The 115,343-nt window shown below is 39.2% G+C and carries 99 protein-coding genes and 2 tRNA genes (2 of these 101 cut by a window edge); 60 read left to right on the top strand and 41 right to left on the bottom strand.

Annotated elements, in window-relative coordinates:
* The 19 genes from AC0N32_RS15890 to AC0N32_RS15800 form a co-directional block, all read left to right on the top strand.
* Positions 1–771: the 3' portion of an efflux RND transporter permease subunit gene (locus tag AC0N32_RS15890; RefSeq protein WP_476394830.1), read on the top strand. Its footprint begins 2,328 nt before the window's first position; the window shows 771 of its 3,099 coding nt (coding positions 2,329–3,099); the start codon falls outside the window, past its left edge; its stop codon occupies positions 769–771.
* A gap of 365 nt (positions 772–1,136) precedes the next feature.
* Positions 1,137–2,342, top strand: coding sequence for an elongation factor Tu (gene tuf / locus AC0N32_RS15885; RefSeq protein WP_476394829.1), 1,206 nt, complete (start codon positions 1,137–1,139; stop codon positions 2,340–2,342).
* Positions 2,343–2,402: 60 nt separating this feature from the next.
* Positions 2,403–2,473: transfer RNA gene (locus AC0N32_RS15880), tRNA-Trp, on the top strand.
* 12 nt (positions 2,474–2,485) lie between these two features.
* A complete protein-coding gene (secE, locus tag AC0N32_RS15875) occupies positions 2,486–2,692 on the top strand; it encodes a preprotein translocase subunit SecE (protein ID WP_476394828.1) in 207 nt (68 codons plus the stop codon).
* A 21-nt stretch (positions 2,693–2,713) separates the two neighbouring features.
* Entirely contained in the window at positions 2,714–3,256 is a 543-nt protein-coding gene (nusG, locus tag AC0N32_RS15870) for a transcription termination/antitermination protein NusG (RefSeq protein ID WP_002976412.1), read from the top strand.
* 217 nt (positions 3,257–3,473) lie between these two features.
* Positions 3,474–3,920 (top strand): 50S ribosomal protein L11, encoded by a 447-nt coding sequence (gene rplK, locus AC0N32_RS15865; RefSeq protein WP_034702033.1) that lies wholly within the window; start codon positions 3,474–3,476, stop codon positions 3,918–3,920.
* 11 nt (positions 3,921–3,931) lie between these two features.
* Entirely contained in the window at positions 3,932–4,624 is a 693-nt protein-coding gene (rplA, locus tag AC0N32_RS15860) for a 50S ribosomal protein L1 (protein WP_476394827.1), read from the top strand.
* Positions 4,625–4,641: 17 nt separating this feature from the next.
* Entirely contained in the window at positions 4,642–5,232 is a 591-nt protein-coding gene (gene rplJ / locus AC0N32_RS15855; protein WP_476394826.1) for a 50S ribosomal protein L10, read from the top strand.
* A gap of 45 nt (positions 5,233–5,277) precedes the next feature.
* The gene (gene rplL / locus AC0N32_RS15850; RefSeq protein WP_248388426.1) at positions 5,278–5,646 is read left to right on the top strand and encodes a 50S ribosomal protein L7/L12; all 369 of its coding nucleotides are present in this window, start codon (positions 5,278–5,280) and stop codon (positions 5,644–5,646) included.
* Between the two features lie 404 nt (positions 5,647–6,050).
* Positions 6,051–9,872, top strand: coding sequence for a DNA-directed RNA polymerase subunit beta (rpoB, locus tag AC0N32_RS15845; protein WP_476394825.1), 3,822 nt, complete (start codon positions 6,051–6,053; stop codon positions 9,870–9,872).
* Between the two features lie 110 nt (positions 9,873–9,982).
* Positions 9,983–14,248: a DNA-directed RNA polymerase subunit beta' gene (rpoC, locus tag AC0N32_RS15840; RefSeq protein ID WP_476394824.1), complete on the top strand. Its 4,266-nt coding sequence runs from the start codon at positions 9,983–9,985 to the stop codon at positions 14,246–14,248.
* Positions 14,249–14,347: 99 nt separating this feature from the next.
* Entirely contained in the window at positions 14,348–14,653 is a 306-nt protein-coding gene (locus AC0N32_RS15835) for a DUF3467 domain-containing protein (protein WP_029295596.1), read from the top strand.
* Positions 14,654–14,863: 210 nt separating this feature from the next.
* Positions 14,864–15,514, top strand: coding sequence for a Crp/Fnr family transcriptional regulator (locus AC0N32_RS15830; RefSeq protein ID WP_476394823.1), 651 nt, complete (start codon positions 14,864–14,866; stop codon positions 15,512–15,514).
* A 124-nt stretch (positions 15,515–15,638) separates the two neighbouring features.
* Positions 15,639–16,484: a DUF5777 family beta-barrel protein gene (locus AC0N32_RS15825; protein ID WP_476394822.1), complete on the top strand. Its 846-nt coding sequence runs from the start codon at positions 15,639–15,641 to the stop codon at positions 16,482–16,484.
* A gap of 1 nt (position 16,485) precedes the next feature.
* Entirely contained in the window at positions 16,486–16,824 is a 339-nt protein-coding gene (locus tag AC0N32_RS15820; protein WP_476394821.1) for a c-type cytochrome, read from the top strand.
* 11 nt (positions 16,825–16,835) lie between these two features.
* Positions 16,836–17,381: a YceI family protein gene (locus AC0N32_RS15815; RefSeq protein WP_476394820.1), complete on the top strand. Its 546-nt coding sequence runs from the start codon at positions 16,836–16,838 to the stop codon at positions 17,379–17,381.
* Complete coding sequence (locus AC0N32_RS15810) at positions 17,378–17,905, top strand: ankyrin repeat domain-containing protein (protein WP_476394819.1); 528 nt, start codon at positions 17,378–17,380, stop codon at positions 17,903–17,905. Before AC0N32_RS15815 ends, AC0N32_RS15810 begins: the two co-directional genes overlap by 4 nt.
* Positions 17,906–17,908: 3 nt before the next feature.
* A complete protein-coding gene (locus tag AC0N32_RS15805; RefSeq protein ID WP_476394818.1) occupies positions 17,909–18,658 on the top strand; it encodes a T9SS type A sorting domain-containing protein in 750 nt (249 codons plus the stop codon).
* A 122-nt stretch (positions 18,659–18,780) separates the two neighbouring features.
* On the top strand, positions 18,781–20,055 hold the full coding sequence (locus AC0N32_RS15800) for an alkaline phosphatase family protein (RefSeq protein ID WP_476394817.1): 1,275 nt from the start codon (positions 18,781–18,783) through the stop codon (positions 20,053–20,055).
* A 1,079-nt stretch (positions 20,056–21,134) separates the two neighbouring features.
* Here the strand turns inward: AC0N32_RS15800 and AC0N32_RS15795 are convergent.
* The 3 genes from AC0N32_RS15795 to AC0N32_RS15785 form a co-directional block, all read right to left on the bottom strand.
* Positions 21,135–21,872 carry a DNA-binding domain-containing protein gene (locus AC0N32_RS15795; protein ID WP_476394816.1) on the bottom strand — a complete coding sequence of 246 codons (738 nt, stop codon included), beginning with the start codon at positions 21,870–21,872 and terminating at the stop codon, positions 21,135–21,137.
* Positions 21,873–21,973: 101 nt separating this feature from the next.
* Positions 21,974–23,377 (bottom strand): hypothetical protein, encoded by a 1,404-nt coding sequence (locus AC0N32_RS15790; protein ID WP_476394815.1) that lies wholly within the window; start codon positions 23,375–23,377, stop codon positions 21,974–21,976.
* A 637-nt stretch (positions 23,378–24,014) separates the two neighbouring features.
* Entirely contained in the window at positions 24,015–25,070 is a 1,056-nt protein-coding gene (locus AC0N32_RS15785) for an NAD(P)-dependent alcohol dehydrogenase (protein ID WP_476394814.1), read from the bottom strand.
* Between the two features lie 165 nt (positions 25,071–25,235).
* Between AC0N32_RS15785 and AC0N32_RS15780 the strand changes: the two genes are divergently transcribed.
* On the top strand, positions 25,236–26,135 hold the full coding sequence (locus AC0N32_RS15780; RefSeq protein ID WP_476394813.1) for a helix-turn-helix domain-containing protein: 900 nt from the start codon (positions 25,236–25,238) through the stop codon (positions 26,133–26,135).
* A 62-nt stretch (positions 26,136–26,197) separates the two neighbouring features.
* Positions 26,198–27,526: a carboxylesterase family protein gene (locus AC0N32_RS15775; RefSeq protein ID WP_476394812.1), complete on the top strand. Its 1,329-nt coding sequence runs from the start codon at positions 26,198–26,200 to the stop codon at positions 27,524–27,526.
* Positions 27,527–27,585: 59 nt separating this feature from the next.
* Here the strand turns inward: AC0N32_RS15775 and AC0N32_RS15770 are convergent, their stop codons facing one another.
* From AC0N32_RS15770 to lpxK, 5 genes are all read right to left on the bottom strand, one after another.
* Positions 27,586–29,058 (bottom strand): alpha-amylase, encoded by a 1,473-nt coding sequence (locus AC0N32_RS15770; RefSeq protein ID WP_476394811.1) that lies wholly within the window; start codon positions 29,056–29,058, stop codon positions 27,586–27,588.
* 46 nt (positions 29,059–29,104) lie between these two features.
* Positions 29,105–30,202 (bottom strand): DNA polymerase IV, encoded by a 1,098-nt coding sequence (gene dinB, locus AC0N32_RS15765; RefSeq protein ID WP_476394867.1) that lies wholly within the window; start codon positions 30,200–30,202, stop codon positions 29,105–29,107.
* 80 nt (positions 30,203–30,282) lie between these two features.
* On the bottom strand, positions 30,283–30,798 hold the full coding sequence (locus AC0N32_RS15760; RefSeq protein WP_476394810.1) for a TlpA family protein disulfide reductase: 516 nt from the start codon (positions 30,796–30,798) through the stop codon (positions 30,283–30,285).
* A gap of 80 nt (positions 30,799–30,878) precedes the next feature.
* Positions 30,879–31,703 (bottom strand): purine-nucleoside phosphorylase, encoded by an 825-nt coding sequence (locus tag AC0N32_RS15755; RefSeq protein ID WP_476394809.1) that lies wholly within the window; start codon positions 31,701–31,703, stop codon positions 30,879–30,881.
* Complete coding sequence (gene lpxK / locus AC0N32_RS15750; protein ID WP_476394808.1) at positions 31,687–32,712, bottom strand: tetraacyldisaccharide 4'-kinase; 1,026 nt, start codon at positions 32,710–32,712, stop codon at positions 31,687–31,689. Before lpxK ends, AC0N32_RS15755 begins: the two co-directional genes overlap by 17 nt.
* 129 nt (positions 32,713–32,841) lie before the next feature.
* Between lpxK and truA the strand changes: the two genes are divergently transcribed.
* The 3 genes from truA to AC0N32_RS15735 all read left to right on the top strand — a co-directional run bounded on the left by truA (position 32,842) and on the right by AC0N32_RS15735 (position 36,834).
* The gene (gene truA / locus AC0N32_RS15745) at positions 32,842–33,585 is read left to right on the top strand and encodes a tRNA pseudouridine(38-40) synthase TruA (protein ID WP_476394866.1); all 744 of its coding nucleotides are present in this window, start codon (positions 32,842–32,844) and stop codon (positions 33,583–33,585) included.
* A gap of 805 nt (positions 33,586–34,390) precedes the next feature.
* Positions 34,391–36,151 carry an ABC transporter ATP-binding protein gene (locus tag AC0N32_RS15740; protein ID WP_476394807.1) on the top strand — a complete coding sequence of 587 codons (1,761 nt, stop codon included), beginning with the start codon at positions 34,391–34,393 and terminating at the stop codon, positions 36,149–36,151.
* A 470-nt stretch (positions 36,152–36,621) separates the two neighbouring features.
* A complete protein-coding gene (locus tag AC0N32_RS15735) occupies positions 36,622–36,834 on the top strand; it encodes a hypothetical protein (RefSeq protein WP_072883545.1) in 213 nt (70 codons plus the stop codon).
* Between the two features lie 51 nt (positions 36,835–36,885).
* Here the strand turns inward: AC0N32_RS15735 and AC0N32_RS15730 are convergent, their stop codons facing one another.
* From AC0N32_RS15730 to AC0N32_RS15720, 3 genes are all read right to left on the bottom strand, one after another.
* Complete coding sequence (locus AC0N32_RS15730) at positions 36,886–38,178, bottom strand: MFS transporter (RefSeq protein ID WP_476394806.1); 1,293 nt, start codon at positions 38,176–38,178, stop codon at positions 36,886–36,888.
* Between the two features lie 169 nt (positions 38,179–38,347).
* Entirely contained in the window at positions 38,348–39,097 is a 750-nt protein-coding gene (locus AC0N32_RS15725) for a DUF3575 domain-containing protein (protein WP_476394805.1), read from the bottom strand.
* Between the two features lie 211 nt (positions 39,098–39,308).
* A complete protein-coding gene (locus AC0N32_RS15720; protein WP_476394804.1) occupies positions 39,309–39,761 on the bottom strand; it encodes a carboxymuconolactone decarboxylase family protein in 453 nt (150 codons plus the stop codon).
* Positions 39,762–39,883: 122 nt separating this feature from the next.
* Here AC0N32_RS15720 and AC0N32_RS15715 point away from each other — a divergent pair, with 122 nt between their 5' ends.
* Positions 39,884–40,315 (top strand): Lrp/AsnC family transcriptional regulator, encoded by a 432-nt coding sequence (locus AC0N32_RS15715; RefSeq protein WP_476394865.1) that lies wholly within the window; start codon positions 39,884–39,886, stop codon positions 40,313–40,315.
* A gap of 58 nt (positions 40,316–40,373) precedes the next feature.
* On the opposite strand, the gene AC0N32_RS15710 is transcribed toward AC0N32_RS15715, so the two are convergent.
* The 9 genes from AC0N32_RS15710 to AC0N32_RS15670 all read right to left on the bottom strand — a co-directional run bounded on the left by AC0N32_RS15710 (position 40,374) and on the right by AC0N32_RS15670 (position 49,991).
* Positions 40,374–40,973: a DUF6624 domain-containing protein gene (locus AC0N32_RS15710; protein ID WP_476394803.1), complete on the bottom strand. Its 600-nt coding sequence runs from the start codon at positions 40,971–40,973 to the stop codon at positions 40,374–40,376.
* A gap of 41 nt (positions 40,974–41,014) precedes the next feature.
* Positions 41,015–41,371, bottom strand: coding sequence for a hypothetical protein (locus AC0N32_RS15705; protein ID WP_476394802.1), 357 nt, complete (start codon positions 41,369–41,371; stop codon positions 41,015–41,017).
* Between the two features lie 159 nt (positions 41,372–41,530).
* On the bottom strand, positions 41,531–43,318 hold the full coding sequence (locus AC0N32_RS15700; RefSeq protein WP_476394801.1) for a UvrD-helicase domain-containing protein: 1,788 nt from the start codon (positions 43,316–43,318) through the stop codon (positions 41,531–41,533).
* 836 nt (positions 43,319–44,154) lie between these two features.
* A complete protein-coding gene (locus AC0N32_RS15695) occupies positions 44,155–44,745 on the bottom strand; it encodes a hypothetical protein (protein WP_476394800.1) in 591 nt (196 codons plus the stop codon).
* A gap of 143 nt (positions 44,746–44,888) precedes the next feature.
* Positions 44,889–45,740 (bottom strand): M23 family metallopeptidase, encoded by an 852-nt coding sequence (locus AC0N32_RS15690; RefSeq protein ID WP_476394799.1) that lies wholly within the window; start codon positions 45,738–45,740, stop codon positions 44,889–44,891.
* Positions 45,741–45,872: 132 nt separating this feature from the next.
* Positions 45,873–46,520, bottom strand: coding sequence for a suppressor of fused domain protein (locus tag AC0N32_RS15685; RefSeq protein WP_476394798.1), 648 nt, complete (start codon positions 46,518–46,520; stop codon positions 45,873–45,875).
* A gap of 602 nt (positions 46,521–47,122) precedes the next feature.
* Positions 47,123–48,292, bottom strand: coding sequence for a Kelch repeat-containing protein (locus AC0N32_RS15680; protein ID WP_476394797.1), 1,170 nt, complete (start codon positions 48,290–48,292; stop codon positions 47,123–47,125).
* A 284-nt stretch (positions 48,293–48,576) separates the two neighbouring features.
* Positions 48,577–49,236 carry a DUF2461 domain-containing protein gene (locus AC0N32_RS15675; protein WP_476394796.1) on the bottom strand — a complete coding sequence of 220 codons (660 nt, stop codon included), beginning with the start codon at positions 49,234–49,236 and terminating at the stop codon, positions 48,577–48,579.
* 533 nt (positions 49,237–49,769) lie between these two features.
* On the bottom strand, positions 49,770–49,991 hold the full coding sequence (locus tag AC0N32_RS15670; protein ID WP_476394795.1) for a SymE family type I addiction module toxin: 222 nt from the start codon (positions 49,989–49,991) through the stop codon (positions 49,770–49,772).
* 148 nt (positions 49,992–50,139) lie between these two features.
* On the opposite strand from AC0N32_RS15670, the gene AC0N32_RS15665 reads away from it, so the two are divergent.
* Positions 50,140–50,349 carry a helix-turn-helix transcriptional regulator gene (locus AC0N32_RS15665; protein ID WP_294197665.1) on the top strand — a complete coding sequence of 70 codons (210 nt, stop codon included), beginning with the start codon at positions 50,140–50,142 and terminating at the stop codon, positions 50,347–50,349.
* Entirely contained in the window at positions 50,346–50,501 is a 156-nt protein-coding gene (locus AC0N32_RS15660) for a helix-turn-helix domain-containing protein (RefSeq protein WP_476394794.1), read from the top strand. The genes AC0N32_RS15665 and AC0N32_RS15660 overlap by 4 nt, the downstream gene beginning before the upstream one ends.
* Positions 50,502–50,636: 135 nt before the next feature.
* Here AC0N32_RS15660 and AC0N32_RS15655 read toward each other — a convergent pair whose 3' ends face one another.
* The 8 genes from AC0N32_RS15655 to AC0N32_RS15620 form a co-directional block, all read right to left on the bottom strand.
* Positions 50,637–52,334 (bottom strand): AIPR family protein, encoded by a 1,698-nt coding sequence (locus AC0N32_RS15655; RefSeq protein WP_476394793.1) that lies wholly within the window; start codon positions 52,332–52,334, stop codon positions 50,637–50,639.
* 220 nt (positions 52,335–52,554) lie between these two features.
* Positions 52,555–52,863 carry a hypothetical protein gene (locus AC0N32_RS15650; RefSeq protein ID WP_476394792.1) on the bottom strand — a complete coding sequence of 103 codons (309 nt, stop codon included), beginning with the start codon at positions 52,861–52,863 and terminating at the stop codon, positions 52,555–52,557.
* Positions 52,864–53,400: 537 nt separating this feature from the next.
* A complete protein-coding gene (groL, locus tag AC0N32_RS15645) occupies positions 53,401–55,026 on the bottom strand; it encodes a chaperonin GroEL (RefSeq protein WP_476394791.1) in 1,626 nt (541 codons plus the stop codon).
* A gap of 55 nt (positions 55,027–55,081) precedes the next feature.
* Positions 55,082–55,441, bottom strand: coding sequence for a four helix bundle protein (locus AC0N32_RS15640; RefSeq protein ID WP_476394790.1), 360 nt, complete (start codon positions 55,439–55,441; stop codon positions 55,082–55,084).
* A gap of 33 nt (positions 55,442–55,474) precedes the next feature.
* A complete protein-coding gene (locus AC0N32_RS15635) occupies positions 55,475–55,753 on the bottom strand; it encodes a co-chaperone GroES (RefSeq protein ID WP_080776869.1) in 279 nt (92 codons plus the stop codon).
* Positions 55,754–55,888: 135 nt separating this feature from the next.
* Positions 55,889–56,611 (bottom strand): DUF3108 domain-containing protein, encoded by a 723-nt coding sequence (locus AC0N32_RS15630; protein ID WP_476394789.1) that lies wholly within the window; start codon positions 56,609–56,611, stop codon positions 55,889–55,891.
* Positions 56,612–56,662: 51 nt separating this feature from the next.
* Positions 56,663–59,047 (bottom strand): M1 family metallopeptidase, encoded by a 2,385-nt coding sequence (locus tag AC0N32_RS15625; RefSeq protein ID WP_476394788.1) that lies wholly within the window; start codon positions 59,045–59,047, stop codon positions 56,663–56,665.
* A gap of 68 nt (positions 59,048–59,115) precedes the next feature.
* The gene (locus AC0N32_RS15620) at positions 59,116–59,694 is read right to left on the bottom strand and encodes a HupE/UreJ family protein (protein WP_476394787.1); all 579 of its coding nucleotides are present in this window, start codon (positions 59,692–59,694) and stop codon (positions 59,116–59,118) included.
* A gap of 67 nt (positions 59,695–59,761) precedes the next feature.
* On the opposite strand from AC0N32_RS15620, the gene AC0N32_RS15615 reads away from it, so the two are divergent.
* The 3 genes from AC0N32_RS15615 to AC0N32_RS15605 are packed head-to-tail and all read left to right on the top strand — an operon-like array spanning position 59,762 to position 60,788.
* Positions 59,762–60,013, top strand: coding sequence for a hypothetical protein (locus AC0N32_RS15615; RefSeq protein ID WP_476394786.1), 252 nt, complete (start codon positions 59,762–59,764; stop codon positions 60,011–60,013).
* A complete protein-coding gene (locus AC0N32_RS15610; RefSeq protein ID WP_476394785.1) occupies positions 59,989–60,291 on the top strand; it encodes a hypothetical protein in 303 nt (100 codons plus the stop codon). Before AC0N32_RS15615 ends, AC0N32_RS15610 begins: the two co-directional genes overlap by 25 nt.
* Complete coding sequence (locus AC0N32_RS15605) at positions 60,288–60,788, top strand: DUF6702 family protein (protein WP_476394784.1); 501 nt, start codon at positions 60,288–60,290, stop codon at positions 60,786–60,788. The genes AC0N32_RS15610 and AC0N32_RS15605 overlap by 4 nt, the downstream gene beginning before the upstream one ends.
* Here AC0N32_RS15605 and AC0N32_RS15600 read toward each other — a convergent pair whose 3' ends face one another.
* From AC0N32_RS15600 to radA, 3 genes are read right to left on the bottom strand one after another with little or no spacing between them, the layout of a single operon-like run.
* Positions 60,789–61,382 carry an acyl carrier protein phosphodiesterase gene (locus AC0N32_RS15600; protein ID WP_476394783.1) on the bottom strand — a complete coding sequence of 198 codons (594 nt, stop codon included), beginning with the start codon at positions 61,380–61,382 and terminating at the stop codon, positions 60,789–60,791.
* Positions 61,383–61,425: 43 nt separating this feature from the next.
* The gene (locus AC0N32_RS15595; RefSeq protein ID WP_476394782.1) at positions 61,426–61,968 is read right to left on the bottom strand and encodes a transposase; all 543 of its coding nucleotides are present in this window, start codon (positions 61,966–61,968) and stop codon (positions 61,426–61,428) included.
* Positions 61,969–62,024: 56 nt separating this feature from the next.
* On the bottom strand, positions 62,025–63,377 hold the full coding sequence (gene radA, locus AC0N32_RS15590; protein ID WP_476394781.1) for a DNA repair protein RadA: 1,353 nt from the start codon (positions 63,375–63,377) through the stop codon (positions 62,025–62,027).
* A gap of 186 nt (positions 63,378–63,563) precedes the next feature.
* Here radA and AC0N32_RS15585 point away from each other — a divergent pair, with 186 nt between their 5' ends.
* Positions 63,564–64,133 carry a YceI family protein gene (locus AC0N32_RS15585; protein ID WP_476394780.1) on the top strand — a complete coding sequence of 190 codons (570 nt, stop codon included), beginning with the start codon at positions 63,564–63,566 and terminating at the stop codon, positions 64,131–64,133.
* Between the two features lie 130 nt (positions 64,134–64,263).
* Here the strand turns inward: AC0N32_RS15585 and AC0N32_RS15580 are convergent, their stop codons facing one another.
* Entirely contained in the window at positions 64,264–64,500 is a 237-nt protein-coding gene (locus tag AC0N32_RS15580; RefSeq protein WP_476394779.1) for a hypothetical protein, read from the bottom strand.
* Positions 64,501–64,694: 194 nt separating this feature from the next.
* Here AC0N32_RS15580 and AC0N32_RS15575 point away from each other — a divergent pair, with 194 nt between their 5' ends.
* Complete coding sequence (locus tag AC0N32_RS15575; RefSeq protein WP_476394778.1) at positions 64,695–66,308, top strand: CTP synthase; 1,614 nt, start codon at positions 64,695–64,697, stop codon at positions 66,306–66,308.
* A gap of 175 nt (positions 66,309–66,483) precedes the next feature.
* On the top strand, positions 66,484–68,283 hold the full coding sequence (gene yidC / locus AC0N32_RS15570; protein WP_476394777.1) for a membrane protein insertase YidC: 1,800 nt from the start codon (positions 66,484–66,486) through the stop codon (positions 68,281–68,283).
* Positions 68,284–68,343: 60 nt separating this feature from the next.
* Here the strand turns inward: yidC and AC0N32_RS15565 are convergent, their stop codons facing one another.
* Positions 68,344–68,943 carry a ribonuclease HII gene (locus AC0N32_RS15565; RefSeq protein WP_476394776.1) on the bottom strand — a complete coding sequence of 200 codons (600 nt, stop codon included), beginning with the start codon at positions 68,941–68,943 and terminating at the stop codon, positions 68,344–68,346.
* A 517-nt stretch (positions 68,944–69,460) separates the two neighbouring features.
* Between AC0N32_RS15565 and AC0N32_RS15560 the strand changes: the two genes are divergently transcribed.
* From AC0N32_RS15560 to argS, 5 genes are all read left to right on the top strand, one after another.
* Complete coding sequence (locus AC0N32_RS15560; protein ID WP_476394775.1) at positions 69,461–72,505, top strand: SusC/RagA family TonB-linked outer membrane protein; 3,045 nt, start codon at positions 69,461–69,463, stop codon at positions 72,503–72,505.
* A 16-nt stretch (positions 72,506–72,521) separates the two neighbouring features.
* The gene (locus tag AC0N32_RS15555) at positions 72,522–73,952 is read left to right on the top strand and encodes a SusD/RagB family nutrient-binding outer membrane lipoprotein (protein ID WP_476394774.1); all 1,431 of its coding nucleotides are present in this window, start codon (positions 72,522–72,524) and stop codon (positions 73,950–73,952) included.
* Positions 73,953–74,364: 412 nt separating this feature from the next.
* Positions 74,365–77,280: a SusC/RagA family TonB-linked outer membrane protein gene (locus tag AC0N32_RS15550; protein WP_476394773.1), complete on the top strand. Its 2,916-nt coding sequence runs from the start codon at positions 74,365–74,367 to the stop codon at positions 77,278–77,280.
* A 2-nt stretch (positions 77,281–77,282) separates the two neighbouring features.
* On the top strand, positions 77,283–78,653 hold the full coding sequence (locus tag AC0N32_RS15545; protein ID WP_476394772.1) for a SusD/RagB family nutrient-binding outer membrane lipoprotein: 1,371 nt from the start codon (positions 77,283–77,285) through the stop codon (positions 78,651–78,653).
* A gap of 120 nt (positions 78,654–78,773) precedes the next feature.
* Positions 78,774–80,534, top strand: coding sequence for an arginine--tRNA ligase (gene argS / locus AC0N32_RS15540; protein ID WP_476394771.1), 1,761 nt, complete (start codon positions 78,774–78,776; stop codon positions 80,532–80,534).
* A 245-nt stretch (positions 80,535–80,779) separates the two neighbouring features.
* Here argS and AC0N32_RS15535 read toward each other — a convergent pair whose 3' ends face one another.
* The 5 genes from AC0N32_RS15535 to ccoN all read right to left on the bottom strand — a co-directional run bounded on the left by AC0N32_RS15535 (position 80,780) and on the right by ccoN (position 92,565).
* Positions 80,780–81,712 carry a YihY/virulence factor BrkB family protein gene (locus AC0N32_RS15535; RefSeq protein WP_476394770.1) on the bottom strand — a complete coding sequence of 311 codons (933 nt, stop codon included), beginning with the start codon at positions 81,710–81,712 and terminating at the stop codon, positions 80,780–80,782.
* A gap of 10 nt (positions 81,713–81,722) precedes the next feature.
* Positions 81,723–84,047 carry a translocation and assembly module lipoprotein TamL gene (gene tamL, locus AC0N32_RS15530; RefSeq protein WP_476394769.1) on the bottom strand — a complete coding sequence of 775 codons (2,325 nt, stop codon included), beginning with the start codon at positions 84,045–84,047 and terminating at the stop codon, positions 81,723–81,725.
* Positions 84,048–89,081 (bottom strand): translocation/assembly module TamB domain-containing protein, encoded by a 5,034-nt coding sequence (locus AC0N32_RS15525; RefSeq protein WP_476394768.1) that lies wholly within the window; start codon positions 89,079–89,081, stop codon positions 84,048–84,050.
* Positions 89,082–89,381: 300 nt separating this feature from the next.
* Positions 89,382–90,269, bottom strand: a complete 888-nt coding sequence (locus AC0N32_RS15520) for a c-type cytochrome (RefSeq protein ID WP_476394767.1) — start codon at positions 90,267–90,269, stop codon at positions 89,382–89,384.
* A gap of 16 nt (positions 90,270–90,285) precedes the next feature.
* Positions 90,286–92,565: a cytochrome-c oxidase, cbb3-type subunit I gene (gene ccoN, locus AC0N32_RS15515; RefSeq protein WP_476394766.1), complete on the bottom strand. Its 2,280-nt coding sequence runs from the start codon at positions 92,563–92,565 to the stop codon at positions 90,286–90,288.
* A 196-nt stretch (positions 92,566–92,761) separates the two neighbouring features.
* Here ccoN and AC0N32_RS15510 point away from each other — a divergent pair, with 196 nt between their 5' ends.
* The 17 genes from AC0N32_RS15510 (at position 92,762) to AC0N32_RS15430 (ending at position 109,367) form a co-directional block, all read left to right on the top strand.
* A complete protein-coding gene (locus AC0N32_RS15510) occupies positions 92,762–93,055 on the top strand; it encodes a helix-turn-helix domain-containing protein (protein WP_476394765.1) in 294 nt (97 codons plus the stop codon).
* 29 nt (positions 93,056–93,084) lie between these two features.
* The gene (locus tag AC0N32_RS15505) at positions 93,085–93,291 is read left to right on the top strand and encodes a hypothetical protein (RefSeq protein ID WP_476394764.1); all 207 of its coding nucleotides are present in this window, start codon (positions 93,085–93,087) and stop codon (positions 93,289–93,291) included.
* A 711-nt stretch (positions 93,292–94,002) separates the two neighbouring features.
* A complete protein-coding gene (gene wecB / locus AC0N32_RS15500) occupies positions 94,003–95,121 on the top strand; it encodes a non-hydrolyzing UDP-N-acetylglucosamine 2-epimerase (RefSeq protein ID WP_476394763.1) in 1,119 nt (372 codons plus the stop codon).
* Positions 95,122–95,137: 16 nt separating this feature from the next.
* Positions 95,138–96,346: a UDP-N-acetyl-D-mannosamine dehydrogenase gene (wecC, locus tag AC0N32_RS15495; RefSeq protein WP_476394762.1), complete on the top strand. Its 1,209-nt coding sequence runs from the start codon at positions 95,138–95,140 to the stop codon at positions 96,344–96,346.
* 4 nt (positions 96,347–96,350) lie between these two features.
* Positions 96,351–97,538 carry a UDP-N-acetylglucosamine 4,6-dehydratase gene (locus AC0N32_RS15490; protein ID WP_476394761.1) on the top strand — a complete coding sequence of 396 codons (1,188 nt, stop codon included), beginning with the start codon at positions 96,351–96,353 and terminating at the stop codon, positions 97,536–97,538.
* Between the two features lie 2 nt (positions 97,539–97,540).
* Positions 97,541–98,683 (top strand): LegC family aminotransferase, encoded by a 1,143-nt coding sequence (locus AC0N32_RS15485; RefSeq protein WP_476394864.1) that lies wholly within the window; start codon positions 97,541–97,543, stop codon positions 98,681–98,683.
* Positions 98,684–98,685: 2 nt separating this feature from the next.
* Positions 98,686–99,306: an acetyltransferase gene (locus tag AC0N32_RS15480; protein ID WP_476394760.1), complete on the top strand. Its 621-nt coding sequence runs from the start codon at positions 98,686–98,688 to the stop codon at positions 99,304–99,306.
* Complete coding sequence (gene neuB, locus AC0N32_RS15475) at positions 99,303–100,307, top strand: N-acetylneuraminate synthase (RefSeq protein WP_476394759.1); 1,005 nt, start codon at positions 99,303–99,305, stop codon at positions 100,305–100,307. Before AC0N32_RS15480 ends, neuB begins: the two co-directional genes overlap by 4 nt.
* Positions 100,308–101,468, top strand: coding sequence for a UDP-N-acetylglucosamine 2-epimerase (neuC, locus tag AC0N32_RS15470; RefSeq protein ID WP_476394758.1), 1,161 nt, complete (start codon positions 100,308–100,310; stop codon positions 101,466–101,468). It abuts the gene before it with no gap.
* Complete coding sequence (locus tag AC0N32_RS15465; RefSeq protein WP_476394757.1) at positions 101,465–102,514, top strand: nucleotidyltransferase family protein; 1,050 nt, start codon at positions 101,465–101,467, stop codon at positions 102,512–102,514. The genes neuC and AC0N32_RS15465 overlap by 4 nt, the downstream gene beginning before the upstream one ends.
* Positions 102,515–102,516: 2 nt before the next feature.
* Positions 102,517–103,209: an acylneuraminate cytidylyltransferase family protein gene (locus AC0N32_RS15460; protein ID WP_476394756.1), complete on the top strand. Its 693-nt coding sequence runs from the start codon at positions 102,517–102,519 to the stop codon at positions 103,207–103,209.
* A complete protein-coding gene (locus tag AC0N32_RS15455) occupies positions 103,184–104,329 on the top strand; it encodes a hypothetical protein (RefSeq protein WP_476394755.1) in 1,146 nt (381 codons plus the stop codon). Before AC0N32_RS15460 ends, AC0N32_RS15455 begins: the two co-directional genes overlap by 26 nt.
* Positions 104,326–105,300 carry a glycosyl hydrolase family 28-related protein gene (locus AC0N32_RS15450; protein ID WP_476394754.1) on the top strand — a complete coding sequence of 325 codons (975 nt, stop codon included), beginning with the start codon at positions 104,326–104,328 and terminating at the stop codon, positions 105,298–105,300. Before AC0N32_RS15455 ends, AC0N32_RS15450 begins: the two co-directional genes overlap by 4 nt.
* Entirely contained in the window at positions 105,293–106,546 is a 1,254-nt protein-coding gene (locus tag AC0N32_RS15445; RefSeq protein ID WP_476394753.1) for a lipopolysaccharide biosynthesis protein, read from the top strand. Before AC0N32_RS15450 ends, AC0N32_RS15445 begins: the two co-directional genes overlap by 8 nt.
* On the top strand, positions 106,524–107,018 hold the full coding sequence (locus tag AC0N32_RS15440; protein ID WP_476394752.1) for an acyltransferase: 495 nt from the start codon (positions 106,524–106,526) through the stop codon (positions 107,016–107,018). Before AC0N32_RS15445 ends, AC0N32_RS15440 begins: the two co-directional genes overlap by 23 nt.
* Positions 107,018–108,175 (top strand): O-antigen ligase family protein, encoded by a 1,158-nt coding sequence (locus AC0N32_RS15435; protein WP_476394751.1) that lies wholly within the window; start codon positions 107,018–107,020, stop codon positions 108,173–108,175. The genes AC0N32_RS15440 and AC0N32_RS15435 overlap by 1 nt, the downstream gene beginning before the upstream one ends.
* Positions 108,132–109,367 carry a glycosyltransferase family 4 protein gene (locus AC0N32_RS15430; RefSeq protein ID WP_476394750.1) on the top strand — a complete coding sequence of 412 codons (1,236 nt, stop codon included), beginning with the start codon at positions 108,132–108,134 and terminating at the stop codon, positions 109,365–109,367. The genes AC0N32_RS15435 and AC0N32_RS15430 overlap by 44 nt, the downstream gene beginning before the upstream one ends.
* Positions 109,368–109,661: 294 nt before the next feature.
* On the opposite strand, the gene AC0N32_RS15425 is transcribed toward AC0N32_RS15430, so the two are convergent.
* Positions 109,662–109,732 (bottom strand) — tRNA-Gln (locus AC0N32_RS15425).
* A 99-nt stretch (positions 109,733–109,831) separates the two neighbouring features.
* Between AC0N32_RS15425 and AC0N32_RS15420 the strand changes: the two genes are divergently transcribed.
* The 4 genes from AC0N32_RS15420 (at position 109,832) to AC0N32_RS15405 (ending at position 113,020) form a co-directional block, all read left to right on the top strand.
* Positions 109,832–110,851 carry an AMP-binding protein gene (locus AC0N32_RS15420; RefSeq protein ID WP_476394749.1) on the top strand — a complete coding sequence of 340 codons (1,020 nt, stop codon included), beginning with the start codon at positions 109,832–109,834 and terminating at the stop codon, positions 110,849–110,851.
* A gap of 18 nt (positions 110,852–110,869) precedes the next feature.
* Positions 110,870–111,262, top strand: a complete 393-nt coding sequence (gene arfB, locus AC0N32_RS15415; protein WP_476394748.1) for an alternative ribosome rescue aminoacyl-tRNA hydrolase ArfB — start codon at positions 110,870–110,872, stop codon at positions 111,260–111,262.
* Positions 111,263–111,377: 115 nt separating this feature from the next.
* Positions 111,378–112,019 carry a hypothetical protein gene (locus AC0N32_RS15410; RefSeq protein ID WP_476394747.1) on the top strand — a complete coding sequence of 214 codons (642 nt, stop codon included), beginning with the start codon at positions 111,378–111,380 and terminating at the stop codon, positions 112,017–112,019.
* A gap of 26 nt (positions 112,020–112,045) precedes the next feature.
* Complete coding sequence (locus AC0N32_RS15405; RefSeq protein WP_029295769.1) at positions 112,046–113,020, top strand: deoxyhypusine synthase family protein; 975 nt, start codon at positions 112,046–112,048, stop codon at positions 113,018–113,020.
* Positions 113,021–113,273: 253 nt separating this feature from the next.
* Here AC0N32_RS15405 and AC0N32_RS15400 read toward each other — a convergent pair whose 3' ends face one another.
* Positions 113,274–113,420, bottom strand: coding sequence for a hypothetical protein (locus AC0N32_RS15400; protein ID WP_476394746.1), 147 nt, complete (start codon positions 113,418–113,420; stop codon positions 113,274–113,276).
* Positions 113,421–113,669: 249 nt separating this feature from the next.
* Between AC0N32_RS15400 and AC0N32_RS15395 the strand changes: the two genes are divergently transcribed.
* Entirely contained in the window at positions 113,670–113,966 is a 297-nt protein-coding gene (locus AC0N32_RS15395) for an MGMT family protein (protein ID WP_476394745.1), read from the top strand.
* A 102-nt stretch (positions 113,967–114,068) separates the two neighbouring features.
* On the opposite strand, the gene htpG is transcribed toward AC0N32_RS15395, so the two are convergent.
* Positions 114,069–115,343 carry the 3' portion of a molecular chaperone HtpG gene (gene htpG / locus AC0N32_RS15390; protein ID WP_476394744.1) on the bottom strand. Its footprint extends 618 nt past the window's final position, so only the last 1,275 of its 1,893 coding nucleotides appear in the window; its start codon lies beyond the right edge, outside the window; its stop codon occupies positions 114,069–114,071.

Genomic DNA, 115,343 nt, shown 5'->3' with positions numbered 1-115,343 from the left:
GAAAACGATATTGCGGCCTTGATGGTGCCGACACAGGACGGTGCGAAAATCCCGCTGAAAGAGATCAGCACAATTGAGAAAGATAATGGAGCCGCATTTATTTACCGGGATGATATTAAAAGATATATCGGGATCAAATTCTCTATTCGTGATCGTGACCTGGGAAGTACGATTGCCGATGCACAGAAGGCAGTTTCCAAAATCGAGCTTCCGGACGGATATTCAGTGGGCTGGACCGGCCAGTTTGAAAACCAGCAGCGGGCTTCAAAAAGACTGACCCAGGTGGTGCCGATCAGTATCCTGGGAATCTTCTTTCTGTTGTTTATTCTGTTCGGAAATATGAAAGACTCTTTGCTGGTACTGGCGAATGTCCCTTTCGCGCTGATCGGAGGAATTATCGCCCTGCACGTGACGGGAATCAACTTCGGAATATCGGCCGGGGTAGGAATGATCGCCCTGTTGGGAATCTGTATCCAGAACGGAGTCATCCTGATCACGGAATTTCATCAGAATGTCAAGAACGGTCTCAGTCTGGACAACGCTATTTTAAACGGTGTAAAATCAAGAACCCGTCCGGTGATTATGACCGCTTTGATGGCCTCAATCGGATTGATGCCGGCCGCATTGTCCACAGGAATCGGCTCGGAGTCGCAGAAACCTCTGGCTATCGTGATCATCGGAGGACTGATTACGGCTACCGTCCTTACTTTGCTGATTTTCCCGATCATCTTCTGGATTTTCAACAGGACAAAGAAATCACAGCAGATGTAACATTCTTTCATTCATATAATTAAAGAGTTGGGGGAGTTTTTCTTTCGCAACTCTTTATCTTGGTAAGGATTGAATCATCTGCTATTTTAAATTTTACACAGAGTATATTTTATCCGGTTGCCCGAAGGTTGTATCATATTCAGGATTAAAGAGATAGTTTATAATTTCATGAAAAGCTTCAGTAGGATTTTTTCAATCAAGAAATTTGTGTAAATTTGCAGTCTCAATACATTGAACTATAAGGTCTGCAATTCATTGGATTTGAATATTGAAATTTTTTTAGTAAAAAGATTTTGGTATTTAAAAAAATCATTATATTTGCACACCGAAAATTTGAAAATTAAATAAAATAAATAATTTACATCATGGCAAAGGAAACGTTTAATCGTAACAAACCACACTTGAACATTGGTACTATTGGTCACGTTGACCATGGTAAAACTACTCTTACAGCTGCTATTTCTGCTGTATTAGCTAGCAAAGGTCTTGCTGAGAAAAAAGACTTCTCTGCAATTGACTCTGCTCCAGAAGAAAAAGAAAGAGGTATTACTATCAATACTGCTCACATCGAATACGAAACTGAAAAAAGACACTATGCTCACGTTGACTGTCCAGGTCACGCGGATTACGTAAAGAACATGGTAACTGGTGCTGCTCAGATGGACGGAGCGATCGTGGTATGTGCTGCGACTGACGGACCAATGCCTCAAACAAGAGAACACATCCTACTTTGCCGTCAGGTAAACGTACCTAGAATCGTTGTTTTCATGAATAAAGTTGACATGGTGGATGATGCTGAGTTATTAGAGCTTGTTGAAATGGAGCTTAGAGACTTATTATCTACTTATGAATTCGACGGAGATAACTCTCCAGTAATCCAAGGTTCTGCTCTTGGGGCTCTTACTGCTGCTACAGAAGGTAATTCTGATGACAAGTGGTTTAAGTCTGTAGAACAATTGATGGATGCTGTAGACGAGTGGATCGAAGAGCCTGTAAGAGATACAGATAAGCCATTCTTGATGCCAATCGAAGACGTATTCTCTATTACAGGTAGAGGTACTGTAGCAACTGGTAGAATCGAGGCTGGTATCATCAACACTGGTGATCCTGTAGATATCGTAGGTATGGGTGATGAAAAATTAACTTCTACAATTACAGGGGTTGAGATGTTCAGAAAAATCCTAGACAGAGGTGAAGCTGGTGATAACGTAGGTCTATTGTTGAGAGGTATTGAAAAAACCGACATCAAGAGAGGTATGGTAATCGCTAAGAAAGACTCTGTGAAGCCACACAAAAAATTCAAAGCATCTGTTTATATCCTTTCTAAAGAAGAAGGTGGACGTCACACTCCATTCCACAACAAATACCGTCCTCAGTTCTACGTAAGAACTACTGACGTTACAGGGGAAATCTTCTTACCAGAAGGTGTAGAAATGGTAATGCCTGGTGATAACTTAGAGATCACTGTAGAATTGTTACAACCAATCGCTCTTAACGAGGGTCTTAGATTCGCGATCAGAGAAGGAGGTAGAACAGTTGGTTCAGGTCAGGTAACTGAAATCTTAGACTAATCATCTATTAAAATAATAAAAAGCTTCCGTAAGGGACTTCTTTACGGAGCTTTTTAAACTACGGGCATCGTCCAATGGTAGGATACCGGTCTCCAAAACCGTTGATCAGGGTTCGAATCCTTGTGCCCGTGCAAATAACAATTATGAGTTCATTAATCGATTTTTTAAAAGGTTCTTATAACGAATTCAGACATAAAGTTGAATGGCCAAAATGGTCTGACCTTCAGTCTTCTACAATTGTAGTGACTGTTGCGACAGTGATCCTGGCATTATTTACCTTTGGTGTTGATGAATTGTTTTCTAAAGCAATCAGCAACATCATCGGCATGCTTATCAACTTGTTCAATTAATAATAAAAGTATTTTCCCATAATGAGCGAATTGAAATGGTATGTGCTGAAAGCAATCAGCGGACAGGAAAATAAAGTGAAAAACTATATTGAGACAGAAATCAAACGTTTAGGGTTTGAGCAGTATGTTACTCAAGTGGTTATTCCTATGGAAAAGGTTATTCAGATCAGAAACGGAAAAAAAGTTCCTAAAGAAAGACCTTACTATCCTGGATACCTAATGATCGAAGCTGATTTGATGGGGGAGATTCCGCACGTTATTAAAAACATTCCCGGCGTTATTTCTTTCTTAAGCTTAACGAAAGGAGGAGATCCTGTTCCAATGAGAAAATCTGAAGTGAACAGAATGCTGGGAAGAATGGATGAGCTTTCAGAATTTGCAAGCGATGTTGAAATTCCTTACGTAGTGGGTGAAAACGTTAAAGTAATTGACGGACCATTCAACGGATTCAACGGAACCGTAGAAAAAATTCTTGAAGACAAAAAGAAAATTGAAGTTTCTGTTTTGATCTTCGGTAGGAAGACGCCAATGGAACTTAGCTATATGCAGGTAGAAAAAGTATAATTTATACTTAAAAATATTTTAAAATCCACTTATCAAATATGGTAAGTGGATTTTTATTTTAAATATTTACGAAAAATAAATAATATCAATTTGCTAATTAAAAAATATTTCATAATTTTGCAGTCCGAAAAGTAGGTTCATCTAATGTGAGAATGGATAACCTGCTGAATAATAATGCTTCCAAACTCATTAATTATTCAAATTTAAAAAACAAACAATGGCTAAAAAAGTCTTTAAAATGGTAAAGCTTCAGGTGAAAGGTGGCGCAGCTAACCCTTCTCCACCAGTAGGTCCGGCATTGGGTTCTGCAGGTGTGAACATCATGGAGTTTTGTAAGCAATTTAACGGAAGAACTCAAGATAAGCCGGGACAAGTTTTACCTGTAGTAATTACAGTATACGAAGACAAATCTTTTGAATTCGTAATTAAAACTCCTCCTGCAGCGATCCAGTTAATGGATGCGGCTAAAATCAAAGGGGGTTCCGGAGAACCAAACAGAAACAAAGTGGGTTCTGTATCTTGGGATCAGGTGAAGAAAATCGCTGAAGATAAAATGACCGACCTTAACTGCTTTACAATGGATTCTGCAGTTTCTATGGTTGCAGGTACTGCTAGATCTATGGGATTAAGAGTAACAGGAACTAAACCAACTTTTAACGCTTAATACGTAAAGAAATGGCAAAATTGACTAAAAAGCAAAAGGAAGCTTTAAGCAAAGTAGAAAAAGGAAGAATCTATAACCTTGACGAAGGTTCAGCTCTTGTAAAAGAAGTGAACACTGCAAAGTTTGATGCTTCTGTAGATATCGCTGTAAGATTGGGTGTAGATCCAAGAAAAGCAAACCAAATGGTAAGAGGTGTTGTATCTCTTCCTCACGGAACCGGTAAAGATGTTAAAGTTTTGGCTTTGGTAACTCCGGATAAAGAGGCTGAAGCTAGAGAAGCTGGTGCGGATTATGTAGGTCTTGATGAATATTTACAAAAAATCAAAGAAGGTTGGACAGATGTTGACGTAATCGTTACCATGCCGGCTGTAATGGGTAAATTAGGACCATTAGGTAGAGTATTAGGACCAAGAGGTTTGATGCCGAACCCTAAGTCAGGAACTGTAACCATGGAAATTGGTAAAGCAGTAACTGAAGTAAAAGCTGGTAAGATCGACTTTAAAGTAGATAAGTACGGTATTATCCACGCTGGTATTGGTAAAGTGTCTTTCGATGCTGCCAAAATCAAGGAAAATGCTCAGGAATTGATCTCTACTTTGATTAAAATGAAGCCAACTGCTGCTAAAGGTACTTATGTGAAGTCTATTTATCTGTCTTCAACTATGAGTCCTGGTATTGCAATCGATACTAAAGCTATTAACTAATACTAAATCCTAAGACAATGACAAAAGACCAAAAAGTTGTAGCGATACAAGAGATCAAAGATTTGCTTCAGGATGCTAAAGTAGTATATGTAGCTGATCTGGACGGTTTGAATGCTGCTAAATCTTCTGATTTCAGAAGACAGGCTTTCAAGCAAAATATCAAAGTGAAAGTGGTAAAAAATACACTTTTACAAAAAGCAATGGAGCAGATTGACGGAGTTGATTTCTCTGAAATGTTCGAAACTTTCAAAGGTAACTCTGCATTAATGATTGCTGAAACAGCTAACGCTCCTGCAAAATTAATCAAAGATTTCAGAAAGAAAGAAGAAAAGCCTGCATTGAAATCAGCTTTCGTACAGGAAACTTTCTATGTTGGTGACAATAACCTTGATGCTTTAGTGAGCATTAAGTCTAGAGAAGAAATGATCGGTGAAATCATCGGATTGCTTCAGTCTCCAATTCAAAGAGTTGTTTCTGCTCTTCAAAACAGATCTGAAACTGAGGAAGCTTCCACTGAAGAAGCTGCTCCTGCAGTAGAAGAAACTGCTGCTGAAGCTCCAGAAGCTCCGGCTGCAGAAGGCACTGACGAAACGCCAGCTGCTGAATAATACACTCAAAAAATTAAATAAATAATCAACAAAAACATTACAACAATGTCAGATTTAAAAAATTTAGCTGAAACGCTAGTAAACTTAACAGTAAAAGACGTAAACGAATTAGCTGCTATCCTTAAGGATGAGTACGGAATTGAGCCAGCTGCTGCTGCAGTAGTAGTTGCAGGTGGAGGTGCTGCTGAAGCTGCTGAAGAAAAAACAGAATTCGACGTAATTCTTAAGTCTGCAGGTGCTTCTAAATTAGCAATCGTTAAATTGGTAAAAGATTTAACTGGTGCTGGTCTTAAAGAAGCTAAAGATATCGTAGATGGTGCTCCTGCTCCAATCAAAACTGGTATCTCTAAAGACGAAGCTGAAGCTCTTAAGAAGCAATTAGAAGAAGCTGGTGCTGAAGTAGAAGTGAAATAATTTTCATTATCCTATATAGAGCCCGAGTTTTACGACTCGGGCTTTTTTTATTGCCTATTTGTAAATGTAAATAAGTTTTTGTATATTTGCATTCTCTTTTGGCGCGAAAAATTGTTTGTAAATATATAATATACTGTGAATCAACTCTTTCATTATATGAAGGGGCTTTGTTGTATATAGGTATTACGGCTATTCTGCCTCAAAAGAAAAAAAATATTTTGCATTACGCTGTGAAAAGATATACCAGTGTTGCAGTTAGAGAGAATCAAATATAAAGTTAAAAGGATCTAAGGTCTTTCGTGAGCGCCAAAACACTTTTACCACCTTCTTTTACTTTGTTTTTATTCTTTTCTGATATTTTTTAATGAATCAAAATATTTTTTTAACCCTTTCTTAAAAGTTTTATGAGTAAAACAACAGCAACAACTAAGGGAACGCCGAGAATTAATTTCTCATCAGCAAAAGGAAAAATCATCACGCCTGACTTCCTGGATATCCAGATCGAGTCTTTCAGAGAGTTTTTCCAGCTTGATACGCTTCCTGAAGACAGAACGAATGAAGGTCTTTACAAGACTTTTCAGGAAAATTTCCCAATTACGGATTCCAGAAACCAGTTTGTTTTAGAATTCCTTGATTATCTGGTAGATTCTCCGCGTTATTCAATCGATGAGTGTGTGGAAAGAGGACTGACTTATTCAGTTCCTCTTAAAGCAAGGCTTAAATTGTATTGTACAGACCCTGAACACGAAGATTTCCAAACGGTGGTTCAGGATGTATACTTGGGGCCGGTTCCTTACATGACCCCTAGTGGATCTTTCATCATCAACGGTGCTGAGAGAGTTATCGTTACCCAGCTACACCGTTCACCTGGTGTATTCTTCGGGCAGACGTACCACGCCAACGGAACCAAACTCTACTATTCAAGAATCATTCCTTTTAAAGGATCCTGGATGGAATTTACTACCGATATCAACAGCGTAATGTACGCGTATATCGACCGTAAGAAAAAATTACCGTTAACCACTTTATTAAGAGCCATCGGTTACGAATCCGATAAGGATATCCTTCAGATCTTCGACCTTGCGGAAGAAGTGAAAGTTTCTAAGGCTGCCCTTAAAAAAGTTGAGGGAAGAACATTGGCTGCGAGAGTTTTGAACACCTGGTTCGAAGACTTCGTAGATGAAGATACTGGTGAAGTAGTTTCTATCGAAAGAAACGAAATCATCCTCGATAGAGAAACCATTCTTGAAAAAGAACATTTGGATCTTATTCTTGATGCTGGTGTGAAATCTATTTTGATTCACAAAGAAAACAGCAACGAATTCTCTATCATCCAGAATACATTACAGAAAGACCCTACCAACTCTGAAAAAGAAGCGGTAGAATATATCTATCGTCAGTTAAGAAACGCAGATCCGCCAGATGAGGAAACGGCAAGAGGAATTATTGAAAAACTATTCTTCTCCGAGCAAAGATACTCGTTAGGAGAGGTAGGACGTTACAGACTAAACAAGAAGTTAGGGTTAAATATCCCAACGACAACCGAGGTTCTTACCAAAGAAGACATCATTGCGATTGTAAGACACTTAATTGAGTTGGTCAACTCAAAAACAGATGTTGATGATATCGACCACTTATCCAACAGAAGAATTAAAACCGTTGGTGAGCAGTTGGCAGGACAGTTCGGTGTAGGTCTTTCAAGAATTGCTAGAACGATCAAGGAAAGAATGAACGTTAGAGATAACGAAATCTTTACACCGCTTGATTTGGTTAATGCTAAAACGTTAACGTCTGTTATCAACTCGTTCTTCGGTACCAACCAGCTTTCTCAGTTCATGGACCAGACCAACCCACTTTCGGAAATCACGCACAAGCGTAGACTTTCCGCACTGGGGCCTGGTGGTTTATCAAGAGAAAGAGCAGGTTTCGAGGTTCGTGACGTTCACCATACCCACTACGGAAGAATCTGTCCGATCGAAACTCCGGAAGGACCGAACATCGGTTTGATCTCTTCATTAGGGATCTATGCTAAAATCAACAGACTTGGTTTCATCGAAACGCCATATAGAAAAGTAGAAAACAGCAAGATTGATCTTAGCGCTGATCCTATCTATTTAAATGCTGAGGACGAAGAAGATAAAGTAATTGCTCAGGCCAACGTTGAATTGAGTGATAATGGAGACTTCTTAACAGACAGGATTATTGCAAGACTGGATGGTGACTATCCTGTAGTTGAACCTTCTCAGGTTAATCTGATCGATGTAGCACCAAACCAGATCTCCGGTATTTCCGCTTCATTGATTCCGTTCCTGGAGCATGATGATGCGAACCGTGCCTTGATGGGATCCAACATGATGCGTCAGGCCGTTCCTCTATTGAAGCCGCAGGCTCCGATCGTAGGTACAGGGCTTGAGCAACAAGTGGCAAGAGATTCAAGGATTTTGATCAATGCTGAAGGTACCGGTACTGTAGAGTATGTAGATGCTGACAGAATCGTGATTAAATACGAAAGAAGCGAAGACGAGGATTTGGTACAATTCGAGTCTGCTACGAAAACATATAACTTAACTAAGTTCAGAAAAACCAACCAGAGTACAACCATTACCCTGAGACCAAACGTAAGAGTTGGAGATGTGGTAGAAAAAGGGCAGGTACTTTGCGACGGGTATGCTACTGAAAAAGGAGAATTGGCCCTTGGTAGAAACTTAGTGGTTGCGTTCATGCCTTGGAAAGGATACAACTTCGAGGATGCGATCGTAATCAATGAAAAAGTTGTGCGTGAAGACTGGTTTACTTCCATCCACGTAGATGAATATTCTCTTGAGGTTCGTGATACCAAATTAGGTATGGAAGAACTGACGGCAGATATTCCGAATGTTTCTGAAGAAGCAACCAAAGATCTTGATGAGAACGGGATGATCAGAATCGGTGCTGAAGTGAAGCCTGGTGATATCATGATCGGTAAGATCACTCCGAAAGGGGAATCCGACCCGACTCCGGAAGAAAAACTTTTGAGAGCGATCTTCGGTGATAAGGCCGGTGACGTGAAAGATGCTTCATTGAAAGCGGACTCTTCATTAAGAGGGGTAGTGATCAACAAGAAATTGTTCTCCAGAAACATCAAAGACAAAAAGAAAAGAACAGAAGAAAAACTGAAGCTTGAAGAAATTGAAAACACTTACAAAGCTAAGTTTGACGAACTGAGAAATACTTTAATTGAGAAATTAAATACACTGGTAAGCGGTAAGACTTCTCAGGGGGTTAAAAATGACCTTGATGAAGAAATTATCGGTAAAGGGGTGAAGTTCACTCACAAATTATTAACATCAGTTGAAGATTACGTAAACGTAAGCGGCGCAGATTGGACAGTTGATAACGATAAAAATGAATTGATCAAACAATTAATTCACAACTATAAAATCAAGTACAACGATATCCAGGGGGTTAAAAACCGTGAGAAATTCGCTATTTCCATCGGGGACGAATTACCTGCAGGGATCATGAAGCTGGCTAAAGTTTACATCGCTAAGAAACGTAAACTGAACGTTGGGGATAAAATGGCAGGACGTCACGGTAACAAAGGGATCGTTTCGAGAATCGTTCGTGAAGAAGATATGCCGTTCCTGGAAGACGGAACACCGGTAGACATTGTATTGAACCCTCTTGGGGTACCTTCCCGTATGAACATCGGTCAGATCTACGAAACCGTTCTTGGATGGGCAGGTCAGAAATTAGGATTGAAGTTTGCCACGCCGATCTTCGACGGAGCAAGCCTTGACCAGATTACTGAATACACTGAAAAGGCAGGTCTTCCTAAATTTGGTCACACGCATCTTTATGACGGTGGTACCGGAGAAAGATTTACGCAGGCAGCTACCGTAGGAATAATCTACATGCTGAAACTGGGACACATGGTTGATGACAAGATGCACGCCCGTTCTATCGGACCTTACTCATTGATTACGCAACAGCCGTTAGGAGGTAAAGCGCAGTTCGGAGGACAGAGATTCGGAGAGATGGAGGTTTGGGCTCTTGAAGCATTCGGAGCATCCAACATCCTGAGAGAAATCCTGACTGTGAAGTCTGATGACGTGATTGGTAGAGCGAAAACTTACGAAGCCATTGCAAAAGGTGAATCGATGCCTGAACCGGGTATCCCTGAATCTTTCAACGTATTGCTTCACGAGTTACAGGGTCTTGGATTAGACGTAAGATTGGAAGAGTAAATTAAAAGATTTAATTATTAAAATTAAAGCATTAATTAACTCAGAGATAATAAGTGCGAAAGTAATTTTTAAATCTTTCAATCTTTAATCTTTTAATCAAAATAAAAATTATGTCAAATAAAAATAAATCAAGTAGATTTAATAAAATAACCATCGGTTTAGCTTCTCCGGAATCGATCCTTCAGGAATCGAGAGGGGAGGTTCTTAAACCGGAAACCATTAATTACAGAACCCACAAGCCTGAAAGAGACGGTTTGTTCTGTGAAAAAATCTTCGGTCCTGTAAAGGATTACGAATGTGCTTGTGGTAAATACAAGAGAATCCGTTACAAAGGGATCGTTTGTGACCGTTGTGGAGTAGAGGTTACGGAGAAAAAAGTACGTAGAGAGAGAATCGGACACATCAACCTGGTTGTTCCAATTGCTCACATCTGGTATTTCCGTTCTTTGCCGAACAAAATCGGTTACCTTTTGGGAATTCCTTCCAAGAAATTGGATATGATCATCTACTACGAAAGATATGTGGTGATCCAGCAGGGTATTGCTAAAAAATTAGACGGTTCCGATTTCGAAAATATGGAGTTCTTGACGGAAGAAGAGTACCTGGATATCATGGAAACTCTTCCAATTGAGAACCAGTATCTTGATGATTCCGATCCGAACAAATTCATCGCCAAAATGGGTGCTGAAGCGGTTGAGGAATTGTTAAAGAGAATCGATCTTGATGCCTTGTCTTTCGACCTGAGACACAAAGCACACAACGAAGGTTCAAAACAGAGAAGAACCGAAGCGCTTAAAAGATTGAACGTTGTAGAAGCATTGAGAGGTGCCAATACAAGAATGATCAATAAGCCTGAGTGGATGATCATGCGTGTGCTTCCAGTTATCCCGCCGGAACTGAGACCATTGGTTCCGTTGGATGGTGGACGTTTCGCAACTTCCGATTTGAATGACCTTTACAGAAGGGTGATCATCAGAAACAACCGTCTGAAAAGACTATTGGAGATCAAAGCTCCGGAAGTAATCCTGAGAAACGAGAAGCGTATGCTTCAGGAATCTGTAGATTCATTGTTCGATAACACAAGAAAATCTTCTGCGGTAAAGTCTGAATCCAACAGACCGTTGAAATCCCTTTCCGATTCATTGAAAGGTAAGCAGGGTCGTTTCCGTCAGAACCTATTAGGGAAAAGGGTAGATTACTCGGCGCGTTCGGTAATTGTTGTAGGTCCGAACTTACAGCTTCACGAGTGCGGTATCCCTAAAGATATGGCAGCGGAACTTTACAAACCGTTCATCATCAGAAAACTGATCGAAAGAGGAATTGTAAAAACCGTAAAATCAGCTAAAAGAATCATCGACAGGAAAGAACCTGTAGTATACGATATACTTGAAAACGTGATGAAAGGCCACCCGGTTCTTCTGAACAGGGCACCTACGCTTCACAGACTGGGGATCCAGGCATTTCAGCCTAAAATGATCGAAGGAAAAGCAATCCAGCTTCACCCGTTGGTAACAACGGCCTTCAACGCGGATTTCGATGGTGACCAAATGGCGGTACACTTACCGTTAGGCCCTGAGGCGATCCTTGAAGCGCAGTTATTGATGTTGGGCTCTCAGAACATCCTGAACCCGGCGAACGGTTCTCCGATCACCGTACCTTCTCAGGACATGGTTCTTGGTCTTTATTTCATGACCAAAGAATTAAGCTCTACGGAAGATATGAAAGTGAAAGGGGAAGGCCTGGCATTCTATTCTCCTGAAGAAGCGGAAATCGCTTACGCAGAAGGAAGAGTATCTTTAAATGCTAAAGTACGATGCAGGCTTCCGGTTAAAGAAGACGGTGAAATCGTTACCAGACTGATCGAAACTTCTGTAGGTAGAATCTTATTCAATCAGATTGTACCGAAGCAGGTAGGATATATTAATGAGCTTTTAACAAAGAAATCATTGAGAAACGTTATCGGTAAGATCCTTGCAGATACGGATTTCCCTACAACGGTGAAGTTCCTGGATGCCATGAAAGACTTAGGATATTCAAACGCATTCAAAGGAGGTCTTTCTTTCTCATTGGGAGACATCGTGGTTCCTGTTGAGAAAAAGCAGATGATTGCACAATCTATTGAAACAGTAGACGAAATTAGAGCCAACTATAACATGGGTCTTATCACCGATACTGAACGTTATAACCAGGTAATCGACGTTTGGACGAACACCAACGCAGGATTAACGGAAATGATCATGAGCAGAATGAAAACCGATCAAGGTGGGTTCAACTCTGTATACATGATGCTTGATTCCGGGGCGAGGGGTTCCAAAGAACAGATCCGTCAGTTATCCGGGATGAGAGGTTTGATGGCCAAGCCGCAGAAAGCCGGTTCTACCGGAGCGGAGATCATCGAAAACCCGATCCTTGCTAACTTTAAGGAAGGTCTTTCCATCCTTGAATACTTTATCTCTACCCACGGTGCCCGTAAAGGTCTTGCGGATACCGCTCTTAAGACGGCCGATGCCGGTTACTTAACGAGAAGATTGGTAGACGTTGCACAGGACGTTATCGTTACAGAAGTAGACTGTGGAACCTTAAGAGGTACGGAAGTTACCGCGCTTAAGAAAAATGACGAGATCGTTGAAAGAATCTCCGAAAGAATCTTGGGTAGGGTATCATTACATAATATTTACGATCCGGAAAGCGATGAATTAATCATCAATGCAGACGAAGTAATTAACGAAGAATTAGCAAAAAGAATTGAAGAAGCAGGACTGGAAGCGGTTGAAGTACGTTCACCGTTGACTTGTGAAGCTAAAAAAGGAATTTGTGCTAAATGTTACGGTAGAAACCTGGCAACAGGTAAAACCATCCACATGGGTGAAGCAGTAGGGGTAATTGCAGCACAGTCCATCGGGGAACCGGGTACTCAGCTTACGTTGAGAACCTTCCACCAGGGGGGTACTGCAGGAAACGTTTCCGAAAATCCATCCATCGTGGCCAGAAGAGACGGTATCGTGGAAATGGATGAGGTAAGAACCATTACTTCTGAAGACGAAAACGGTAATACTGCTGAAGTGGTTGTTTCCCGTTCAACGGAATTCAGATTGGTTGCTGATAATGAATCAAGAACTCCGCTAATGGTGGCCAACGTGCCTTATGGTTCGATATTATCTGTAAAACCAGGTGATAAAGTGAAAAAAGGAGACGTAATCTGTAGATGGGATCCATATAACGCGGTTATCATTGCAGAAACTGCCGGTAAGGTAGAATACGAAGATATCATCCAGGGGGTTTCATTCCAGTTGGAGATTGACGAACAGACAGGATTTGAAGAGAAAGTAATCTCTGAATCCAGAAATAAGAAAGCCGTACCTACTTTGAAGGTGGTAGATTCTAAAGGGGTTGAGCAGAAAGCATACAACTTACCGGTAGGAGCCCACTTAATGGTAAACGATGGTGAGAAAATTAAGGCGGGTAAAGTCTTGATCAAGATTCCTAGAAAATCTGCAAAAGCAGGGGATATCACCGGAGGTCTTCCAAGAGTTACCGAATTGTTCGAAGCGAGAAACCCATCTAACCCGGCGGTGGTTACAGAAATCGACGGGGTAGTTTCTTATGGAAAAATCAAGAGAGGTAACCGTGAATTGATCGTTGAGGCTAAAACTGGAGAAAGAAAAATTTATTTAGTTAAATTATCCAACCAGATCCTCGTACAGGAGAATGACTTCGTGAGAGCTGGTTCGCCGCTTTCTGACGGATCCATCACTCCGGACGATATCTTAAGAATCAAAGGCCCAACGGCAGTTCAGGAATATTTAGTAAATGAAATCCAGGAAGTTTACCGTTTACAAGGGGTAAAAATTGATGATAAGCACTTCGAAATCATTGTAAGACAGATGATGACGAAAGTATCTATCGTTGATGGAGGTGATACTCAATTCCTTGAAGGTGCTCTTGAGCATAAGTACGATTTCTTAGAAGAAAACAACAGAGTATTCGGACTGAAAGTAGTAGTAGAAGCCGGAGATTCTAAAGTATTCAAGCCAGGTCAGATGATCACGGCAAGAGAACTGAGAGACGAAAACTCTAAGCTTAAGCGTGAAGATCAGGCTTTAGTGGAAGTAAGAGAAGCCCTTCCGGCAACAGCTACACCAGTATTGCAGGGGATTACAAGAGCAGCTCTTCAGACGAAGTCCTTCATGTCGGCCGCATCGTTCCAGGAAACCACGAAAGTTCTTAACGAAGCAGCGGTTGCCGGTAAGGTAGATGATCTGAACGGTCTTAAAGAAAATGTAATTGTAGGACACAGAATCCCTGCAGGTACAGGTCTTAAAGAATACCAGAATGTAATCGTAGGTTCTAAGAAAGAATTCGAAGATCTTAACTAAAATTAATATAAATTTGTTCAACGTTCAAAGTTTAAGGGTCATGATTTTATCAACTTTTCCTTAACTTTGAGCATTGAACTTTAAACTTTAAACAAGAAAATGGACAACAATCAAAATCCACAAGACGGAAACATCAACATCGAATTAAACGAAATGGTAGCAGCAGGTATCTATGCTAACTTAGCTTTGGTAAACCACTCTCCATCTGAATTCGTAGTAGATTTCATCCAATTAATGCCAGGAGTACAACAGGCTAAAGTAAGATCAAGAGTTATTCTTGCTCCGCTTCACGCTAAAAGAGTACTTTCTGCTCTTCAACAAAATATTGCTAACTATGAGCAGCAATTCGGAGAAATCAAAGAAGTTGAGCCTTTTGTATTAGGAGGTAACAACGTAAACGCTTAAGATTACTCCACATCATCATATACGGCCCCAGTTCATGGGGCTTTTTTTATTGATATACTTTGTAAATGCTATATTATAATGGTGAAATATAGATAAATGTACTTTTCAGTGTCGATTTGTTATTTATATATAAATTTCGTTAATAGATTAAAAAAATAAGTGACCGACTTAACAATTTTATATCTTTGCTCCAAGATATGGTATTAGGATATGATAAACAATCAATTTATTCTCGATAAATTTGGATTCCTGGGTAAAGATTTTCTACACGAATTGGACAAGCATGCCATCGTTACTGATGTTAAGGCAAAGAGCGAAATCATCCGCGAAGGACAGAAAAATAAATTTGTCCCCTTTCTGATCAAAGGTTCGATCAGGGTTTTTACTCTGAATGACGGGCGAGAGCTTATTTATTATTACATCCGGGCAAATGACAGCTGTCTCATGACTTTCTCATCCATCTTCACCGACTATGTGAGCCGTGTTTATGCCATCGCTGAAGAAAATTCTCAGGTAATGCTGATCCCGGTTTCGGTCGTGCATGAATGGCTGATCGCATTCCCTGCCATCAACAGGGTTTTTTACCACGAATATGATAAAAGATTCTCCGATGTCATGAGCATGGTGAATGATGCGGTATTCCACAGGCTGGACAAAAGGGTCTTAAACTACATCAGACAGCAGATTTCGCTTACCGGCAACAATCCCATCAGGCTTACCCACCGCGAAATCGCCAGCAATCTCGGCACATCAAGAGAAGTAATAAGCAGGGTTTTGAAGAAAGTGGAAAATGAAGGCGAAATAATACAGACCAGGGAAGGGATAAAAATGCCTGTAAATGAAAATGTTACACAGCACTAACAATTCAGATGTAATTAATTTAATAATCTCATTGATAAAAACAATCCGGTCGGTGACTTTTATCACACGATTTTGAGGCGATAAGTCTATAAGTTTGTCATACTTAAATTTTAATATAAACTGTATGACAAAAACTGTGTTATTGTTGTCGCTATTATTTTCGGGATTTGCCTTCGCCCAGGAGGACCTTCTGAAAGATATTGACACCATCCAGGCAAAAAACACTGACACTTCCCAACCTGCCTTTAAGGCATTGCAGATCGTCACCGGACAATCGACAAAGCTTGCGGCAAAAAATGAATGGTACATTGTAGTAGCCCACCGTTTCGGAGATGTAAGCAAAGGATTTAAAGACTTTTTCGGGCTGGATGATGCCTCCACCAAATTAGGGGCTATTTATGGAGCGACAGACTGGCTTTCATTTAATTTATCAAGAGAAACCAACCAGAAAACGTTTGAGGGAGGTGCAAAATACAGATTGGTACAGCAAAACGAAAATTTCCCGGTCGATATCGTTGGCTACAACGTGATGGCGGTAAATACTGATTTAAGCACAGACAATTATCCTCATCTGAAGTTCGGGGACCGTCTGTCTTATCTTACGCAGGCACTGATTTCAAGAAGATTCAATGACGATTTTTCCTTGCAGCTTACGCCGTCTTACGTTCATAAAAACCTTTATGAGCCTACGATAGAAGATAAAGATCAGTTTCTGGCGGGGATCGGGGGAAGATATAAGATTTCGAAAAGAATATCCATCAATGCAGAATACTTTGTGAATTTTGATAATCACAGCTTCTACAAAAACCCGCTTTCTTTGGGGATGGATATAGAAACCGGAGGACACGTTTTCCAGCTTTTATTCACCAACTCCCAGATCAATTCGGATATCGGGTATCTTACGAATGCTACCGGAAGATGGGGAAAAGGACAGATATTCTTTGGGTTTAACCTTTATAGAGTTTTTTAATATGAAAAAGTTTATCTATATCATTTCATCAGCAGTTGCAGTAATTGCTTGTGACAGCAGAACCTATGAAGAGATTTCCGACAGCACGCCGATCACAGAAAAGGTGACTTACAATAAGGATGTAAAAGCCATTATCGAGGCAAATTGCGTGAGCTGCCACTCTCCCGGAGCACAGGCGCTTACCAATTATGATCAGGTAAAGGCCAATATCGACAATATCATCAACAGGATCAGCAGACCCACCGGAGATCCTCTGAAAATGCCGCAGGGGGGAAGTCTGTCTCCTACCCAAATCAATATCATCACCAAATGGAAAGCCGACGGGCTTACCGAAAACTAAATCGTATTCTTATGAAAAAACTGCTCTTATTAATGGTTTTAATGATTTCCGGCAACTTTATTCTTGCCCAGAAATACATGTCGAAGACCGGAAAAGTCACTTTTGAAGCTTCTGTGCCTCTTTTTGAAGATGTGTTTGCACAGGACGACAACAATGTTGTGGTGCTCAACGCAGACACCGGTGATATCGCCTCTGTTTCTGTCGTGAAAAACTTTCATTTTAAAACAAAACTGATGGAAGAGCATTTCAACGAAAGCTATGCCGAAACAGCCAAGTATCCGAAGACCACCTTTAGCGGCAAAGTGCTGAATTTTGATAAATCGAAGCTTACGGCTTCACCTCAGAAATATACCGTTCAGGGTACCCTTAATTTTCACGGTGTGGCTAAGGCATACAATTCAGCGGCCACCATCTATGCGAAGGACGGTAAAATCTATATGACCGGAGGGTTCGCTGTAAAAGCGGCTGACCACAAGGTGACCATCCCTAAAATGGTGATGAAAAAAGTCGCCGAAACGGTAAACGTTGAATATAACTATATATTGGTAAAACAATGAGAAAATTAATGCTGATGTTAAGTGTGATTCTCGGATTCACACTTACATTTGCCCAGGAAAAGGCGAAAACGATCTTTGATATTGCCCGTACCGGAACGGTAGCAGAAGTGAAAGACCTGATGAAAAAGGATCCCAACGTCATCAATGAAACCAATGAAGCTGGCTTTTCACCCCTTATTCTCGCCTGCTACAGAGGGAATGTGGAAGTAGCTAAATTTTTGGCTGACAATGTGAAAGACATCAATTACAAAAGCAATGAAGGAACAGCACTGTCCGGGCTCGCCTTCAGATACAATAAAGAGCTTGTAGAGTATCTCCTGAGTAAAAACGCAAACCCTAATATTACAGATGCCAACGGAACGACACCCTTGTTCTGGGCGGTGAAGTCGGGTAATAAAGAATTAACGGAACTGCTCCTGAAATACAAAGCCGATAAATCCATTAAAGATTTACAGGGAATGACTCCTTTCGAGTACGCCCTGCAGACTAATAATAAAGAAATAATTAATCTCTTAAAAAATTAACGTATGAAAAAAGTTCTACTTACTTTATCAATGGCTCTGGCGACTACGATCGGAGCACAGTCTTTTTCGACAGGTACGGTGAATTTACCCACCGCTTCTATGACGGTAAAAATAGTGACCGATCCTACAACAGTCACGATGACTTTAACAGGTGACAGCAGTTCAATGCTGGGTATTGGCTTCGGATCCAGTGGAATGGCGAGCGGGGCGGATGGCTTTATTTATAATTCTTCTGCTAACAGAGATTATACATTTAACGGAATAGGACTTACCCCTTCGGCAGACGCATCACAAGACTGGACAGTTACATCCAATATAGTTTCAGGAAGTACAAGAACGATTGTGGCAACAAGAAGCTTAGCAGGTGGTTCTGGAGATTTTGCTCTTGCAAACAATAATTCCAGTATTCAGATCTTCTATGCCAGAAGAGCGAGTAATTTGGCTTTAGGTTATCACAATTCTTTAAGGGATTATGCAACATTAACCAGAACTTCTGTACTCGCAACAGGAGAAGTGGCCGCAGAAAACAAAAAAGTAGTGCTGTATCCTAATCCGGCAAAAGAAACCGTAAGCTTCAAAAACGCCGACAAAATAAAATCGGTAGATATCTTTGAACCGACCGGAAGAAAGGTAAGAACAGTAAAAATGGATGGCGAGCAAATCAATGTTTCCGATCTTAAAGCCGGAAATTATTACCTCGAAATAAGTCTTAAAGACGGATCTACCGCTTTTGAACAATTAATCAAAGAATAAAACGAAAGGCCACTGAAAAGTGGCTTTTTTGATGCCCATATTTCATGCTTCTAATGTTTTTTTAACCCGGCAAATTTTTTTAACACTATCCCAGAAGCTAACTTTGCATAAAATTCTAAATAATGAAACAAAGATTGCAAATACTGCTGCTGATCTTTTCATCAGTCCTTTTTGCTCAGAAAGGAGCGGTAGACACTGCACAAGTGATGGTACCCAACAGATACAACAGTGTTGAAGCCCAGACAAAACCCTATGTCATCATGATTTCTACAGACGGTTTCCGGTACGATTATGCCAGGAAGTACAATGCCGGAAACCTCTTAAAATATTCAGGCGAAGGTGTTCAGGCGAAAGCGATGATCCCGAGCTATCCCAGCATTACTTTCCCCAATCACTGGACTTTGATCACGGGGCTCTATCCTTCACATCACGGATTGATTGATAATTATTTTTACGATTATAAAAGGAAAGAAGCTTATGCTATGAGCGACAGGGCGAATGCCGAAGACGGCAGCTGGTACGGTGGTACTCCGCTTTGGGCACTCGCCGAAAAGCAGGGGATGATCTCTGCCTCTTTAATGTGGGTAGGCTCCGCAAGTAACGCAGGCGGTGCAAGTCCCACGTATTACTACCATTACCACCAGAAGTTCTCTCCCACAGAAAAAGTAGACAAAGTGATCGACTGGCTGAAGCTGCCTATGGATCAAAGGCCTCACTTCATTTCCCTATATTTTCCGGAAGTTGACGCCAGCGGGCATCATTTCGGTCCCGATTCCCCGGAAACGGAAGAAGCCGTGCATAAAGTAGACCAGGCAATAGGAGCATTGGTGCAAAGGGTAAATGCATTAGGATTAAAAAATGTAAGCTTCGTTTTTGTATCCGATCATGGCATGTTGAAAGTAGATGGCGGACATCCTCTTGAAATCCCCCAACTGCTGCTTGATGAAAACAGGTTTGATATCTACAATTCCCAGACTTTACTGAGGGTATATGTTAAAAATCCCGATGAGGTTAAAAAGACCTATAAAGAACTGAAGGCCGGAAAAACCGCAGATTATGAAGTATATCTCGACAAAAAGCTGCCCCGGTATCTGCATTTCGCAACCAGAGACGACCGTTACGGAAGGATAGGACAGATTCTCCTGATTCCTAAAGCCCCAAAGGTATTTCTTGGAAAAGGAGAAAAAACCACCATTGGAAAACACGGCTACAATCCCGCTATTGTCCCCGAAATGAAATCGACATTCTTTGCCTGGGGCCCTGCTTTCAAAAAGAATATAACAGTTGATGAATTTGAAAACGTAAACGTATATCCGTTGGTAGCCCATATCTTAGGATTAAAGATCGATCAGCCTATCGACGGAAAATTGAAGGTATTAAAGGAAACCTTAAAATAAAAAACTCACGCTCAATCCCTCCGACCTATTGGTGGCTGAGCGGGGCCGAAGCCACCACTACCGGAATCTTGCTAAACCACCCCACCAAAAATTCCCTGAATTTTTGGCGCCCCTCCGAAGGAGGGGAATTTTTACTACTCTCTTCTTACGGTGGAATTTAGGGTTACCGTTACAGGGAAAGTGGTGACATCTGTTCAATGGTAGCTGAGGTTACTCGAAGCCACCAGTTCTGCCAGTGTATGTACCCCTGCCTCATCTTACATCGACCGCTCACAATTCCCCTCCACCGGAGGGGTGGCGGAAATCCAAAGGAATTTACGACGGGGTGGTTTATTACGCAATCCGAGTGCAAGCCATACGCTTTAACCACATTTGAGCGGAGCCGAAGCCACTACTACCGAAATCTTCTTAAACCACCCCACCAAAAATTCAGAGAATTTTTGGCACCCCTCCAGGGGAGGGGAATTTTTACTAGGGTCTTCTTACGGTGGAATTTGGGGTTACTGTTACAGGGAAAGCGGTGACATCTGTTCAATGGTGGCTGAGGGCCTTCGAGAGCCTCAGGCCACGCCAGTCGACTACTTTTTGTCGTTCCGTGGAATATAATATCCATGCTCAGATACTCTAAAACCCTAACAACCCTCCAACCTAATTATTGCCCTCAATTCCAATGGTGGCTGAGGCGACTCGAAGCCAACAGTCCTGCTATTGTATGTACCCCCTTCGCTATCTAAAACCGACCGCTCACAATTCCCCTCCATTGGAGGGGTGGCGAAAATTCCAACGGAATTTACGACGGGGTGGTTCTATCACGCTGCCACACTCTAAGCCACCACTCTCCAACAAAAAAACTCCGGCCGGGAAAGAGTTCCCAGACCGGAGTCAACACACTTGATGAAAATTCCCACCCCTCATAATGGAATACTTTGAGCTTATATGAGCTTTAATAAAATATCCTATCTCTTTCGTGCTGAGGACACGCCTTCCTTCGAGCGAGGGAAACACTGTCCTTCGTGCTAAGGAAACACCTTCTTTCGGACGAGGGACAAGATAGCTGCTGCCTTATCCCATTCCTGTTTTTATTCAACACTTAGCAATTTATCCAAAGCTGCCACTCTGGGTTCTTTCAGAAAAGAGCTGTTCTTGGTAAACTGCGTCACCACCTCCAGATGATACGTCCCCGCTTCCAATGCCGGAATCACCACGATAATCTCCGAAGGATTATTCGTAACGATATCGGATGCGTCTACTTTCGTCCGGGCCTGCGTAGCGGCGTTGATAAAGAACACGCCCACCGAAGGATCTTCCCCTGTTACTTTGATCTTGCTGCCCGCGATCTTCAGGTTTCTGCCCGGGGTAAGCAGATCATTCACAGAACCGCTCTTGACATCGGTAACCTGTAAGATCACTGCTGAAGATTCTGCTACTCCTAAGATATTAACCTCGATGTTAGGGATCTCTGCTCTCAGCTTTTCGCCCTGGTTGAACTGGAAGATAATGCTGTGCTTATCTTTGTTAAAAGTCTCCGAAGGGCTGTCGAACACCCCGCGGATGGTTGTGCTTGCCGTAAAGTAGCCCGTGTTTACGGAAAAGCCGTCACACAGCTGGTAAGCCATTTCTTTCAGGAATAGCTCTGTCGCGTGCTCCATAGACGAAGCCGAGATATCTGCCCCGCCACGGGACACGGCTGCCTGGCAGATCTGCTGAACATTAAGGCTGCGCTCACTCGCCGTACGCGCCGTGAAATCATTGGGATTGTCTTTCGTTAAAACGTTATCGTACAGATACGCTTTGATGCGGTGAAGAATTTTTGCCATTGTTTTTTATTTTTAAGTATTGATGTATTGAAGTTTGGTTATTAAACCTTACAGGTTCTTAAAACCTGTAAGGTTTACGGATATGAAATTTGTAACCTAGGCTATAATTTCTCGATGAAGAAGGTAATATTACTTGCTACTGTCGGACTTGTCATATTATCATTGCACAACAAGGTAATACGATATAATTCGCCTGTTGCATACAGGGATACTAATATTGTAGCCTGATCTCTTGTTATAGGATTAAAACTAGTACCCCACCCTGTCCAGCTATTAGCATTAACCGTTGGGGTTGTTATAGTATCATATCCATTTCTATTTGCCCAAATGCCCATTTGGGTTGTTATAGAAGAGCTTAGCTGAATTGAATTAGAACTATTTGCAACGTTAGAAGGTATACCCCCATATCTAACTGACAAATTCCCAAAAGTAGTTTTAGTTGCATTCTGAACAGCAGCATCAGTTGTTGTAGGAATAGGGCTGATTACCTTTTTTAAATATTGAATCGGACTAACACTTACATTTTCTCCAACAGTAGTACTACAATTCTGTCCCAGAAAGCTTAGCGGGACTGAAATAGTATTGGGAGAGGTAAAATTAGGTGTACCCGATATAGAGTAAGATATGGAGCCGTTTCCATAATTCAGCGTACCCGGATTTAAGGTAAACGTCAGTCCGTTTTGGGAGAACGAAGTTCCTGAAGAATAGCTTCCTCCGTTACCTCCGGTATAAGGAACTGTAAGCGTTCCATTATAAGCAGTACCGGATGTAAAGGTTGCCGGAAAAGTAGAAGAATCCGTACAATTAAGAGATGCAATCGCCGGAGATATCGTAGGATTGTTATTCACCGATCTCCATTCCGTACCGTTCCAGAAGACAAAACCTTTAAAGGTTAAACCTGCTGCTCCGTTATTGTACACCATTAGTCCCGTAGCCGGAGAAGGGATGGTGGTTTGGTCGGTAGAACCTGTCAGGGCTACTCTTGGAATCAGCATTCCTTTGTTGGCAGAAGCCACTTCTAAAGCTGCACTGGCATCAGGGCTGCTCGTTCCTATTCCCACCTGACCATTGTCTTTCGCCAAGAAGTCTGTTCCTGCGGCTCTGGCTGTACCATCTGCCTTTGTTCCTAATTTTACCAGGCCGTTGGTGGTGTCATTTACCCAGGCGTCATTGGTGGTATCGCCGGCTGCTGCACCGGCCATTTTCTGCCATACGCTTCCGTCAAAATAGTAATAGCCTTCCGCTGTAACATTCACGGTTTTGGTATCGGTAGGACTTGCTGCTGATTTAGCATAGACGATTACTCCTTTTTGGGCTGTTCCATACGCTGCTGCTTTGAGTGTATTTCCGTCCAATTGTGGAATAATAAGACCTTCCGGTTTGCTGCCGTCGGTGGTTTTAGGACTGATATCAAGGGTTGCTTTCGGGGAGATATTATTAATCCCCACCTGAGCGAACAAATTAAGGCTGATAAATAGAACAGCCACTGTAATAATGTTTTTCATTGTTTATGTATTATAAGTTGTTAATTTTTAGATTACTTTAGTTATTGAACACGAAGGACACGAAGTTTTTTTTAATGCATGATGCTTTAAGTTTCACAAAGCCGCTTCGCTTATAAGAGCTCGCAGAGATTAAACAAATTGGCTCTTACTCTTTTTAAAATATTAGTGCTATTCGTGCAAAATCATTCGTGCCATTTGTGTTTAAACCCAAGGGCGGAGGACGGCTGAAGTGGCTTGAAGTAATCTTTAAAGGAAAAGGTTCATTATCGAACAGGATGAAGCATAACGCTTTTACGCAGAAATGCAGGAATGAAGGGAGTCGTGGAGGGCTAATCGTTTGGTTTTTCATCATTTATGAAAAGTAGTCTTACTTTGACTACATATGTTCTCAAACGTCTAAGAATCAGTAGGTTTTATGGTATCTGGAATTTGGTCAAAATGCGTAAAAATGACCGTTTTTTGACAAGATTTGCCATTTAACATATTAAAAAACAAATGATTATTGTTGGGGTGTAATCATAAAATATTTACATTTGCTGTTGAAAAGTAGTCAAAGTAAGACTACTTTTTTTTACCTCTTATATAAAACAAAAAAAACTCTCCGCAGAGAGTTTTTTAAAGGTAATGATGAGGCAGATTACAGGGACTGCATATCGATCACAAAGCGGTATTTAACATCGCTTTTCAGCATTCTTTCGTAGGCTTCATTGATCTCACTCATTTTGATCAGCTCAATGTCGGAAACAATATTATGCTTGCCGCAGAAGTCCAGCAATTCCTGGGTTTCTGCTATACCTCCGATCAGCGATCCGGCTACCGAGCGGCGCTGGAAGATCATCGGCACCGTACTTGGCTTGGTTTCCTCAAACTGTCCCACAAAACCTACCAGCACCAATGTACCGTTCAGGGCCACGGTATGCATATAAGGATTGATGTCATGTTCATAAGGAACGGTATCGATAATTACGTCAAACTTACCTCTTACGGCATCCATCTGTTCCTGCTCTGTGGAAATCACGACATGATCGGCACCCAGCTTTTTAGCATCTTCGGTTTTACCGGGTGTTCTTGAGAATAAAGTCACTTCAGCACCCAGTCCTTTGGCCAGTTTGATCGCCATGTGCCCAAGTCCGCCAAGTCCTACTACGGCAACTTTAGAATCCGGACCTACATTCCAGTGTCTCAATGGTGACCAGGTAGTGATCCCGGCGCATAGGAGAGGGGCAACTGCGGCGAGGTCAAGGTTTTCAGGAACACTCAGAACGAAATGCTCATCCACGACCACTTTCTGGGAATATCCTCCGAAGGTTTGGTTTCCGAGATGTTTGTCTTTCCCGTTATAGGTTCCTGTGAATCCGTGTTGGCAGTATTGCTCCAGATCCTGTTTACAGCTGTCACAGTGTCCGCAGGAATCGACCATACATCCCACGGCAGCCAGATCGCCCACTTTAAATTTTGAAACTTCGCTGCCGACACTGGTGATCCTTCCTACGATCTCATGACCCGGAACAACAGGGTACATCGAGCCTCCCCAGTCGTTTCTCGCCGTATGGAGATCCGAATGGCAGACGCCACAATAGAGAATTTCAATCTCCACGTCTTTGGGGGTTACTTCTCTTCTTTCAATGCTCATTTCGGCCAGATCTGCAGTCCTGGACGCTGCGCCGAAAGCTTTTACGGTGAATGTGCTCATTATATTAAGTTTAGTTAATGATAAATATTTTACAGTGTTACAAAAATCGGTGGTTTACAGGTAATCATTCTTATACAGATTACAGAATGACGTACCAATTTTACCGTGACCACAAAATCTGCGCCTTAAATGTGGTAATTTTGATGCCGAAAGAATTCCATTACTATGAAAAATCAGGTCGATCTCATCAGCAGCATTTCCGAATACAACAAAATGGTACACCATGAAACCCTGCATCCGCTGGTGAGCATCATCGATTTCTCCAAGTCGGATCCTATCTGCCAGTTCAGGCGGGCCTTCGGATTTTACACGGTCTTTCTGAAAGATGTGGTATGCGGGGATATGTATTACGGCAAAAACAGCTACGATTACCAGGAAGGCACTCTGGTATTCATAGCACCGGGTCAGGAATACGGCATTAATAACGACGGGAAGTACATACAGCCGGCCGGTTTTGCACTAGTGTTTCATCCCGATCTGATCAAAGGGACAAATCTGGGTAAGAATATTAGTGATTACAGCTTCTTTTCCTACGACGTCCACGAGGCGCTCCATCTCTCGGAGAAAGAAAGAGAGATTATCCTCGACTGTTTCAAGAATATAAAGTTTGAGCTGGAACATTCCATCGATAAGCACAGCAGATCCCTCATTGTTAATAATATCGAGCTATTCCTGAACTACTGTATGCGTTTCTATGACCGCCAGTTCATTACCCGGGACCATATCAACCAAGGCGTGATCGGCAGATTCGAGAAGCTCCTGAGTGAGTATCTGGCATCCGAAAAGCCTAAGACGATCGGCTTCCCGATGGTCAATTACTTTGCCGAACAGCTGAATCTTTCAGCAAATTACTTTGGTGACCTGATGAAAAAGGAACTCGGCATTTCTGCCCAAGAATTTATTCACAACAAGCTTATTGAAGCTGCAAAAAAGCAGATTGCAGATCCTGCAAAATCCATCAGTGAAATCTCTTATGACCTGGGCTTTAAATATCCCCAGCATTTTACCAGGCTGTTCAAAGCCAAAACCGGAGTGTCTCCCACCGCGTACAAAGCTTTACAGTAGAAACCTTTGGCCGGAGAAAGATTAATCACTACATTTAAAGGTAAAACATAATTTGTTCGTGGATGACAACACAGCAGCATAGGGGAGTTCATACTTTTTATACTTCTTTCGGTGAAATTTCAGCAGTAAAGGAAAATGGCGTTATCAAAGCCAAAAGCATTCGCTATGCCCGCTCCCAAAGATTTAAAAGGCCTGAGCTTTTAACATACGCCGAGGTACATGAAATTCCGGATAAAACGCCGGTTTGCCCGCAGAATGTAAGCCCGTTGCTTGACAGGCTGATTCAGAAAACCGATGTCGATCGTTTCGTGCCTGAAGAATCAACACAGTTTCTTACCATTACACGCCCGGAAGATTTTAATCAAGATGAAAAGTTCCCGGTCATCGTATGGATTCATGGCGGTTCCTACGAAATCGGATGTGGCGATCTTCCTACTTCCGATCCTTCCGCCTGGGTAAAAGAACAGCATATCATAGTGGTTTCGTTATCATACCGTTTAGGGCTCTTCGGGTTTTTGGGAGGGGATGAAGAAAGACCCGCCAATCTGGGATTGTATGATATCATGGCCGCTTTGGAATGGATTAAAAAATACATCCGTGATTTCGGAGGAGATCCTGAAAACATTACGATGTTCGGCCAGTCGTCGGGAGGTGATGCCATTGCCCATCTCATGATTTCAGATGGGGTGGAAGGTTTGTTTAAACGGGCGATTATTCACAGTGCCCCGCTGGGTTTCAGAACCCGGAGACAGAATATGTCCCTGGAGTTTTTCAGGAAAACGCATCTTTTAAAAGACGAACCCGATCCTTTGAAAATGGTGGAAGGCTATGTGAAATTTTTACCTTCATTCAGAAAATACGGCCTGAAAACCTCAATGCCTTTTTGCACACAGTATGGATATCCGCCGTTATGCCGTGAAGAAGAAAGCCTCGGCCAATGGAAAAAGAATGCAGGGAAATATGATGTTTTAATAGGTTCCAACCAGGATGAAACAGCGTTCTATGTAAAGACAGCCCGGCAAGGCCTTTACACTTATCTGCCCCAGAACATTCTGAATAAGATCGTAAGGAAAACAACAGAATCGATCTATGAAAAGCCGGCGAAGATCTTTGCCGAAAATTATGCATCCGGTGGAGGAAACATTTACCAGTTTATCATTCATTCTACTTTAAAGAATAATTATATCGGGACTTCCCATTGTGTGGACCTTCCTTTAATCTTTGAAAATAAAGAAGCCTGGAAATCGGCAGAGCTCCTGAAAGACGTCCCTTGGGAATACATCCGGGAAAACGGAAGAAAGCTTCGTGCACTCTGGGCAGAATTTGCCAGAACCGGGAAAATATCAGAACAGTCCGAAAGACCGGAAATCCTCAGGTTGCGGAAGGTTTAGATTTAATTTAAACACAAATGACACTGATTTTATACCGGTGTCATTTGTGTTTAAAAGGATTATTCAGGAATCCAGACGCTCACATTGCCGGCCGGAACCGGGAAGTTTCCCCATCCGTTTTCATCGATCGTTACTTTGTCCTCAAATCTTCCAAGGGCATCATAAAACGTTTTACCGATGTATCTTTCACCCATTTCCATAGGTTTTTCGTAGGCTTCTTTATTACTCAGAACCACCGCACATCCGGAATGTTCATCATCTCCTTCACGAACCCAACCCAGGCAGTTGGCATCTTCGAAATAATCGCGCTGTTCGCCGTAAGCATGATCTTTTCTTGCCTTAAGAAGTTCTTCAATACCGTCAACCTTATCCAGAAAGATCTCCTGATCATTGCCTTCTTTGTCTTTATCAACATAATGAGCGCCATAAAGATCCGGGTAAAATACGCATGGATATCCATCGACACGAAGCAGGATCAGCGCATAAGCCAAAGGTTTAAACCAGCTTTCTACCGGGGCTTCAAGATCCTGTAACGGTTGGGTATCATGATTATCAACCAGACTTACCGAATGCAGAGGATCAGCTTGTGTAAGGGTTTCATCAAAGATTCTGCGAAGATCGTAAGAGTCTCCTTCATTGGAAGCAGTATGGAAATTATTCTGTAGGGAACTGTCGAAGAGACTCATACATCCTTCCGTCACTTCTATATATTTCTGCAGAAGGCTGAGGTATCCCGGTGCCCAGTATTCACCGACGGCAAAAATGTTCTTCCCGGAATTCGAGCGCAGCAGCGTAAGCCATTCTTTATAAAAATCGAATGAAATATGTTTAAGGGCATCCAGACGTACGCCGTCAAAGTCGGTTTCTTCGAAGTACCACATGGCCCATTTATTGAGTTCCTCCCGTACAAAAGGATTCCGGTGCTCTACGTCATTGAACATGAGATAATCGTAGTTTCCTTTTTCATCATCGATCATCTCTTCCCACTTCGTTCCGTATTCGTTTTTGATCTTATAGATATGGGATTCCATTCCTTCGGCATAATCTACACCGCTGAAACAGGTATAGTTCCAAACGAAATCCGAATATTTGTTTCCGCGCCCGGGAAAGGTAAACTTTGTGTACGATTGGATCTCGATCTCATCGGAAATGATTTTTTCCCTGTTTTCTTCATCTACTTTTACGGCTTTGAAGGTTTCAAGCTCATCTCCTCCGCCTTTATGTCCCAGCACGATATCAACAATCACTTTGATGTTCTGTTCTTTTAAAGCTTTAATGGCTTTTATATAATCCTCTTTGGTTCCGTATTTTGTGGGGATGGTTCCTTTCTGGTCAAATTCACCGAGATCAAAAAGGTCATAAGCATCGTAGCCGATCGAATTGCCACCTGAAGAACCCTTGTAAGCAGGAGGGAACCACACGGAGGTAATTCCTAATTCTGCCAGATATTTTGCGTTTTTTTCTGCTTCTTTCCATAGCTTTCCGTTTCCTTCGGAATACCAGTGGAAATACTGAATCATCGTTTCATTCATAAAATTGTAAAATTTGGTTACTACAATATAATGAAATTTTTCGAGATTATTGGTCGTTAAACTCTGTAAACGGAATTTTTAGTTGAACAGATACCTGTTTTTTCTCTTCTGTATTGAGTTGCGAAAGGGAAAGACCCAGCAGGCGTACAGGTTTATCAAAAGGACGAAGCTCCCACAGCTGCTTTCCGGTATTGAAATACTGTTCTGCTGAGGAGAAATATTCTTCCCGGGTCATGCTTCGGGTAAACAGCGAAAAGTCTTTATATTTAATTTTCAGGGTCAGGGTTCTGCCGAGGATATTGTTTTTCTGGAGGCGTGTGTGAAGTTCTTCACTGAGGCTCTGCAGTTTTTCATTGATCTGCTGTTCATCGAAAAGGTCTTCAAAAAAAGTTCTTTCCACTGCAACACTCTTCTGGATACGGTGAGGCTTTACTTCAGAATTGTGAATTCCCCGGACCACATGATAATAATAAGCGCCGGACTTGCCAAATATCCGGGTCAGATCTTCGATAGATCGCTTCTTTAGATCTTTTCCTTTATAAATACCTAAACTGAACATTTTGTTCGCTGTAACTTTTCCTACCCCATAAAACTTTTCGACAGGCAAATCTTCGAGAAAGCTTTCCACTTTATCGGGGTGAATGGTCTTCTGCCCGTTTGGCTTATTGATGTCTGAGGCTACTTTCGCTAAGAATTTATTAATAGATATCCCTGCGGAAGCTGTTAATCCGGTTTCTTCAAAGATCTTCTGACGGATTTCCCTGGCAATCTGGTTGGCCGATTCTATATCTTTTTTATTTTCGGTGACATCGAGATATGCTTCATCCAGAGAAAGCGGTTCTACCAGGTCGGTATATTCATAAAAGATCTCCCGTATTTTTCTTGAAATCTCTTTATACCGCTGAAACCTTGGCGAAACAAAAATAAGGTGCGGGCATTTCTCTTTGGCTGTTTTGCTGGGCATGGCAGAACGTACTCCGAATTTTCTGGCCTCATAACTTGCCGCTGCAACGACGCCGCGGTGTTCTCCTCCGACGGCAATCGCCTTCCCTTTAAGGGCAGGGTTATCATGCTGCTCCACAGAAGCATAGAATGCGTCCATATCGACATGAATAATTTTACGAAGGGGAAAAGAAGAATCCATACCGCAAAGATATGGATTCCTGTAGAGTTTAAAGTTCAAGGTTTTTTATTCAAGGTTGATGCCTCTGCTTTATTTTGACCTTATTTCAAAAGCTTATCAATAGTTGCCTGGATTTCCGGATCGTCCGGTGTAATAGCGTAATATTTGGCGATGGCGGATTTCTGGTCGATCACCATATATCTTGGGATCCAGTTGAGGTCGATGTAGTTATTGAAATCATTCTTCCAGCCGGAAGCGAACCAGTAATTCTCTTTGTCTTTCATTTCAAACCTTTCCAGGCTTTTGTCGAAACCTTCTTTGGATCGGTCTAAGGAAAGGAAAACGAAATCGATATTTGTATTATGATCTTCTAATTCTTTTGCTTTCGGGAGCGCTTTTAAACAATCCCTGCACCAGCCGGCCCAGAAATCAAGCACCAGAACTTTTCCTTTATGCTGATCCAGGATCTGCTGTAAGGTCAACGTTTTGCCTTCTTCATCTTCCACTTTCTGAAGGAGTGCCTCTTTTGAAAAACTGGTTTTGAGAACTTTGGGAGTCTCCTGAGCAGAAATTAACCCGAAAATCCCGATCATGAATAATAATAACAGCTTCTTCATATTTAAAATCATTTCTGCAAATCTAAACAATGAAAAGCAATTGGAAAGCCGTTGCCGGAAATGGGTAGTATTGAAAAATTCTATAATTCGCCCGGATAGTTTTTCACCAGGCCTTTCACGATGGTGATCACGTTTGGCATTGCTTTGTTGGCGGCATTCAGCACTTCTTCATGCGAAACGGAAAAAGCGATATCCGGCCCGCCGAGATCTGTGATCACGGAGATTCCGAAAACGTCCATTCCCATATGTCGGGCGACGATCACTTCGGGAACGGTACTCATGCCTACCATGTCTCCACCGATGGCTTTGATCATTCCGTATTCGGCAGGTGTTTCAAAAGTCGGACCCTGAAGGGCAACATATATTCCCTGATGGATGTTGATATTGTTTTCTGAGGCAACTTTTTCAGCCACCGAAATCATCTTTTTGCTGTATGCCTCGCTCATGTCGACAAACCTTGGCCCGAATGCATCGATATTCCTTCCACGCAGCGGATGTTCAGGCATCATGTTGATGTGATCTTTGATAATGGCGATATCCGCGATGTTGTAATTGGAGTTTACTCCGCCCGAAGCATTAGAGAGAATAAGGTTTTTTATTCCCAGCATATGAAAAACCCTGACCGGGAAAACCACATGCTCCATAGAGTGCCCTTCGTAGTAATGAAAGCGGCCGCTCATCATCAGAACTTTTTTGCCTTCCAGGATTCCATAGATTAATTTTCCGCTGTGTCCGGCTACCGTTGTCTGCGGAAAATCAGGGATTTCAGCGTACTCCAGTGTGTGGATGGCTTCCACCTCATCCTGAAGTTTGCCTAATCCAGAGCCCAATACGATCGCAAAATCAGGAACTTCTTTAATGATGCTTTGTATGAAATCAGCGGTTTTCTTAATTTTTTCTAACATAATCCAGGATGATTTGGTTAAATTCTTCCTTCCTGTCAATAATCACATTGATCGGCCAGTAGTAGACGATATCCCTCAGATAATCGAAGGTCTTAAGACGTACGTAATCTTTTTCCGTGGTTAAGATCAGCTTATATTCGCCCAGCTTTTTGTATTCGGCCACAATGTTTTTAATATCGGCTTCCGTGAAATTATGATGATCGCGGAACTTCAGGTGCTTTACCCGTTGCGAAAACTTGGCAAGATGATCCAGCAATGGTTTCGGATTGGCAATTCCGGTGATGAGAAGGATGTCATAATAATTCAGGTTGTTGTCCGGAAGAATCTTTTCCTTACCGTACACATTTTCGTCGTAACCGATAGATGAAAAGAATACTTTCTGATGTTCCGAAGGTCTTATCCGCGAGATATAATACTGCTTGGTCTCCTCTGTCAGCTCATCGGGACATTTGCTTACCATGATGATGTCTGCTCTCCCGGATCCCGCTCTGGATTCCCTTAAATCACCTGCCGGAAGAAGGTAGTCTTTAAAATAAGGATCATTAAAATCGGTCATCATGATCGTGAATCCAGGTTTTATAGCCCTATGCTGCATCGCATCGTCCAATACCAGAACATCAAGATCCATATCTTCGATTACTTTTTTAGCACCGGGAACTCTTTCTTCCGAAACAGCGATAACGAAACGGTTCTTGAAGCGTTCAAACAGCTGCATGGCTTCATCACCCACCATCTTGTAGTTGCTTTCGTAGTTGGTCACGGCATAGCCCTTCGTGAGCCTTCCATAGCCTCTGGAAAGCACGCCGGTTCTGTAATGTTTAGACAAAAACTGCGCAAGATACATCACCATAGGCGATTTTCCGCTGCCGCCTACAGAAAGATTCCCGACACAAATGATCGGAGTCCTGAATTTCGTCGATTTAAAAATTCCCAGATCATACATCGTATTTCGGATACCCGTTACCATGCGATAACCTAGGGAAAAGGGATAGAGGTACCATCTTTTCATACCTTGCAAAAATAGGGAATTTCATATGGATTTAGCTTACTATGGTAGCTAAGTTTCGAGATTTATTTTAAAAAATGTATCCGCGATTATCATTTAATTAAATTAATTTTGCAGCGTTATTTTATTACATTGAGATATTTTATTGAATTTTCTTACAACGGTAAAAACTATTTCGGCTACCAGATTCAGCCGGATGCCGTTTCCGTGCAGGAAGAAATGGAAAAAGCACTTTCCACCATTTTAAGGGAAGGCATCAAAACCACCGGCGCGGGAAGAACGGATACGGGCGTGCATGCCAAAAAGATCTTTGCTCATTTTAATACGGAAAAAATATTGGACCAGGATCTTCCCAGAAAGCTGAACAGTTTCCTGCCTCCGGATATTTCAGTAAAAAGGATCTTCCGGGTGAAAGATGACTTCCATGCTCGTTTTGATGCTACGTACAGAACCTACGAATATTATATTTCTTTAGAAAAAAATCCTTTCACGGAAGAGTCTGCCTGGCAGCACTGGAGAAGGCCTCTCGATATCAACAGGATGAATGAAGCCTGCAAGATCCTTTTCGAATATGAAGATTTTACCAGCTTTGCCAAACTTCACACCGACAACAAAACCAATATCTGCAAAATCTACAAAGCAGAGTGGGAGCAGGAGGGAAGCGAACTGAAATTTACCGTTTCAGCCAACCGCTTTCTCCGGAATATGGTACGGGCGATCGTGGGAACGATGGTCGATGTCGGTGCCGGGAAACTAAAGCCCGAAGATCTCCGGAAAGTTATCGAGAACAAAAACAGGAATTCTGCGGGGACTTCTGCTCCGGCTCACGGATTGTACCTGGTGGATGTGGGGTATGATTTTGATTTGAATTTTTAAAGATTCTGGTTTTAATGCAAAGACTTGAGGGTTTGAACGCAAAGTCCGCGAAGTTTTTTTTTTGACTACTAACTGTTTTAAAGTTTCACAAAGCCGTTTCACTTATATAAGGCCGCAAAGTTTTGTGCATTAGGCATTTTTTGAACTGTGGAGTTATTTGGTTCTTTAAATTACTGTATGTTTGAACGCAAAGTTCGCGAAGTTTTTTTTGACTACTAGCTGCTTTTAAGTTTCACAAAGCCGTTTCACTTATATAAGCTCACGAAGTTTTGTGCATCTGACCATATACTAAAGATGTTGAGGTTATTTAATTCTTGAGTGCGGTTGTTCAGATCTTGAGCAAGGTTCTTTACGCTTTCCCGAAAGTGATTTAATCGTCTACAGGCGTTGTTTACTCATCCTGCTGGTTTTGCGATTGATCCTGATACGTTACACAACCGTTCGGATAGGTGATATACTTCTCGGCTTAGGTGATAAACGTGTCGGGAGACGTATAAGACGTATAAAGATTATTGTAAAACTTAGATTTATATGTATAAAGCGTCTGTAAATATATATAAAACGTGTATTGATGTATATAAGATGTATATCAATATATATAAGACGTATAAATATACGTTTAAGACGTGTAATCCGGGGTAAAGAACGTGAAATCAGAGATAACAAGGCGCATCAAACCATCTATGTCATAAATCGGGATCATCTGAAATTTTCATGAGGATTTCATCAGGTTATAAAGTTTGTCAAATTTTAAAGTCTTATTTTTGCATAGGATTTTAACATAATTCTTTCTTCAACTCGTACAATGAAAAAACAAGATACCTGGGGTATTGTCAAAAGGCTGTTCTTTATCGGAATGAAATTTCGTTCGTGGTTCATCCTTACGCTGATTATCTCCATCATACTGGCAATCGTTTCTACCTACCGGCCTTATCTTACCATGAAAGTCGTGGATAATGACATCACCAGACTGCAGGATAAAGCTTTAATGATGAAGCATATCTACCTGTTGGTAGGTTTGGTGTTTGCTGAAACGGTCTTAAATTTCTTTCTGGTGTATTTTTCCAATTACATTTCGCAGAATGTGATCCGGGATATCAGGCAGAGACTGTATAATAAACTCATTTATTTCAAAACATCATTTTTCGACAAAACGCCGATCGGGCAGCTCGTAACCCGCGCGGTAGGAGATGTGGAGACCATTGCTACGGTGTATACGGATGGCTTCCTGATGGTTTTCGGGGATGTGCTGAGAATCGTTTTCGTCCTCGTGATGATGTTCAGCACCAATGTGCATCTCAGTTATATCACACTGGCTATTCTGCCTTTGATGGTCGTGATTACCAGATTTTTTCAGAAAAGGCTTAAAAAAGCTTTCGGAGATGAGAGAACCTGGACTTCCAATCAGAACTCTTTCGTTCAGGAACGTTTGGCCGGAATGCCGATCATTCAGGTGTTCAACCGCCAGGAATCTGAATTTAAAAAGTTTGATGACATCAATATTACCCTGAAGGGCGCTTTGCTGAGAACGGTTTTCATTTTCTCTCTCTTCTTCCCGGTGGTCGAACTGATCTCTTCGCTTTTTATTGGGTTTATCCTCTTTTACGGAGGATATATCACGATCAGTGCGGGGGTGGTGATCGCCTTTATCCAGTATATTTCCATGCTGATCCGTCCTTTAAGGCAGATCGCAGACCGGTTTAATAATATTCAGAGAGGGATCGTGGGGGCCGAAAGGGTTTTGGGACTTATGGATGAAGAAAATTCAATGCCGAATAACGGGACGGTTCAGAAAGATCATTTTGACGGAAAAATAGAATTCAAGAATGTGCATTTTGCGTATGACGAAAAGCAGGAAGTTTTAAAAGGGATCGATTTTAAAGTAAACCCCGGCGAAACAGTAGCCATCGTGGGTGCAACCGGTGCAGGAAAATCAACCATCATCAGCCTGATCACCAGATTATACGATATCAATTCCGGAAATATCCTGATTGATGATGTTGATCTGAAGGATTATGAACTGTACTGCCTCAGAAGTCATATCGGGGTGGTCTTGCAGGATGTATTCCTTTTCCACGGAAGTATTTTCGAAAATCTTTCGTTTGGGGATGACACCATTACCCTCGAACACATCAAAGCGGGAGCAAGGGAAATTGAAGTGGATGAATTTATTGAAAGCCTTCCCGGCGGATATGATTATGTGGTCAGTGAGAGGGGTTCTTCGATTTCACTGGGCCAGAGACAGCTTTTGTCATTCCTCAGAGCTTATCTGTCTGATCCTAAAATCCTGATCCTCGACGAGGCCACCTCATCGATCGATCATGAAAGTGAAAAGCTGATCCAGAGGGCTACCGAAAAGATCACGAAAAACAGAACCTCCATCATCATTGCCCACAGGCTTTCCACGATTGAAAAGGCAGACAAGATCATCGTTATGGAACATGGTAAAATCGTAGAAGAAGGCAAACATCTCGAGCTGCTGGACAAAAATGGTTACTACGCTACTTTGTATAAGGCCCAGCTGAGACATGAAGTGGAAATGGAAGAGGAAGAAAGTAATAAATAGTTTTCAGATACATAGAATAGAGGTTAGAATCAGCAGGGTTTTAACCTCTTTTTTTTATTTATTCAGCTTTTTACCGGCAAAATAATGATGGCTGAAGGATTTAATGAAGTCTTTTTCTGATATTATTTCTTCTTTTATCGAATTATTTCAGTGGGTCAGCATTCACTTCAACATAGAATAATTCACAAAAGCTTTCTTGAATTAATAGTACGCAAAAGCTTTTTGATACTAGGCTTTACACCAATCCTCAGATTTCGTTTAATTTTTTGACGGTGATTGTAAAATTATTCGATTGGTATAAATTTTGTTAAAGTGATTGTTAAATGAATTAATTTTTGCGAAAATATCAAGTAATTATGATATTTATGTTGATAAATTCATTACCTTTATGCTAGATTTCAGGAATACCCCCGGATTTTGGTAGGGTGTTTGATATAAAAAGGTAGTTTTAATTAAAATCCAAAAAATAGATGAAAAATATCCAAGACGAATTTCAGGTTTTTAAAGATGAATTGAGAAAGTTGAATATCGAAGTTCAAAAAGTGGTGAAAGTGGGGAACGGCAGTATGGATTTCCACGAAGTATTTTACAAGTCACCAAGATATGAAGATGTAAAAAGCGTATATGTTCAGAGACACAATCTGGATAATATCCTTCAAAAATTTAAGCAAGCTTATCATTAAATAGAATTCGCGGCTCAGATTTTCTGAGCCGCGAATTTTTTAGGTATACTTTTAATCCTTATCCAGCGAAGAGGTATGCTTTGTGTCTTTCATCCTCGAATAGACCACCAGTGAAAAGAATATGCAGCCCGTAATATACCAGTAGAAATAATGCTCAATATGTTGCTGCTTGAACCACAGTGCAATATATTCTGCCGTACCTCCGAAGATAGCGACCGTTAAAGCATAAGGAAGGCCGACACCGAGGGCCCTCACTTCCGCAGGGAAAAGCTCGGCCTTTACCACTGCATTAATTGAGGTATAGCCACTTACAATAATCAGTGCCGACATAATCAGGAAAAAAGCACCCCACATGGAAGTGGTTGTGCTTAATGCATTCAGCAAAGGATAAGTGCATACCGTTCCCAGAATTCCGAAACTTAATAATAAAGGTCTTCTCCCGATCTTGTCTGAAAGAGCTCCGAAAACGGGCTGAAGGCAGGCAAAGATAAACAGGGATATAAATGAAATCAAGGTAGATTCTTCCTTCGTGAGATGAACGGTATTCACCAGGAATTTCTGCATGTAGGTTGTGTAAGTATAAAAAGCTAAAGTGCCCCCTAAGGTAAGTCCTACAACGGTAAGTAAGGCTTTCGGATGTTTTAAAAGCTCTTTTACAGTTCCTTTCTTGTCTTCTTTCATGCTCTTTTTATTTTCAAAAGCTTCAGTCTCGTGGAGATTTGATCTTAAGTACAGGGCAATTACGGAAAGGATCGCTCCAATAACAAAAGGAATTCTCCATCCCCAGTTTTCGAGCTGGCTTTCGGTGAGCAATAATTTCTGTAAAATCAGCTGAATTCCCAGCGCGATCAGCTGTCCTCCGATCAGTGTCACATATTGGAAACTGGAATAAAACCCACGCCTTTCAGGAGTTGCCATTTCGCTGAGGTAAGTTGCTGAAACCCCGTATTCACCGCCTACACTTAATCCCTGAAGCAGTCTTGCGATAAGCAGAAGCAACGGAGCCAATACGCCTATGGTGTTATAAGTAGGAGTGAGCGCAATCAGTAATGAGCCAAAAGACATCAGCAAAACAGAAAATGTCATGGCTCTTTTTCTCCCCACCCGGTCGGCAATACTTCCGAATAGCCATCCTCCCACAGGACGCATCAGAAAACCAACGGCAAAGATTCCTGCGGTATTGAGCAGTTGTGCCGTCATATCGGAATCCGGAAAGAAAGCCCTGGAAAAATAAATGGCAAACGCAGCATAGGCGTACCAGTCATACCATTCTACAAGGTTTCCGATAGAACCTCCCACAATGGCTTTGATTCTCTGGGCTGTGGTAATCTGAGAAGTTTTCATGACGGAAAGATATTTCTTTTTCAAAACATGTAAAAGTACTGAAGGAAATTTATTAAAACAGCCGTCTTTACCCATGATGAGGTTGAGTGTTCAAAATAATAATAGTACCCAGATATAAAAAAAGCAGAAAGATAAATTCTGCTTTATATAGATTTGGGTTTTGCCTGATTTAAAAACGGTATCCTAAAGAAAGCCCTGTCCGGAAGCCGATCCACGGGCCGTCTATCATGATGCGGGCTCCGTTGGTATTGGTTTCTACGGTGTAATTAACAACAGGTACGTCCAGATCTTCAATTTCTTTTTTCAGCTGAGCCTGCATTTCAGGGGTAAGCGGAATATCGCTGGTCATCGTGAAATCTCCTTTCCCGGCTCCGTAGTGTGCTCCGGCAATCCATAAATCCAAAACGAGGTTTCTTTGGCTGGTCAGGAAAAACTGGGCTCCCACCATGACCCCTCCGCTGTTACCGTTGGCATTTCCGAAACCTTTCAAAGGGATCTGATAAGTGGCTCCGCTATAGGTAAAGTCATAATAAAAGTCAAATGTATTGGTGGTGATTTTAGAATATCTGTAATAAGGTGCAACATAAAAACCTTTTCCATAACCGGCCCCGAAATAAAAACGCGGTTCTATGGTAAAGTTGAAAGCTTTTGCTTCCAGATTCTGGAATCTTTTTTCATCATTGTCGCTCAGAAACGAATTGATAAAAGGGATTTTTCCTTCCGGCATCACTCCAAAACCCATATTTACCGAAAACCAGTGGTTGATGGCTCTTTCATAAGACAGGTTAATGTTTCTGAATGCATAGGCGGTAACATTGGTTTTGATGATATTCATTTTTTCATCAGTCGGTGCCGGAGTTTCCTGTGCCTTGACTGTCGAAAGCATAAAGCAGGACATCATAAGTAAGTATTTTTTCATGATTTTAATATTTTGTGATTTGAAGTATTTTGGAAATAGCAAAAAGCGGGCAAACTATTTTAGCAGATTACTTATTTGTCATAAAATTAAAGTATTGTTTAAGATGTATTCGCTATTTATTAAATATCAGTATCTAATAAGTAGTAATAAATCCTGATTATTATATGTTCTCAAAATGCATGATTCCGTCGCACCGCTTTTTAGAATGCTCTTATTTCAGATTATGTAGACTGAATACGGCATTCGGCTGATCGGTTTCAGATAAATTAAAAATTTTCCCTAATTTCTGGGAAGCATTCACAAAGGCAATAAAAGCACAGAGCCCGGAAATTTCCTGATCGGTAAAATATTCACGGAGCATATTAAAATGAGCCGGCAGGATGGATTTATGGTCTTTGCATAAAAGTTCGGCAAATGCTACGGCTACGGAAATTTTTATCTGTGATGCATTAAAGTCGGGTTTACCGGCTTTTACCATACAATATTCACAGCCGTTTTCAAAAGCCATCGCCCGGCGGATCTGCTCGAGCATAATCTTGTCTGTGTTTGTTTCTGCCCAAAGTGTTTCTTCGAGAATATTCCACTGTTTCAGGATGGCGGGATTGTGGCCGATCAGTTTTTCAAAAGGGGAGTTTCCATTTTCTGAGAAAGGTATCGTTGTCATATCTATTTTTTTTAAGGATACAAAATTCATTAATACTCTGTCAATCTGAAAACGGATTTAAGGGTTAAAGTTTTAAATTTGCATTGAATTAATTGTAAATTAAATATTTTTCAGTGAAAATAATGTTGGATGATTATGATTACCGGATTTTAAAGATCCTGAATGAAAATTCCCGGTTAAGTTATGCCGAAATAGGGCGTAAAATTTCCCTGTCTCAATCGGCGACCAAAGAGAGGATACAGAATCTTATTGATAATGGAGTTATTAAGCAGTTTACCGTAGAGGTCGATTATGAAAAACTGGGCTATTCGCTGAAAGTGGTGATTAGTCTGAAATTTAAAAATGATGAATTCCGCAGGTTTATCGATGATGTGCATCGGTTTCCGGAAATCCTCAGCTGTAAAAGGGTAACAGGCGAATTCTGCCTGATCACGGAATGTGTGCTGAAAGACAGCCGGCACCTGGAGCAGCTTATCGATCGATTGATTTCCTACGGGATTCCAACCACAGCGATCCAGCTTTCCGAAATTAAAACGAGACCTTTCCTTGCGTAATATTTAACTTAACTCGAAATAAACAGGCTGGAAGAAGGAAGCTGGATGCCGGAAGGTTTTAAGTAATCCATCCCACGGATTTTTTCCAGGCTTGCATTTCTTCGTTTCTTTGCTTCAGATCTGCCGGCGGATGCTGGTTTTCTTTCCGGGCGCGGTTTCTGATACTGGCAGTTTGCTCTTCCAGTGAATTCAGACCAAGTGATTTTCTTCTCTCGTTCACTTTATTCAGATCATCATAAATATTCGGGCTCAACTTACCGTTTTCGTCCCAGTCGAATTGGGTTCCGTATAATTGCGGTCGTCCTTCGAAAACGGCAATCCGGTCGGATAAATAGGCGGTATTTACTCTCTCAGCATGGGTTTCAGGAGTGGAATCTTCCAGCAGCTTCAGGCATTTCCTCATGAAATCCGGCCGGGCGATGGCATGTTGGATAACGAGCCAGGCAGCTTCAGAAGCTTCTTTGCCTACTTTTTCAGTGGTAGGATAGCCGATATGATCGATGATTTCATCCAGTATTTCGGCATTTTTATGATGAAGAGCCTGCATTTCTCCATGATAGCCGTTTCCGAGTTCTCCGTTCTCGATCAACCGATCCCGGAGGTCAAGATCTGCATTTTTAAGACTGATTATTTTTTCGGCAATGCTTTTAAAATCCATAAGATCTTATTTAAATTTTAAAATATACTTTTAATATCGAACTATTCAATGACCAGTTTCACATATGTTTTGCCATCTTCTCCTTCAACATCCATATTGTACACCCGTTTACCGACAACAGACTTTAAAAATTCACGGATATCTTCCGGATCACCGGCAAATTCGAGACTCAGATATTGTGATTCGATCACTTCAGGATTTACAAAACCTGAAATATACAGGTTGAACCGGTCCAGCAGGTCTTCCAAAGGGTATTGGGAATCTTCATCGTCTTCCAGCTCCAAACTGAGGGCGGTGACGTATGTATTGTCTTCCGTATTTCTGTAAATATGATGGTCTATGGATTCATAAACCGGAGGAGTGTATTTTTCAAGGGTAATGGATCTTATGTTTTTCATTTTGAGATATTTAATTTAACAAAAAATAAGAATATGGATCAGGAATTTGAATAAGATTTACCTTCAAAATGAAAGCAAGATCATTTAATACTTAAGATCTTTAGTATTAATAATCAGCATAAAACTTCCGGCATCTGGCTTCCTTATTCCAGCCTTAATTTAATAAAAATCTTCCAGTTCCAGTTTTTTAATCCGGGCAACGATAGCTCCTTTGGTCCTTCCGAGATGGTCGGCGATTTTTTTGATCGGGCAGCCGTCGCTGAACATTCCGGCCAGCTCATCATCTTCATCCTGGGTCCAGGGCTTGTAGGCACCTTTGTGGGTCGTCCGGATCTGCTCTACGGAATAGGCTTTCTCTTTTTTATTTCTATTCTTTTCAGCACCGGCAAAAGTATTTTTCTTCGGTAGCTCTTCATCTTCATTTTTCACTTTTAAAACATGAATGTGCGGTGATTCCAAAGTAAAGGTATCCGGCAGCAACGTTTCAGGAATGAAAAGATCGGTTTTAGCCCTCGTTACGGCAACATATAGCAGATTGATCTCTTCGTTGAGCTTAGGAATGCTCAGTTCAAAATTCTGGCGGTCTTCCTTGAGTTTATCCAGCCTTTTTTCGGAGATAAAATCATTCACAAGCTCTGCCGAATCGTATTCCATGCCTTTGCAGCGGTGGACGGTTGAGAAAATCATGTCCGCATCTTCTTTGTTGTTATTTCCGATATGTCTTTTCTTAATCGTGTTGATGATCTCAGGAACTTCATTTTCATATTCTTTAATAATTTCGACCATGAGGGAAAGCTGCACGTCTTCCGTCTTTTCGATATAGTCTTCCAGCTCGGCGAGGTCTTTCATGGAACGGATCAGCTCATCTTTAATCAGGTGGCGTTTGTTGCTGTAGAGGTTTAACACATCATAAAGCGATGCACCGTCATCGGCATAGGTGTAGGAACTGATATTCCCTTCAAAATAAATCTGTCTCGATCTTTTGTTTTCCGTAACGTATTCGATGGCTTTGAGGAGCAAACCGAGATTGGTTCTTGCCAGGGTAGCACGGGTTTTTATTTTCTTGTTTTCCCCAGCTCTTGTGATGGGAACGGAGGTTTTAAAGTTTTCATCAAGGTGACTTTTCATTTCCAGAATTTCCGATGCCAGCCCGGCAATATCCTCTCCCAAACGGAAGCTGGTGGAAAGATGATACGTCCTGAAATCCGCTTTCTCCAGGGAATTCACGGCGTATCGCCAACTGTAGATCTGCTGATGGGTATCGCCGACGATAACTTTTATTGCTTTCTGTTTAAAGAAAAGGTCAAGCATCGCTGGAGAAGCATCCTGGCCTTCATCAAAAAGAATATAATCGTAGCCGAGTTTCAGGTTCAGCAGCTGGAATTTCTTCAGGTAAAAGTCGTGGGTCACTTCGATTTCACCTTTGTCCATTTTACTCAGCAGCAGCCTGGTCTGGGCAATGATGTAATCGTAGAATGTTGAAACGAATGCTTTGGCTTTCGGATCGGTAACGGTATCCAGGTAATTCAGGTCCTGAACTTTCCGTTTGTCGCTGTTGCAGAAATAGGCGATGCATTTGTTGATGTGATTGGCGACAATATATTCGGCGTGTTTTTCTCCATTGCCCTGCAGGTTTAGAAGCGCGGCAATCTCATGGGTTTTGTATCCCTGCGCCCGTACTTTATAATTGTACTTAAAAACAATATGCCGGAAAGCCAGCGAATGGGCGGTTTCCACCTTCACCTGATGGAGTCCTTTATCAGCAAATTTTTTGGTTGCTTCGATCCGCACCGCTTTGTTGAACACCAGGTAGAGAATTTTGCTTCCGGCCGGGCGTGTCGCGGCATACTCTATAACGGTGGTGGTTTTTCCTGATCCGGCTACGGCATTGATTTTAATATTTCCGGAAGAGTTGATAATGTCCTGTTGTTCCTGTGTTAATTTCATCGGTTGTGTGTTTTTTGCTACTTACTCCATATTTATTTTAAATGTACGGAATTCCGCTGTTTTTTATAACGTTAAGATTTAACTTTTGACAAAAAATCTGCGTGATCTGCCCAATCTGCATGAGATTTTTTTAACGCAAAGGTTTTATATTGATCCTGCATATTTTTAAGATGGCAAAGAAAGAATCAGCAAGCTGATCTGATGAAGCGCCCGTTTAAGCTTCAATCAGCAGTATAAAAGATTTCTCTTTGTGTTAAAACTTTGCACAAACAATATCTGCGTTATCTGCCAAATCTGCGTGAGACTTTTTTAAAGCAAAGGTTTTTATATTAATCTGCATATTTAAAGTTGGCTAAGAATGAATCAGCAAGCTGATTGATGAAGCTGTCCGTTAGCTTAGCGCAGCAAATTTATTTGCCTTTGCCTTCTAAAATCAGCAGTAAGAAAGATTCCTCTTTGCATTAAAACTTGTACAAACAAAAAATCTGCGTGATCTGCAAAATCTGCGTGAGACTTTTTTAACGCAAAGGTTTTAGTGATCCTGCATATTTTTAAGATGGCTAAGAATGAATCAGCAAGCTGATCTGATGAAGCGCGCGTTTAAGCTTCGTGTAATAATTTTATTTGCCTTTGCCTTCTAAAATTAGCAGTATGAAAGATTCCTCTTTGCGTTGAAACTTTGCACAGATACTGCGATTTATTGTCTTTTTGAAGTGGATGGCAGACCTTTTTATTAATACCACCCCGTCAAAAATTCTTTGAATTTTCGCCACCCCTCCGAGGGAGGGGAATTTTTATACTGTTTATTATTAGTCAGGATCAATCAGTTTAAATGATTAATTTTCCTTTTCAAATCGGAAACCCTGGGTCTGCAGATACTCATCGAGATCGACCTCGAAAGGAAGGTAGAATCCGTTGTCCAGATCATAGACCAGGCTGCTTGAGTCCGAAGCTTCCAGAAAACCCAGGATTTTTGAACGGGTCTGCTCTTTTGCCTTTTTCCAGCACTGTCTCAGGAATTCATGCTCAAGACCCGACTGGTTTTCCCAGTAGTTAGAAAGGTCGGGAAGGTTGTTTCGGTCCATGCGGGAATCGTATGAAAAATCATTTTCGTCCAATACTTTTTTGCAAAGCTCCTGCAGATCCAGGTAAGTGTAATCTGCGAATCCATGCTTTTTCAGATGAAGTTCTGCGATATGTATGGTTTTGTCTGGTGCATAATAGGCGTAATTCGGCATGGCGAAAAGGAAGCTTAAAGGGCTGGCTGCGTAATAATACAGGCCAATGACCTCGATCTTCCGGCCGTCTTCCCTGAATTTTTCAGAATTGTTTAACACGGATATCAAAAAATCGATCACGGTCTGTTCCCTCGGAAAGAGAATGTTTTCCTGGAAGGCTTCATCCATTTTCGCCTCTAAATTCTTCATTGTCGATTCGTTTTTAAAACTTTAAAAATAGGAAAAGGCTTCGGAAGATTAGGCGATGTCCTAATATTTTTAAATAGATTATCAATCATAGTTTAGAATATAAATCAAGGTGTGAGTTTAGAATATAAATCAAGGTGTGAGACTTATTCTCTGATGTTTTTTACTCTATCTCCCTTCTTCAAGGCCGTTCCTTTCAGGCCGTTCGCAAAAGTTATAGGTACAGATTTCAGCCCATCTTCAGTATTTACCGGAATTAGACAGCTGAAATGTAAGTGTTCGCGGGTGCTTTGTCCTGTATTTCCTGAAAGTGCAATTTTTTGCCCTTTTTTTACATGATCTCCTATCTTTACAAGACTTCCGCTTTGTGTTAAATGAACATACTGGCAGAACAATCCCGAATCCGGGTCATATATGGTTAAAAAATTGGAAAATGGCTGCCATTCTTTGCCCTTTCCTGAAAGTTTGTATCTATCAATTACTCCTACAACGTAGCCGTCTGTAGCAGAACAGATGGTATCATTTGTTTTAAGATTAAAATCAAGTGCATATCTCGACCATTCCGTATTGTGTGTGAAGTCTGTATTGTTACCCTGCATGATTAGGTATTCTCTGCCGGTAGGAAACGGCAGGTCAAGACCAATATTTTCCGTTTTTTTCAACAGGCTTCCCAAACGTGAACTGAAACGAAACTTTCTGCCCGGACCCCGAAGATTTGTAAAAATAAGGGTAGTATCAGAAGTGCTTTGAAGGAGTACCGGAGATAAACTGTTTAGTTTATGCTGTAAATCTTGGTCATCGGTGTGAATCCAGATTCGTAATGGGCATTGGAGAGGATTCTTCAAGATGATTTTTAAAGTGTCATGCGAATTAATAACTGATTTCTCGTACTCATACTGTTGATATTTTTCTTGCGGAATCTGGGCGACTGTAAAACCGCTTATAAAAATAAATGCTAAAAGCAATTGTATTTTACAGATCGAAAGATTTTTTTTCATTATGTAATTTGTTTTTTACTAAACCTAGATTGTTTATCTCAGCTAAATGACACTCAGAATCTTGAGAATTCGTATTGTATTTTAAAAAATGAAGAACCGATTTGCTGAATTTTCGGCAAAGATACTAATCATTTACCTGCGGTTTAGATCCGTTATTAAGAGAGAACTGCCCTGCCGCAACTTTTCTATCACTTTTTTGGTTTCGGTGGGAGCCGGATTCTGTTCAAGCTGTTTAAATTCGTTCGTGGTAAGGCCTACAAGCTGTAAGAAGGAAACTTCCCCGTGTGGCGTATCTATCTTTCCGAGTTCGGGATCGAGGACAAAAGACAAAGCGGTGATCTCGGTATCGTAACCGATCCGGATCGGGCCGTTGGCGGGAATCAGGTGGTATTCTTCAAACCATTTCCCGGACTGGAAAACGTACCGCGCCAAATTTTGAAGGAGGTTGCACACCCAATGGATGTTGTCGTCTTCCTTTTCCATCTTTAGTCTGAAAGTGAGTTCAAATCCGAATTTACTGAATTCCCCACCTACACTTTTTTCATTGTAATAGAGTTCGGAAAATCCGTAGGTCACAAAATGGAAATGTTTTTCCTGCTTTTCGCTTTTATAGACACTGATGCCATCCAGCGGGTCGTTGCCGCCTGCCACATAATGGAGTGGTGGTGCAAAATGAAGCGGTTCCTGATCCGGGTAAATCTTTTCCAGTTCCTGATCAATGCATTCCCAGCCGACGGCATCGTCTTCGGTAAATTGTTTTCTGTATTCTTCTGCGTTCATTGGTGTGGATTTTTGAAGAATTAAGATACAGAAAATTTGGAGTTACCTGGTATTTAATTTATCAATTTCATCAATTGCGTCGGGCTTTAGCCAGATGTGTAAATCATAATTTCAAATTGGCTTTAGCCGAAATGTATTGTAGGTTTGGGCTAAAGCCACTCATTATCCGGCATAGGGTCAATGGGCTAAAGCCCATTTCTATTGATATTTGAATGTTATACTTACACTGAACATACTTTAAATATCACCTTTATAAATGATAAACCGTTCGTAGGTGGGCAGGCAAAATATTCTGTTTTCCTATGATAGCTAGCGTCACGCTGATGCTTTTCGATTTATCATGCTTTATATAATTGTAGTTGATATTTCCTTCAAATTCATTGGAAACAATATTCCCTAATCTGTATCTAAATTGTGTATGAAAAATTACCGCTTTCCTGTGAACACAAAATCTGCATGCTTAAAGGATTCCTGGATGCTCATGTTCTCGCATTTGCACCCGAATAATTTTGCTGATATCAGAAATGATATGATAAGAAGCTTTATTTTCATGGTTATTTCAAGGGATGTTTAAGCGTCCTCAAAGGAATAATGCCGGAATGTTATTTTTTAATGATGTTAAACTGTTCCAGCAATCCTTTCCCGTTTTTAAAACTAAAGATATAGTACCCTTTTTCAAGGGTGGACAAATCGATCGCTTTATTGAAGCTTGCCGATCCTCTGGAGATCTGTCTTCCTTCCGGTGAGAATATGATGTAGTCAAACGGTCCGTCGTGGGAACTGCTGATCACGAACTGGTCTGTGAACGGATTCGGATAACCTTTGATGGTAAATACCTGCTCCTTATTTTCTTTTACAGCAAGTATGTTAGGGCTGATATCTGCAGACTGTGCGCTTCTTAGGGATGAAGTGATGGAAGTCGTAGTACTGCCTCCCATTATGTAAAGGGTATTGTTATAGACCTGCGCAACGGAATGTCTTCGTGGAACCATATTGGAAGACAGCTGATATAACTGGTTGTTGGTCGTATTGAAATAAGCCAGGAAATTCTGGTTGTCGTAATCGCCCACAATAAAGATTTTATCATTCTGAACGGCTACCGAATGGCCGGAGACTCCTACAGGCATAGTGTACTCATCGGTCCAGGTATTGGTGGTGAGGTTGAAGACATTGATCTTATTGGAGTTGGTTCCATTGAAACCGCCAATAACATACAGCTTATCGTTTACGATTTTTCCTTTTGTTTCTTTGGCCACCGGCATATCCGGCAGAGTGTTCCAGGTATTGGCGGCAATGTCGTAATACTGGAATTTATTGGTGTACGTATAGGTAGAAGTATTATTCAGTCCGCTGCCTCCGAATACATATATTTTCCCATTATAGACAGCGGATCCTGCATTTCCGGCATAATAAGGGTTGGTTGCACCATTGGTTACCGTATTGGTAGCGGGGTCGAAGATTTCGACATTGCTGTTCAGCCAGCCGTTCATCACATAGATTTTGTTATTATAGGTTTCAGAACTGGTAAATCTTTTGGGTAACAGCGCGGTATTGAGAGTCGTCCAGCTGTTATTGGGGAAGCTGTATTTTTCGATGTAGCTGGTATCTCCGTTGGCATCATAGCCGTTGATGACATACATATCACTGTTGACAACCGCACTCGCCGAAGCTCCTCTGGCTGTAGGCATATCAGTAAGATTCTGAAAATTGAGGGTTTGTGCATTTACTAAAAAAGAACCGATGAATGAAAGAAGTAAAAAATTAGTTTTCATAGGGTGTTTATTATTGATTAATCTTAATGAATTTCTATAAATGATGCGGGAACTTCCGTATCATGGAGCAAAGATAATAAAAGTTCAGATGAATTTACTTTGAAATAACTTGTAGCGCAGATCATCTGTAGGCTGATGTGACTTCGGCACCTGGCGTATTTAATTCGGCAAATGATATTCGCCGAGATAATACTGTTTATCATTCTTCGTCAGATACTATATTTATATGGGGTGAACTTCATGACAGCAATTGTCTGCTATAGTTTTGAGTTATACTTTATAGTTTAAATCAACGGTTGTCCGTTCAGATCCGTTGTCAGCACTTCGCTCATGTAGTCGAAGAAAGGGCGCATGGCAAGTAAGGTGAGCACGGCTTCTTTATGGAAATCATCAGACAAAACTTCCTTGTCAGTAAATTGTCGCATGACAACGTATTGTTTTTTCCTGATGAGGTCAATGGCGGGATGGTTTTTATCGAAACCTCTGGGCGCGGTTTTCACGGCATCGCCTTTTATTTCTTTAAAATAGCTGATGAAAGTATCGTCTGAGGTGATCTTTTCGATTTCCGCGGTGCTGATCTCAAATTCTTTGCGGATGCGGAGCAGGTCTTTGGCATCCGGACCCCAGAATCCGCCGCCTACGAAACTGTTGCCGGGTTCAAGATGGATGTAGTAGCCGCCTCTCAGCATCGGTTTCAGGCGGGAATAGCCGACTCCGAAATGGGTTTTGTATGGCGTCTGATCCTTTGAAAACCGGACGTCCCGGTAGATCCTGAAAATGTGGATGCCGTTGACGCGGTCGTGCTGCTGAAGTTTGGCGTATATACTGTTAAAAAGTACCTTGTTTTCTTTTACCACCGCTTCGTATTCCGCTTTGTGGGCGGCAAACCATTCGCGGTTGTTGTTTTTCTCGAGCTGCCTGAGGAATTCAAAGGCTTTTTTCATCTTACTTTTTTTTAGCGAATTTAATGATTTACAAATGAAGCACAAGCTACAGGGCCGGATCAGGTCGTGAATTCCTGAAGGATGAATGTGATTTTCCCTAAACCTAACGGGTTTTTAAAACCCGTTAGGTTTTGCCGCGTTCCCATACCATTGCAGGAAATTAGAAGCAGAGGTGTTTATGACAAAATACAATTGCAGGAATTCTTGCGCAAGTTGCGGGAAATAAAATGCAACTGTCTTTTATTACAAACAGGGGTGTTTGCGATTAAATGCAATTGCAGGAAGTTACAAACAAGATTGTTTTAAACCTCGGAAAGACTACGGAGGTTACAAACAGGGTTGTTTTACACCTTCGGAGGACTGCGGAGGTTACAAACAGGGTTGTTCGTGACTAAAGAAGTTTTGAAATAATTTAAAATGACCGGGAACCTCAGGAAATTCTCCTAAAATTTGATTACAGATCAAATGCTTTTCTATAATCCTCTTAGACTTTGCCCGTAACAAAATCATTTTGCTTTGATCAAAGGCAGAGGCTAATTTTTTTCCTGCGGATCCAGCGTAATGGTTATTTTATTTTTTCTCTGCTGCACTTTGATGGTATTGCCTTGCTCAAAGCCGATTTCCTGCAGCCATTTGCCGCATAGACGGATTTCGGGAAGGATATTAGGTCGCCAGGGATTGGAATTGCCGGTGTATTTTCCATATATTTTCAAATAACGATCCTTTTTATGGTTAAATTTTTTTTCTTGCTTCATTATGCGAGTTTATTGTTGTAAAAGTATAATTAATTATAATTTAAAACAAATAAAACCGCATGAAATTATAATTATTGTTGTTTTAGAGATGATTTTCAGGTCTTTAGAATTTTACGATATTTGCAGGAGAAGTTAATCATCGAGCACTGTGTCGAAAATAAATTTAAATAGAATAAAGTCTGTCTTAGCAGAAAAAAATAAGACCAGCAAGGATCTCGCCGGTCATTTGGGAAAGACAGAATCCACCGTTTCACGCTGGTGTACCAATGAAGTCCAGCCTTCCATTGAAACACTTTACGAAATATCTAAGTTTCTGGAAGTAGATATCCGGGAATTATTGGTATCGACTGGTTCATGACCAGAGATCAGTTAAAAAAAGAATTTGGTAAACGAATTATCATGCTTCGTGAACAAAAGGGCTGGAGCCAGTCTGATTTTGCACGTGCGTGCAATAAAGACCGACAAGCAATTGAAAAAGTGGAAAATGGAAAAATAAATCCTACGCTTTGAACTTTGCTGGAACTGGCGAATGCTTTGGAAGTTTCTTTACCGGAGCTGGTGGATTTTTGGTGATGAGGTGTTTTGAGGTGTAAAATGGCCCGAGCTTGTAAACTTGGGCCAGAAAGGGAAAGATAGGATATAATTTTAAAAATACATTCTCTTTATATTTTCTACTAACTTATTTGATTTAGATAACTCAGTACTAGTTAAGTCTAAATCCAAAGAGTCAATCTTTTTAATTACGTAATTTAATTTTTTATCAAAATTTGCTTTAATATTATAATAGGTAATTAAATCAATACAAAATTTATCAATTTTATTTGATTCAAATCTTGGATAATCTATACTATATTCAAGACGTAACATCATTAAAATAAAGTATCTTATTTTTTTGTATTTTCGATCAATAGAATTTGTTCTAAATATTCCTTCTAGTTTATTATATATAATTGCTGCAGTATAGTAAGGATAAAGTTTATGACTATCAAGAAATAATTGATTTCCAAATTCATTAAAGAGTGCCCCAAAATATCGAGTTGCCAATTGAGGCTTTAAAAAATAAAAGCTTCCCATTGTTTTAATTAAAGTAGATTTATCAATTATTGCCTTAGAATCTATTGCAGTACCATTGTATTGTTTTGATCTTCTTTCATAAAATAATTTATCAGGGTCATTAAATGTTTTAAAAAAATCTTCTAATTTCTTTTGAAAATCTGAATAAGCTAATAAATCTTCTTCTTTGACCTCGGTTTGTCTATTTGTAGATCTGATTATTTTAGAGATTAAATTTTCATCTTCGGTTACAATTAATTTTAAAGTAACAAAAATTTTTTCATCAATAAGTCTCTTACAATCAAGCAAAACTCTAGATGTTTGTAGGCCATTTATGATTTGATAATTAGTAATAGTAACATTGTCACGAGATGGAACTAGTTTTTCAGCAATGATTGTAATACCATTATTTAAAACAGAAAAAGCATACTTTAGTTTATCATCTAAAATAGTATTTTTTATCTCTTGGTTAATTTTGTTAAGACCTTGAAAATCTCTAACATTGTCATAAAAAATTGAAGAAATTAATTCTGAATCTTCTTCAATTAAATTAATTACTGTAGTTGCTGGAACGACACCTATATATGCTTCTTTGACATTTTCAATATCAGGTATCAAAGTTTTTTGAATAAATGCAAATGTCCTAGAAATTTTCTGACCAATCTTCTTATAATCAGATTGTAGGATATTATAATCTAAAAAATAAAAATCGACTTTATTAAAAACTCTTTGATCTCTAATGTTTTTTAAAATACGCTTTTTTTCAGCCTCGGTATTGTGATCATTAAGATATTCGCCTAAGCTACAATAAAAAATATGACAAAATGGATTAGTTTCTAAGTCATATGCACGATTTGTTAAATGCTTGAACAGTTCGATGAAACCTCTTGCATTTTCATTCCAAGAGTATTTTTGTGAAATAGAAACAAAATCTTCTATTGAGTTACCAAAAGAACTGATTTCTTTTACATCAAAATTATTAGATGTTTTAGATTGTATAAAAAAAACTTCAGCTGTTGGCTTGTTATTTTTATCAAGGATTTCATCCAAATCTTCAATCGAAGTGATTAATTGCTTATTTATTAATATAGCAAATCCATCTAATCCAAAAGTTCCGTTTGTTCCAATATTTATTGTTTCTAAAGCATCTTCATTAAGTCGATCTTCCAATTTTTTTTCGAGAATTGTATAATTTACAAAGTGTTCAAATAGGACACTTTCTTTAATTTCTTCAAAATCAAATTTAGATTCAAAATCTTTCAGTAGGCTTTGCGTAATTCGATCAATCATGGTATTATTAGTATTTGTTTAATTATTGCCACACTTAAGCAGAATTATATTTTTATTCACTTAAAACTGAAATTTATTAATTTTCATATCAGTTCATGAGTGTATTTTTACAAAATATTAAGAGTCGTTGATTATGAATCCAAAGAATCTTACATCGAAGAGGTTATTAAATTCCAACACAAGCGAACCAATATTTTTATTAATAATAATATATTTCAGTTTAATTTTCAGTATTATATCTAATGTCAGTTAAAGTTGAGTTAACATCATCAATTTTATCTATTAGTCTGTCTGTTCGATCATTTGCCCTATCCAGCAAAGTTTCAATGCGATCTGTATCAACCGTGTTGCTACTCGAAATATTGTCCTCAATTCTGTCTAAAGTTTCCGCAATTCTTTCAAGTAAATCATTTTGTTTTTCTAAGGCTCTTTCCAAATCGTAAAGTTTATATTCCATAGTTGAAACATCTGTATCGTTTGGAAGTTCTTTTAAAATTTTCTCCAATAATTCTTTTAATTCTGATTCCATCGTTTTATCTTTTTTCAATTAAATAAACATCTTTTATATTTAAAAATATTTTGTCACTAGCACCCATTTTATTTACTTCAATTTCTATTGTATTATTATAAATTGAAATTACAGTCCAGAATACATTATAATTATTTTGCCATGTAACATTAAAATAGACTCCATCACCGACTTTAATATCTTGAAATTTTATATTTACTCATTATTTTTGGTTGTTTGGTTAAATTTTGCAACATTTAAATTTATGCATTATTTCATGTGATCAATATCATATAAATCAATGCTATTTAATCTTATTTAAGATGTATGATGTTGGAATATAATACTTCTTTTGTAAGGAATAGTGAACATTTTTAGGTTATACTAAATCCTAAATTTAAGTTTGGAAAATTATAGAAGTACAAAATAAGAATTAACTGACGTTGTTTCATGGTTTAAATTAGTTTTCTCAAATATAGTTAAAAAAAATAATACAAAATAAAAACCGCTCTGAAAATCAGAACGGTTAATATATTAAATTGCCTCGGTCGCTGACCGTTACATCATTCCCGGCATTCCGCCACCCATTGGCATGGCTGGTTCGTCTTTTTTCACTTCAGTGATGACACATTCAGTGGTTAAAAGCATTCCGGATACGGAAGCAGCGTTTTCAAGGGCAACTCTTGTTACTTTTGTAGGGTCGATGATTCCTGCTTCCAGCATGTTTACATACTCGTCGGTTTTTGCATTGTACCCGAAGTCACCTTGTCCTTCTGCTACTTTTGCTACGATAACGGACCCCTCACCTCCGGCGTTGGCAACGATTTGTCTCAACGGTTCTTCGATCGCTCTTTTTACGATTTTGATACCGGTGCTTTCGTCAGAGTTAATTCCGGTAAGGTTTTCTAAAGCAGCGATGGCTCTTACCAAAGCAACACCACCTCCGGCAACGATACCTTCTTCTACGGCAGCTCTTGTTGCGTGAAGGGCATCATCTACACGGTCTTTTTTCTCTTTCATTTCCACTTCGGAAGCAGCACCTACGTAAAGTACGGCAACCCCACCGGCTAATTTAGCCAGTCTTTCCTGAAGCTTCTCTCTGTCGTAGTCGGAAGTTGTGGTTTCCATCTGCGCTTTGATCTGGTTTACTCTTCCTTTGATCTTGCTTTCTTCACCGCCACCGTTTACGATCGTTGTGTTGTCTTTATCGATAGACACTTTTTCAGCAGTTCCCAACATATCCAAAGAGATGTTTTCCATCGTGAAACCTTGCTCTTCAGAGATTACCTGACCACCAGTAAGGATTGCGATATCTTCCAGCATGGCTTTTCTTCTGTCCCCGAATCCAGGTGCTTTTACTGCAGCAATTTTTAGAGAACCTCTTAATTTGTTGACCACCAAAGTAGCCAAAGCTTCACCTTCCACTTCTTCAGAGATAATCAATAGAGATTTACCGCCTTGTGCGATCGGCTCAAGAACCGGAAGCAATTCTTTCATGGAAGAGATTTTCTTCTCTACCAAAAGGATGTATGGGTTTTCAAGTTCGGCCACCATTTTCTCAGGATTCGTTACAAAATACGGAGACTGGTATCCTCTGTCGAACTGCATTCCTTCTACAACGTCTACGGTGGTATCGATTCCTTTTGCTTCTTCTACGGTGATTACCCCTTCTTTACCCACTTTTCCGAAAGCCTCAGCGATCAGAGCACCGATGGTTTCGTCGTTGTTAGCCGATACAGAAGCTACCTGCTTCACTTTGTCGGTAGAATCACCTACTTCCTGAGACTGTGTTTTTAAGTTTTCAACAACAGCAGCTACGGCTTTGTCGATCCCTCTTTTAAGATCCATCGGGTTAGCCCCTGCAGCTACGTTTTTAAGACCTTCTCTTACGATAGCCTGTGCCAAAACGGTAGCGGTAGTAGTACCGTCACCAGCGATGTCGTTGGTTTTGGAAGCTACTTCTTTTACCATTTGTGCTCCCATGTTTTCTACTCGGTCCTCAAGTTCGATTTCTTTCGCTACGGAAACCCCGTCCTTCGTTACGTGAGGCGCACCGAAAGATTTTTCAATCACTACGTTTCTCCCTTTAGGACCTAAGGTTACCTTTACTGCATTTGCCAATGCATCAACCCCTCTTTTTAAAGCGTCTCTAGACTCGATATCGAATTTTATTTCTTTTGCCATAATATTAAAGCTTTAAGCTTAAGGCAATAAGCAGTAAGCTTTTGCCTTGAAGCTGTTAATTATTATTTAATAATTTTTTTCTAAGTTGTATAAGTTTTTTTCTGATTAAGTTCAGTTGAGGATTGAGGCCTGATAATTTGTCTTCGGAAGTGAAACCAAGATCACAAGAGAGAAGAAGTAAATATTCCGTTTCGTTTGTTGAACCAATACTTATTTCTAAAAATCTTGCAAATTCTTTGTCTGTAGATCTTCCGCAACCTTCTGCAATGTTCGTCGGAATGGAGACTGATGCTCTTCTTATTTGAGATGTTAAACCAAAAAGTTCTGATTTTGGAAAACTTTCAGAAATAATATAAATTTCTTTTACCAACTCATGGGCAATTTTCCAGGTATCATATTTTCTGTAGTCTCTCATTGCCTATTGCTTACAGCCTACTGCCTGCTGCTTTTACCCAATCACTCCTAAAAGATCTCCTTCTTTTACAATTAAATAATCTTTTCCCTCCAGTTTCAGTTCAGAGCCTGAATATTTCCCGTAAAGTACTTTGTCACCTACCTGAACCGTAGTCGGCTCGTCTTTTTTACCTGGACCAACTGCCACCACGGTACCTTCCTGAGGTTTTTCTTTAGCGGTGTCCGGAATGATAATCCCTGAAGCGGTTTTTGTTTCTGCAGCGATCGGCTCGATCAAAACTCTGTCTGCTAATGGTTTAAAGTTTACTGACATAATATATTTAATTTTTTAATTATTTCTGTCTTGTAACTCCCTAATTGTATGCCAACCGAGGCAAAAGAAAATTTTGGCAGACCAAACCTTTGCCAAGCGGAAATTTTGGCAGAAAAAAAGTCAGTCTTTTTGAATTTATTTCACATATTCCATGATCATCTTTCTTCCGCTGGAATTTACTTCCTGTCTTAGAATTTCCCGGGTATCGCGATTCAGATAATACAGGACAACCGTTTTCCTGTCCTGGATATCATCCGTGGTTTTTACGATCCAGACTTTTTTGCCGTCCAGTTCGCCCGCAGTGACCTCTTCAAGGTAAGCTTTGAGAACTCCTTTTTTTTCATTCGGATTATAATCGAAAATGGGCAATTCGGTAGAGTAGTGTTCTTTCAAAGGTAAATACCTTAGCAATAAAGGATAGGTGTTGCTGTCGAAGTAGGGGGAAGCGGTATCTTCGTTGATCTCGTTCCTGCGTTGAGTTTTTTTATCCAGATAATAACCGGTGACTTTATTTTTCTGAAATTTTAAAACCATGTCTCTCATCATATTGTAAGATGAATGGTAAACCGGCTGAAAATCTGAAATCTTTACCATGGTAGAATCTACCCAGGACTGATCCGGGGCCTTATTCATTTTTACGGTTGTCTCAACGAGAAGTGTGGTGTTGTCTGTTTTTTTGACCCGGTTAGTAATCTTTCCGATTTCTACTTTTTGGCCGCCCATCTGAGCATACCAGATTGCGGTGGAGGTTTCATTCTTAATGAATTTGGATTCAAGCTTTACATTACCAGGATTCAGGGTTTTCTGAGCAAAAAGTTGGGCACTGCTCATTATTAAAAGGATCAGAATTGTTTTCATGATTTTTTAATAATGAGTAGTGCCCTTTATCTTAAAGTTACATTACTTTTTTTACTTTTTTCCGGCTGCCTGCATAGGGTTTACTTTTCCGTTGGAAGCGCCTCGGGTGGCTCCGGCCTCTTTCTGCTTGAACAGATCGAACTTGGAAACCTGGGTATTGCCGCCGTCGTTGCTCCAGAAATTGTTCGAAGTATCGATATCGGCTGTTTCCCGCATCGGATCCAGCTGGATGGATTTTAATTTCTTGTCGAAATAATAGGTCTTGGAAACTTTCTGCTCGTTCAGCCTCCAGATCTGGGCAGACGATTTGTCTTTCAGTTTTGTTCCGTCTTCAAAGGTAAATTCAAGGATAATCGGCATCACCAGTCCGCCTTTGTTGGTGAAATCGATCTGGTAAGCGGTCATGTTTTTGAACTTGTCTTTTTCTTTTTGGGTTAAAGGCTCCGTTCCTTCAGTTTTAAAAACGTATTCTTTGGTATTGTCTACTTTTTCCTGTCCCCTGTCGTAACGGTAGTAGAAATCCTGGGCTTCCTTGTCTTTGTCTACATAGAAGGTAATGTTCTTGTCTTCCCGGTTCCTGATTTTTGAAATGTCTTCAAAATCATTCTGGGCAGGCTTGTCTACCTTGTATTTGGTTTCCTTAGCTTCTCTTGGTGCTGTTTCAAGATCCGGAGTGGCAATGGTGACTTTATCGATCGCGATATCCACAGGATCCGTTCCGTAGAACCATCCTCTCCAGAACCAATCCAGGTCTTCGCCGCTCGCGTCTTCCATCGTTCTGAAGAAATCCGCAGGTTCAGGATGTCTGAAAGCCCATCTTTTCGCATAGGTTTTAAAGGCTTTATCGAAAAGCTCTCTTCCCATAATGGTTTCACGAAGGATATTCAATCCTGTTGCCGGTTTGGAATAAGCATTCGGGCCGAACTGGATGATGTTTTCCGAGTTGGACATGATCGGCTCCAGCTGGTCTTTCGGAAGCTTCATGTAATCCGTGATCGTCCATGCCGGACCTCTTTTGGACGGGAATTTATTGTCCCACCGTTCTTCGGTAAGGTATTCCACAAAGGTGTTCAGCCCTTCGTCCATCCAACTCCACTGTCTTTCGTCGGAGTTGATGATCATCGGGAAGAAGTTGTGGCCTACCTCGTGAATGACCACGCCGAGCATTCCGTTTTTGATCCCTTCGGAATAGGTTCCGTCTTTTTCCGTTCTACCGTAGTTGAAACAGATCATCGGGTATTCCATTCCGTTGGCGGCTTCCACCGACTGCGCTACCGGGTATGGATATGGAATCGTAAATTCCGAATATGTTTTGATCGTATGGGCTACTGCTTTCGTTGAATATTTGCGGTATAAATTGTAAGCTTCTTTCGGGTAAAAGCTCATGGCCATGACCTTATTGTTGTTTTCAGGAATGGTAACGCCCATTCCGTCCCAAACGAATTTTCTTGAAGACGTCCAGGCAAAATCCCTTACGTCATTCGCTTCAAAGCTCCAGGTTTTTCTCTGCTTGGAATGGTTTTTCTCCGCTTTTTTCGCTTCATCCAGGGTTACGATTTCCACCGGTTCCCCTGATGTTTTAGATTTATTATAGCGTGCTAATTGTTCTGCCGTTAAAACCTGGTCGTAGTTTTTACATTCTCCCGTTCCGCCGACTACGTGGTCTGCCGGAACATTCATGTTTACTTTAAAGTTCCCGAAAACAAGGGCAAATTCGCCTCTTCCGGTAAACTGATGGTTCTGCCATCCATGGAAATCGCTGTAGACGCACATTCTCGGGTACCACTGCGTCATGGTGTACAGGTCGTTTCCGTCTTCGGCAAAGTTTTCATAACCGCCGCGGCCGCCCATCTTGATCCGGTTCGGGATGTTGTAGTTCCAGTCGATTTTAAAGACCAGCTTTTCTCCTTTTTTCAGAACTTTCGGCAGGTCGATCCGCATCATGGTTTTGTTGACCGTATATTTCAGCGGTGTTCCGGAAGCATCGGTTACTTTTTCAAGATTAACATCGTATCCGTTATCGGCAGCAGGAAGTTCCGTCGGGCGGAGCTGCTGGTCGTTGGAAGCTTTCGGAAGGGTAGAGGAGGAAGGGAAATCCGCTTTTTTTACCGTTGACTGCTGGTTTTCGTCCAGCTGAAGCCAGATGTAATCCAGGTCGTCCGGCGAATTGTTGTAATAGGTAATGGTTTCCGAACCTTTCAGGTTTCTTTTGTCTTCATCAAGATAAGCATTAATGGTATAATCTGCCCTGTTCTGCCAGTAGCCATGTCCCGGTGCTCCGGAAGCGGTTCTGTAGATGTTGGGGGTGGGAAGGATGGTTCCCAGCTGTTCAAACCGGTTTCCGTGGTTGCTCCCCGGATTGTTCTGGATATTTTGTGCGGTGAAACCTGTATACGCAAATACAGAAAGGGAAAGTATGGCAACTTTTAGTTTCATAACCGAAATTTGTTTAAGGATTTTCAAATATAATGATAAGTAGCTGAAAAGCTGCAAATGTTTCAGCCTTAAAAAGGAATTCTTTCCAATGTCATTTTCAGGGAAAGCGCAAAAACTCCGGAAGAAACAAAAAGCACCCAGTCTTTCTGGTTTACTTTAAAGATTTTAAGCAAAATAAATAAAATAATCAGGATTCCGAAAACAATGGCGATCTGCCCCAGTTCAAGTCCGATATTAAATCCTAAAAGCGGAACGGCTAAGCTCTGGCTTTTGGCAATCATCACCCTGGCTGTATTGGCAAAACCCATTCCGTGGATCAGACCGAAAATCAGGGCTAAATAATAATTAGCCTTCATCAGCGTCTGCTTTTTATTTTTCATTAAAATATTATCAAGCGACGTCAGAACAATCGTCAGCGGAATCAGAAATTCCACCCAAGCCGAATTGATCCTTACGATATCAAACGTGCTTAACGCCAAGGTAATCGAATGGCCGATGGTAAAAGCGGTGACCAGAATTAAAATTTTTTTGAGATCGTTAAAGGAGTAAACGGCAATCAAAGCCAGAACAAAAAGCTGATGGTCAAGGGCATCGAGTGAAATGATGTGTTCCCAGCCCAGGTTGAGGTAAAATAAAAAATCCTGCATATTCTAAATCATTTATCGAACTGCGATGATACAAAATTTATTTTAACTTTGTGTAAAATTAAACGGTATGATGGTCAATATAGAATTGGAAAATACGGCAGATTTCGCGTTTATAAAGAAACTTCTGGAAAATATAAAGGGCATCAAGTCGGTTTCCGTAGCGCAGGATGATGAATTGTATGAAGACGGTACTCCGAAATGGTTTATCGAAAAACTGTCTGAATATGCTGACAGTCTTGAAGAAAAAGACATGATTTCTGAAGAAGAGTTTTTTAAATATGTTGATGAGGAAATATGCAGATTGAATTCTCAGAAATAGCAAAACAGACGCTTAGAAATCAGATTGTATTCCTTGAAAATGTATGGAGTAATCGCGAGATTGTGGTTTTTCTTAAAGATATCAGAAAAGTTTCAGATGATTTGAAAAAGGGTAAATTCACTCATTATCCGAAATATTCTTGTGATATCCGCTCTGCATTAATCGGTAAAAAGCACGTACGAATGTTTTTCAGGAAAGAAAATGATGATTTGATCAAAGTCCTTCTATTCTTCGATATGCGGCAGGATCCGCAAAAACTCCTAGATTTGTTGTCATGAAAAAACTCCTTTTCTTTTTTTCGGTCTTATTGGTTTTTTTCTCTTTTACCGGAGCGAAGCATCCTTATCATGTAGGATCGGTGGAAATCAATTATAATCAGAAATCCAAAACCTTTGAAATAACCGGACGTTTTTTCCTGGATGACCTGGAAAACGGGTTGAACACCAAATATGGAAAATCCCTGCATTTCAACGATCCGAAATTTAAAGCCCAGCTCAACGAATCACTGAAAAACTATGCTGTGGAATATTTTAAGCTTAAAGCCAACAACAAATTCCTGAACGTAAATTATGTAGGTTACGAGGAAGACCATGAGTCGGTCAATGTCTATCTAGAATCGAAAAAAGTCGAAGCTCCAAAAAAAATCGAAGCTGCGGTAAGTTTCCTGTATAATTTATTTGATGATCAAATCAATATCGTCCATATCATCGTAAACGGGGAAAGGAAAAGTGAAAAGCTGACCTACCCAAACCGCTATCTTTTTCAGCAGTTTTAATCAGTTTTCCATTTGTAGCAAGGCATGGATGCCTTTGGCATGCTCCAGCAAATCCGGAAAAAAATTATCATAACATTCCTGAAGAAAATCTCTATTATTTAAAAAAGCTTCATGAACGGGAATATCAATATTTAAGTATTTTGCCTTGTTCAGGACGTTTCGCATGCTGTAGCCAATGTTCTTTTCATGGCGGTAATTGTAGAGCCAGTCGCCTTCTTCCATCTTTACCAGCATCTTCCTGAAATTTTCAGGCAGGTATTCGTAATTTTTATTCAAAACCTGATAGACTTTTACAGAATGGTTTTTCCAGCCCTGTAAGGAATGTAGTTTCATGTCATTCGCTACAAAATAATCCATAGAAACATCCACAAAGGCTCCTGCATACAATCTTACCAAAGGGGCAAACACTTTTTTTGCTTCATGGATGGCAGGATGGGCGTCCGTGAAAGTGTCAATCGCCCGATGCAATGTAATTCCATCCTGAATGTCTTTCGGGAATGAAAACCGGTCCCTGTTCCGGATGAAATCCTCCAGGAACTGACCGACAATCTGCCCGTCGGTGAAAGATAGATAGGAATGGGCAAGGTAATTCATTACGTGAAGATAGGAAATTTTTGTCAGGAAGCGTTGTTAGAGCTCAAAGCTTTAACAACGCTATGATCGCGTCGAACGGTAGCATCGGATCATCCACACCATTTCTAATTTTAAACAACGACGAATGACGATACTCTTCAACGTTCTGCGTGATGCCATGTTTCAGCGGATTGTTGTGGATGTAGTGAATCGTGTTGACTAATTGCTGATTGGAAGTAATCAATTTCCTTCTGAATGGTAATTCAAAGAGTTTTCCCGTTCTTCCGAAATGTTTATTAATGGCCTGGGTATAGCTGTTGAAGGTGTTGGAAAACTGTTGGCTGATGATTTTTGAAACTTCGGTCTGGCCTTTATGAGGAAAGGCTTCGCGGATTTCCTGTTCCGATTTTATACGGACAAGAAAGTGAAAATGATTCCGTAAAAGACAATAGGCATATACCGTAGCAACGGATGATATTTTATTCCGCATCAGAGAAAGGAAATAATGATAATTCTGTTCATTGAAGAATAACGTTTGCCCGTTAATTCCTCTGTTGAAAATATGATAGAAGCATTGTGCTTCCAAAGGATAAACATTTTTTTTCATAGCGTGTTTTTTTTTAGTGGTTGGCAAAGGTTGTTAGAGCTTAAAGCTCTAACGACCTAGAAGAGGCGCTCGTGGAAATCTTCGATCTTGCTTACTTCTTCGATCTTGATTCCGAATTTTTTCTTGGGAAGCTTATTTAAATTGGAAATGAAAATCTTTTCATAGCCTAATTTTTCGGCTTCGGTAATCCGCTGTTCTGCCTGGGCAATCGGGCGGATCTCTCCGCTGAGTCCTATTTCTCCCGCGAAACAGTAATGTTCGGAGATGGCGACGTCATCATTAGAAGAGAGGATGGAAGCCACAACAGCCAAATCCAGTGCTGGATCATCGGTTTTTATTCCCCCGGTAATGTTGAGGAAAACGTCTTTGGCGCCTAGCTGGAAGCCTGCTCTCTTTTCCAAAACGGCGAGAAGCATGTTCAGTCTTTTGGCATCAAAACCGGTTGAGCTTCTCTGGGGTGTTCCGTATACGGCAGTGCTTACCAGCGCCTGGATTTCCAGCAGCATCGGCCGGTTTCCTTCCAGGGTTACGGCTACCGAGTTTCCGGAAAGTTCTTCAAATTTTTTGGTGATTAGAATTTCGGAAGGGTTTTTAATTTCCTTTAATCCCTGAGAAACCATTTCATAAATCCCGATCTCGGAAGTAGAACCGAAACGGTTTTTATTGGCTCTCAACAATCTGAACAGGTGATTCCGGTCGCCATCAAAATTTAACACGACATCCACCATGTGTTCCAGTACTTTCGGTCCGGCAATCTGTCCGTCTTTGGTAATGTGTCCGACTAAAAACACGGGAACGTTATTTTCTTTAGCGTATTTGATGATTTCATTGGAGCATTCCCTGATCTGGGAGACGGTTCCCGGTGAGCTTTCAATTAATTGTGACTGCAACGTCTGGATGGAATCGATGATCACAAAATCCGGTTCCAGCTTTTGGGCTTCATGAAGAATTTTCTCAAGGTTGGTTTCCGTAAAAAGGAAACAGTTCGGATTTTGGATGTCCGTCAATCGGTCGGCCCTCATCTTAATCTGAGACGCACTTTCTTCCCCTGAGACGTAGAAGATTTTTTTCTTCATCTTTAAAGCTAACTGGAGCAATAATGTTGATTTTCCGATTCCGGGTTCTCCGCCGATCAGGGTTACAGATCCTAACACGATTCCGCCGCCCAAAACACGGTTGAGTTCTTCGGAAGGGGTTTTGATCCTCGGTTCTTCATTGGTTTCGACTTCAACGATATTGATGACATGCTGCTTCGATTTTGAAAACGGCGGTGTTTTATGGGAAGGTGTTTTTTCAACGATTTCTTCTACCAAAGTATTCCACTGTCCGCAGTTCTTGCACTGGCCCATCCATTGGGAATACTGGGCGCCGCAATTCTGACAGAAATATGCTGTTTTTAATTTTGCCATCCTGCGAAGTTCAAAATTTTTTTTGGATTTTTAGTCAATTTTCAGACTCGATAAGATTTTTAATTAAAATTTCCCAGAAAAATCTTTCTGAATTCAATTTAAATATCAAAAACTAACATAGATCAACGTCAGTCTATCCGAACAGGTTTACTTTTGTATCAGAATTTAATTTAAAAAATAATTATAATGAAAAAAGTCTTTTTAACTTTTGTATTTGCCCTTTTAAGTGTAGTAAGTTTTGCGCAGACGGCTTGGAAAGTAGATCCTATGCATTCATCCGTGAATTTTAACATCAAGCACATGGGAATCAGCTTTGTTCAGGGAAGGTTTGATAAGTTTGACGGAAAAGCTGTTGCCAAAGGGAATAACCTTGATAATGCAGAATTGAGCTTCAATGTTGATGTAAACTCTATCAATACCGGTGTTGAAATGAGAGATAAGCATCTGAAAAGTGCTGATTTTTTTGATGCTGAAAAGTTTCCTTTAATGACTTTTAAGACAGGTTCTGTAGTGAAAGACAAAAATAACAATTATATATTCAAAGGAAAGCTGACGATAAAAGATGTAACGAAGGAGATCAGTGTTCCTGTTACGTTTGGTGGTGTTACCAAAAACCAGCAAGGGAAAGAAGTAATGGGCTTCCAGGCAGCATTCAAAGTAAATCGTCTGGATTATAACATCAAATATGATCCTACCGGAGCAGGCGTAGCTAAAGACGTCGATGTAAACTTGTATTTTGAAATGGTAAAGCAATAATTTTCATATATAAATTTGATTTAGGAAAAGGTTTTCAGTTGATGGAAACCTTTTTATTTTTTAGAAAGCAGGCTCAGATATTCTTTTTCTAGTCTTTCGTATTCGCATTTCCAGTCTGCCGCCGTTTTTTCTATTTTTCCAATTTGTAATCTTCAATTTCTATTTCTTCGAGGTTGTCGATCGTATTCCTGTCTTCTATGTGATCAAAATATTTGGCATACCAGACATTTAGGTATTTACCGAAAATCTCAATATATAATTGTTCGCCAATTTGATTCTGAAACAACAGGTGATAATTTAAAATATTTTCTTTGAAATAAATATACACGCCTTCATAATAATCATGATGACGATCTGTAAAGTACACATTAGTACCATAATGGCAGGTTGTCGAATTTTAGTAACAGTCCATTTTTATGGAGGAGTTCAATCTTTTTTAAATATACCAATTTATTGAGAATCTGCATGACTGAAATTTTAGTACCTAAAATACGTAATCAAATTTGAATACAAAATTGCTTTGTATTTCTTTTTCCCATAACTTTGCACAAACCTAATCTAATGAGTAAAAAGAATACAAAGTACATCTTTGTGACAGGAGGTGTAACTTCATCTTTGGGAAAGGGAATCGTTTCTGCTTCTCTGGGCCTTCTTCTAAAATCACGCGGCTTCAACGTAACCATTCAAAAGCTTGATCCTTATATCAATATTGACCCGGGAACACTGAATCCTTATGAACACGGAGAGTGCTATGTAACCGAAGATGGTGCGGAGACGGATCTGGATTTAGGTCACTATGAGCGTTATCTTGATGCGCCAACATCCCAAAACAACAATGTTACAACAGGGAAAATTTACCAGACGGTAATTGAAAAGGAGAGAAAAGGAGACTTTCTTGGAAAAACGGTTCAGGTTATTCCTCATATTACCAACGAAATCAAACGGAGAATCAAAATTTTATCTAAACAGAACTACGATATCATTATCACTGAAATCGGAGGTACTGTAGGAGACATTGAATCTCTTCCTTATATCGAAACGGTTCGCCAGCTGAAATGGGAACTGGGTGAAAATAATTCCATGGTCATCCACTTGACATTGTTGCCATATCTGGCTTCCAGTGGAGAATTAAAAACCAAGCCTTCCCAGCACTCTGTTCGCCAGCTGATGGAAAGCGGGATCATGGCCGATGTATTGGTTTGCCGTACCGAACATAAAATTCCGAAGGATCAGAGAGCAAAGCTTGCCCAGTTCTGTAATGTTCCTTTAGATAATGTGATCGAATGTAAAGATCTGGAAACCATTTATGAAGTGCCGATGTATCTTCAGAAGCAGAATTTTGACGATGTTGTTCTGAAAGAATTAGACCTGAAAAGCGATAAAGATGCAGATCTTAAAGAATGGAAATCTTTCTTAAAGAAATTCCAGAATCCTAAAAAATCTGTGGAAATTGCCTTAGTAGGAAAATATGTGTCACTTCAGGATTCGTATATTTCAATTGCTGAAGCATTCAAACACGCTGGCGCCGATCTTGAAACGGAAGTGAAAATAAGATGGGTATACAGCGGAGATATTACCGATGAAAATATTAAAGACACCCTGGAAGGAGTAGACGGAATTCTTGTTGCACCAGGATTTGGTGACAGAGGAATTGAAGGAAAAGTGCTCACCGCTCAATATGCAAGGGAAAATAAAGTTCCAATGCTGGGAATCTGCCTGGGAATGCAGATCATGACCGTAGAATTTGCCAGAAATGTATTAGGATATGCGAAAGCCAACTCCATGGAATTCGATACTTCTACGGAACATCCTGTCATTTCAATCATGGAAGAACAGAAAAATGTAGTGGATAAAGGAGGAACCATGCGTCTGGGTGCCTGGAAGTGTACTTTGAAAAACGGTTCAAAACTGAATGACATCTACGGAACTAAAAACATCACCGAAAGACACCGTCACCGGTACGAATTCAACAGTGATTATATCGGAGAATTCGAGAAAAACGGTTTCATCGCTACAGGTACAAATCCTGAAACCGGATTGGTTGAGGCGCTTGAAATGCCGGATCATCCTTTCTACGTAGGGGTGCAGTATCACCCGGAATACAAAAGTACAGTAGCGACACCGCATCCTTTATTCAGGGCTTTCATCAAAGCTTGTGGAAAAGAAGTAAAGTAATTATTTAATTACAAACGTCATATTTAAACTCAGACTGATTCTTCTCAGTCTGAGTTTATTATATAGTAATGCATTATAGTATAGAGTTTTGATAAAAAAACAGTATTTTTGTCGACTCAAAATATATTACAGACATTATATATTTTAAATAGGTAAAATTTTTAATAAAAATAAAATGCAACAGAACAACGGACTCGATAAAAGTCAGATTATCAGTTTTGCGGTTTTATGTTTGGTACTTTTCGGATTCATGTTTTATTTTCAGAACAAACAATCTAAGGAGGAACAGGTAAAAGCTGAGCAACAGAAGACCGAGCAGGTGAAAAACGCCGTAAAACCAACTCAGGCAAATAATATCAATCCTAATGTAACTCCCAATGCTATTCAGACGGCCAGTCTTTCCAACAAAGAGCTGAAAGTTGAATTTAACAGTCTGGGAGGTCAGGTTTCTAAAGTAGAGCTTGCAGAATACAAAGCATACGATCACAAATCGGATAAAGCAGATCTTCCGCTTTATCTGATCACAAAAAATAATTCCAATTACGGGTTTCAGTTTAAAGATAAAACAGGAAAAGTAATTAATACAAAAGATCTTGTTTTCTCTCCTGCAGTCAATGGAAATGCGGTTACCATGACGGCAAATTACAACGGAGCGGTTATCCAGTTTGTTTATACTTTGCTACCGAAATATACGCTTGATTTCAAAGTAAGAACGCAGGGATTAGCCAAAATCACTTCAGACAACAAAGCAGATTTTATATGGGATTACAACGTAAGAAATCTTGAAAAGGGTAGAGCACAGGAGCAGTCTCACTCAGAATTTTCTTATGCCTTCAATAATTATAAAGATTATGATTATGATGGAAGGACCACGATGGAAGAAGAAAAAGAGACGCTTAACTGGATTGGGGTGAAGCAGCAGTTTTTCGCTTCTGTCATAGAATCTAAAACAGGATTTACTCACAGCAAAGGAAATCAGGAAGCTATTGAAGAAGGGGAATATCTGAAAAAACTGAATTATGAAGGTTTTGTACAGATGACCGGCAGTGAACTGAATCAGGATTTTACCTGGTATTTTATGCCTTTAGATTTACCTTTATTAAAATCTTACGATAAAAATTTTGACGAAATTCTTCCTTTAGGATGGTCTTTTATCGGATGGATGAACAGAGGTTTCTTTATCCCGATGTACAATATCATTGCAGATTGGGGCCTTACAGCGGGTTGGGTGATTTTCCTGATGACGATTATTGTTAAATTGATCTTATCGCCGATCATGTACAAACAGCACAAACTGAGTGCTATGATGAGGGTAATTCGTCCTGAGATCGATGAGGTAAACGCCAAGCTGAAAGACGCCGACCCAATGAAAAAGCAGCAGGCTACGATGGAGGTCTACCGGAAAGCCGGTGTGAATCAGATGGCGGGATGTCTGCCGGCCCTGGTTCAGATTCCGATATTTTATGCATTGTTCCGGTTCTTCCCGAACTTCATAGATCTGAGAGGGAAAGGATTCTGGTTTGCAAAAGACCTTACCGCTTATGATGATTTGATTAAATTGCCGTTTAAAGTACCTTTCCTGGGAGATCATTTAAGCATTTTTGCGCTGGCCTGTACGATTGTGATTTTGATTTATACCATCATGACTTCAGGTAACATGCAGCAGCCACAACAGGAAGGAATGCCAAATATGAAAGTATTAATGTATATTTTCCCGGTGACATTCTTATTTTTCCTTAACACATCTGCCTCCGGTTTATCATGGTATTATTTTGTATCGAATGCGATTAATATTTTGATTATTCTGGTCATTAAATATGTGATTCTGGATGAAAAGAAAATCCATGCGCAGATTCAGGCAAATAAAGAAAAGCCTAAAACAGAAGGGAAATTCCAGAAAAGAATGCGGGAAATGATGGAAAAAGCTCAGCAGCAGCAAGCCTATCAGGAACAGCAGAAAAGCAAGAAAAGATAAAAATAAAAAAGAGAAGCAATTTAAAGCTTCTCTTTTTTATTTTGTAAAATCGTATTGTAATTAGCATTCTTCTTCTAAACTGTAATCCAGACGGAATGATCTTCTGTGATATTTTGTCGGGCCGAATTGTACCAGTGCCTGCTGGTGCTTTTTAGTGGCGTAGCCGAAATTGGTATCCCATCCGTACTCGGGATGTTCATCGTGAAGCTGGATCATGAGTCTGTCCCTGTAATTTTTTGCTAAAATTGAAGCGGCGGCAATAGATAGTATTTTTGAATCTCCTTTTATGATACATTCGTGGGGAATGTAATTGTAAGGATTGAATCTGTTTCCGTCAACTAAAATGAGCTCCGGGCGAATCTTGAGTTTATCTAAAGCCAGGTGCATTGCATGGATGCTGGCATTAAGGATATTATGCTCATCAATAAATCCGGCAGGAAGTTCGGCAATGGCATAGTCTTTTACATGATCTTTAATGTATTGGTCAAGATCCATTCTTGTTTTGAAATTGAGTTTTTTTGAATCATTTACAAGGTTCTGATCAAAAGTATGATCCAAAATAACTGCCGCCGCTACCACTGGTCCGCATAAACAGCCTCTTCCCACTTCATCGCAGCCTGCTTCGATATAAAATGCTGAGCCTTTCCTTAGTAAATTCATAAATATATAGTCTGGTGAAATATAAAATCATGTAAAATTAAATATTTTATGAGACAATAAGGGGTGAAAATTCGATGATTTTTAATCTTAACAAATATTTATATAAGCTCAAAGGGAAGTTGTGATTTTAACATTTTTTTTGATTGATTTTACCTGTTCTAAATGTTAAAATTTAGATTTAAGTAAAAATAAATTATATGCAACGCATTGTATGCAAAATCTTTTTTGTAAGAAGGATGCCCGGAATTTCATTTATAAGCTATTGTTTATCACCATGTAAAGACATTTTTTTTATAATGAATTTATATAGAAAATAACAATCGTTGAAATTTGCTTTATATATAATTATTTATATTTGAAAATATCTTATTTTTGTTAAAAAGTAGTTTATTAACGAAATATAATAAATATTTTAGTGTGATATATGTTTATTATTGAATTATTGTTAATTTTTAGCAAATTTCTTTTGCTGTTTTAAGAAAGTTTTTAAACTTTGTTTAGCAAAATTTAATTTGATATGAAGAAACTAACTATGGGTGTACTTGCATCCGTACTGTCATCATCTTTGGCGATCGCACAAGCGCAACAGCAAAAAAGTGATACGGTAAGGACACAAGACATCGAAGGTGTGGTAGTAACCGCACTGGGAATCAAAAGAGAGAAAAAATCTTTAGGGTATGCTTCACAAGAAGTAAAAGCAGACAAATTATTCGAAGGAACCACAAACACCGGAAATATTGCTTCACAGCTTTCTGGTAAAGTCGCAGGATTAAATGTGACAACAACTTCTAACTTTGGTGGTTCGGCCAATCTTGTCATTCGTGGTGTTAAATCTTTAGGTGGAAGTAATCCTCTGATTGTTATAGATGGATCCCCTGTTAACAACTCAGCAACTTCGTTTGGTACACAGAATGGTGGATTTGACTTAGGAAATGCTTTATCCGACATTAATCAGGAAGATATTGAATCGGTGAACGTACTGAAGGGTGCTGCGGCGTCTGCATTATACGGAGAAAGAGGCCTAAACGGGGTAATTGTTATTACTACAAAAACAGGAAGAGGAAAAGACGATAATTCATGGGGTGTCACTTTGTCTTCTTCTGTACAAGCCGGATTTATTGATAAATCTACTTTCCCGAAATATCAAACAAAATACGGAGGAGGTTATGATCCTTCTTTTTATTACGGAACAGCACCGGACGGAAATGATTATGCTAACTTTGGAGAAGATGCTTCATGGGGCCCGGAATTTAATCCTGCATTATCAGTTTACCAATGGGATTCTTATGACCCCAGCTCACCAAATTACAATAAAGCCACCCCTTGGGTCGCTGCTAAAAATGGTCCTATTAAGTTTTTTGAAACACCAATGTCGTTTGTTAATTCCATTTCACTTTCTAAGGGGAGGAAAGGATTTAACTTTAACCTGACGTATGATAACAATCTCTCAAGTGGTTTGTTGCCAAATTCAGATCTAAGGAAAAATACTTTGTCGACAAAAATTAATTATGACTTAAATCCGAAATTACACGCTACTGTTTACTCGACGTTAACACTTCAGGGAACTACAGGTAGAACAGAAACCGGATATAATGATAATGTTGTTACAGGTTTCAGACAATGGTGGCAAACAAATGTTGACCTGGAGGCATTAAAGAATGCTTATTTTAATAATATTGACAACCCTACTCTCGCAAACAACTACGGAAATATAACGTGGAATCGCGTAAGTAACTCAAATGGTAAGCCCGCATTCTGGAATAACCCATATTTCCAGCGTTATCAAAATTATTCTACCGATGACAGGACAAGAACATTTTCATATGCGCAGTTGACTTATGATGTGGATAGTCACATAAACATTACTGGTAAATTAAGTTACGATAACACAAACTTAATTTTTGAAAGAAGACTAGCTATTGGTGCATATCCTCAAAACTTTGGAGTATCTGGTAAAGCTGTCGGCTCTGGATACCATAGATACGATTTAAAGAGAAGTGAAACCAACTACGATTTATTTGCTAATTATAAGTACGATTTAACATCCTGGTTAAACTTAAGCGGTATCGTCGGAGGAAATGTAAGAAGAAATCATGAAAGTTCCATTGAAGCTTCAACTGAAGGAGGCTTAATTAAAGCTGGATATTACTCATTAGACAATTCGAAAGCGCCGGTTTTAAATCCTGTGGAATATGATGCTACGACGCAAACTAACAGTTTGTACGCAACAGCTTCTTTCGATTTTAATAAAATTTTCTACTTAGACGGAACAATAAGAAGAGATGTAAGTTCGACCTTACCAGCAAGCAATAATAAATATACCTATGGATCTGTGTCGGGTTCGGTAATATTATCGGAGCTTTTAAAATCTCAAAAATCTGTATTGAATTTCTGGAAAGTTAGAGGTAATTTTGCTGAAGTAGGTGGAACGGCAAATCCGTATCAATTAAATTATACTTATTATACTGCAGGATATTTTAATACCGGAAATGGAAATGTAAATATCTACAGACCCCAAACGATCTTGAATAATCCGAACTTAAAACCACAACGTTCCAGAGAATTTGAAGTGGGTACAGAAGCTCACTTTTTCAGAGATCGTGTAGTTTTTGATGCCGCTTATTACGATACAAAAACATTCGATCAGCTTATTACTCCGGATATTTCTGCTGGTTCAGGAAGTCTTGGGGCTGCAATTAATGCAGGACAAATCAATAATAAGGGTATTGAATTACATCTAGGTGTGAGCCCGATTAAATCACAGGATTTTGGCTGGGATATAGATGCAAACTGGGCCAGAAATAGAAGTAAAGTTGTTGAATTGGCCGATGGGCTGCAGGTATACCAGCTCGTAGGATTGGTAGGAGGTGCTTCTATTGTTGCTTCTGTAGGAAATCAATGGGGCGACATATATGGAAGCGATTATGTATATTTGAATGGTCAAAAAGTGGTTGATCCCGATACAGGATTATACCAAACGGAAAATAATAAAGTAATAGGAAATGTTCAGGCTAAATGGACCGGAGGCTTAAGAAACTCATTCAGATACAAAGATTTTTCACTGAGCTTCCTTATTGATGTTCGCCATGGAGGAGATGTATTTTCTTCTGATATGTACTATGGTCTTGCAAGTGGATTATATCCTGAGACTGCAGTTGATGGGTACAGAACAAATATACCGGTTCTAGGAGGTGTCAATCCGAATGGTCAGACAAATACGACTCCGGTTAATACAGATGTTATAAATCCCAATGAATATGGTAATAATCCTAATGACGGATATGCTATTGCGCCGGATAAAAGATTTGTTTATGATGGTTCATTTGTAAAATTAAGAGAAGCAAGTATTACCTATTCTCTTCCTAAAAGTTTATTAGCCAATACGTTCATGAATGAGGCTAAAGTGTCTATTGTGGGAAGAAACCTTTGGATAATACATAAAAATCTTCCTTACGCCGATCCGGAATCTTCACAGATGGGAGGGCTGTATTCGTACGGGTCATCGGTTGGATCCTTACCTACGACCAGAGAACTTGGGGTGAACTTTACATTTAAATTCTAAAATTTAAAACTAAAAAATGAAAAATTTCAAAAAATTATTATACGCAGGAGGAGTAGTTGCTTCATTGTTGATGTTTAATTCATGCCAGAGCGATATCACTTCTTTAAATGAAGATCCTAAGCATCCATCGAGTGTACCTTCAGGAAATATGCTCGCAACAAGTATGTATCAGGGGTTTTATTATATGTACACGGGAAGTGTAAATTTCAATAACTACCGTTTTTTTACACAACAATGGACTGAGGTGACTTATACGCAGGAAACCAATTACAATTTAACGACAAGAAACCAGCCTAGAAATCACTTCAGAAGAATGTATGTATATACGTTAGGACCTCTCGAACAGGCTAAAAAAGACCTGCCGACAGAAATTAATGCCGATCCTGAAGTTGTAGATAACAAATGGGCGACTTTAGAAATTGCTTCAGTTTTCGTTTGGGAAAACATTGTGGATACCTTTGGAAATGTTCCGTATTCTGAAGCATTACAGGCCGAAACCATTAAGTCGCCTAAATACGATGATGCGAAAACAATTTATCTGGATCTGATTTCCAGGTTAAATGTGGCTATTTCTAAAATTCATTCTACTAAATCGGGTTACCCTGAAGACTTGGTATATAAAGGAGATATGACGAAATGGTTGAAATTGGCTAATTCCATAAAATTAAGATTAGCGATCAATCTTGCTGATGTGGATCCTGCTACTTCTAAGACTGTAGCCGAAAGTGCTGTAGCAGGTGGTGTGTTGACTTCTGCTGCTGATTCTTATTCTTTAAAGTTCGATGGTAACACTTTTACCAATCCTTTATTTGACGATTTGGTTGCAGCAGGTAGAAATGATTTTATTCCTTCGAATGTTCTGGTAAACCCTATGAATACAAAAGCTGATCCTAGAAGGGCTGCTTATTTTACTCAAGTTGGAGGTGTATATAAAGGAGGTACGTATGGAACGCAGAATTCTTTTGCTAACAATTCTCATGTAAATTCAACTTTCTTGGCTGCAAATGCTCCTGCTAATCTATTTAGCTATACGGAAGTTTTATTCCTTAGAGCAGAAGCTGCGCAAAGAGGTTACAGTGTGGGAGGTACTGCTGCTACATTGTATGCAAATGCAGTTACGGCTTCTATGTTAGAAAACGGAGTATCGGCAACGGATGCAGCGACCTATATTGCTGCTAACCCATATAATGCGACAAACTGGAAACAGTCAATCGGTTATGAAGGTTGGGTGGCCATGTGGAACAATCCGTTTGCAGCTTGGAACTTTACAAGAAGATTAGATTATCCGGTATTGAGTGCACCGCCTTCATCATATATTGGAGGAATCCCATACAGAATGCCTTATTCTGATCAGGAATATGTAACGAACAATGCTAATGTAAGTGCTGCTGCCAATGCTATTGGAGGAGATAAAGCGACAACAAAATTATTCTGGGATATCAATTAATAAAATACACATAGTTAACATTCATATTTATCCGCCTTCGGGCGGTTTTTTTATGGACAAGTGTTAAAATTTTATTTTCATGAAATGAAATGTTATGCAAAGCATTTGTTTGTGATATGCCTGATATTGTTTGATTGTATGTGATTTGTACGTAATAAACTGGTTATCAATAATTAATTTTCTTCTGATAGATTAATGTCTAAACGAGGAAAGCATTTTAAAAGCATTAGTCTTTATATAACCATAATGGAATATTAAAATAATATATTATATCATAATTAACTATGAACTATTTTTATTATTATTTATTTAAATATTATTCTTTTTAATTGAATATGTTGTAATTTTTTCAGGTTTTTCTTTGAATTTTTAATAAACTTTTTAAACTTTGTTTTGCAAAAATTAGTTGTATATGAAGAAATTAACAATCAGTGTGCTTTCATTGGTTCTATCCTCTTCTGTGGCCTTAGCAGAGGCTCAGCAAAAAAAGAGTGATACCCTAAGAACAGGCGAAATTGAAGGCGTAGTCGTTACTGCGCTTGGAATTAAAAGAGAGAAAAAAGCCATCGGTTACTCCGTTTCACAGGTTGCAGGAGGAGATTTACAAAAGTCCGGCGAATCGAACGTCATTCAGGGATTGGCCGGGAAAGTGGCCGGAGTACAGGTCACCGGCGCCTCTGGAACACCAGGAGCATCAAGTAGAATTGTGATCAGGGGACAAAAATCCATACTGCTCTCAAGTCAGCCGCTCATTGTATTGGATGGGCAGATTATCGACAATTCTTATAACAACAATGCCGGATCAGGAACAAATATCGGCGGCGTTGATGATTCAAACAGGGCGGTAGATATCAACCCGGATGATATCGAAAGTGTTACCGTTCTTAAAGGAGCTGCTGCAGCTGCTTTATACGGTCAGGATGCCAGAAATGGTGTCATTATTTATGTGTCAAAAAAAGGCAAAAAGAGAAAAGGAATCGGTATAGATTTCTCAACATCTCTGGGTTTTGATAAGCTGAGCAATATGATCGCCATTCAAAAAACTTATGCAGCAGGTACTAATGGTGTTACCTACATTGCTCCGACGCAGTACGGAACAGATGGATTTCCTGTATCAGGCGGAACCATTCAAAGCTGGGGGCCGGCTATTTCAAGTGTTCCCGGGCTGCAAGCATATGATAATGTGAAAAACTTTTTTCAAACCGGGACTACCAGTAATTATAATGTTTCATTTTCAGGCGCAGGAGAAAATGGAAATTTCAGGGTTTCTTTCGGTCATTTAGATCAGGTAGGGATTGTGCCTAATACCAGCCTTAAAAAAACATCTTTTAATACAAGTAGCGAATATAAATTTACAGACAGATTAAAAGTGGGTGCCGACCTTCTTTATAGCAATACGACAGGTTTACGGGCACAAAAAGGAAGTAATACTGCCGGAATCATGCTTTCGCTATTACGTACACCGGCGTCTTATGATCTTAGAAACTTTCAGACAGAGCAGGGCTTTAACAAAAATTACTGGGGAGCATACGATAACCCATTCTATACCGTATACAATAATCCGTATACTGATGAAACCAATCGTGTGATCTTCAACGGACACATCAATTACAATTACAGCAAGTGGTTCAACGCTTTGGTGAGGGCTGGTGTAGATACCTATACTACTCACGCCCAACAGAATTATTCTTATTCAAGTAACGGGAATTCCACCGCCGACAGATCCGGACAGGTTATTGTAGACTCTTTCAACAAAAGCCTATACAATATTGATCTTATCTTTAATGGGATCGTGGACTTCACAGAGCATATTAATTTAAATTACAGCGTTGGAGCACAGATCAACTCTACCTTTTACAATGATCAGTATAGTGTCGGTTCATCTATGCTTGAACCTAATCAATACAATTTAAGTAATTTTTCTACACCTAAAGCTCAGAATGTGGATTACAGACAAATAAAAAGAGGAGTATTCGGATCTTTTGAGTTTGGATTTTATGATCAGTTTTATTTAACCGTTACCGGAAGAAATGATTGGAACTCCGCATTGCCGGTACAAAACAGGTCATACTTTTATCCATCGATGTCCGGATCGTGGCTTTTCAATAAAACACTTCAATTACCGGACTGGATCAGCCTTGGAAAATTGAGAGCTTCTTACGCAAGTACTTTTTCTGCACCGTCGTCATACAATATTATCACGCCATACATCACACCGGTGTTTACGGATTCCTTTGGCCCACAGTTAACATCCCCTTACAATGGGGTCGGAGCCTATGGGATCTCAACAATTTTATATAATGAAAATTTGAAGCCGGAACACAACAAAGAGTTCGAACTAGGGTTGGAATTGGAAATGTTTAAAAGATTACATGTTAACGCCAGTGCTTACAAATCGACCAATTATGATCTCATCATCAGACGTCCTGTTGCCCCATCTAACGGCTATCAGATTTCTTATACGAATGGTCCTACTGTAGAGAATAAAGGCTTGGAAGTAAGTTTAGGTTATGACATTCTTAAAAATGAAAACTTTGACTGGAATTTTACAGCTAACTGGACACTCAACAGAAATAAAGTTGTTGACTTAAATGGGGTTGATAATAACGCCCCGCAAGGAAGTGATTATTTCAGTGGAAATTTAACACCTTCTACAACCCTCGGTCAACCGTTAGGCGTATTTTATGGTACAGCATACCAAAGAGATAATGCCGGTAATTTAATTATAGGATCAAACGGTCTCCCGATATTGGCTGAAGGATCACAGTTGATTGGAAATCCAAATCCTGATTGGACCGGCGGTTTCAGAAACAACTTCAGATATAAAAATATATCTCTGAGTTTCTTACTAGATGTCAGAAAAGGCGGAGATATCTGGAACGGCACTTTAGCCAGACTGAACAGGTTGGGAATAACTCAGGCTTCTGCAGATAACAGGCAAGGTACATATATCATTCCTGGAGTATTGGAAAATGGCCAGCCAAACAATATTGCCATATCAAATAAAACATATTACGTAAGCTATCTCGGGGACGGATCGTTCAGCGCAAATGAAACAGCCGTGGAGAAAGATATTAACTGGGTAAGATTAAGAGATGTAAGCCTTAGTTATAATATAGGTAAAGTCCTTTCCCAATCGGCAGGCTTAACGTTTATCAGAAGTGCAGAAGTGATCTTCAGTGCCAGAAATTTATTCCTGATAACCAATTATAAAGGGATTGATCCCGAAAATTCATTCGCCGGATCAGAATCTAACACATTAGGGTTTGATTATTTTAATAATCCTAATACACGAAGCTATTTTCTAACATTCAAATTCGGATTTTAATTATGAAAAAACTTATATATACGGCAGGCACATCACTGATGATCATGTCTTGCCTGATCTCCTGCCAGCATGAACTGGATACTTTTAATGATAACCCCAATAGCCCTACGCATCTTTCAAGTCCCAGAACATTATTGACCGGTGCTGAGATAGGAACGATCAGCAATTCAACCGGAAATCTTCCCAGAACCTTAAGTTTATTTACACAGCATACCAATGGAAATCAGCTTCAGTCTTTGGACTATACCAATTATTTCCTTACCGAAACCGATGTTGAAACCGACTGGGCCAATATCTATCAGGCTGGTGTGAATCTTAACCAGATCATCAACCAGTTTGGTGCTGAAAACCCATATTATGATGGGATTGCAAGAGTATTAATGGCCATGAATATGGGTTATGCAACAGATGTCTGGGGAGATGTCCCTTTCTCCCAGGCTTTTCAGGGGAATTTCAATCTGAGTCCAAGGTATGATACGCAACAGCAGGTGATTTCACAGATTCAGTCTTACCTGGATAAAGCCGTTGCTGATTTTGAAAAACCTCAAAGTGCCAATAAAGGTTTACCCGAAACAGATGATTTGTTTTATGGGGGTGATATATCAAAATGGAAGAAGTTAGCGTATGCCTTAAAAGCGAGATATGCCCTGAGATTATCAAGAAAAGATAATACTGCTGCACAGAAAGCCTTAGATTACTCACAGCTCGCACTGGCTTCTGACAGTGATAATCTGGTAGCGACATTTGATGGCGGTAACAACCAGAACTTATGGTACGGATTCAACAATGCAAGATCAGGATATATGTCGATGGGAAAATATTTCATTGACCTGCTGAAAAACAATGCTGATCCGAGACTTCCTTTTTTTGCGTCACCGGATAGCCATAACCCATCAGGGTATTCAGGATCTGCGCCTGAAGATGCAGATTCGGATGCTTCACCTTTCGGAAGTTATTTTGCAGGCTCACCTTCAACCCCAAATATTATTTTTGGGTATAGCGAAATCAAATTTATCCAGTCTGAAGCCTACTTCAGGTTAGGAAATCTTCCGTCAGCCCAGGCTGCATTGAAAGATGCCGTCGCTTCTTCCATCAAGGAGGTTACGGGAACTGCAAATGACACGTACGCCACATCAGTATCCTCAACGGTAACTTTAGAGAATATTATCACTCAAAAGTATATTGCGCTATTTACGACGATGGAGCCATACAACGACTGGAGACGAACAGGATTCCCAACTTTAACTCCCAACCAAAACAGTCAGACGAAAAAGATTCCACTGAGATTAATGACTCCAAAGTCAGAAAGGATCTTGAATCAAAACGCCACTGTAGTGTCATCCATGTACACCCCGGTGTGGTGGGCCAATTAATCTTCTGGTTTTAATCTTCTAGTTTTAATATTCATATCGATCCGCCTTCGGGCGGTTTTTTTATTTCCGTATATTTGCGGTTCAGAATAGGGCCGGTGGGCTATTGTAAAATAACAGATAATGAATATTAAAAATATCATAGAAGAAAAACTTCTGGAAGTGATCCTTAATGTCTATCAGCTGAAAGGCATCGCTCTGGAAGTTCAGGAAAATAAAACAGAGTTCGAAGGAGATTTTACCATCGTTACATTTCCTTTGGTGAAACAGCTGAAGAAAAATCCCGAAGCCATAGGGGTCGAGCTGGGGGATGCCCTGACGCAGCAGACAGAACTTTTCGAAAGCTTTAACGTCGTAAAAGGTTTCCTGAATGTTAAAGTTAAAAATCATCTCTTTACCGATAACTTCAATGCTCTGGCGGAAGACTTTGATACGATTGAAAAGAAGGATGCGAAGGTCATGGTGGAGTATTCTTCACCGAATACCAACAAGCCCCTTCACCTGGGACACATCAGAAATAACCTCCTCGGCTTTTCCGTATCAGGAATTCTGGAAGAAGCAGGGTATGACGTGATCAAAACACAGATCATCAACGACAGAGGGATCCACATCTGCAAATCGATGCTGGCCTGGGAAAAGTTAGGCAACGGGGAGACTCCTGAAACAACCGGCATTAAAGGCGACAAGTTTGTAGGGAATTATTATGTGAAATTCGATCAGGAGTATAAAAAGGAAATCGCTGATCTGGTAACACAGGGGCTTTCCGAAGAACAGGCGAAAAAGGATGCGCCTCTCATGAAGGAAGCGCAAAAAATGCTTCTCGACTGGGAAAAAGGGGACGAAAAAGTACGCGCCTTATGGAACGAAATGAACTCTTGGGTGTACAAAGGCTTTGCTGAAACCTACCGGAGACTTGGGGTAAACTTCGACCAGGTACAATACGAAAGCAATACCTATATTTTAGGAAAAGACCTTATTCAGGAAGGGTTGGACAAAGGAGTCCTGTACCGGAAAGAAGACGGTTCCGTATGGTGTGATCTTACGGATGAAGGGCTGGATCAGAAATTATTGCTCCGTTCAGACGGTACCTCGGTATACATGACCCAGGATCTGGGGACGGCGGTAGAGCGTTTTAAGCAAAATGATATCCGGAAGCTGATTTATACCGTTGGAAACGAGCAGGATTATCATTTTCAGGTATTGTTCAAAATATTAGGAAAGCTTGGGTATGCCTGGGCAGATCAGTTGTACCACCTGTCTTACGGAATGGTTGAACTTCCGAACGGCAAGATGAAATCCCGTGAAGGGACAGTAGTCGATGCGGATGATCTGATGCAGGAAATGTACGATATCGCAAAGGCGGCTGCAGAAGATCTTGGCAAGCTGGAAGGTTTCACCGAAGAAGAAAAAGCCGAAAACTACGAAAGCGTCGGGATGGGCGCACTGAAATACTTCATGCTGAAGGTGGATCCGAAGAAAAAGATGCTGTTCAATCCTGAAGAAAGTATTGATTTCAACGGGAATACAGGGCCTTTCATTCAGTATACGTACGCCCGTATCCAGTCTCTTCTGGCTAAGGCGAATTTTGAATATAAGCCGATCAGTGATGTTCAGCTGAATCAATACGAAAAATCATTGATCACGCAGCTGGCCAATTATAAAGGCGTGGTTCAGAGAGCAGCCGAGGTATTAAGCCCTGCATTGATCGCCAATTATGTCTATGACCTTGTGAAAACCTATAACTCTTTCTATCAGAGCAACCCGATCATGAACCAGGAAGATGTAAATCTGAAACAGATCAGATTAAATCTGTCCGATCTTACGGCCAAAACCATCAAAAAGTCCCTGAATCTTCTGGGGATCAATACCGTAAACAGAATGTAAGCGAAATCTTCAGGATTCGTACTGAACATTTTCAGTCTTATAAATGAGTATAAAAAAAGCTGCGCAGGTTTCACCCGAAACCTGCGCAGCTTTTATCTAACTCCTGCTTAGGAGTTGCACAACTCCTAAGCACAAGTTGCCTCACTCTTCAGCATCTCTTCAGCAACTCTTGATTATCTTCTTTAATGAATGTCAAAATCTTCCTGTTTACGCAGGGAAAAGTTATTATTAATTCGAAGCCTTATTTAGCTTTCAGCTGTGTCTTTCGCTCTCTGGCTCTCTTCATACAATTTGGCGTCACTCCATTTCGCATGTTTGGAAGGGATGATCTTAAAGCCTCTTTTGTAGGCGTATATTTTGGTAAATTCTGCCCCGAAGAAAATCAACATGCAGGAATAATTGATCCACATCATGATCAGGATTACGGTACCCGCTGCCCCGAAAGCCGAGGTCGGTTTGGCTGTTCCGAAGTAAAGGCTTAAAAGGAATTTCCCTAAAGTAAATAAGACCGTGGTAAGAAATGCCCCCCGCCATACCGGTCTCCAGCTGATCTCAACATCCGGCAGCACTTTAAACATCAAAGCAAATAAAAGCATCGTTACAGAAAACCCGATGAGGTAATTTACGAGCTCTACCACCATATAGGTTTCCAGTCCGAAATAATTCGTGATCCAGTTATTCAGTAAGCTGATCAAAGACGAAAGCACCATGGTAATCATGAGTAAAAAACCGATGATCAGGATCATTCCCAGGGAGTTGGCTCTGTCGAGAAGGAATTTTACGAAAGCTTTCTTCGGAGCGGGCTGTACATCCCAGAGGCTGTTCAGAGAGCGCTGAAGCTGGAAGAATAAGGTGGTCGAACCGAAAACAAGGGAACCGACACCGACTGCTTTCATAAAGATATTTTCCTTATCGATTAAAGCCCCTGCGATCATATCCTGCACGCTTTGGGCGGCATCCTGGCCCATAAGACCGCTGATCTGGCTGCTGATCTGCCCGCGGATCGCTTCTTCACCGAAAAAATACCCGGCAATCCAGATGATAATGATCAGCAAACCCGGAATGGAGAATATGGCATAATACGCCAGACTTGCAGAGTCGTTGGAAGCGGTAGAATCGTTCCACTTCGTATAAGTTTCTTTTAAAGCTTCCCAGAAGAATTGTATTTTTTTTACCATGTATAAAAATTTAGAAAGGATACCCGATCGCGATGTTCAGGATGAGATTGTCTCTTCTCCAGGCTCCGTCTCCGAAATTGATTTTATCGAAAGTCCAACGGTCGCCTCTTTCATAATAAGGAACCCTCAGCGGCATGGCGAGATCAAGTCTCAGAATTAGGATAGAGAAATCAAGTCTCAGACCAACCCCGGCGCCCACGGCGATTTCGCTTAAAAATTCTTTTGAAAACTTCGCTCCGGGCCTGTCCGGATCATCATTCACGAGCCATACGTTTCCTGCGTCGGCAAAGACCGCAACATTTAAAAATTTATATAAATTGGCCCGGTATTCTGCATTCAGCTCGAGCTTGATGTCTCCCGACTGATCAAAATAATACCCGGATTCAATGGTTCTCGGATCAAAGCTTCCCGGTCCCAGTGTTCTTGCCCTGAAAGCCCTTACACTGTTACTTCCCCCGGAAAAGAACTGCCTCGAAAAAGGAATGTGCTCAGAATTTCCGTAAGGATAGGCGAGGCCGGCAATGGCTCTGGTGGCCAAAGAGGTTTTTTCCGTGAATTTATGGTAAAACCTGAAATCGTTTTCGATCTTCGCGTATTGGCTGAACGGTACGCCGAAGATGGTCTTTTGCTTGTCTTTCTTCACATCCGCTCCCGTCACGAGCCCTGTAATATTGCCCGCCAGATCCAGTGTTCCCTTATAATAAATGGTGCTGGGCTTGGAGAGCATGGTGTTCGTGTACGTATAAGAATAGGTAGGCCCAAAGATCAGCTGCCGTTCTACGACTCTTCTCATCGCATCGCTTTTTCGCGAAATCGAATCGTACAGAGGCGTGATATTAGCCGGTGAAACGTAGGTGACATCAAGGATCTTCAGGTCGTGTTCCTTCCTTGCGTTTTCTTTCCACACATAGCCGAATGATCCGCTGAACGTATTCAGGGTGTAATATTCCGTACGGTTCTGGAATTCGTAGCCTAATGTGATATTCGTTCTCGGCACAAAAGCACTGGAAGAATTAAACCTGAACGGTGCAACGATCCTCGGGATGGAAAGCTGTACATTGGTTCCTGCCCTGAAGATGTTTTTCGCATTTTCCGGACCGCCGATCTGTACGTCAAAAGCACCGTATACGGAAGCTTTAAACTGTTCTGCTCCCCGAAAGAAGTTTCTGTGCGTCCAGTTGAGATTCAGTTCGCTTCCTGCATAGTTGGCAGAGTTGGTTCTTCCCAAAGCTTCCAGCCGCAGCGACTGAAGTTCTCTCGGGGTCAGTAAGTAATACGCATCAAACTTATGCTGCAAAGAATCTGAAACAATGAACTCATTCTTCACAAATTTGAAGACTCCAAGACTGATCAGTCTGTTTAAAGTAAGGTTGTGATTGGTTCTGTTATACAAATCTCCTTTTTTAAAATATAAAGCCCTGTCGAAGATTCTGGGTTTGAATTTATGTTGAGGATCGATAACGTAAATGTCATTATAGGCATATTTACCGAGGGAGTCGGTATCCATCGGAACACTGTACTTCCCGTTTTTCACATCCTGGATGTTGTAATTCGGGAACACGATTACCTTGTCGATGCTGAACTGCTGGGTAGAAAGCTCAGGGGTATTGTCCTTCAGCTTTACGTTCATCTCTACCTTGTGGTTCTTGCTTACCGTGCTGTCTGCCTGTACGATGATGTTATCCGGGTGGAAATAATAAAACCCACGCTCCTTTAATCCGTTGTCAATCCTTTCTCTTTCAGATTTTATCACATCAAGATCAAAAGGCTGTCCTTTTTTCAGGAAAGTCTTATCCGTCAGGTTTTGTATTTCCCTGTTCACCAAGGTAGAATCCTGCTGGAATTTCACGTCGCTGATCAGGTATCTGGCTCCGGGTCTTACGGTGTAGATGACCTTCGCCTTTTTATTTTTGGCAACCGTGTCATACGTTGCCCTTGCATTGAAATAGCCTTTGTTTTCTGAATAATTTTCAATGATATCTTTATTGAATTCACGGTCTACGTCCCCAAGCAGTACGGGTTTTTCACCCAATTTATATTTTAGCCAGTAGTTGAATCCCTTTTCCTTTTTCGGTTCTTTGGCGATATTGTAGAAGAACAGTTTCGGTCTTAAACCCAGAAAGCTGGAGTTCGGTTTCGGAGTAAGATTAGCTTCCAGACCCGACTTCAGGTCTTTCTTCTCACTTTTGGAAATCGTATCATTTTCGATATTGATCTCTGCTCCGGTGTACAGCATCTGGCCCTCCTTCAGATACCTCGTATTACACGAGACTGCTGCGAAAGCAATCCCGAAAGTGAATGCATGTTTAAAGGATATTTTATAGTTTCTTTTCATTTATTTAAATTCTACGGCTTGGTTCTGTTTGCTTTTTCTTTCTTCTTTTTGCTTTTTGTTTTTGGACCTCTGGAAAATATCCCGGAATTTGTCGTAATCAAGGGTGATGATAAATCCTAATCCTGTTTCTACGATCTGTCCCTGCAGGGCGACCTGGTATTCGTTTTTACGGTAGGCCCTCAGCATGTATCTTCCGTCTTTTGAAAGGCTGTAGTCTACGGTGACATCTCCGGCGATATTGGTCATATTTTCATTCTGGCGCGCTTCGCCTTCCAGTCCGAAATTACTTCCAACAGAAACCTTCAGCCTGTCGTTGAGAAGTTTCTTGCTGATGTCGACATTCAGGTCGGTTCTGGTGTTCTTGGCTCCGGTAGAATAGTCTTCGGAAGATTCAAGATCAAAATTCAGATCAACGCCTTTGATGAGGTCGGAAGCAAGATTGTTTAATTGTTGAGAGAGAATTTTACTCACACTCTGTCTCGCCATCATTTCCCCTGAAAGCCCGGCTCCGGATTCAAAAGGATTTTCACCGATAAACCTGTTGAGCAACAATAAGGCAAAAACCTGTTTGTTCATCTCAGACTCCTGCGTTCTCAGCTGCGACAGCTTCTGGTCTACAATATCGGTAACGTTGGAAGAGACGGCATTGTTTTTCTCATCGGTCGTGATATCGAAAGTGATCACCGGTTTCAGCAGCTCGCCTTTCATCTTCAATAAGGTGTTGAAAGGGATTCTCTGCTTGAACTGATTGAGGGTGCCTGCACTTTCCCCGCTGATCTGCTGTTCCACGAGATCGATTGGGGCGGCTTCCGTTTTGTAGATTGCGGTGATATCAAGCATGGCAGTGGTCGGTTCACCCGTCCAGGTAATCGTGCTGCCTTTCTGAATATCAAATTTTCTTTTCAGCAAGCTTACCGACATTTCATAGCTTCCGGATTCTACTTCATAAACGCCGACAAGGGTCGTTTTCCCTGAAGGATCAATACCTCCGGTGAGTTCCGCTTCACCCTGGAGTTTCACAAAGTCGCCGTTGGCTTTATCAATTAATAACGATAATTTAGCTTCCTTGCTTAGCTCAATGTTGACGTTTACATCCATCCCTTTGATCCTGGTCTGGGAATTTAAAGAATCGGCTTTAACGGTTTTATTTAAAGCGACCTGATCCTGATCGATAAATTCCACGATGCCTTCTCTTTCCTGTAACGTAGGGGAAGACTGGGGAAGAACGAAGGTAAAGTCGGTGTCGTCGGAAACAGCCAAACGGCCGTCCACCTTTGGAAGATCCAGGTTTCCTTTGATATGCAATCCGGCATCAATAGAAAGGATACCATACATGATCGCATCATTGGACTTTTCTGAATTTACCACCTTGAAGTCTTTGGCATTGACATCGAGATTGAAGGCGAAATCCCTGTATGTTTCGGTAAGAACCTGCCCGTCGATGTTCAGGGAATTTCCGTCTTTATCGTTAATTTTAAAGTTGTTGAATTCAATGCCGCGGCTGGTAAAATCAATTTCATCATTCAGCTTTCGGAAGTCACTTCCGGTCTTGGCAATCTCAAGCCCGACATCATTGAATTTCACTTTACCTAAAATGTTCGGTTGGGTAGTCGTTCCGGTGATCTTCAGGTTTCCTGAAAGGTAGCCTTCGGTATTCGTCACGGCATTCATAGAGAACCCCTGTACGGACTTCATCTGAAGTTGGTTGATCGCCATGTTCAGATCAAATGTGCTCGAAGCGGTGTTGTAATCACCGAGAATCTTTACGTCATTATTGTTTCCGGAAAGGGCAATATCGGCATTGAGAATCTTCGGTGAGTTGTTATTTACTTTGATGGCAAGATTCCCCACAGGATTTTCATAGACGATCAGATCAGAGATATTCAGATCAGAAGTGAACGTCATATTTTTAGTCAGATCACGCAGCTGGGCTTTTCCGTTGATGGTTCCCCGGGCCAGTAGAGTGTCTTTTTTAATCAGCTCGGTAATCGTTTCTATTTTAAAATCTTTCAGGGAAACATTCAGCGGTGCGTTGGCCGACTGGCTTTCAGACTGCAGGAAGATTTCGCTTCTCGAATTGGATAATCTGAAATTGTCTGCCAGGATTCCTTTGCTGCTGATCTGTATTTTATTCCCTTCAGAAACGGTCCAGTCGGTATAATTCAGTTTTAAACCATTTGGATTCAGTGAGATTTCGGTGATGTCGTTCAGCGATTTTGCATTTCCTGCGATCAGGAATTGCGTTTCGTCTTTAGCATCTTTTGTGGTGATGTTGTAATTGATGATGTTGTTGGCAATATCTCCACCGATGTTTACTTTGTTTAAGGCAAAACTTGAGCTTTTCAATGCGGCAACATTCAAGTTATACTGTAAGGCCTGATTTTCATTGGTGACCTTTAAAGCTGCATTTTCGATCGTATTATCACCGTAGAGAAGCTGCGGAATCTGTCCGTCAATTTCTATTTTCTGAGTATCGGCATCGTAATTCCCGACTAAAGTAATCGTTTCAAAGCTCTTCAGCTCCGGAACGAATTTTCTGATGAGATCATCATTTTTGATTTTTGCATTAAAGGTAAAAAACTGTCCGGCATCAATTTTCTCAGTTTTAGCCGGTTTCTGGAACTGGTAATACTGGTTGATCGTCTGCGTCAAAGCACCGAATATCTGGGTAAGCCTGTATTTCCCTTTTAATTCCACATCGGCGATCTGCGAGTTGAAAACGATGTTGGTGGAATCAGCGGTGGATGATGCCTTCAGGTTGATCTCCTGAACAGGATAAATTTCTTTCGTATCTGAAAACGCGAAATCTTTTAAATTTAAATAGCCGTTCAAATGATCGGGATCAAGATTGGTAAAGTCACCATCAATTTTTCCGGCAAGGATCATCGGGTCTTTATAGAATCCGAGTTTATTGAGGTCAAGCTTCAAAACATTTCCGTTGATCTTTACCGTGGGATTCTTTTCATTATAAACTCCTGATGCCGTCAGCTGCATATTGGCGTTAGGATCTTTGGAATTCAATATGATATTGTAGGCTCCGCGTCTTATTTTCCCTGTGAGATTCATGTTCTGGTAGCGGTATCCTTTGTAAACGGCTGAAGCAACATGACCTCTGAGATCAGCATTGGCGTTTTTAAAATCAAAGCTTTCTCCTTTCGCATAAATCTGGGCTGAAACGGCGCCGATGTCTTTGTTTTTTATGATTCTTCCGATCTGTAATCCCTGCAAATTGGCTTTTACATCATACAACTCGCGGTTTTTTCTGCGCATGTCAACTTTTGCCACCACGGCAGCATTTCCGGAAGTGGAGTAGAGGTTGAGGTTGGCATCCACCACTTTGGTCGTTCCTTTGGCCATACCTTTAATGCTTATGTTGGAAGGAAGGGAAATATTGGAAGGAATGGTGTTTTTCGGAACCAGGTTATAGATTGTTTTTGCTGATGAAGAGAGCTCTGCAATCCTCAGATCATAGTACAGATTGTCCGGATTGGTTGCGTTTTTTATTCTTCCCGATGCTGCAACCCTCAGCTGATCAAGGCCTGATACTTTAAGATTGTCGATGAAAAGATCATTGACATTGCCTTTTACGTTGGCGTTAACATTTAAAACGGCATTTGGGTATTTATTGAAAGGTGCGGTATTGCGAAGATTCGGGGCCAGATTCAAAATGTCGGCAAAACCGATCTTTGAGTTTTTAATATTGGCTGAAATCTTCACGGCTCCCAGGTTTGAGCTCAACTGTTCAATGGAGTTGTAATTTAAAACCACTTCATCGCGCAGAATGGTTTTTGGGGTCTCCAGGTAAAGGTCTTTCAGGTAAGCTTCTTTTTCATTATACACGAAATCGGTATTGAATTCGCGGATATCCAGGCCTCTGGCTTCCTGTATTTCTGCGGAATTTACCGAACCGGCAAAAGTATTGTTCTGCATTTTAAAATCCCTCACCTCAACATTCAGTTTTGAAAAGTTCAGGTGATTGAAATCCATTCCCTGCCTGGTGGGAGCGATTGCGGTATTGTTATAGGCGACTTTTACATCATTAAGAACGAGTTTTCCCAGCAAAAGGGCCATTGCTTTCTGCGGTTCTGAGGTTTTGGAAACTTCAGGTTCTTCCTTTTTCGGATTGGCATTCTGTGAAGGAAGATAAAGATTGGCGTTAATATTGGCCCCTGAAAGGAATACATTGTCAACGTCGTATGCATTGTTTTCCAGATCAAGTTTATTAACCTTTGTGCTGAGCTCTTTAAACAAAACTTTTGCGAAAGTTCTGGTATTGTCGTCTCCGTAATCGATATCGAAGTTGGTAAGCTTTATTCCTTTCAGACCGATCTGCATCGGCTTTTTGTTGTTGAGGGAATCAACCTTCTTTTCTACTTTTTTGGAAACTTCTTCTACCAGATCCTGCTTCAGCTTTAGCTTCAGGCCGTCCAGGTTAATTTCGTTTACAGCATACTTATTATTCTGAAGGTCAAAGGTTTTTACTCTGGTGTTAAAAGATTTAAAGTAAAGTTTTATATCATTTCTGGATTGCTGGTCGTTGAAGGTAACACCGATATCTTTAAGATTAATTTTGTCCAATGAAATAATGAAAGGTTTTGAAGGGCTTTCTTCTTTGTCGGTCGTGGCAAAAGCATCAAGGATATAATCGAAGTTGAAAGTGCCGTCGGGTTTCCTTACCACGTTGGCCCTTGCGCCTTCGAGGTCTACAGAAGTAATGTCTGCCGTAGAGTTGAGCAGCTTCATCATGTTCAGCCCCACATCAAGTTTTTTTACGGCCAGAAGAGTGTCTATATTCTGCCCCTTTAAATAAAGATTTTCCATAACAAGACTGTTTGGAAAACCGATGTAAACCCTTTCCAGGCTTACTTTTGTTTTGATTTTTTTCTCAAGGTAAACAACCAGTTTGTCTTTGACGAAGTTCTGAACTATAGGAAGCCTTAAGCTAAGAATAAGCAGCGTAAAAAATACCAGAATGGATATAATGGTAATAATAAAACGCCGTAAGAGTTTTCTTTTGTTGATTTTCAGTTTCAAGAGTGATTGGGTTTAAAACAAATATAGCAATACTAATTGTACTGCTTATCTGTTGTGGTACGCTTTGCGTATGCAAAAATCCTGCCTTGACTGCCATTCTAATGGAATTTAGTTTAGTTGATTGTCAAGTGAATAGTTGATGCTGACAGTCAAAGCCTGGATTTGTTTTTAAAAAAGCCCCCTTTTTCTCATTTTCTTTAATTGAAAAGGTTTTAGCAAAAATGAATTTATAAGTGTTGGTTTAGTTTGTAAAAAGGGGGCTTGGCATGGTTTAAAGACTATATTTTTAGGTTATTGGTTTTAGTTGTTTCCGTTTTCCCAGTGTACTTCTTTTCCCTGCGGAGCTGCACCTCCCTGGGCCGGCGTAATGGGCGCTGTTTCCTGATTGATGTGATAGATGTAGGCTGCGATTTTTTCGGCATCTCTTCCGGTGATGGTTCCTTCTTTTACCAAAGGACGCATGGTAGGGTTGTTGGGAGATCCGTTTTCGAGCATCCAGATTACATTTTTAAAGAGACTTTTTTCTTTCACATTGATCCAGTGGCTATCGGTAAGATTTGGGCCGATTCCTCCTTTAGCTCCTTCTCCGTGGCAGGTGGCACAATTGGTTTTGAAAAGTTCCTGGCCTTCTGCGATGTTATCGGCGCTGTATTTTGCGGTTTCAAGGGTGACCTGAGGTGCTGTTTTTTCATATTCTGCAATGGAAGCCAGCATGGTTTTGGTTTCGTGCGTCAGTTCTGCTTCAGGGTGGGCATAATCGGTGAATGAGAACGCGGTAAGATACACGGCGCAGAAAATACATCCGAACCAGAAAAGGCCGATCCACCATTTCGGAAGCGAGTTGTCAAGCTCTGTGATTCCGTCGAATCCATGATCGATAAGGATGTCTTTTTCCTCAGTTGCCGATTGTTTTTTGAATGCTGAATTCCAAAGCTTCTGAAAGTAAGGCGTATTTTTGTCTTTCAGATAGAGTGCTTTTTCTTCATCCGACAGTTTGGCGAAATTCTGATTCTCGATCAGGTCTCCGATAGAGTTCATGATCAGAAGAAGAATGACCGCGATCAGCATCAGTCCCCAGAAAAACGGAGAAGAAAAATATCCTGAATCGTGCGCGAACATTTCGAATGCCATGATCGTCAAACCGATGGTGACAATAATGTATACTGAAATGGGGGTTCTTGTTTTCATTGCTAATTGATTTAAATTATTCTGCGCTTGCGGTTTGAATCTGTGTGGTTTTGATGTCTGTTCCGAGTCTTTGCAGATAGGCGATCATGGCTACGATCTCCCTGTCTTCAAGCGGAACGAAAGATGCGCCTTTTGCCACTTTGTCCTTTTCCACCTGCTGCTTCACATCAACCGCCTCGGAATAAATTCTTTTCACGATGCCTTTCGCCTGATTGTCGGCCCATGAGTTTGCAGAATCTATTTCAGCTTTTGTGTAAGGCACATCGAAATAATTTTTCATCAGTCTCATTTTGTCTACCATTTGGCCTTTATCCAGTTTATTGGTGATCAGCCAGGGGAAACGCGGCATAATAGAACCTGCTGAAGTAATCCTTGGATTGTACATGTGTTTGAAGTGCCATGAGTCAGGGTTTCTTCCGCCTTCTCTGTGAAGATCAGGTCCGGTTCTTTTTGATCCCCAAAGGAATGGTCTGTCGTATACGAACTCTCCCGCTTTGGAATACTGTCCGTTCTTGCCTTCAAATCTTACAATTTCGTCGCGGAACGGTCTGATCATCTGTGAGTGACAGGCATTACATCCTTCTCTGATATATAAATCTCTTCCTTCAAGTTCCAGCGGAGAGTATGGTTTTACAGCGGTGATGGTCGGTACGCTTTGTTTCAGTGTTAATGTAGGAATGATTTCCACCAAGCCACCGATTGCCACCGTAACGAAAGCCAGTATTGCCATGACTCTTGGGGTTCTTTCAATCCAAAGGTGTAATCCTTCACCTTCTTTTCTGGCGGTTCCGATATTGGCGAGGGCAGGAGCTTCCGCAGGTACATTTTTCTGGAATGAACCGGCTCTGATTGTTTTTATCACATTCACCACCATTAAAATGGCCCCTGAAATATAGAACAGACCTCCTAAGAATCGCATTTTGTAGTAAGGAATGATCGCTGTCACGGTGTCCAGCCAGTTTTTCCAAACCAATGTTCCGTCCGGGTTAAACTGCTTCCACATTAATCCTTGTGTGAAACCTGAGATATACATGGGTACCGCGTAGAAAATGATCCCCAATGTTCCCAGCCAGAAGTGCCAGTTGGCCAGTTTTTTAGACCAAAGGGATGTTCTCCACATCACAGGAATCAGGTAATATACGATACCGAATGCCATGAAACCGTTCCATCCAAGAGCTCCGATGTGCACGTGACCGATTACCCAGTCGGTGTAGTGTCCTATTTTATTTAAAGATTTTGTGGCTAATAAAGGTCCTTCAAACGTGGCCATACCATAGCATGTTACCGCCACAACGAAGAATTTAAGAATAGGATTCTCTCTTACTTTATCCCATGCGCCTCTTAAAGTCAGTAATCCGTTCAGCATACCTCCCCATGATGGTGCGATCAGCATGATGGAGAATCCTGTTCCCACCGCCTGAGCCCAAGCCGGAAGCGCCGTATACTGAAGGTGGTGAGGACCGGCCCAAAGGTAAACGAAGATCAGTGACCAGAAGTGAATGATCGATAATTTATAAGAGAACACCGGTCTGTCTGCCGCTTTCGGTAAGAAATAGTACATCAAACCAAGCACCGGCGTTGTCAGTACGAATGCAACCGCATTGTGACCGTACCACCACTGTACCAGGGCATCTTTGGCGCCTGCATAGATGGAATATGATTTCCATGTAGTGAATGATAGAGGTACCTCCAGGTTATTGAAAATATGGAGCATGGCCACAGCTAGCCAGGTTCCAAGGTAGAACCAGATGGCCACATATAAGTGTCTTACCCGTCGTTTGGCAATGGTTCCGAACATATTGATCCCGAAGATTACCCAGGAGATAGTAATTAAAATATCGATCGGCCATTCGTGTTCTGCATATTCTTTAGAAGTATTGATTCCCATTAGGAAAGTAATAACTACAGAAACGATCATGATCTGCCAGGTCCAGAAGTGCATCCATGATAAGGTATCGCTGTACATTCTGGTTTTCAGCAGCCTCTGCATGCTGTAATAAGCACCGCAGAAAAAGGAGTTACAAACAAAAGCAAAAATCACGGCACTGGTATGCAGCATTCTGATTCTTCCGAAGCCTAAAGCTCCCTGGCTGTTTATTAATCCCTGGATATTTCCTGATGCCAGACTTTTGATCGTGGTGTCATCCGTTCCAAATAAAAATTCGGGAAGTTCGGGGTAAAAAAGCATCAGCGCAGCGGTAAGACCGAGTAGAAAACCGACCAGACCAAATGCAATTGTAGCATAGAGAAATGCTCTGACAATATTATTGTCATAATTAAATTTTTGCGTCTCCATAATTCCTAATGTGTTGTCCTGAAGTGATATTTTTTTCTTTTAAAACCTGAGTTTTAATGTAAATTTTTAACTTAAGTCTCAATAAATAAAAATATCATGTAGCGTAATAATGTTTTGCCAAAGGTATTCACTAACTTTGTGTAAGTCTAATAGATATTCTTCTAAATTATACTGAAAACTACTAAAACGGCATGGTATGAAAATATGTGGTCAAAACATAAGGAAAATCCGCAGGAACAGGGATTTTACACAGGAATATATGGCCTTTGAAATGGGGATCTCACAGAAAGCATATTCTGATATTGAAAACTCCAAAGTGAAGATCAACCTGGAAATTCTTACTAAAATTTCCGATATTTTAGGGATAAAGCCCTCTGAAATCTGCAGTATTTCCGACAAATGCGGAACGAATGGCTACGAAGAAAAGTATCATGATCTTCTTCAGTACGTCAGAAAAAAGGGGATCTCTATTCCGGATGATCTTGTTTAAAAATTATTAACAAAATAAAACGACCTGGAATGGATTTAAAAAAAGCAGGAGCAATCTTACTGGGAACCTGTGCAATGACCATTGTATTCTTTTTCATTGATATCAATTTTTATAGTGACCAAGAGTTTACCAAAGACAACGTAAACGAAATTCTGCTATGGTCATTGGGGAGAGGTTTTGTTGTTTCTCTTGCCGTTTATATAGGCAATCATTACAGGTCTTTGCAAAAGAAATAATAATCAAATTATTGTTAATTCAGTGTTAAAAATAAAAAAATTAGCATTTATAAGATAAATGTTTTTATAGTTTAAAATCAGTGAAATTGTAAATCGATTGCAAGATAAATGCTTTTATGTAGTTTTTTTTATTAATGATTTAATAAACATAATGATTTATAAAGAATTTGTTTTGATAATTTTTTAACAATCACTTTTTATTATGAATTCATAAAAATAATTAGAGATAAAAATCCTATCTAATAATTAATATTTAATCCTATTTTTGTAAAAAAAAATCAAATGAGCTCACGTTTTATGATTGGAGTAATGGAAAAGTAAACAGCCTGTTGTATATGAGATTGTAAACTTTCTCATTTTTAAAAGGTTAAATATTAATAAGTAACTATTCTTTTGTGCTTAATAAAGTTTTCTCATCTATTTTTATGGAAGTAATAACAAAACGTTTAAATAAATCAAACTTTTGTTGTTGCTGGTTTTATTGATACAATATTGGTATGGAAAAAAATGTGCTTTTTGTTCCAATAGAAAAACGTTGACATTAATTAGATTATGAAAATTGGATTGGGTATTAGGGTATTACTAGAAAATATTATTCAGAGAAAGATAATTTTACTTCTAAAAAATATTTATAATTCTATCATAAACAACTCATTGTACGATATAGAAGAATTTAACACCCAATTATAAGTTTAATATTATATATAAATTATGAAAACAAAACATCTTATCGTTTTTGGAACTCGCCCGGAAGCAATAAAAATGGCTCCGCTGGTTAAAGAATTTTTAAAACATGATGATTTTGATACAAAAGTGTGCGTTACTGCACAGCATAGAGAAATGCTTGATCAGGTTTTGGATTTCTTCGATATCAAACCTGATTATGATCTGGATTTAATGAGACCAAACCAAAATTTGTACTCCCTGACTGCAGATATTATTACTCAGCTCAAACCTGTTTTAGAGGATTTTAAACCGGATTTTGTTTATGTACATGGAGACACCACCACCACGATGGCAGCAAGCATAGCTTCTTTTTATTCAGGGGCAAAGGTTTGTCACGTTGAGGCTGGACTGAGAACTCATAACAAGCGCTCTCCTTTTCCGGAAGAAATCAATCGCCAGGTAGCCGGCAGAATTGCAGATTACCACTTTGCACCCACAACTACTTCAAGAAATAATTTATTGCAGGAAAACGTAAAAGACGATAGTATTCTGGTAACCGGAAATACGGTTATCGATGCTCTTTTAGATAGTTCTGTGCGTATAAACACAATTGAGAACCAGGAAATCGAATACTTAAAGACAATTGTTAGTCCAGATAAAAGACTAATATTAGTAACCGGACACCGAAGAGAAAATCATGGCCAGGGATTTGCTAATATCTGTGAAGCTTTAAAGGAAATAGGAGTAAACAATCCTGATGTGCAGATTATTTATCCGGTACATTTGAATCCCAATGTGAAAGTTCCGGTGTATGAAATTCTTTCAGGAATTGATAATATACAGCTCATTGATCCATTGGCATATCCCGCGTTTGTATGGCTGATGAATAAGGCATATATGATTATTACAGATTCAGGAGGCGTACAGGAAGAGGCTCCAAGTCTGGGAAAACCTGTTCTGGTGATGAGGGATACAACAGAGCGGCCCGAAGCTGTAGATGCGGGAACCGTAATTCTGGTAGGGACAGATAAAAGTAAAATTGTAGCAGAAGCGCAAAGTCTATTAGATGATAAAAATTGTTATCAATCGATGAGCGAGCTGCACAACCCTTATGGTGATGGAAAAGCTTGTGCGCGTATAGCAGAATTTATCAAAACGAAATAATTGATTAGAAAATAATATGAATCCAAAAGTAGTCACAATAGGGTTGGGATATATAGGTTTACCAACTTCAGCACTAATTGCAAATAATAAGATACCCGTTCATGGAGTAGACATATCACAGCATGTTGTTGATGTCATTAATGCCGGTAAGATCCATATTGTAGAACCTGAGCTGGATCAGGCTGTTGCAAAAGCAGTAGCAGACGGTTTTCTTAAGGCAGATACTAAGCCTGTACAGGCCGAAACTTATTTAGTGGTGGTTCCAACACCTTTTAAAGGAAATCATGAACCGGATATTTCTTATGTAAAGGCGGCTACTACGGCCATAATTCCTTTATTAAAAGAAGGAGATTTATACATCATAGAATCGACCTCACCAGTAGGAACTACAGAAAAGATGATGGAATACATTTTTGCGGAAAGACCGGAATTACAAAATAAAATTTATTTAGCATACTGTCCGGAAAGGGTTTTGCCAGGAAACGTAATGTATGAATTGGTAAATAATGATCGTGTAATAGGCGGGGTGAATGAAGAATCTACCCAGAAAGCACTGGCATTTTACAGACAATTCGTACAGGGAGAGCTGCATCCAACCAATTCCCGTACTGCAGAAATGTGCAAATTAACTGAAAATTCATCCCGGGATGTACAAATAGCATTTGCAAACGAATTATCTTTGATTTGTGATAAAGCGGGAATTAATGTTTGGGAACTAATTTCGCTGGCAAATAAACATCCTCGTGTTAATATTTTACAACCCGGTTGCGGTGTAGGAGGGCATTGTATTGCCGTTGATCCTTATTTTATTACGGCAGAGTTCCCCATGGAGTCCCGAATTATTGCACAGGCGCGTGAAACCAATAATTACAAATCGTTTTGGTGTGCAGAGAAAATTAAAAATACACGTTTACAATTTGAATTGAAAAATGGTCGTGAGCCGTCAATCGCTATCATGGGATTAGCTTTTAAACCCAATATTGATGACCTACGTGAATCTCCTGCTATTCAGATTACGGAACGTGTTCTGCAGGATTCCGGCGATGCAGATTTATTCATTGTAGAACCGAACGTACATGAGCATAAAGTATTTAAACTGACAGATTATCAGGTAGCTGCAGAAAAAGCTGATATTGTGGTTTTACTGGTCGCACATAATGAATTTAAAAATTTGTCGTTCAAAGAAACTCAGGTTGTGTTGGATTTTTGTGGAATTGTAAAATAGAAACATGAATATACTTAATCTTATAGGTAGATCTAAAGAATTATTTTCTAATGATATACAAAATCATGAAGCTGAATTGAAATCAATCGTTTCATCTTCAAAATTTTTAGTCATTGGAGGTGCCGGATCAATAGGTTCTGCAACAACTAAGGAGATTTTTAAACGGAATCCTAAAAAGCTTCACGTTGTCGATATCAGTGAAAATAATATGGTTGAGCTTGTTCGTGATATCAGAAGTCTATATGGATATATTGATGGTGATTTCCAAACTTTTGCACTGGATATTGGCTCCATTGAGTACGACGCTTTCTGGGAAGCCGATGGAGAATATGACTATATTCTGAATCTTTCAGCATTAAAACATGTAAGAAGTGAAAAAGATCCTTATACTTTGATGCGAATGATTGATGTGAACATTTTTAATACAGATAAAACTTTACGGCAGTCTATTGAAAAAGGTGTGAAGAAATACTTTTGTGTTTCCACAGATAAAGCAGCTAATCCTGTAAATATGATGGGGGCATCTAAACGCATAATGGAAATGTTTTTAATGCGCAGGAGTAAGGATATTACAATTTCTACAGCACGTTTTGCAAATGTAGCTTTCTCAGACGGCTCTCTATTATATGGGTTTAATAAACGTATAGAAAAAAAACAGCCTATTGTAGCACCTAATGATATCAAAAGATATTTTGTTATTCCAAAAGAATCTGGTGAACTATGCCTGATGTCTTGTATTTTTGGAGAAAATAGAGATATCTTCTTTCCGAAGCTAAGTGAAAATCTTCATTTAATAACCTTTGCAGAAATTGCGGAAAAATATTTAAAAGAAATTGGCTATGAGCCCTATTTGTGTAAAGACGAAAATGAAGCCAGAGAATTGGTTCACATTTTACCACAACAAGGAAAATGGCCTTGTTTATTTACAGGAAGTGATACTACAGGTGAAAAAGATTTTGAAGAATTCTTTACAGATAAAGAGGTTTTAGATATGGATCGTTTTGAAAACCTGGGAGTTATTAAAAATAAGCTGAATATTGAAGAAGATAAACTAAATTTGTTTGAAGAAAATATCAATTCAATGAAAATAGCTCGCAAGTGGGAAAAACAAAAAATTGTTGATCTTTTTTTTAGCATGATTCCAGACTTTGGACATAAAGAGACTGGAAAATATTTAGATTCCAAAATGTAATGATGGAGCATATTCAACAAATGGTCTCGTTTATAAGAGATCAATATAAGACTGATCAATTTATTCCTTTACACGAACCCCGTTTTCGTGGGAATGAAAAAAAATATTTGAATGATACGATTGATTCTACTTTTGTATCATCAGTGGGGGCGTATGTAGACCAATTTGAAAATATGATGGAGGATATTACAGGAGCGACAAAAGCTGTGGCTGTTGTTAATGGTACTTCTTCATTGCAGGTTGCCTTAAGGCTTGCCGGAGTACAATCAGGAGACGAAGTAATCACACAGGCGTTATCATTTATCGCTACCGCAAACGCTATTGCATATAATAATGCTTCACCTATTTTTTTAGATGTAGACCTTGATACAATGGGGCTTTCTCCAAAAGCTGTTGATGCTTTTTTAGAAGAGTTCGGCGAAATCAGAGATAGTGGATGTTTTAATAAATCCACGGGTAAAAAAATAGCTGCTTGTATGCCTATGCACACGTTTGGTTTCCCTGTACATATGGATGAATTGTTAAAAATATGTTCCAAATGGAATATACCCGTAGTAGAAGATTCTGCTGAATCTTTAGGAAGCTATTACAAAGGAAAACATACCGGTACCTTAGGCTTATTAGGTGGTTTTTCCTTTAATGGAAATAAAACAGTGACCTGTGGTGGTGGTGGCTCAATTGTAACCAATGATGTTGAGCTTGCCAGACATGCAAAATATCTTACAACAACTGCCAAAAGACCTCATCCTTATGAATTTTTCCATGATGAGCTGGGTTATAATTTTAGAATGCCTAATCTGAATGCAGCATTAGCATGTGCACAATTGGAGCAGCTTAATACTTTTATTGAAGATAAAAGAGCTTTAGCGCTGGCCTATTCAGAACTATTTGAAAATTTAGGAATCAGATTTCGCCGGGAAACACCTGATACTAAAGCAAATTATTGGTTAATGTGTATTGAACTGGATAACAAAATTGAGAGAGACAATTTCTTAAAATTAACAAATGAACAAAGCATTATGACCCGTCCTATCTGGACACTTACTTATCGTTTGCCAATGTATGAGCATTGCCAGAGGGATGCGCAAACCAATGCAGAATTTTTAGAAGAAAGAATAGTAAATATTCCAAGTAGTGTAAGATAATAATGGAAAAGATTGCAATAATGGGAAATTCAGGTCACGCACTTGTTGTGTTAGATGCATGTAAAAAAGCAGGTATCAATGTAAGATATTATTGTGATTTTTCGCAGGTAGAAAGTAACCCCTATGATCTGATATATTTAGGAGATGAAAATAATGAACAGTTTGATTGGGGTAATATTGATTTTTTTGTGCTGGGAATTGGTTCTAACAAAGTTAGAAGAAAAGTTTCTAAGCTCATAGAAGTGAATGGAAAAAAAAAAATGAATGTTATACATCCAACAAGTATATTGAATGATGGTGTAAAAATGGGAATGGGCAACCTAATAGCTGCTGGTGTTGTAATTAATCCCTTCGCCCAGATTGGAGATGACTGTATTATCAACACAGCAGCAATAATAGAGCATGAGTGTAGGATAGGAAATACAGTGCATATTGCTCCGGGAACAGTGTTAGCAGGAAATGTTACTATAGGTGATGGTACATTCATTGGTGCAAATTCTGTTATAAAGCAAGGGGTTATAATTGGTGAAAATGTTACAGTCGGTGCTGGAAGTGTTGTTTTGAAAAATATTCCAAATGATGAAATATGGGTAGGGAATCCTGCTAAAAAATTAATAAAATGAATAAAGTGATAATTATAGCTGAAGCAGGTGTAAATCATAACGGCTCTTTAGAGAATGCATTTAAATTGGTTGATGCTGCATCGGAAGCTGGTGTTGATTATGTGAAGTTTCAGACCTTTAAAGCTGATAAATTAGTTTCTAAATCTGCTAAAAAAGCAGAATACCAGATAACTAATACCGGAAATAGTGAAGATTCTCAGTTGACAATGCTGAAACAATTAGAATTATCACATGCTGATCATGAAAAGATAATTACTTATTGCAAAGAAAAAGGTGTTCATTTTTTTTCCACTGCTTTTGATTTGGAATCATTACAATATTTAAAAGAAATAGGCCTTGATTTAGTAAAAATACCTTCCGGAGAGATTACTAATCTGCCTTATTTAAGAAAAGCAGCTAAATTATTTTCAAAAGTAATTCTATCAACGGGTATGTCTTCAATAGATGATATTAAAATGGCTGTCGATGTTTTTAAAAAGGAAAATATAAATGATATTTCTATCTTACATTGTAATACCGAGTATCCTACTCCTATGGACAATGTTAATTTAAAAGCAATGTTAACAATAAAGGACATATTTGGAACTCCTGTAGGTTATTCAGACCATACCTTAGGTATTGAGGTACCTATTGCTGCTGTTGCTTTAGGAGCAAATATTATTGAAAAACATTTTACGTTGGATAAAACAATGGAGGGTCCGGATCATGCTGCTTCATTGGAACCTGAAGAGCTAAAGAAAATGGTTGCCGCCATCAGAAATATAGAAGATGCAATCTCGGGCAGCGGCCTGAAAGAACCAAGTCCTTCTGAGATGAAAAATATAAACATTGCAAGGAAAAGTATTATTGCTGCAAGAGAAATAAAAAAAGGAGAAAAGTTTTCAGAAGAAAATCTTACAGTTAAGAGGCCAGGAAACGGTATTTCTCCGATGCAGTGGGATGAGGTAATAGGAAAGCATGCCAATAGAGATTTCCACGAAGATGATTTAATAGAATTGTAGATGAAAAAAATTTGTATTGTAACGGCTACAAGAGCAGAATATGGTCTGTTAAAACCATTAATGAATGCCATTAATAGTCATAATGATTTTGTGCTACAATTATTAGTAACCGGAGCTCACTTATCACCAGAATTCGGAAATACATATGAACTTATAGAAAAAGAAGGTTTTTATATCAATGAAAAAGTAGAAATGCTTTTATCTGCTGATACGGGCAGTTCTATTGTAAAATCTATGGGATTGGGAATGATTGGATATGCAGATGCTTTTATCCGTTTGAAACCTGATGCTATTATTATTCTGGGTGACCGTTATGAAATGCTATCTGTTGCTTCTTCAGCTTCTGCAATGAAAATACCAATTATTCACTTACATGGAGGGGAGATAACTGAAGGAGCATATGATGATTCTTTCAGGCATGCAATAACAAAGCTAAGTCATTTGCATTTTGCATCAACGGAGAATCATAAAGAAAGAATTATCCAATTGGGTGAACAGCCACAACATGTTTTTAATGTTGGTGCTATCGGAATTGATAATATAGCCAGTCTTCAGTTATTATCTAAAGAGGAATTAGAAAGAGATTTAGATATCCGGTTTGCAAAATATAATTATCAGGTAACTTTTCATCCCGAAACACTAGCTGACTTATCAGCAGAAGAACAGTTTAAAGTTTTATTGCAGGCTATAAAAAATCAAAAAGAAAGTTTTTTTGTATTTACCAAATCCAATGCAGATACTAATGGAAGAGTTATTAATCGTATGATTGATGAATTTGTTACGGAAAATCCGCGTATTGCTAAGTCATTTACATCTTTAGGCACATTAAAATTTTTATCTCTATTAAAGCAAAGCCATGCAATCATAGGAAATAGTTCAAGCGGAATTATAGAAGCTCCGTCTCTTCATACGCCAACCATTAATATTGGTGACAGGCAAAAAGGAAGAATGCAGGCTAAAACAATTATTAACTGTGCTGTTGATCAATTACAAATACAGGAAGCGATTGCCAGAACACAGGACGAAACTTTTGTAGAATCTATAAAAAGTTATCAGAACCCATATGGAAGAGGTGACACAACCAATAAAATAATCAAGGTTATAGAATCTACTGATTTTTCAAAATTATTAATCAAAAAATTTCACGATAATAAATTATGAACAATATTCACAAACATAGTTTAAATAAAACTGCATCTGTTCGTGATGCTTTAATCAAGTTGGATGAATTAGCTTCAGATGCAATAGTTTTCATCGTAGATGATCAACAGGTTTTACTCGGCTCTTTAACAGACGGTGATTTAAGAAGGGGATTTATTAAAGGCTTAAACTTTGAAGATGATATCTTGAAATTTATTCAGCCTAATCCATCTTTTGTAACTGAAGGAGAGGACACTATTGATTTATTGGAATTATATAAATCAAAAAATTTTAAAATAGTTCCTGTATTAAATAAGGAAAAGCAGATTGTAGATATTATCAACTTCAGAGAAAACTCTACGGTTATTCCTGTAGATGCTGTTTTAATGGCGGGCGGTGAAGGTAAAAGATTAAGACCATTAACTGAAAATACACCTAAGCCACTTTTGAAAGTAGGTGATAAACCGATTATTGAGTATAATATAGATCGGTTAAGTTATGTTGGAATTAAAAATATCAATTTAAGCATTAATTATCTCGGTGATCAATTAATTGAATATTTTGGAAACGGAGAAAAAAAGGGGCTCAATATAAGATATACTAGAGAAAACAAACCTCTGGGTACGATAGGGTCTATCCTTTTAATCGACGATTTTAAACATGATGATATTATTGTCATGAATAGTGATTTGCTAACCAACATAGATTTTACAGATTTCTATAAACTATATAGAAGTAGCGGAGCAGATATGGCTGTAGCTGCTACTTCATATCATGTGGACGTTCCATACGCCGTTTTAGAAGTTGATCCTAATAATAAAGCAAAATCCCTAAAAGAAAAGCCAAGATATACCTATTATTGTAATGCAGGAATTTATCTGTTGAAAAAAGATGTTTTAAAAATGATTCCTGAAGATACATTCTTTGATATTACAGACCTCATGGATAGAATATTGGAAATGAACCTTAAACTAGTAACTTATCCAATTAATGGATATTGGCTTGATATTGGTAAACATGAAGATTTTGTAAAAGCTCAGGAGGATATTAAACATATAAAATTGTAGAAATGATTGCTATAATACCTGCCAGAGGCGGTTCAAAAGGGTTACCGGGAAAAAATTTGAGAATGTTAAAGGGGAAACCCTTAATTGCCTATACTATCGAAGCAGCCTTAAAAGTAAAAGGTATAACAAAAGTTATTGTAAGTACTGATGACCATCAAATTGCTGAAGTTGCAAAAAAATATGGTGCTATAATACCTTTTATGCGACCCGGTTTTTTAGCAACTGATACTGCTACCTCAAAAGATGTTATAGTTTACACATTAAAGAAATTATTAGAAAACAATGAGCTTATTGAGGGATTTGTTCTTCTACAACCAACAAGTCCATTAAGAGATGAACAAGATATTTTATCTGCCATTAAATTTTTCCATTTAAATAATGCAGATGCCGTTATAAGTTATTGTGAGGAATATCATCCAATTCGTTGGCATAAATATATAAATGATAAAGGGAATCTGGAGGATATTTTTGAAAAAGCTGGTGAACAAAGACAAGCAGAAAGAAAATCATATTTTCCCAATGGAGCTATTTATATTTATGACACTGGAAAATATTTAACAGACTCTATCAAATCACAAGACACATATGCCTTTGTTATGGGTAGAAACAAATCAATCGATATAGATACAATTGATGATTTTGAATATTGCGAATATTTAATTGAAAAAAATGAGCTTTATAAAAAAACTGAATAAATTTCTTATTATTAATGTAGAGCCATTTGATTTAACAAGGTCTTTTCAAGAAGAACTTTTAAATAAATTTTCTGCTCCACAAAATATGTATGAGAGATCGTACTATCAATTCCGAATACAATTCGATTTATTATCATTTCCGAAGAAGATTTTAAATAATTTTATTGGTGTATTTTTATTGATATTAGTTATAATTATAGCCTTTATAAAGAAAAAAAGAAAAATAAATAATTTAGAAGGAAGTAATACTGCTATATTTCCTTATAAAAATTTAAATTATAACAATGCAATTCCAGAAGAATTAATTAATGAGTTTAGTATTCGTACTATTAATTTTAATTCAGGACTATCAATCAATTTCAATGATTTTAAATTCATTTTAAAATTTATCAGTAAATATCCTCTTCATCCATATTTTTTATCAAAATGTATCTATAAAATATTATTTTATAGATACATTATAGATAGTTATAATCCAAAAGCAATTATAAGTAGTGCAGAATATTCCTTTACATCATCTGTTGCAACTTTATTTTGTGAAAGAAATAATGTTGAGCAAATAAACATAATGCATGGTGAAAAGCTATTTTACATTAGAGATTCTTTTTTTCAATTTAGTCGATTTTATATTTGGGATAGTTTCTATGAAAACTTATTTGTAAAATTAAAAGCTGAGCCCAGTCAATTTATAGTAGGGCATTTTCCATGTTTGAAATTAGACGTTGATATCAATAAAGAAAAAAAATATTCATACACATATTATTTGGCCGCTGAAAATGCTGAAACATTAATAAACATAAGGAATTCCATGCTTTTGCTAGATCACCAATCAAAATTAAACATAAGATTTCATCCAAGATATTCTTCCATTGATCAAATACATGAAATTTTTAATGGTTTTAGTATAGAAAATTCAAAAGAAGTAAGTCTCGAAGAATCGTTTAACTCTACACGTACAGTAATTTCCTTATACTCATCAGTTTTGTTGCAGGCATATTTTTCTGGTTTAAATATTGTTGTTGATGACATTAATAATTCTAATTATAAAAAATTAGAACAGTTAGAGTATATTATTTTAAACAAAAAGCATGAACTATTAAGTAGTTTAATAAAAGTATGAAAAAGATATCATTAATTTTTTTATTGATTACAATAACCTTACATGCAACAGAAATTAATGTTAAAAATTTTGGAGCTAAAGGTGACGGAGTAACTGATGATTGGGATAGCTTTGAAAAAGCTGTAGATTATGCTTATAATAATAAAGATGTTAATCAAATATTTATTCCAATTGGTCAATACAGAATTTCGAAAACTATCATTGTATATGGAAGTAACTTATCAATCGTAGGAGAAGATAAAGATAAAACTATTCTTTTTAAAAATGAAAGTTTAGGATGGTGGGGTGATCTAATGTATATTTGTGGGTTAGTTCCAGGTAACAAATATTATAATTCTAAAACTAAAAAAGAATATTTCTATGCTGGGAATAAAGTGTATTCGCAAAATATAGAAGTTAAGAACCTCTCTTTTAAGAATACTTCAGTAAATGAAGAAATTAACAATATTGGCATTGTAAATTCCAGTAATGTGATCATTGATAACTGTAATTTTTTAGAAAGCTCAAATTCAAATATTGCTATAGTTAATGATGCCACTAAATATGATAACAATAATATTATCATTGAAAATTGTGTCTTTAAAAATGCTAAAACGCATAATTTGAGAGTTTTATCTATGAATACAGGTGAATATAATGCGAACTCAGTAAATGTTATAAATTCAAGTTTTTATAACACTGGAACGACTAATGCTAAAGAATTAAGAAATAAACATGTCCATATTTGGTATAGAGGTGGAGCAGGATCCAAAAATATTAAGCTTACAATAGATAATTGTACTTTCGATAAATCAGGTGTAATTCACTCTACCGTAAATACTAATAATTTAATTATAGAAAACAGTAATTTACAAGGAGGATATATTATATCTAACAGTGCAAAATTATACCCTAATTCAAAAGTAGAAATTAAAAATATTAAAACAAATATAAATTCTTCCAAAGAAATTTTAGGCGTAAGGAATGATTAACAAATTAAACAAAATCTCTAAATCCGTTTTATTTAAAGAGTCAATTATTTATGGATTTACAAATGCTCTTTATTCAGGAATTCCAATATTAATTTTACCTCTTTTACTGAAGGTACTTGAACCCGCAGATTATGGATTAGTAGAACTTTATAGAAATTTGTCTTTAGTATTAACTCCTATACTAGGGCTTAGTACTGTTCAGGCAATTACCAGATTTTATTTTGATTTAGAAAACAAAAACTTTAAGATCTTTGTTTCAAATATAATTTATTTACATTTTTTTAATTCTATAATAGGGGCAATATTAATATTGTTATTATCACAATTTGTTAAACCAGAATATTTCTATATTACTCTATTATGTATAGGATATTTTTTATTCAACCAGATAACTGAAGCCCTTTTAAGTATTTTTAGAGTAGAGAAAACTCCCAAACAATATTTAATATTTCGACTTCTTAATATTATTCTTGACTTAGCCTTGTTGGCTGTATTTTACTTTTTTCTTTCTTCATTTGATTGGACATATCGGGTTTACCCTAATGTTTTGTCGGTTTTTTTAGTAGGATTATTGGCATTGTTTATTTTCTATCGAAAAGGGTATTTTCATAAACTAGATAAGGTTTATTTGAAAAGAGCAATTATTTATAGTTCTCCACTTATATTGCATATGATTTCAGGATATGTAATGAATATTGGAGACCGATTTTTTATACTCTATTTTTTGTCAGAAAAGGACTTGGGTAATTATGCTGTTGCATATCAATTGGGAATGTTGGTGAACTTCCTTTATACTAGTTTTAATTTAGCGTGGGTACCTACTTTTTTTAGCTTGATGAAAAATGAGCAAGAACATAAAATTAATAAAATCAGATTAATTACTTATGTTGGTATTATCTTATTCAGTATATTGGTAATTGGATTCGTAAGTTTAGCATTAAATTTTACTTCGATATTTGAGAAATATAACATTGATTTATCTCTGATTATTATAGTGTCTCTCGCTTATGTTTTTAACTCAATGTATAAATTTGAGGCTAACTATTTTTTTTATAATAAGAAAACCAAAAAGTTATCTTTAATTACGTTAGGAGCAGCCATGATAACAATAATATTTAATACTGTATTTATTCCTAAAATAGGCCTATATGCATGCGCATTTGCTACCTTTATATCTTCATTATTTATGTACATTTTAGTACTGATTTATAAAAACAAAAGCAATGAAAAGACTTCGAAAGCTTAAGAAAATTTTCTTTAAATATGTCGCTTATTTTTCATCAAAAAATAAAGGTGTACTTGATGTATGTGTGAACAGTTATTGTAAATTCTCAAGAAATACGGTTTTTGGAAAAAATAATCATTTCAATGGATGTAAAATTTTTGGAAAAGGGATTGTAAAGTTTGGAGATAATTTTCACTCAGCAGAAAATCTTAAAATAATGACGACCTATCATAATTATGAAGGTGAAAAGATACCATATGACGAAACAACAATTACAAAAAATGTTACAATAGAAGATAATGTCTGGATTGGACTTGATGTCATTATTCTAGGTGGGGTGACAATTGGTGAAGGTGCTATTATACAAGCCGGAAGTGTTGTTGTGAAAAATATTCCTAAATATGCCATTGCCGGTGGTTCACCTGCAGTTGTTTTTAGTAATAGGAATATTGATAAATATTTAAAACTCAAGTCTGAAAATAAGTTCTTTTGATGAAAAATGACAAATTAAATTTTTTATTGGCACTATTAATTTATAGCCCAACATTAATAATACTACCTCAATCAATAGTCTATTTAGTCATCTCTGCTATTGGAGGTATATTTCTATTACGAGATATTAAAGATAATAGGTTATATAAACAAGATATCATTTTATTTGCTTTTGTTTTACTGACAACCGTTGCTTATTTTCTAGCAGGCCCTATTTCAAATATTGCTAGTAGGTCTGCAAATGATTTTATTCCTTACACTATTTTCCTGCTGACTACCATCTTTTTTTCAAGACATTTAAACGATAGGGTAATGTACTTTATTCTATATATAATTTGTTTTGAAGTCTTGATAGGCATCGTAGAATATTATGTGTTAAAGAAAGCGTACATTATTAAACCTTCTGTTACTGGGGAAACGGAATTCGGAGAATCTCAATTGCTTTATTATAATCGGGTTTATGGATTATCTCAAGCTGTTAGTATAATGGCTTATAAAGTATTTATAGGAATTATTCTAGTAAACTATTTGAAGATAAAAAAATATAAAATTTTTATAATTTCATTATTGCTAATTGGGCTCTATATCACTTTTAATAGAACAGCAATTATTGGATCGATTATGTTCCTAATTCTTTTTGGAATTAGCCGTTTAAAAAAGATAAAACTAAGTTATAAAGTTATAATAGCGATTTTTTTGGTCATTTTAGTATATTATATTGGGGCTAATTTAGATATTATAATGAACCAATTTTTCAGGGGTAGAAAGGGTGATTTATCTGGTAGAGATATGATTTTCCCTTACTTTTTTGAATTTATAAATAACAACTTATTACTTGGAAATAATGTGCACAAAATGTGGGGGAAAGTAGGAGCCTCTGTATATCACGCCCATAATTCATATTTACAGACATTAGCTAATTTGGGAATTATATTTTTTCTTTTATTATGGACTTACATATTATCATTTATTAAAAAGAATAATATAATATTTTTATTTCCCATACTTGTTTATAGTTCATTTCAATATGGCATCCTTTGGGGTGTATCGTTTATGGATATCATATTCTTCTATTTACTTTTTAATATTCAAAAGAAAAAAAATAAATTCAAAAATGAAAATACTATTGCTTCATCAATATTTCCTGGAGGAAGATGATCCTGGTGGCTCAAGGTGGAATGAAATGACTAAAACGTGGACCTCTCAGGGGCATGAAGTAACAGTCATAGCAGGAATGATGCACTACAATGGCCTATCTAAAAGAGAAGAATATAAAAGTAAATATTTTGTAAAGAAAAAACAGGGAGACGTTACTGTACACCGCTGTCACGTTTCAGAATCATATAATAATGGCTTCATTGGGAGACTTTGGGGATATTTTTCTTTTATGCTGTCATCATTATGGGCCGGGCTTTTTAGGACTAAGGGGAAGTTTGATGTAGTCGTCGTGACTTCTCCCCCTTTATTTATTGGTGTTTCAGGTTATCTAATTTCTAAATTCAAAAGGGTTCCTATGATTTTTGAAATCAGAGATCTATGGCCGGAATCTGCTATTGATACAGGAGTACTTACCAACAAATGGTTTATAAAATTAGCCTTTAAATTCGAAGCTTTCATTTATAAAAAAGCGAAGCTTATTAATGTGCTAACTCCAGCCTTTTATAAAACCTTACATGAAAATAAAGGGGTTTCGGAGAAAAAGCTTGTCATGATTCCTAATGCGGCAGATTTTTCCCTTTCTGAAGAGGTGATGGACAATTTTAATCGTGAATTATTCAGAAAAGAGCATCATTTGGATGGTCATTTTGTGATTACCTATGTGGGAGCTCATGGGGTGGCGAATCATTTAGAGCAAATTTTAGATGCGGGCAAAAGATTAGAAGATACTAATGTTTTGTTTCTGTTAATTGGCCAGGGTATGGAGAAAAGCCGGTTGATCGAAAAAGCAAACGAAATGAATATTAAAAATGTTCGTTTTCTTGATCCTGTACCAAAAAAAGAAGTATTTAAATATATCCTGGCATCTGAAATGGGAGCATCTGTTTTAAAAAAGGTTGATACATTTAAAACAGTTTATTCAAATAAATCTTTCGACTATTTTTCATGCAAAAGACCAATTCTAATGGCAATTGATGGTGTTTCCCGTGAATTGGTGGAAAATGCAAAAGCAGGAACTTACGTAGAGCCTGAAAATGCTGATGAATACAATAGGATAATAAGAGATTACATAAACAATCCTGAAAGATTGAATAATGAAGGGGAAAGCGGGTACAAATATGCTAAAATTAATTTCGACAGGGAAGTATTAGCAAATAAGTATTTAGAAGCTATCAGAAGCATAATAAATTAATAGACGTATAAAAATAATTTAAAGATTAATAGGCTATTGTTAGATTATAAATATCGATATTTATAATCTAACAATAGCCTATAGTTTTGAATATGGGTAAGCATTTCTTTTTGCTCAAAACCTTTACCTACACCTCTGAAGTGATAAATTGTTGATGACTTGGGGAATGTTTAATTGGTGCGTCGATATTGAATTGCGGTAAAACAAATAAGATCATTCTGTACAACTCATATTTCAACATGGCTGTCGTATAAAACAAAAACAGGAAAAATGATAAACATCTTTCCTGTTATGTAGACTCACAGGGATTCGAACCCCAGATGACTGAACCAAAATCAGTAGTGTTACCGCTACACCATGAGTCTTTCTCTGTTTGAGTGGTGCAAATTTACAGCTTTTTTCAATATTTGCAAGAACTTTTTGCAGTTTTTTTTAAATTTACAGTGGATTTATCTCTGAACATTATGCGGCTAGACTTCAAAAATCTCAATATTAATCAATTATCTACGGAAACGGAATTTGAAAAGAAAATCATCGGTTTTTTGAAAGAATGGCTTTCCGGAACCGAAACGGTAAAAGTACAGACTTCCGGTTCTACAGGAACACCGAAAGTTTTTGATATCGAGAAAAAGAAAATGATCGCTTCCGCTGAAATGACCTGTGATTTTTTAGGACTGAAGGAAGGCGACACCGCTTTACTATGCCTTCCTATTGAATATATTTCAGGAAAGATGATGATCGTCCGGTCAATGGTCCGAAAGTTTAAGCTGAGGGTTACTGTTCCGGCCATAAAACCTCTTGAAGAAATAGATCATCAGATTGATTTTTGTGCCATGACACCGCTTCAGGTGGAAAATTCGCTGGATAAATTATACCTTATAAAAAACCTGATTATCGGAGGTGCAGCTGTTTCCGAGAATTTAAAGAAGAAGATTTTTGATGAACTCGGAGCGGAAAATTCCCAACGGATTTTTGAGACGTACGGAATGTCGGAAACCCTTTCCCACATTGCACTGAAGCAGATTTATCCAGTATCGGATGCTTTTTTTACCGCTTTTGAAAATGTTGATATTTCTATCGATGAGAGGGGATGCCTGAAAATCTTTGCCCCATATTTGAACGCAGAAATTTTGCAGACAAATGATTTAGTGGAAATTAAGAATGGGAACCAGTTCAGATTTTTTGGCCGAATCGATCATGTGATCAATTCCGGGGGCGCCAAAATTTTTCCGGAACAACTGGAAGCTTTGGTAAAAAAGGAAATCCCAAATGAAGTGGTCTTTCTGGGAGTAGAAGATGAAAGTTTGGGACAGAAATTGATATTGGTGATTGAAGGGCAGGAGTCTCAGGAAATCATTGATAAAATTCAGGAAATAAAGTTTGAAAAAAAATTCCATAAGCCGAAAGAGATTATTTTCGTTGAAAAAATACCACGGACACCGAATGGGAAGATTAATAGAAGTGAACTAAAAAACCTGCTGTAAGAATAAATATTTGAGATAATGAAAGATTTTTCTAAAGAACTCAGCTTTAAAACTTCACGCAGCAGTGGCGCAGGAGGGCAGAATGTCAACAAAGTTGAAACGGCTGTAACGGTTCTGTGGAAAATTCAGGAGTCCGGATTTTTTAATGAAGATCAGAAAAATTTAATTCAGACTAAATTAAAAAACAGAATTAATGCAGAGGGATTCTTATTTTTAACGGTTTCCGAAACCAGAACACAACTGATGAATAAGACCAAAGCCATTGAGAAAATTCTGGAAATTGTAGATAATGCACTGATTATTCCTAAAAAACGTCTCGCAACAAAACCTTCAAAAGGACAGAAACAGAAACGGCTTGATACCAAAAAGAAATTATCTGATAAAAAAGAAAACAGAAAATTCAGGTATTAATGGTATTTTCATTCTGAATGTTAAATTTGATGGCATTGCAATCGTGTGTTAAATTTTTTCTTTTTTGAGCATAATTCAGATTATTCATATATTTTTGCGCCAAAATAGTAAACTAATGATCAAGAAACTTGTTGCAGCCGCATTCATTTCTATATCGGCTTTTTCAACCGCTCAAAAATTTTCAATTATTCCATCCGTAGGATACGCATGGAGAACTGCGAAAACAATCTCAGGGCTTTCCAGGGAGGAAGAAGAATATGTAAAAGGTCTTAAAAGCGGGATGAATTTTGATATTTCCGCCTATTATCAGGTAAGCAACCTGGTATCGGTCGGATTGAAATATTCTAATTTCAGTGCATCCAGCGACGGATATATTCTGGGCTATGTGAATAATATGCCTGTTTCATTTCCCGTAACGACAAAAGACCACATAAATTTTTACGGGCCTGCCATAATGATTTCCAATTTTGAGGAAGATACGAGACATAAAATGTTCGTTGATATGGGATTGGGAGTTATTTGTTACACCACTAAAACAGCAAATGTAAAGGGAACCGGATCAAATTTGGGCGCAGAACTCAATTTTGCTTATCAGTATCAGATCACAAAAAACCTGTTGGTCGGACCGAAGCTTGGGCTTACGGCAGGAACACTTACCAAAATGAAAATTAACGGGGTAACCTACGATTTTAATGATGATCAAAAAGAAGGTTTACACAGAGTTTCTTTAAGCGCAGCGGCTACATTCCGTTTTTAAGTTTTATCTTTGCAAAAAATAATTAAATGAGCAAACCGATTACTGAATTCATAGAAAAGTATTATCTGCACTTTAATGCAGCGGCATTGGTAGATGCTTCTAAAGGATATGTGGCGCATCTTAAGGATGGCGGGAAAATGATGATTACACTGGCTGGGGCAATGTCTACCGCAGAATTAGGGAAGATTCTTGCAGAAATGATCCGCCAGGATAAAGTAGATTTTATCTCCTGTACAGGCGCTAACCTTGAAGAAGACCTGATGAATCTTGTAGCGCATTCTCACTACGAAAGAGTTCCTCATTACAGAGATCTTACCCCGCAGGAAGAGTGGGATTTGCTGGAAAGAGGGCTGAACAGGGTGACCGATACCTGCATTCCTGAAGAAGAAGCTTTCAGAAGGCTGCAGAAACATATCTATGAAATCTGGAAAGATGCCGACAACAAAGGAGAAAGATATTTCCCGCACGAATATATGTACAAAATGATCCTTTCAGGGGTTCTTGAGCAGTATTATGAAATCCCGAGAGAAAACTCATGGATGATTGCTGCGGCGGAGAAGAATTTGCCGATCGTTGTACCGGGATGGGAAGATTCTACCATGGGGAATATTTTCGCATCATACTGTATCAAAGGAGAGCTTAAATTCTCTACCATGAAATCCGGAATTGAGTATATGGCTTATCTTGCCGATTGGTACACCAAAAACTCATCAGGAAAAGGGGTAGGATTCTTCCAGATTGGAGGAGGTATTGCAGGTGATTTCCCAATCTGTGTAGTGCCGATGCTGTATCAGGATATGGAAATGCATGACATTCCGTTCTGGTCGTATTTCTGCCAGATCTCAGATTCTACGACTTCTTACGGTTCTTATTCGGGAGCGGTACCAAACGAAAAAATTACCTGGGGTAAGCTGGATATCACTACACCGAAGTTTATCGTTGAAAGTGATGCCACCATCTGTGCACCATTGATGTTCTCTTATATCTTAGAAAATTCATAACAGCCTTAGAACGAAAGTCCGAGGCTTGAAATAGACAACGTTCCAATTTTTTTGGGACGTTTTTTTGTTTCCCTCTATAAATTCTGTACCTTATTAAACCCGAAGGATTTAATCATGGGCGTGTCCTTCTCCGGGCTCATCCCAAGGCTCAGGCCGGGCTTCTTCAGGCTCCACTTCGCTCCGGTCTTTTTCGTTGCCGGGCAACAAAAAAGACTGCTCGCTTTGCTCACACCCTCCATATCCCTCACGCGTTTCAGTCCAGTGAATTCACCAGCACGAAATACCGGTAGGCCAGAATCGCCTTTTGAATTTTTGTCAGCTTCGTAGGATCCTTGTCGCTTAATTTGGGAAGAATGGACTTGTTGACCCTGTTCAGCCACCGGAAAAATGATTTTTTCATAACCTCTATTTTGGGAGTAATATTCAAAAATTGTGCAACCACTCATTTTGGCCTATGTATGTTAAATAAAAATTGCCCGCATTTCTGCAGGCAATCTTTACACTTCATCACACGATTACGGACTTCCGTATCTATTTGAATCTCTTTTGATGAATTAAAATTATAAAATAAGATTAGATTTTATCTTGATGTATGATAAGTAATTGGCAATACATTTAATTTCATAAATTTGAACTAAGAATTCATCATATGAATGAAATTTTTAAACAGCAGGTCTGGGAGATCACAAAGTTAGTTCCCAAAGGTAGAGTGACAAGCTATGGCGCGATTGCAAAAGCGGTAGGTTTTCCCAATCACTCAAGGCACGTTGGGAAAGCCATGGGAGGCTGTCCTCCTGATGTTCCGGCTCACCGCGTTATTTCGAGTTCCGGTACTTTATCTGTCCCTGAATTTCAGAAAAGGCTGGAAGCAGAAGGTGTTGCGGTTGAAAATTTTAGAATTAAAAATTTCAAAACACTTTTTTGGGATCCGATTTCGGAATTGTGAGATAAGAGTTTCGTTAAAAAGTTTCGGCGGAGCCTTTGGCTCCGCCGAAACTTTTGTTTTTCCGGGGCGACAAAGTCGCCCCGGAAAAACATGTATAAAAAATTACTTTTCCAACTGCTTATAACTTCTCTGGATAAAATCCGTCAGTTCTTTTCCTTTCAGTAAATTCTGGGAAAGCTTCGCGAGATCAAGTGCATATTGAATTAATCCTGCTTTCTCTTCTTCGTTTTCCGCTTTCAGGATCTGACCTGCAAATTCACTGTTGGAATTTACCACAAGATTGTACATTTCCGGGAAACCTCCCATACCAAACATGCCGCCGCCGCCCGTTGCCTGCATATCTTTCATTCTTCTCATGAATTCCGGCTGTGTAATGGTGAATGGAGCATCATTGCTGTCGAGATCTTCGAGCTGAACGGTGAATTTCTTGTCTGTAATAGTTTCTTCAACGTATTTTTTCAGTGATTCTTTTTCAGACTCATTCAGTTTGGAAATGACAGGTTCATCCTTTTTAATTAAATTATTGATATGATCGGCATCTACCCTTACAAAAGAGATTTTTTCTTTCGAAGTTTCCAGTTTCTGGATCACGTGCGGAATGATCGGTGAATCTAAAAGCAGAACTTCATATCCTTTATCTTTTGCTGCCTGAATGTAGCTGTGCTGCTCATCGGCATTGGAAGCATAAAGAATGATAAGGTTACCGTCTTTATCGGTCTGGTTAGGTTTTATTTTCTCTTCAAGTTCATTCCAAAGGAAATATTTTCCGTCGGTGGTAGGATATAATGTAAACTTGTCCGATTTTTCGGCAAATTTCTCTTCCGTTACAATTCCGTATTCGATAACGACCTTGATGTCGTTCCATTTTTTCTCATAATCTTCACGGTTTTCGTTGATCAGGGAAGACATTTTGTCGGCTACTTTTTTCGTGATGTACGAAGAGATTTTCTTTACGGCACCATCAGCCTGAAGATAAGAACGCGAAACATTCAGCGGAATGTCCGGAGAATCGATAACCCCGCGAAGCAACATCAGGAAATCCGGAACAATACCTTTCACTTCATCCGTTACGAAAACCTGATTCTGGTAAAGCTGGATTTTATCTTTTTCAATATTTAAATTGTTGCTGAGTTTAGGGAAAAATAAAATTCCTGTCAGGTTGAAAGGGTAGTCTACATTGAGATGAATATTAAACAGTGGCTCCTCAAACTGCATAGGGTACAATTCGTGGTAAAACTTCATGTAATCCTCATTCGTCAGTTCACTCGGAGCGATCGTCCAGGCCGGCGTCGGATTGTTGATGATGTTATCAACTTCTTCGGTCTCAGCAACCGCATCTTCCGGAGCGTCTTCCGGCAAAGGAAGAGTGTGTGTCTT

The organism is Chryseobacterium endophyticum (assembly GCF_056333165.1).
This window is presented reverse-complemented; position numbering and strand designations above follow the sequence as displayed.

Excerpts from the sequence above, each read along its gene's own strand:
- tuf (WP_476394829.1), top strand. The coding sequence starts at position 1,137 with ATGGCAAAGGAAACGTTTAATCGTAACAAACCACACTTGAACATTGGT.
- secE (WP_476394828.1), top strand. The coding sequence starts at position 2,486 with ATGAGTTCATTAATCGATTTTTTAAAAGGTTCTTATAACGAATTCAGA.
- nusG (WP_002976412.1), top strand. The coding sequence starts at position 2,714 with ATGAGCGAATTGAAATGGTATGTGCTGAAAGCAATCAGCGGACAGGAA.
- rplK (WP_034702033.1), top strand. The coding sequence starts at position 3,474 with ATGGCTAAAAAAGTCTTTAAAATGGTAAAGCTTCAGGTGAAAGGTGGC.
- rplA (WP_476394827.1), top strand. The coding sequence starts at position 3,932 with ATGGCAAAATTGACTAAAAAGCAAAAGGAAGCTTTAAGCAAAGTAGAA.
- rplJ (WP_476394826.1), top strand. The coding sequence starts at position 4,642 with ATGACAAAAGACCAAAAAGTTGTAGCGATACAAGAGATCAAAGATTTG.
- rplL (WP_248388426.1), top strand. The coding sequence starts at position 5,278 with ATGTCAGATTTAAAAAATTTAGCTGAAACGCTAGTAAACTTAACAGTA.
- rpoB (WP_476394825.1), top strand. The coding sequence starts at position 6,051 with ATGAGTAAAACAACAGCAACAACTAAGGGAACGCCGAGAATTAATTTC.
- rpoC (WP_476394824.1), top strand. The coding sequence starts at position 9,983 with ATGTCAAATAAAAATAAATCAAGTAGATTTAATAAAATAACCATCGGT.
- AC0N32_RS15835 (WP_029295596.1), top strand. The coding sequence starts at position 14,348 with ATGGACAACAATCAAAATCCACAAGACGGAAACATCAACATCGAATTA.
- AC0N32_RS15830 (WP_476394823.1), top strand. The coding sequence starts at position 14,864 with ATGATAAACAATCAATTTATTCTCGATAAATTTGGATTCCTGGGTAAA.
- AC0N32_RS15825 (WP_476394822.1), top strand. The coding sequence starts at position 15,639 with ATGACAAAAACTGTGTTATTGTTGTCGCTATTATTTTCGGGATTTGCC.
- AC0N32_RS15820 (WP_476394821.1), top strand. The coding sequence starts at position 16,486 with ATGAAAAAGTTTATCTATATCATTTCATCAGCAGTTGCAGTAATTGCT.
- AC0N32_RS15815 (WP_476394820.1), top strand. The coding sequence starts at position 16,836 with ATGAAAAAACTGCTCTTATTAATGGTTTTAATGATTTCCGGCAACTTT.
- AC0N32_RS15810 (WP_476394819.1), top strand. The coding sequence starts at position 17,378 with ATGAGAAAATTAATGCTGATGTTAAGTGTGATTCTCGGATTCACACTT.
- AC0N32_RS15805 (WP_476394818.1), top strand. The coding sequence starts at position 17,909 with ATGAAAAAAGTTCTACTTACTTTATCAATGGCTCTGGCGACTACGATC.
- AC0N32_RS15800 (WP_476394817.1), top strand. The coding sequence starts at position 18,781 with ATGAAACAAAGATTGCAAATACTGCTGCTGATCTTTTCATCAGTCCTT.
- AC0N32_RS15795 (WP_476394816.1), bottom strand. The coding sequence starts at position 21,872 with ATGGCAAAAATTCTTCACCGCATCAAAGCGTATCTGTACGATAACGTT.
- AC0N32_RS15790 (WP_476394815.1), bottom strand. The coding sequence starts at position 23,377 with ATGAAAAACATTATTACAGTGGCTGTTCTATTTATCAGCCTTAATTTG.
- AC0N32_RS15785 (WP_476394814.1), bottom strand. The coding sequence starts at position 25,070 with ATGAGCACATTCACCGTAAAAGCTTTCGGCGCAGCGTCCAGGACTGCA.
- AC0N32_RS15780 (WP_476394813.1), top strand. The coding sequence starts at position 25,236 with ATGAAAAATCAGGTCGATCTCATCAGCAGCATTTCCGAATACAACAAA.
- AC0N32_RS15775 (WP_476394812.1), top strand. The coding sequence starts at position 26,198 with ATGACAACACAGCAGCATAGGGGAGTTCATACTTTTTATACTTCTTTC.
- AC0N32_RS15770 (WP_476394811.1), bottom strand. The coding sequence starts at position 29,058 with ATGAATGAAACGATGATTCAGTATTTCCACTGGTATTCCGAAGGAAAC.
- dinB (WP_476394867.1), bottom strand. The coding sequence starts at position 30,202 with ATGGATTCTTCTTTTCCCCTTCGTAAAATTATTCATGTCGATATGGAC.
- AC0N32_RS15760 (WP_476394810.1), bottom strand. The coding sequence starts at position 30,798 with ATGAAGAAGCTGTTATTATTATTCATGATCGGGATTTTCGGGTTAATT.
- AC0N32_RS15755 (WP_476394809.1), bottom strand. The coding sequence starts at position 31,703 with ATGTTAGAAAAAATTAAGAAAACCGCTGATTTCATACAAAGCATCATT.
- lpxK (WP_476394808.1), bottom strand. The coding sequence starts at position 32,712 with ATGAAAAGATGGTACCTCTATCCCTTTTCCCTAGGTTATCGCATGGTA.
- AC0N32_RS15740 (WP_476394807.1), top strand. The coding sequence starts at position 34,391 with ATGAAAAAACAAGATACCTGGGGTATTGTCAAAAGGCTGTTCTTTATC.
- AC0N32_RS15735 (WP_072883545.1), top strand. The coding sequence starts at position 36,622 with ATGAAAAATATCCAAGACGAATTTCAGGTTTTTAAAGATGAATTGAGA.
- AC0N32_RS15730 (WP_476394806.1), bottom strand. The coding sequence starts at position 38,178 with ATGAAAACTTCTCAGATTACCACAGCCCAGAGAATCAAAGCCATTGTG.
- AC0N32_RS15725 (WP_476394805.1), bottom strand. The coding sequence starts at position 39,097 with ATGAAAAAATACTTACTTATGATGTCCTGCTTTATGCTTTCGACAGTC.
- AC0N32_RS15720 (WP_476394804.1), bottom strand. The coding sequence starts at position 39,761 with ATGACAACGATACCTTTCTCAGAAAATGGAAACTCCCCTTTTGAAAAA.
- AC0N32_RS15715 (WP_476394865.1), top strand. The coding sequence starts at position 39,884 with ATGTTGGATGATTATGATTACCGGATTTTAAAGATCCTGAATGAAAAT.
- AC0N32_RS15710 (WP_476394803.1), bottom strand. The coding sequence starts at position 40,973 with ATGGATTTTAAAAGCATTGCCGAAAAAATAATCAGTCTTAAAAATGCA.
- AC0N32_RS15705 (WP_476394802.1), bottom strand. The coding sequence starts at position 41,371 with ATGAAAAACATAAGATCCATTACCCTTGAAAAATACACTCCTCCGGTT.
- AC0N32_RS15700 (WP_476394801.1), bottom strand. The coding sequence starts at position 43,318 with ATGAAATTAACACAGGAACAACAGGACATTATCAACTCTTCCGGAAAT.
- AC0N32_RS15695 (WP_476394800.1), bottom strand. The coding sequence starts at position 44,745 with ATGAAGAATTTAGAGGCGAAAATGGATGAAGCCTTCCAGGAAAACATT.
- AC0N32_RS15690 (WP_476394799.1), bottom strand. The coding sequence starts at position 45,740 with ATGAAAAAAAATCTTTCGATCTGTAAAATACAATTGCTTTTAGCATTT.
- AC0N32_RS15685 (WP_476394798.1), bottom strand. The coding sequence starts at position 46,520 with ATGAACGCAGAAGAATACAGAAAACAATTTACCGAAGACGATGCCGTC.
- AC0N32_RS15680 (WP_476394797.1), bottom strand. The coding sequence starts at position 48,292 with ATGAAAACTAATTTTTTACTTCTTTCATTCATCGGTTCTTTTTTAGTA.
- AC0N32_RS15675 (WP_476394796.1), bottom strand. The coding sequence starts at position 49,236 with ATGAAAAAAGCCTTTGAATTCCTCAGGCAGCTCGAGAAAAACAACAAC.
- AC0N32_RS15670 (WP_476394795.1), bottom strand. The coding sequence starts at position 49,991 with ATGAAGCAAGAAAAAAAATTTAACCATAAAAAGGATCGTTATTTGAAA.
- AC0N32_RS15660 (WP_476394794.1), top strand. The coding sequence starts at position 50,346 with ATGACCAGAGATCAGTTAAAAAAAGAATTTGGTAAACGAATTATCATG.
- AC0N32_RS15655 (WP_476394793.1), bottom strand. The coding sequence starts at position 52,334 with ATGATTGATCGAATTACGCAAAGCCTACTGAAAGATTTTGAATCTAAA.
- AC0N32_RS15650 (WP_476394792.1), bottom strand. The coding sequence starts at position 52,863 with ATGGAATCAGAATTAAAAGAATTATTGGAGAAAATTTTAAAAGAACTT.
- groL (WP_476394791.1), bottom strand. The coding sequence starts at position 55,026 with ATGGCAAAAGAAATAAAATTCGATATCGAGTCTAGAGACGCTTTAAAA.
- AC0N32_RS15640 (WP_476394790.1), bottom strand. The coding sequence starts at position 55,441 with ATGAGAGACTACAGAAAATATGATACCTGGAAAATTGCCCATGAGTTG.
- AC0N32_RS15635 (WP_080776869.1), bottom strand. The coding sequence starts at position 55,753 with ATGTCAGTAAACTTTAAACCATTAGCAGACAGAGTTTTGATCGAGCCG.
- AC0N32_RS15630 (WP_476394789.1), bottom strand. The coding sequence starts at position 56,611 with ATGAAAACAATTCTGATCCTTTTAATAATGAGCAGTGCCCAACTTTTT.
- AC0N32_RS15625 (WP_476394788.1), bottom strand. The coding sequence starts at position 59,047 with ATGAAACTAAAAGTTGCCATACTTTCCCTTTCTGTATTTGCGTATACA.
- AC0N32_RS15620 (WP_476394787.1), bottom strand. The coding sequence starts at position 59,694 with ATGCAGGATTTTTTATTTTACCTCAACCTGGGCTGGGAACACATCATT.
- AC0N32_RS15615 (WP_476394786.1), top strand. The coding sequence starts at position 59,762 with ATGATGGTCAATATAGAATTGGAAAATACGGCAGATTTCGCGTTTATA.
- AC0N32_RS15610 (WP_476394785.1), top strand. The coding sequence starts at position 59,989 with ATGCAGATTGAATTCTCAGAAATAGCAAAACAGACGCTTAGAAATCAG.
- AC0N32_RS15605 (WP_476394784.1), top strand. The coding sequence starts at position 60,288 with ATGAAAAAACTCCTTTTCTTTTTTTCGGTCTTATTGGTTTTTTTCTCT.
- AC0N32_RS15600 (WP_476394783.1), bottom strand. The coding sequence starts at position 61,382 with ATGAATTACCTTGCCCATTCCTATCTATCTTTCACCGACGGGCAGATT.
- AC0N32_RS15595 (WP_476394782.1), bottom strand. The coding sequence starts at position 61,968 with ATGAAAAAAAATGTTTATCCTTTGGAAGCACAATGCTTCTATCATATT.
- radA (WP_476394781.1), bottom strand. The coding sequence starts at position 63,377 with ATGGCAAAATTAAAAACAGCATATTTCTGTCAGAATTGCGGCGCCCAG.
- AC0N32_RS15585 (WP_476394780.1), top strand. The coding sequence starts at position 63,564 with ATGAAAAAAGTCTTTTTAACTTTTGTATTTGCCCTTTTAAGTGTAGTA.
- AC0N32_RS15575 (WP_476394778.1), top strand. The coding sequence starts at position 64,695 with ATGAGTAAAAAGAATACAAAGTACATCTTTGTGACAGGAGGTGTAACT.
- yidC (WP_476394777.1), top strand. The coding sequence starts at position 66,484 with ATGCAACAGAACAACGGACTCGATAAAAGTCAGATTATCAGTTTTGCG.
- AC0N32_RS15565 (WP_476394776.1), bottom strand. The coding sequence starts at position 68,943 with ATGAATTTACTAAGGAAAGGCTCAGCATTTTATATCGAAGCAGGCTGC.
- AC0N32_RS15560 (WP_476394775.1), top strand. The coding sequence starts at position 69,461 with ATGAAGAAACTAACTATGGGTGTACTTGCATCCGTACTGTCATCATCT.
- AC0N32_RS15555 (WP_476394774.1), top strand. The coding sequence starts at position 72,522 with ATGAAAAATTTCAAAAAATTATTATACGCAGGAGGAGTAGTTGCTTCA.
- AC0N32_RS15550 (WP_476394773.1), top strand. The coding sequence starts at position 74,365 with ATGAAGAAATTAACAATCAGTGTGCTTTCATTGGTTCTATCCTCTTCT.
- AC0N32_RS15545 (WP_476394772.1), top strand. The coding sequence starts at position 77,283 with ATGAAAAAACTTATATATACGGCAGGCACATCACTGATGATCATGTCT.
- argS (WP_476394771.1), top strand. The coding sequence starts at position 78,774 with ATGAATATTAAAAATATCATAGAAGAAAAACTTCTGGAAGTGATCCTT.
- AC0N32_RS15535 (WP_476394770.1), bottom strand. The coding sequence starts at position 81,712 with ATGGTAAAAAAAATACAATTCTTCTGGGAAGCTTTAAAAGAAACTTAT.
- tamL (WP_476394769.1), bottom strand. The coding sequence starts at position 84,047 with ATGAAAAGAAACTATAAAATATCCTTTAAACATGCATTCACTTTCGGG.
- AC0N32_RS15520 (WP_476394767.1), bottom strand. The coding sequence starts at position 90,269 with ATGAAAACAAGAACCCCCATTTCAGTATACATTATTGTCACCATCGGT.
- ccoN (WP_476394766.1), bottom strand. The coding sequence starts at position 92,565 with ATGGAGACGCAAAAATTTAATTATGACAATAATATTGTCAGAGCATTT.
- AC0N32_RS15510 (WP_476394765.1), top strand. The coding sequence starts at position 92,762 with ATGAAAATATGTGGTCAAAACATAAGGAAAATCCGCAGGAACAGGGAT.
- AC0N32_RS15505 (WP_476394764.1), top strand. The coding sequence starts at position 93,085 with ATGGATTTAAAAAAAGCAGGAGCAATCTTACTGGGAACCTGTGCAATG.
- wecB (WP_476394763.1), top strand. The coding sequence starts at position 94,003 with ATGAAAACAAAACATCTTATCGTTTTTGGAACTCGCCCGGAAGCAATA.
- wecC (WP_476394762.1), top strand. The coding sequence starts at position 95,138 with ATGAATCCAAAAGTAGTCACAATAGGGTTGGGATATATAGGTTTACCA.
- AC0N32_RS15490 (WP_476394761.1), top strand. The coding sequence starts at position 96,351 with ATGAATATACTTAATCTTATAGGTAGATCTAAAGAATTATTTTCTAAT.
- AC0N32_RS15485 (WP_476394864.1), top strand. The coding sequence starts at position 97,541 with ATGGAGCATATTCAACAAATGGTCTCGTTTATAAGAGATCAATATAAG.
- AC0N32_RS15480 (WP_476394760.1), top strand. The coding sequence starts at position 98,686 with ATGGAAAAGATTGCAATAATGGGAAATTCAGGTCACGCACTTGTTGTG.
- neuB (WP_476394759.1), top strand. The coding sequence starts at position 99,303 with ATGAATAAAGTGATAATTATAGCTGAAGCAGGTGTAAATCATAACGGC.
- neuC (WP_476394758.1), top strand. The coding sequence starts at position 100,308 with ATGAAAAAAATTTGTATTGTAACGGCTACAAGAGCAGAATATGGTCTG.
- AC0N32_RS15465 (WP_476394757.1), top strand. The coding sequence starts at position 101,465 with ATGAACAATATTCACAAACATAGTTTAAATAAAACTGCATCTGTTCGT.
- AC0N32_RS15460 (WP_476394756.1), top strand. The coding sequence starts at position 102,517 with ATGATTGCTATAATACCTGCCAGAGGCGGTTCAAAAGGGTTACCGGGA.
- AC0N32_RS15455 (WP_476394755.1), top strand. The coding sequence starts at position 103,184 with ATGAGCTTTATAAAAAAACTGAATAAATTTCTTATTATTAATGTAGAG.
- AC0N32_RS15450 (WP_476394754.1), top strand. The coding sequence starts at position 104,326 with ATGAAAAAGATATCATTAATTTTTTTATTGATTACAATAACCTTACAT.
- AC0N32_RS15445 (WP_476394753.1), top strand. The coding sequence starts at position 105,293 with ATGATTAACAAATTAAACAAAATCTCTAAATCCGTTTTATTTAAAGAG.
- AC0N32_RS15440 (WP_476394752.1), top strand. The coding sequence starts at position 106,524 with ATGAAAAGACTTCGAAAGCTTAAGAAAATTTTCTTTAAATATGTCGCT.
- AC0N32_RS15435 (WP_476394751.1), top strand. The coding sequence starts at position 107,018 with ATGAAAAATGACAAATTAAATTTTTTATTGGCACTATTAATTTATAGC.
- AC0N32_RS15430 (WP_476394750.1), top strand. The coding sequence starts at position 108,132 with ATGAAAATACTATTGCTTCATCAATATTTCCTGGAGGAAGATGATCCT.
- AC0N32_RS15420 (WP_476394749.1), top strand. The coding sequence starts at position 109,832 with ATGCGGCTAGACTTCAAAAATCTCAATATTAATCAATTATCTACGGAA.
- arfB (WP_476394748.1), top strand. The coding sequence starts at position 110,870 with ATGAAAGATTTTTCTAAAGAACTCAGCTTTAAAACTTCACGCAGCAGT.
- AC0N32_RS15410 (WP_476394747.1), top strand. The coding sequence starts at position 111,378 with ATGATCAAGAAACTTGTTGCAGCCGCATTCATTTCTATATCGGCTTTT.
- AC0N32_RS15405 (WP_029295769.1), top strand. The coding sequence starts at position 112,046 with ATGAGCAAACCGATTACTGAATTCATAGAAAAGTATTATCTGCACTTT.
- AC0N32_RS15400 (WP_476394746.1), bottom strand. The coding sequence starts at position 113,420 with ATGAAAAAATCATTTTTCCGGTGGCTGAACAGGGTCAACAAGTCCATT.
- AC0N32_RS15395 (WP_476394745.1), top strand. The coding sequence starts at position 113,670 with ATGAATGAAATTTTTAAACAGCAGGTCTGGGAGATCACAAAGTTAGTT.